The following is a 115,343-nucleotide window of genomic DNA, read 5'->3' on the forward strand; positions in this document are numbered from 1 at the left end:
GTTGGGAAGATCAGTTCAACCTCGCGCTGGATCCTGAAACTGCACGTTCCTACCACGATGAAACCTTACCTGCAGAAGGTGCTAAAATTGCACACTTCTGCTCTATGTGTGGCCCGCATTTTTGCTCCATGAAAATTACTCAGGAAGTACGGGAATATGCACAGGCAAAAGGTTTGGAAGAAGCAGCCGCCATCGATGCCGGCATGGAACAACAAGCAAAAGCTTTCGTTTCCGGTGGTAGTGAATTGTATTCAACTCAAACTAACTAAGATGATCTGGGTGATAACTTGTCCTGAAAATATAAATGAGGAATCCAAACTAATAACTGAAATACTAACAGTTGGCAACAGTAAAATACTGCTCAGAAAACCTTCATGGACAAGCATCTCTTACTGTAAACTATTAGAAAAAATTCCAGATCATTTTTATAACAGGATTATTATCAGAGATGATCAACAGGTATATAAAAAATTTTCGCTTGCGGGTATTCATTGGAGTGAAACCGCAAGAAACACGCTACCAATACCTTCACAGCAATTGCATTATAGCACAGGCATACATGATTTGAAGCAACTGGAGATTTATAAAGATCATTTTTCACATTTCTTATTAAGTCCGGTTTTCGACAGTATATCTAAACCGGGCTACAGCAGCCGGTTTGCAGGTCATCTTCCTGAAAACTTAAACGTTGCTGTGCTGGCATTGGGTGGTATTAATGAACATAATATCACGGAGCTACCTGAATGGGGATATGTTGGTGCTGCAGTATTGGGCAGCATCTGGCAAAATCCTCTCCAGTCCGTGGAAAAGTATTTGGCCTTACAACGTGCCTGGGATAATTCAAAAACAATGCAATCATGAGGCAGCACAGACCATATGCGCTTAGCATCGCAGGCCTGGACCCCAGTGCTGGAGCGGGATTGCTGGCAGACATCAAAACATTTGAACAGCAGCAGGTATATGGCCTCGGTGTAGCCAGCGCCATCACAATGCAAACAGGAACACGGTTCAATAGTGTGAGCTGGTTAAGCTCCGCACACATATTAGATCAAGTGAAACCTTTACTGGAAGAGTATCCAGTCACTTATTGCAAAATAGGTATCATGGAAAACCTGGCAGTTTTGCAAGAGGTTATTACACAGCTACTCAACTGGCAACCAGGCATGAAAATCATACTGGATCCGGTGTTGAAAGCATCTGCGGGATACATCTTCCATAAGCAGCCGCATTGGCAACAATGGGCGAACCTGTTAAAAAGTATTTATCTGGTGACACCCAATTACAATGAGGCCGTGCAGCTGACAGGTTTGCCCGATGGGCATTCAGCTGCTCTGCAAATTTCTCAGTGCTGTCATGTGCTGCTGAAAGGCGGCCATAATCCTGCCAATCCAGGTGTAGATAAGCTTTATGCTGACACCGTAACGGATATACGTCCTGGAAACATAAATGCATTTCCTAAACACGGATCAGGCTGTGTGTTATCTGCTGCCATTACAGCTATGCTCGCAAAAGGGGAACCGCTAGCAACAGCCTGCATTAACGGAAAGGCATACACGGAGAAATTATTGGCATCCAACACTGGCATGCTGGGTTATCACTCCATCATCTAACTAAAAAACATGATTAACAGATTACATTATATCTCACAAGGCAGTAATACTGCAATTCACCTGGACAATATCAGGGCGGCCTGTGATGCAGGCTGTACCTGGGTTCAGCTGCGCATTAAAAACGAAACGCCGGAAAACATCACACCTGTAGCGATCGAAGCAAGGCGTATTACACAGTCATATGGCGCCGCGCTTATCATTAATGATCATCCACAAGTAGCAGTGGATGCAGGAGCCGATGGCGTTCATGTGGGCCTGAATGATATGACGGTGGCAGATGCCCGTTTGATAGTAGGCCCTAAAGCAATAGTAGGTGGCACCAGTAACAAAACAAGCGACATCTTGAAACATAGCCTGGAAGGCGCCGACTATGTAGGTCTCGGGCCATTCAGATTTACCACCACTAAAGAAAAATTGAGTCCTGTTTTGGGCATAGCCGGATACCTGCAAGTCATGGAGCAATTGCGGATTCTTCGTTTACCCATTCCTGTTATTGCAATAGGAGGGATTCTGGAAGATGACCTTCCAGCCTTAATGCAAGCGGGTGTGCATGGTGTTGCCATCAGCGGCCTGATTACAAACGCACAGATGAAAAGCACGTTGGTAGCCAGTCTTTACTCACAACTCAACAATGAAAATTATGCAACCACTTAAAATAGCAGATAAAATATTTAACTCCCGGCTATTTACTGGTACCGGTAAGTTTTCTGCTGCTACCGTAATGGAAGAAGCGCTGGTGGCATCTGCCTCAGAACTGGTAACAGTGGCGCTGAAACGTGTAGATATGCACAATCAATCAGATGATATCTTGTCTCACCTGCAACATACACATATCAATCTCTTGCCCAATACTTCTGGTGTACGTACGGCCAAAGAAGCAGTATATGCTGCGCAATTAGCCAGGGAAGCCCTTGAAACCAACTGGGTAAAGCTGGAAATCCATCCGGATCCGCGTTACCTACTGCCAGATCCGATTGAAACCTTACTGGCAACAGAGCAACTGGCCAAGTTAGGATTTGTAGTCCTGCCTTATATCCATTCAGATCCTGTGCTATGCAAGCGCCTGGAAGATGCTGGTACTGCAGCAGTAATGCCACTAGGCGCGCCTATAGGCAGCAACAAAGGCTTGAAGACGCTGGACTTCCTGGAAATTATCATTGCACAAAGCCGTGTACCCGTGATCGTCGATGCCGGTATTGGCGCACCTTCTCATGCCGCGCAGGCCATGGAGTTAGGTGCAGATGCTGTATTGGTGAATACCGCCATTGCCGTTTCGCCCGATCCTGTGAGCATGGCATTAGCATTTAAGGCAGCCGTAGAAGCGGGCAGGCAGGCATATGAAGCTGGCCTGCCTCGTCAGCAGCGCCATGCACATGCTTCCAGTCCATTAACGGCGTTCCTGGATGAGATTTAACCACTTAAAATGTAGTTTATGTTTACAGATATATTCAACAGGTATGATTGGGAAGATGTAAAAGCGAATATCTACAGCAAAACTGCTGCTGATGTGGAAAAGGCACTCTCTAATACGAAACGGGATATCAACGATTTTGCAGCCCTTATTTCGCCGGCAGCAGTTCCCTATTTGGAAGAGATGGCGCGGACAAGCCAGCAGCTTACATTGCAGCGTTTTGGCAACACCATGCAGCTCTACATTCCAATGTATCTCTCCAATGAATGCCAGAATATCTGCACGTACTGCGGGTTTAGTCTGCATAATAAAATCCCCAGGAAAACGCTAACCAATGCGGAGATGCTCCTGGAAACAGCCGCCATCAAAGAGATGGGCTTCAATCATGTATTGCTGGTTACCGGAGAAGCGCAACAGCTGGTAGGAGTAGACTACTTTGCCAACGCACTCCAATTGTTAAGGCCGCATTTTTCTAATATCTCCATGGAAGTGCAACCACTGGACCAACAGGAATATGAAACCCTTATCCCGCTTGGATTACATGCAGTATTGGTTTACCAGGAAACTTATCACCAGGCCGATTATAAACTGCATCATCCTAAAGGGAAGAAATCAAATTTCCAGTATAGGCTGGAAACACCTGATAGGCTTGGGAAAGCAGGCATACATAAAATGGGACTGGGTGTTTTGATAGGGCTGGAAGACTGGAGAACAGATAGTTTCTTCACCGCCATGCACTTGCAATATCTCGAAAAGACTTATTGGAAAACAAAATACAGCATCTCTTTTCCGCGGCTAAGGCCTTTCAGTGGCGGCCTGGCACCGAAAGTAGAAATGAACAATCGCGAGCTGGTACAGCTGATCTGTGCTTATCGGTTATTTAACCAGGAAGTAGAACTTAGTTTATCGACCAGGGAGGACGAGCATTTCCGCAATAACCTGGTGAAACTGGGTATTACAGCGATGAGCGCAGGAAGTAAAACCAATCCTGGTGGCTACGTTGTAGACAGACAATCACTGGAGCAGTTTGAAATTTCTGATGAAAGAGATGCGGCTACTATCGCTGTGATGCTGAAGCAACAAGGCTATGAGCCTGTGTGGAAGGACTGGGACCAATCATTCAGCTGATTAAAAGAAAGAGGGTGGAAGAAACCTCCCTCTTTTTTGCTTTTCATAGATGGTCAAAAAATATTACAAAAGACTTCTCTCAATCATTGTAAATATAAGTAAGCTCTACAATAAAAAAATCGATTTATCAAAACTGAACAAAATGAACAACAATTATTAAAATGAACAAGGACGCGCATTTTGAAGCAGTTTTGCACAACACAGAAAAACAGGAGAAAGCAGATCTGCAAAGCATTTTAAAAAAATAGGCTGCCTCTACAATGCAGAAGCAGCCCTGTACCTAAAATCCCGTAGTTGCCATATTACTTATAAACATAAGTATGATTGGGAAACCCTTTACTCAAATGTAGTACGGTATTCCTGAACAACCCGGTTCATCAACTGGAATGAACAAAAAGAACAAACGTGCAAATGCTGCACAAAAGGGCAAAGTAAGCTAATCACCCCACCATCAAGACTTTCAAGCCATGCATCCTAACTTTTTTTGGTTCCCGGACATTCAGTAATTTGCCCCCATGAAAAAGAAATGGCTTTTCCTGCTTACCGCCGCCATTGGCCTGGCAAGTTGTAGCACTACTCGCAAAGTGGCTACCACCGAGCATTCTATTACACAGCTTCGCCTCATTGGCAAACAAGTAATACCTTACAATATGCCCTTCGAAGGCACTACCACTGGCGGCCTTTCAGGCATCGACTATGATCCGGTTCACCAGCAGTATTATATGATATGCGACGACAGATCAGATATTAATCCTGCCAGGTTTTATACCGCTAAGCTGTACTTCAACGATAAATCCTTTGATAGCGTTAGGCTAACGAACGTCACTACTTTCCGCCAGGCTAACGGTCAGCCATATCCGAACAAATTCAGCAATCCTGCGCTCACACCAGATCCTGAAGCATTGCGCTACAATGCTAGAGGCAATTTTATGGTATGGACCAGTGAAGGAGAACGTATCGTTAATAAGAAAGATACTGTGCTGGCCAATCCCAGCGCCACGCTGATCCACACCAACGGACAGTATATTGATACGTTTGCACTGCCAGACGCATTCCGTATGCACGCCACTGAAAATGGCCCCAGAAGGAATGCTGGCTTCGAAGGACTGACCTTCTCCAATGATAACCGCTGGTTATATGTGAGTCTGGAAGAACCTAGATATGAAGATGGCCCAAGAGCAGATGTAGGCGAAACCAACGCCCTTACCAGGTTTATAAAATTTGATTTGAAAACCAGAAAACCGATTTCACAGTATGGATACAGATTAGATCCAGTTGCTTATCCTCCCGTTTCAAAGGATAGCTTCCGCATCAATGGTATCGCGGACATCCTCTACTTATCAGAAAATAAAATACTGGTGCTGGAGCGCTCTTTTTCTGTAGGCGTAAAAAACTGTACTATTAAATTATATATCGCAGACTTTAGCAAGGCTACAGATATCAGTTGTATCAATTCTATTAAGAATGATAATAACGTTGCGCTGGCATCCAAAAAACTGCTGTATAACTTTGAAAGTTTAAACACCTATATAGACAATATTGAAGGAGTAACATTTGGCCCGGTGTTGCCGAATGGGCACCCAAGCCTGGTTTTTGTAGCAGACAATAATTTTTCTTCTGCAGAAGAAAGCCAGTTTTTTGTTTTTGAAGTAATTCCATAGAACAACCTGGAGCTTAGGCTGTTATCAGTGTAAAGCATTCCTTATGAAATACCTTACACTGATAACAGCTATTCTTTTGGCCTCCTTTGTGGCTTGTAAACAATCTTCCACGCATAACTCCAATCAAAAAGATTCCACTCCGGCAGATACTTTAAAATATGTGACTTACCTGGGCACATTGCCTTGTGCAGATTGCAGCGGTATTATCACCAAACTCACCATCGACGAAACGGATAGCGTCGGAAAGCAGCATTTTAAATTAACAGAAACCTACCAGGGGACTAAAAACGGCGATCAGGATCTCAACAGTGAAGGACGGTATGCCATCATCAAAGGCAGCGCCAGCGATCCCAATGCAGTCGTAATAGTCTTGAACCCCGATAAAGACAAAAATCTCCAGCGTTATTTTCAGAAAATCAGTGAAGATGAGCTACGATTGCTGGATGGAGAACAAAAAGCCATCAATAGCAATTTAAATTATAGCTTGAAGAGGCAGTAAACCCCGAAAATTTACATTAAATTTAGCTTCATCAGGAACATTTTATGACCAACTTCTATGAGGCTTATATTGGGTTGTTTGTCTGTTTTACTTTTAATCACTTTTTCATTTTCCAGGGCTGTCGCGAAATCAAACCATGACAGTATCCTTGCTGTACTCAATAGTACCATTGATCAGGCGCCTTCATTTGATGCCGCAAAGCTGAAGAAAATTGACAGTATCAGACATCTGCTACAGGAGCCTCTTACCATAGAGAAAACATACAGTGTTTATCAAAAGCTTTACGAAGCGTTCATTGTTTTCAACTTTGATTCCGCTTTCGTATACGCCAGTGCGATGGAACGAATAGGGGAAAAGCTGCAGGACCCCATAAAAACCACTAATGCAAAAATCAAACTAGGGTATATACTGTTGTCTTCCGGTATGTTTACCGAAACCAATAGCTGCTTACAGACCATCGATGTAAATGGTATGCCCGATTCTGTGCGGGTACAGTTTTTTCTGATGAAGAGCCGCTTCTATTCAGACCTTGCCGAATACAACCAGGATAAATTTTTCACGCCTGAATACCGCCGCCAGGGGTTGGTGCTGATGGACAGCGCCCTTCATCTGATGGACCCAAATACATTTGATTACCGTTTTCACCGGGCGGAGCTGCTCTTTAAAAAAGGAGAAATCCAGGAAGCACTGCGGTTATGGCCCAACCTGAACGACAAGGAGCTTAGCGACAGACAGGTGGCAGTAGCAGCATGCAGTCTGGGTTCTATATATATGAAGATACACCAGCGGGATACAGCTATTTACCTGATGGCCCGTTCTGCAATTGCTGATATCAGGTCTTCCACCAAAGAAACCATGGCAGCTTATAACCTGGCAACCTTTCTTTTTGAACAAGGAGATATCAAGAATGCATCTCGTTATATAGAGAAAGCCATTACAGAAGCGGCCTTTTACGGGGCTCGTCAGCGAAAGGTGATGGTAAGTAATATTCTGCCAATAATAGAAGAAGAAAGAATTTCGTCTGCGGAACAGCGTAACAGGTCACTGTTAATATACGCCACCGCAGTAACTCTCTTGTTCCTTGCCCTGGTAGCCATGACCATTGTAGTTTTTAGGCAGATACAGAAACTGAAGCTCGCCCAGCAAGCCATTACCACCGCACACCAGCAACAGCAGAAAGTGAATAGTCAACTGGAGGAAGCCAATAAAATTAAAGAAGAGTACATTGGTTATTTTTTCAACATAAATGCTAACTATATCTCTAAAATTGAGAAAATAAAACAAATGTTGGAACAGAAGCTGGCTGAAAGTAAAAATACCAGCGATGTGAAGTTTTTTGTCAATTCCATCAATGTGCGCCAGGAGCGGGAAGAGCTGTTTACCAATTTCGACAGGGTTTTCCTGCGGATATTCCCGCATTTTGTTGACGAGTTCAACAAACTATTTGACAAAGACAACCAAGTTATTTTAAGGGAGAATGAACTAATGAATACCGATTTACGCATCTTTGCTTTAATTCGTATAGGTATTACCGATAATGATAAAATTGCCAGCATACTGGAATATTCTGTTAACACGATTTATGCCTATAAAACCAAAATCAAAAAGCGGTCGCTAATACCCAACGACGAGTTTGAAGCCCGAATTATGGCGATACAGGCATTATAATAACCCGAAATTACATCTGATAGTATCGATATTTTCAAAAAAAATATTGAAAATTATTTAATTGAATATCAATTATTTGCATCTTAAAAATACAATAACCGTGTCAATATTTTCTATATTTCATTTGTAAAAATTGTTACCATCAAAACAGTACCATTATTTTGATAAACCAGAAAATACAAACAACCAAATACTAAGTAGTAAGAAAGAGCCTTATTTATTAACCACGTTAAAAATCCATTTTCTGCATTGACCTGATGAATAAATCCACGTAAGCAGAAGGGGCAGGGTATGTCCTTTTTGAGCCTCATCACGTTCACGTATGCCTCGATTCCGATAACATATTGCAAAAAATCCACGTAACAGTACAAATCTCTTTACTGATCTAAATTCCATTTTATGAACAATTCACGACTCTTTTGTCGACTCCTAATTACGTTGCTGCTTGTGCTGGTTCAGGGCCTGGTATTTGCCCAGAACCGGAGCATCACCGGTAAGATTACCGATGATAAAGGCACCCCTATTCCAGGTGCTTCCATTGCAGTAAAGGGTACCAAATCTGGTACTTCATCCAGTCCGGATGGTAACTTCAGTTTGTCTAATGTACCGGCAAACGCTACGCTTGTCATTTCATTCGTAGGATATAAAACGCAGGAATTAAGTGTGGCAGGTAAATCATCTGTTGCTGTTTCTCTTTCCCAGGAAAACTCAACACTTTCTGATGTAGTTGTAGTGGGTTATGGTACTACTCGTAAAAAAGATCTTACCGGTGCGGTGGCCTCTATTAAGGCGGCCGAATTCAACCGTGGTATTGTTACTGCCCCTGATCAGCTAATCCAGGGTAAAGTTTCTGGTCTGATGATCCTCAACAATTCCGGCGCTCCTGGTGCTGCTGCCACTGTACGTATCCGTGGTCTGTCTTCCGTACGTTCTGGTAACCAACCATTGTATGTTATTGATGGTGTGCCTTTGGATGGTCGTGTTGCACGCCCTTCTGTAGATGCTGCCGGCCTTGGTCAAACACCTGATGCTAACCCTTTAAACTTTATCAACTCCAATGATATCGCCTCCATGGACGTGCTGAAAGATGCATCTGCTACAGCAATCTATGGTTCCCGCGGTTCTAATGGCGTTATCATGATCAATACCAAAAAAGGTACGCCCGGCCTCGCACGCGTAGATGTTAACTACGGTGGAGGTTTCAGCAACATCATGAAACAGCTGAAAGTATTGAACGCCGACGAATACCGTTCTGCGCTGAAACAATACAACCTGACTGGTGGCGATTATGGCTCCAGCTCTGATGGTATGAAATCTATTCTTCGCACCGGCGCTACTCAGAATATAGGCGTTGCTGTTAGTGGTGGTAGTGAAACCGGCCGTTATCGCGCTTCTTTTGGTTATATGGACCAGGATGGTATCATCCGTAAAACCGGTCTGAAAAAATATACCGTTACCCTCAGCGGTCAGAACACCTTCCTCGCGGATAACAGACTAGGACTCGACTATAACCTGATGGCTGCTCAGACATCTGAAAATATCGCTCCTATCTCCAATAACGCGGGCTTCACGGGTAGCCTCGTTGGTCAGGCACTCCAATGGAACCCGACCATGCCTATCTTCAACTCAGACGGTTCTTACTACCTGCTGGGTGCTGGTAGCTCTATCAACCCTCGTGCTATGTCTGATGCTTATGATGATAAGGCAGATATCACCTATATCCTGGCAAGTGTTTCTCCTCACTATAAACTCACTTCTGACCTGGAACTGAGAGCAGTGTATAGCATAAATCATCAGGTAGGTATCAGAAAATCTCAGATCAAATCTTTCATCAACATCGCTGATGTACAAGGACAAGGACAGGCTTACTATGGAAATAATGAGCTGAATACTTCTCTCTTCAATACTACATTGACTTATCAGAAACAAATCAACCAGGGCTTCAACCTGAAAGCGCTGGTAGGTTACGAGTATCAGCAGTTTGATTTTAACGGTACATCTATTGGTGCGCTGGGCTTCCCAACTTATGCAATAGACTACTGGAAACAGCTCCAGTCGCCAGACCAGGCTAAAACAAATATCAGCTCTTTCCAGAATCCAACCAGCAAACTGCAGTCTGTATTCGGTAGAGCGGAAATGAATTTCCGTGATAAATATTTACTGAATGCTACACTGAGAGCGGATGGTTCCAGCAAGTTTGGTAAAAACAACCAGTATGGTTACTTCCCTTCATTTGCGGGTAAATGGAATCTCTATAAAGAAGATTTCATGAAAGATAGCAAAGCATTCCAGAACCTGGCTATTCGTGTAGGCTATGGCGTTACCGGTAACCAGGAATTTCCTGCAGGCGCTTCTCAAGAGCAATATGCACTGGGTTCTGGCGGAAGTGCCGGCCTGGACAACGTTGCCAACCCTAACCTGAAATGGGAAACCTCTAAGCAATTCAATGCTGGTATCGATTTCGGCGTGTTCAACGACCGCCTGACAGGTACTATCGATTATTTCTATAAAAATACAACCAACCTCCTGTTTAGCTTCCCTGCCATTCAACCGGCGCCAGCTTCCAACTACTGGATCAACATGCCTGGCAACGTAATCAACAATGGTGTGGAAGTCTCTCTGGGCGGAGATATCATCAGACGTAATAACCTGAGCTGGCATGTAAACGTGAACGGTACAGTGCTGCGCAACCAACTGAAAAACTATGACGGCCCTCCGGTGCTGACAGGTGCTATCAGTGGTCAGGGTGTGTCCGGCGCCACCTCTCAACGCCTTGCTAATGGCTATGCACTGAATACTTTCTATGTGCGTAAATTCCAGGGCTTTGATGATAAAGGCCAGGCAACCTACCAGGATAATGGTAATACCCTCTATTATCTTACCAACCCTAACCCTAAAGCCATGCTGGGCTTTAACACCTCTGTACTCCTGAAAAAATGGACATTCAGCCTCAGCTCTCATGGTGCATTCGGTTACCAGGTTTATAACAACACTGCTAATACTGTACTGCCAATCGGTAACCTGGGCTCCAGGAACGTCGCTAAAGCATTACTGGGTAATGGCGAATCTCTTTCTAACCCGATCACGGTTTCTTCCCGTTATCTGGAGAATGGCAACTTCATGAAACTCGACAACCTGACTGTTAGCTACTCTTTCGGCAACATCGGTCGCGTATTCAAAAATGCAGCCGTGGCTGTAACTGGTCAGAACCTCTTCGTAATTACCAAATACAGTGGTTTCGATCCTGAAGTTAATACAGACAAAAGCGTGAATGGTGTTACCTCTTTCGGTATCGAGTACTCTCCATACCCAACTGCAAGAAGCGTAATGTTCAGCCTCTCTTTCTCTCTGTAATCCACCATTCATCTAAAACGTAAGACAATGACCAAGAATATATTTCGAACCGCACTTGCTGCATCCATCTGCCTGGGACTCGCTTCTTGCAGTCTGAAGGAAGATCTGGGATCTACGCTCACCAAGAGCCAGGCCGACTCCGTAATCACAGTAGAGTCGCTGCTGAAAAATGCATATAATAGTTTACAGATGCCATACCAGGACTTCAGCAACAGCTGGGGTATGAGTGAAATGAGTACCGACGAAGCCGTAGGACCTACCCGTGCCGGCGACTGGGACGATAACGGCGTATGGCGTCAGTTACATGAACATACCTGGACTGCTGACCACTCACATATTCAGGGAACCTTCAATAGCTTGCTGCAATTGCAGTTTGCCGCTACCAACGTGATGAACTTCCACCCAACAGCGAAACAAGCTGCTGAAGCAAGGTTCCTCCGTGCATTATCTATGTACACCACCCTCGACCTTTGGGGACAGGTACCATTCAGGAATCCAGGCGACAACCTGTTGAATGCGCCTAAAGTATTGAAGCCACAGGAAACAATTGATTTCATGATTTCGGAGCTGAAAGCCATCATCCCTGATTTACCAGGTGGTATGGGAACGCCCGCCTATCAAGCAAATCAGAGTGCCGCTAAATTCCTGCTGATGAAAATATATCTGAACAAAGGCGCCTTCCTAAACAGAAAAGCACCTACGTTTGATGCAGGCGATATGCAATCTGTTATCAGCTATGCGGATGAAATCACTACTGCAGGATATTCATTGGCTAATAACTACTTCGACAATTTCGCTTATAACAACGATGCACTTAGCACCGAAAACATCTTCACACAACAAAATGGCCCAGGTCTGAGTACGGTGAGAAGTGGTAACAGTGCATATGCTCGTTGGAAGTTCACGCTACACTACAATCAAGACCCAAGTGGCTGGAACGGTTTCGCAACTTTATCTGACTTCTATGATTCATTTGAAGCTGCCGACACCCGCCGTGGTGGCCCTTACACCATTGTTACTGCTAACTCTGGATTAAATGTAGGCTTCCTGGTTGGTCAGCAATACGATAAAAATGGTGTTGCCCTGAAAGACAGAAAAGGTAATATGCTCAGCTTCACCAGAGAAGTAGCCCTGAAAGAAACAGGTAACAATCTTGAAGTGACTGGTATTCGTGTATTGAAATATCCGCCAGATTTCGTTACCAGCAACGGTAAAGCAAAAGATGGTAATGACGCCAGCAATGACTATGTATTTTTCCGTTATGCAGATGTATTGCTGATGAAAGCGGAAGCCTTGCTGAGAACAGGTCAGAATGGACCTGCACTTATACAGGTGAATATGCTAAGAGCGCAGAGAGGTGCTACCAACTTAGGTACGTTAGACCTCAATTCCCTGCTGGCAGAAAGGGGCCGTGAGCTTTATTGGGAAGGATGGCGTCGTCAGGACTTGATCCGTTTTGGTAAGTTCCTCGATCCATGGCAGCTGAAAACGCAGGATGACCCTAGAAACCTGCTGTTCCCAATTCCTACCAGCGCCCTCGCTGTTAACAAAAATCTTTCCCAGAACACTGGGTACTAATATTCAAGACCGTCACCGGTGGTTTCCACGACGCCGGTGACTGGTCATTCCCAATCTCTTCACCATAGCTTGTTTCACATTGTTATGCATCGGATCATATCCGGTGAAGGGATTTCTTTTTGAAAATTTTCCCGTCCATGTATAAAGTCAACTTGATTAAACGCAGTATACAACTTACAGGGGCCATACTACTGTTATGTATACACGCAAAGGCACAGTCGCCGGTCAGAATGCCTGGAAATATAAAGCAGGTAACGGTTAGCGGTCAGCAGGTAAAGATTAGTATGGATAATGCTTTTGCCGAAATAACAGTATACAGTCCGTCTGTAGTGAGAGTAAGGATGGATAAACAACCACTGAAGGCTGATTTCTCTTATGCGGTCATCTCCAAACCTACAACTACCAAAATAAATGTTTCCCAAAACACACAGGAAATACATATTACTACCGATTCATTACAGGTTAACATTGGAAAAACTCCTTTCTCCATTTCTTTCCTTACGCCAGATAATAAAGTGATCAATGAAGATGAAAAAGGATTGACAACCTCCTGGATCAATGACCAGGTAACTACTTACAAGAAATTACAGGACAACGAAAGATTTGTTGGGCTGGGAGAGAAGACCGGCAATCTCGATCGTAAAGGTGAAGCCTATACAAATTGGAACTCCGATGTATTCGGCTATGCCGTTAATAAAGATCCACTGTATTCCACCATTCCTTTCTACATAGGTATCCATCATCAGCTGAATTACGGGATCTTCTTTGACAACAGTTATCAGAGCGATTTTAATTTTGGTGCCAGCAACAACAGGTTTTCTTCATTTGGTGCCAGGGGAGGAGAGATGAATTATTATTTCATCTATCATCCGCATCTCAACGATATTATTAAATCCTATGCTGATCTCACAGGCTACATGCCTTTACCTCCGTTATGGAGCCTGGGATACCAGCAAAACAGATATAGCTACTATCCGGAAACGGAAGTAATGCGGATAGCACAAACCCTCCGCGAAAAGAAAGTACCGGCCGATGGCATCACCCTCGACATCCATTACATGGATGCTTACAAGCTTTTCACCTGGAATAAAGACAGATTCCCGGACCCCGCGTCTATGACAGCAAAATTGAAATCCATGGGGTTACATACTACTGTCATTGTGGATCCGGGAATCAAGGTGGAAGCTGGCTACCCTGCTTATGAAAGTGGCAAGGCAGCAGATATCTTCATAAAATATAACGATGGAGAAAATTATACTGGGCAGGTTTGGCCCGGATGGTGTCATTTCCCGGATTTCACCAGTGATAAAGGTCGCACCTGGTGGAAGGATCAGCTAAAAACGTATATGCGTCAGGGTGTGAGTGGTATCTGGAATGATATGAACGAAATAGCTACCTGGGGACAGAAAATGCCTGATAATGTACTTTTCAGCTTTGAAGGCCATCCAGCAACGCATATGCAGGCACATAACGTATATGGATTAGAGATGGCCCGTGCTAGCTATGAAGGAGCAAGAGCAGCCATGAAAGAACGGCCATTTGTGCTCACCAGGGCCGCCTATGCAGGATCTCAGCGCTATGCTGCTCTATGGACAGGCGATAACAGGGCCGAAGAAGACCATATGTTGTTGGGCGTGCGACTGCTGAGTAGCTTAGGTTTGAGCGGCTACTCCTTTACAGGCATGGATGCTGGCGGATTCACAGGCAATGCCACTGTTGGATTATATACCCGTTGGATGCAACTTGCCGCCTTCATTCCTTATTACCGTAATCATACACAAGTAAATACTAAATCAGCCGAGCCATGGGCTTTCGGTGAAGAGGCGCTGGAAATCGTCCGTAACTATATTAATCTACGCTATCATCTTCTCCCATATCTCTACAGTAAAATGTATGAAGCCAGTACCACCGCTATGCCTGTAGTTCGTACGCTGGCTATTGATAATACATATGATGCACAGGTATATGATCCACAATTCCAGAACCAATATTTATTTGGAGATGCGTTTATGATTGCTCCTTTTGAAAGTAGCGCCAGTTTTGGAAAGATATATTTTCCCGAAGGGAAATGGTATAACCTGTATAACGATGCAGTAACAAGCGGAAAAAAGGAAGATATCACTGCAATCAATATTAAGAGCTTACCCGTATATATTAAGGGCAGCAGTATTATTCCGATGCAGTCGTTGGTACAACATACAGGCGAACAACCCACAGATACGCTGCAACTGCATATTTACAAAGGTGAACAGGCCCATTTATTTACTTATTATGAAGATAATGGGAGCGATTATGATTATGAAAATGAAGGGTTTTACAAGAGAGACATCATCTATTCTGGCGCAGGCGGAAAACTGACACTGGACAAGGTTTCCGGCCACTACAATTCTAAATTCCATTATATCAGATTCATTTTGCATGGTTTTGAAGATAAGCAGCAGCTAACTGTCGATGGCAAAGCGATAGGCGTAACTGCTACGTCTTATTCGTTTTTGTCGCCAATATCCAGATTCGATCCACAGGGAACATTTGTTCCGGCAGACAGCTGTAAGGTACAGCAGTTTACTATTGCCAATTCCAATCAGCTTATTAACGTGGATTTATAAGAAGGGAACGGCCTTCCTGTTTTCAGGTGGGCCTTTCTTATATTAAATGGTGTTGAATGAATCATGTTCAGGTTCATTCAACACCATTTAATTTTTTCTTAATAGGTAAATTAACAACAACCCATTAACTTTAATGTGTGAAAGCCCGATCACATCTTTTTATTCTTCAAATAATTGATAATCAAGAATACTACCCTTTTAGTAAGTAGGATACTAAAAAGTGCCTACTTGTTAGAAAGGTGCTACACCAATAATTTTGTTTATAAATAAGACCCAAAAATGGAAAGAAGAAGTTTATTAAAACAATTAGCCCTGGCTGGTTTAGCAACTGCTATACCTTTCAGGAAGCTGCTGGCATCTGTTCCTTTAGCTCCCTCATCAAGACCATTCCACCAATCTAAATTAGGAGACCTGGAATTATATACCGTTACAGATGGATTCGTTCATTTCCCTCATATTCAACCTGACTTTGCGAAAGGTGTACCGCGTAAAGAAGTGGATGAATTGCTGATCAAGAACTTCCGTTCCGTCAACGAAATGGACCTGGGTATAAACATATTGCTGATAAAACGTCAGGATAAATTTATTCTGATAGATACTGGCGTTGGCGGAGCATTTGGAAAAGACTCTGGCTGGCTGCAGTCTTCACTTGCAGATGCAGGCATCTCTCCAAATAGTGTATCCGATATCGTTATATCGCATGGTCACCCGGATCATATCGGCGGTGTGCTTAATAGTGATGGACAGCTTGCATTTCCGAATGCAACCATACATATCAGTAGAATAGAATACGATTTCTGGATGGCTCCTACACAGGATTTCTCTAAATCCACCTTCGAAAATAAAGAGCTGTTGCACACCTTCACATTGGCTACACAGAAAACACTGACTACCATCAAACCTAAGCTTCACCTGTTTGAAGATGGCGATAAATTGTTGGACTGTATCCGTCTGGAACTTGCACCAGGACATACACCTGGACATACAGTGACGCATATATTCTCTAAAGGAGAAGAAGTAGCACACATTGCAGATTTGGTACACTCAGATGTATTGCTGTTCCCACATCCTGAATGGGGCTTCAATGGTGATACTGACCTCCAACAAGCAGCGGCAACGCGTAGGAAAGTGCTGGCAAACCTCGCCGAGAAAGGCACCAAAGTATTTGCCTATCACTTACCTTGGCCAGGCGTTGGACACGTCAGAAAAAATGGAAAAGGATTTGAATGGGTAGCTGAAACCTACGCTATCCCTGGATAATATCATACTATTACGAAAGGCTGCTGAGAGCAGCCTTTCGTTTTATAAATAATATAACAAAGGTGAAATAGATAATTGTACTTATTAATGGCAACCCGATCAGTTCAAAATAACTAATATAATAGGACCAACTGGATGGTAAGGTATCTCTGCTGGTAAAAAATATAAAGACGAATATTGCCTGTGCGAAGTACCCCAAAATAACTACTGATAATACAACACAGGAAATGACAATACTCTCCCGAAATTCTTTCTTAAGAAAAAATAACATCGGTATACCCTTGAAAATTATCGGTAATCCAACTAAACAAGCTTCTACCCCTAGATATCGGCTACTAACGTCTTTGTCAGTAAAACATTCGTAAATATAATTTCCACAATTTAACAATAAGAGTAGCCATATAATCACCATGGCTATACTATTTGAAATTTCAAAGTATGGTTTCTGAATAAGTTTAAGTCTAGGTACAAATAAGGACGATAACAACACCAGTATTGAAGAAATAATATACCCAATACAGGACCAGGAAAGGAATTCAAATAGGTAATACAAATACATAGGTTGTACAATATACGTTATTATTCATTTCTACTTACCTCTAAACTCAGTACATTAATAGTAACCTCGCCTTAACATTAAGTTCATGATATGTTAACCATCCATTTTAACATTTCATGTTGCCCTTATTATAGCTTTGTTGTTAATGCGTTCCCGTTCTACCATATTGCTTACCCTTCTCATTTTCAGGATATTCTTTATTCCTGTATGGTATAGCTGCAACGTACATCAATTCAACGACCCCGCATCTACCTTCGAGCATATACGTATTCATAAAAGACGTTCCTGGCTGATTGAAGAAAAAGCCACTGCCGAAGCTATCCAGTTCGAAGAGCAACAGCAACAAAGAATCATCCCGCTGATAAGGCTCATCGCAAAATTATTCTTCTCTGTAAGAGCTATAACACAAAAGGTTTCCTCTCCATTTACTGTGAGCGATGGTCCGCTGTTCCTGCGACATCGTGTCCTTAGAATATGATACTCCCCTTACTATTCCCGTTTGCGCATATACGCATCTAATGGAATAGCATTTCATTTCTCTATTGCATTCGTTCTGTGGCCATAATCGGCCATAGGGACGGCTATTGTCTATTCGCCTTGTCAAACAAACTTACATTATGCGAAAGCTATCAGTTTTATTGTTCCTTTTTTCACTATTACTCCCTATACTTATTTTTACTCCCGCCGCTGTACAAGCACAAACAGCCCAGGTAATTACTGGTAAAGTGGTAGATGCAGAAGATGGCTCACCTGTAATTGGAGCAATCATTACCATAAAAAATTCTAAGAAAGGTGCTGTCACCAATGCCAACGGGAACTTCACCATAAATGGTAAAGCAGCAGATGTCATCAATGTTAGCTTCATCGGTTACAAACAAGCCACTATTACTATTGGCAATGAAGCCACCCTCAATATTTCACTACAACGTGATAACAAAGCACTGAGCGAAGTAGTGGTTACTGCCTTGGGCATCAGCAAGCAGTCTAAAGCACTGGGATATGCGGTTCAAACAATTAATTCCAGACAATTGACAGCAGCACCAGACCCCAACTTAATCAACAATATCGGCGGTAAAGTTGCTGGTGTATTCGTTACCAATGGCGGCGCTGGCGTAGGGTCCACATCACGTATTGTTATCAGGGGAGAAAACTCTTTCAATGGTTCCAATCAACCGCTGTTCGTTGTAGATGGTGTACCTATTAATAACGAAACATTCTTTAATAATGCCATCGAAAACTCTTCTAACCAAGGTACCTGGGCAGAGGTAGACTGGGGAAATGGCGCAGCAGAAGTAAATCCCAATAACATTGCCAATGTAACAGTGCTGAAAGGCTCCACAGCGGCAGCATTATATGGTTCCCGCGCAGCTAATGGCGCAGTTGTACTGACCACACAAAAAGGCGCCAGCGAGAAAGGAAAGATAGGCGTCACCGTTAACAGTACTACTACTTTCGAATCTCCTTTAAAATTACCTCGCCTGCAAAACGAATATGGCGCCGGCGTCAATGCTTATCCTTTGAGCGGCACACCTAATACTTATCAATTCGTAAATGGTGGCGGCGGCAACGAAAACAACATTCCTAACTGGGGCCTTAAATTCGATCCTAGTGTAAAAGTTAATCAATTCGACAGTCCTACCAGCGATGGTTTACAAGCTGGCGATCTCATTTTGCGTGGCCTCAATCCTGGTGCTTCCGTTACTGCAACACCTTGGGTCGGCCATGCCGATCACTTCAAAAACTTCCTGCAGACAGGTCTTACAACCCAGAACAGTGTTGGCTTTGGTGGCACAACCGACAATGGCAGCTATCGTTTTTCAGTAGATCAGATGTATAACAAGGGTATCCTGCCTGGAACAGATCTGAAACGTTATGGCGTTGCACTTCGCGCCAATCATCGTTTCAATGATAAACTTACCTCCGATTTCTTTATCAATTATATCAATAGCAGTAGCAGTAATCGCCCCAACATCGGCTATGGCTCTGAAAGCGTGATGTACACCTTCTTTGGTGTATATGGAATGCCTATTAACATCGATATCAATTCACTAAAGAAACAATGGCAGACAGGTAGAAATCAACAAAATCAATTCCGCTACTGGAATAACCACGACAACCCCTACGTGACCCTGTTCGATAATACTAACAGCTTCAATAAAAATCGTGTTATCGGTAATGCGTCCTTGAAATATGCCATCACTCCGCAGTTTGATGTAATGCTTAGAACTGGTTCTGATTTTTATGCCGATATGAGAGAAGGACATCGCGCTTTTACCAGTGTCCGATTCCCTACTGGTGGCTTCAGAACGGATAATGTCAATTATTTCGAAAACAACACTGACTTCCTCGTTAGCTACCACAAAAAACCAAGTAAATTATTCAATGTAAGTGCTTCCGTAGGTGGCAACCGATTTATGCAGAACATCACCTATACACGCGATATCGCTAATTCATTGATTACGCCAGGCTTGTATAATTTCTCCAATGCACAGAGCCAATTGCCAACACTCTATCAGAAGTTTGATAAAGTAGTATATAGCTTATATGCTTTTGCAGATTTCGACTATAAAAGCCTGATCTACCTGAATATTACCGGTAGAAATGATCATTCAAGTACACTGCCAAAGGGAAATAACTCTTATTTCTATCCATCAGCATCTTTGAGTGGTATTATCTCTGATATGGTATCACTGCCTCACGCCATTTCCTTCCTGAAAGTACGTGTATCCGCAGCACAGGTAGGCCGCGACGCAGACCCATATTCTATCAACAATACCTATGTTACCAACACCCCTTTCAATAATTATCCATTGACTACAGGTAACAACGTATTGGCGAACAACAATCTAAAACCATCATCTACCACTACTACCGAAGCTGGCATCGAAATAAGATTTCTGCACAACAGATTGGGCCTGGATGCAACTGTTTATCAGTCTAATACAAAAGATGAAGTGGTGCAATTGCCAATCGCTGTATCATCTGGCTATACCAATGCTTATGTCAACGGTGGTAAAATCAACAACAAAGGGATTGAGCTAATGCTAACGGCAGCGCCTATACGCTCATCACATCCGGGAGGTTTCAACTGGGACATGAACTTCAATTTCAGTCATAACGTAGGTAAAGTTGTTTCCTTACCAGATGGCATCGACACTTATGTATATGCACAGGTAACACAGTACGACCGCTACTATCGCGCGATTCAATATGACGCCAAAGTAGGTCAGCGTTTAGGTAATATGTATGGAAATGCTTTTGTAAGAGACCCACAGGGAAATATTGTTTATAAAAATGGGGTTCCTCAATTTACCACTACACAAAATGCATTGTTAGGTAATTACAATCCTGATTTCATTCTCGCCTGGAATAATGAGTTCAGTTATAAAAACTTTAACCTGAGCTTTCTTTGGGACTGGCATCAGGGAGGTAAGTTCTTCTCTTACACCGAACTCGGAGTACTGGCAGGTGGCATGTCTGTTGAAACCCTGGATGGCCGTCAGACGGGTATTATAGGCAAAGGCGTTATGTTGGATGGATCAGGAAAATATGTTCCTAACACCGTGAAAGTTGACGCAGCTACTTACTATAATGGCTACTATAACGCGTCCAACAACGAGGCTTTCATGTATGATGCATCATATATCAAATTACGTGAGCTGCGTTTAGGATATACCTTTAAAAACATCTTCGGTAATGCTGCTGGCGCTAAGCTAAACTTCTCGCTGATAGGAAGAAATATCCTTGAATTCACCAAAAACAAAGATGTTGACCCTGAGACGTTGGCGCTTCGTGGTCAGCAGATACTGCCTGGTACAGAGTTCCTGAGCATTCCTTCTACTAAAAGCCTCGGATTTTCTCTGGGTCTTACTTTCTAGTGAATTAAACATAATCGAAACATGAAAAAGTATATATATATCCTGGGTATTGGTATTACTACATTGCTGGGCGCCTGTTCGAAAGAACTCACCAATGCTAATAAAAATCCTAATGCCCTTGAACAGGCAGACCCGACTACCTTGCTGTCAAATACTATCGTAACGGAGTTCTACAACAACTCAAACATCGTATGGACGCTGGGTAACGGCTATAGTCAGTACATGACCTTCAGCCAATCTTATTACGATCAGCCTACCAGATATTCACCTGTCACTAACGAGCCATATTGGATACCGTTGTTTGAGGCAGCACGCGATGCCAATACATTGTATGCACTGGCACAGCAAAGGAACAATCCTATGCTGCAGGCAGCGGCACTCACTTTGCGCTCCTATGCATTTGCACAGCTGACAGAGCTTTGGGGCGATATTCCTTTCCTCCAGGCTTTAAAAGGCAATACAGGCGTGTATACGCCAGCGTATGATTCGCAGCAAACAGTCTATACAGATCCGGGCCAGGGTATTATTCCGAGCCTGAGAAGAGCTGATAGTCTGTTAAAAGCCAATCCAGCAGGCCTGATAGAAGGAGACATGTTGTATGCTTCTAATGTCAGCAACTGGAGAGCTTTCATCAATGCACTTAGGTTGCGGTACCTGTTAAGGGTTTCATCCAAGGTGGATGTATCTGCCGAGATGCAGTCTATTATAGCAGATGGCGCTATCATGCAGAGTGCCGCACAAAGCGCTGCATTAGCACTCCCATTGGTTACGCCGTATAACTTTGTGAGTTTGACTGAGCGTTCTGGCGACTTTGCAGTGAAATACATGAACAGTACTTTATACAGTCAGTTTGTGGCTACCGGCGATAGCTCTCGCATCGGTGCTTACTTTGCGGTGAATAGCCAGACTACTGCCGGCGCACCATTCAGCTTCAACAATTACGGCGGTATGCCACTAGTAGTGGATGCGACCACTGATCAGACCAATCAGAGTTCTAACTTCAATGCCTCCTTTACAAAAGGCACTAATCCTGCGTTGATAAAAGCCAGAGTGATTACTTATGCCGAACAGCAGTTCATCCTTGCAGAAGCAGCTATTAAAGGTTATATCACTGGCGGAACCGGTACAGCAACCACCTATTACAACAGCGGCGTAACAGGTGCATATGCCGAAATTGGCTTGAGTGCCAGCAACGCTTCTAACTATCTCGCACATACGGCGGTAGCATTGGATAACTCAGCGCAAGCCAATGCGTTAAAGCAGATCATCACTCAAAAATGGTTGGTGAATATCAATAATGGGTTTGAAGGCTGGATAGAGTATAGGCGTACAGGTTATCCTGTTTTCCAAACAGGAGGCGCAGCAAATATGAACAATGGCGTTATCCCAACACGCTTCTTGTATCCAACATCCGAGCAAACTATCAATAATACGCACTACACGACAGAAATTGGTGCAATGGGCGGAAAAGAAACCACTACCTATAAGGCCTGGTGGGAAAAATAACATTATGATCGTCGGACAATGGCAACCATTGTCCGACGATTCACTTCAATAAACAAGTCAAATATGACGTATACGCAGGCGGAAATACAGGAACTGTTTATTAAGTTTAGCCGGTTGGGAAGATATGAAGATAGACTCAAGTTGTATGATCAGTATTTTAACATTCTTCCATTTACACTACCTCCATTTGATACCAATCTTTATAATTTTTTCTCTGATAAAAACCTGGAACAATTCGATGCCATCCTTTATCAGGAAAGGAGATGCAGCATAGAACTAAAAAAATATTTTCAGTTTGAAAAAGAACAATACACCTTCAATATCAAACCAGTAAACTCCAATTACTTTGCTATTAACACTTATTTCATTGAGCGTTTTTTGCATACAAAAGAGTATATTTTTTCTCAACTACAACAAGACGAAGTCTATTCAGCAGACCAACTCTTATTTATTGCCAGAGACATGGTGGCAGTCCTTGAAAAGAAAATAAACCGTGACCTAAGAAGAAATGCACTTACACAGTATGCAACAGTTTTCTTGAAAGGCCTTTCTGATTTCAATACCTGGAAAGTACCGTCAGCAACGGCTCGCCGAAAGAAAATCATTGAGTTATATATGTATGCCATTGGATTTTTATATGGAGAATATATGCATGCATTGCAGTATTACCAGGTAAAAACCGAGATAGAAAATGTGCCGGTGGGTATTGAAGAGAAGTTGATGTTATTGCAAGAATTTGGCTTTATTGATGCTATCAGAAATCGTTTCCCCTTTTTAAACAAAGCCGACCTAGACAGCAAGATAGCAGAGATTATCCACAGGATAACAGGAGAAAAGATTTCCTCATTTTTTGGTGTTACCAAAAGAAGGTAGGAGAATTAATGTGCCGGATAAACGACGCCAAATTTTTTCGCGGATTCACTGAGTGGAGGCAATCCTTTTTCCTTTCTTATTTTTCTACATTGGCTTCATCTTCTATTGGTGCTAATTGCAATTTATCAGTATTATAGCCAGTTACAGAATCTTTTATAGGCATATATTGTGTACCATAAAGTTGTTTGCCCTCTTTTTCTAATTTAACCCGGTCAATCATTTTTACCAACATACTCCACTCCAGTTCTTTGCTTTCTGTGGCGCGAGTAAAGAGTGGCAAATATTTTTCCTGTTCAGCTAGTGTCGCGTGTTGAATTACCAGGAAGCAAGCCGTAGAAGCATTCTCACCATACACACTTTTTCCTGGATTTCCCATGGAGTCCAATATTACTTTTACACGTTTCAGGTTAATGGCATCAAGACGCTCTTGTTTCTTCCACAGAGCGATATTTTCACCAGCAGTAACGGATTTACTCAGTTGTTCGCGGTAACGTTGGTCATCATCATAGATCTGGTTCAATTCAGCACGTAGCGATGCTATCCGATGATTATCCACATTACAGGCCAACAGCAAGAATATAAGAGGTAACTTTTTCATAAAATGGAATTACCTAAAAAGATACAACATTCATTTTGTTATCTCACTGCATACCTGAAATTAAATTCGCTGCATTTTGACCGCTACTCAACGCCGCCTCAACTGTGCCCATGGCTGGACCATCATAAAGGTATTCACCAGCAAAAAAGATTGTCTGTTCTATGGTTTGTGTCAGGACTTTCCTTGCTGCAGCACTACCTACTTTATCATAAGCGTAGGAGCCTTTGGTGTAAGTAGCTGTTGTCCAATTAGCTACATGCCAGGCAGTGAGGTCATTTTTAAGTGAAGACAAAGAGAGTTGAAAAATATTACTCAGTGATTGTAAAGTTAGCTCCAGTATTCCTTCAGGTGACAAGTCTTTCTTAGTGTCAGCAGGAGGGCCTCCCAGCCATCCGGTGAGCAAAGGACTATTAACAGAGGTTTGCGTCCAGAAAGTGGGTACTTGCTCAGCAGACGTTACCAGTAGGGTAGTAGAAGGACTATTCTCTGGCGAATTGAAATTTTTATTTGTTGTCCAGAATGGCTCCTTAAACGCAAGTAAAATCTTAATGATAGCGCCGTAGCCAATATCCTTCAAGGCTGCTTCCTGGTGAGGAATTGCTGGAACGAATGTAAGGGCGCCATCCTGTGGTGCGGAGGCCTGTAGTATGCCTAGCGGTAATGCTACGATCACTTTAGGCGCAAAATATTTACTATTATCTTTTGTAGAGATGCTTACCTTATCATGCTGCCATTGTATTTCAGTAGCTACTTTATTCAGGAAAATTTCACTTCCTGCTGCGGTGACAGTATCAGCAAGATATTGCATTAGTTTACCATAGCCGGCATCAATACGGTATTGTGCATCATCATCTTCATGACTCCATTCCTGCCGAACCGCAAAAGTGCTGATATCATCTACATTTCCGGTATCATATCCATTTACAAATCCTTCAATTTGGGCACGCATGTGAGTGTATTCATCTGAGGAGAAATGTTCTTGCAGAAATTTCCTCAGGGGCATATCATCTTCCTGCTGATACATTTTTTCCAGGAGCATATCCCAGCCAGTCACGGCTTCATCGCCTTCCAGGAATGCTCCATTTTGAGAGTGCAGCATTTTGAAGCTCGTTTTCGTATAGGCGACACCGGTTTCATTTAATAAGTTTAATGTAACCGGCAAATTCCCATGAATAAACTCTGCGCCTAATTCAGCCTGGGAAAAGTTATGCTCATTATTCACGGTATGAATTCTTCCACCGATACGATTCCGTGCTTCCAATACAGTAACGGTTTTTCCTGTCTTAATAAGCGTATATGCGGCCATGAGTCCTGCAGCACCTGCGCCAATAATAATAACATCCGGTTGTTTCATGAGCTGAGTTGATCCAGCAAAGTAAGTAAATTGATGTGAATAGAATGTTATTGGGGAAGGCATGAAATACAAGCCAATTGTAAAACAGGCTTTCACTTAAATCCTTAGAAATGAGGATTGATCGCAGGTAATTGCTGGAGTAAAATTCTTTTCAATATAGATGATACTGATGATGGAGTGTTGTTCAATTCAAATTATCTGCGATCTAAATTTTATACTACAATGATTCCATGGTATTATTTTCCACATTAAATACTGGCAATCCTTTAATACACGTGTACCTTTGAGGGCCTGTCAGGTAACTCAATTGCCCATTTTTATCCCTGCTTTCCCGGAAATGAGAAATTACGTATCCCTCTTCCAGATTAACGACTTTCAGCGGTCCTAATCGTTCTTTTTTCACAAAATAGGCGTTGTTGCCATAGGAATTTGAACCTACAAAACAATATCCCTTTTCTTCTGCCAGCAGGCATAATGCTTTCAAGGAAGCGCCAAAATAAAGGTTGCTGTAATGTTCTTTTTCCCGAACAAAATCTGCCTTATAGGGTATTGTCAATGGCCGTTCTATGCCCATAACACTATTATATTCAATTACTACGATAGCTGGCTGAACAACATTGATAGCCTTCCAGATCCAGTAATCATTGCCATCGATATCAATTGACAATAGTCCGATTTCGCCAGATATACCACTTTCAGTAATTAACTGATTTATATTTTCTGCGGTAATGAATGAGTGTATGACGTTCAGGTTATGTTGATAGTAGATCTCATCTGTTTTAATATAATCAACACTTTTTTTGCCTCCATCGATCAGTATACCACTCCAGTTATCGTTTTTCAGCAAGAACCGCGTGTTTGACTCCACATAATTCTCCACCCCAAATTCTATGAATACTTTATTGGAAACGTCTACTTTATGAATGAGATACTGAATAATGCCATCATCTCCGGATTGGGAAAACACTTTGAACTCTGCCTCTGTAAGATTATTCAAAACTGGGAGCTGCTTGTTTTGCCTTGCAAGGATTTTTCCAAGCAATAGAATATCTGTTTGCTGAGTTTTCCTGGTTGCATATAATGAATGGTACAAAACATTCACAAGTTTTTTTAATCGTGTCATCTGGAGTTATCTGTGGTAATAAAATGCAGAATTCAGCATTTCAACGTTACAGCAAATTTATTGTTCATTTCGAACCACATATAATGTGCGAATAATTAACACCTAAATACAAGCACTACCATATGTTCATTATTTATGGGAGTGATAGATTTATTAACTTTTTTTCGGCTGAATGGTTATAATATATTCTGTATACTTTTCTTTTTTAAGAAAATCTCATTTCATTGTTTTGAATTCATATCCAAATGACCCCTAATTCATCAATACCAAAGTATTTTTTCAGTCTGGACGCCATCAGAGGCTTCGCCGCACTTATTGTTGTCTTGTGTCACTGGCAGTTTTTTTTCTATAAGAATTATTTCGATATGACAACAACTATTGCAGAAATGCCCTTACCGCTGTATTCCTGGCTTGCAATTTTTTACAATCATGCCTTTTTTGCTGTTGATTTGTTTTTTCTTCTCTCCGGATTTATCTTTTTCTGGTTCTATGCGGATAAGATTAGCAATCGAGAGACCTCTTTCAATAATTTTATTTGTTATAGGATTACGAGGCTATATCCTGTACATTTTATCACATTGCTCGCGCTGGCATTTCTACAGCCTATGATGGTTAAGGCGAGTGGTGGCCCTTTTATCATGCGGAATAACGATGCTTACCATTTTATATTAAATCTTCTGGTGATCCATAGTTGGGGATTTGAGAGTCTTCCTGTATTTAATGGTTTTAATGGTCCTTCCTGGTCTGTGTCAGTGGAGTTTTTCCTTTATCTACTATTCTTTCTTATAAGTTTTAGACGGTTACAACATAAAATAGTATGGTTGATAGGGTTTACAGTGACAGGAGCCATACTTCAACATTTTTATTCCATGATAGGGCAGGGTATTTATTCATTTTTTCTCGGCGGGTTGGTATTTCATTTTTACAAATGGTTGCTGACAAGAAAAAATGTTGAAAGATTGGCAATAATTGTCACGGGAATTGCAGTCATTCTTTGGTTGATTGTGTTAACAGAATATGCATTTTCGTATATCCGGCATTTCAGCATGCATTTAATGCAGCATTTTTTGCCAGGAAAAAACCAGGTTTTTTATACGGCACTTTTTGATCTGTCAAGAAATACATTCTTCCGCACTTTCGTTTCACCGGCTACGGTTCTATCTCTGGCAATGCTGGAAACGACCATAGGCAGTTTGAAGGTAAAATGGCTACAGGTATTGGGAAATGCCAGTTACGCGATTTACCTGATTCACTTCCCGCTGATGGTTACTTTCGCTTTGGTTACGTCCATATGTGGCATTGACCGTCAGGTATTTCAATCACCGTATACCTTGATGCTTTTCTTTGCCATTCTGATACCATTGAGCATTGTCATTCATTATTATTTTGAACTTCCCATCCAAAAATCTGTCAGGGGCAGGCTGGTTAAAAAACCATTACCTGTTAGCGTAATAATCAAAGATTCGCCAATTGATTGAGTATTGCTTATGAGAGTGCGTCTTTTTTGGGCGGTGCATATCTGGCTAACGCGCTTGGGGCAGTAGTCATTAGGTAGATAAAAAAAGGCTTTCAGCGCTATACCGCTAAAAGCCTTTCTGAGTCTGTGCTCCCAACAGGGCATGATCCTGTGACCCCCTGATTATGAGTCTCTAATATTCATCTTTTCAGTTGCTTTCAGTTACTGCTGATTACGTCCAGAGTCCGCTCCCCTGGCTTTTTCTATTGAATTTATACCTACACTTGCATCATATCATTTCGGGATATTTTTCAGGAACATGTATCAAAATATGTATCAAAAATCATTACTGAAGTTATCATGAAGCAGGATAGGGTAAATATCAAAGTGGTGCCAGACATTCGAAGGGTCAAGCACGGGGAGCGGTTCCCGCTGAAGCTCCGTATAACCTACAAGGGAACACGAAAATACTACGCTACCGGCTTTGACGCCACAGCGGCGGAATGGGATCTGCTGAACACTGCTGAAGCCAAAGGCGGCCTCCGGCATATCCGCCAGGAGATAGCTATCATCGAAAAAGATGCAGAACGCTGCTGCGAGGGGATCGTGCCTTTCTCCTTTTCCCAGTTTGAGTCCAGTTTCTTCGAAGAGAGGATTTACACGGAATCCGTGGAGACGTTATATAATAACTATATCGCTGAACTGAGGTCCAAAGACCAGCACGGTACTGCGGATTCTTACACGACTTCCATCAACTGCCTGAAGAAGTATCGGCGGAGTCCGCAGCTGGGACATATCAATAAAGAATATCTGGAAGGTTTTGAGGCCTGGATGCTTTCCCGTGGCCGCTCTATCACCACTGTGGGCATTTACCTGCGTCCACTGCGTACCATTATGAATATCGCCCGTGAAAATGGCCTTATAAAGCCAGAGGCTTACCCCTTCGGGAAACGGAAATACATCATCCCTACCGGCAAAAACATTAAGAAGGCCCTGAGCAAAGCACAACTGAAGCAGATCTTCGAATATCCCACCGATCCCGGTTCCGGCATGGAAAAGGCAAAAGACTTCTGGATATTCAGCTACCTCTGTAATGGTATCAACATCATGGATATTGCCCTGCTGAAGCACCGGAATGTACATTCCACCTACATAACCTTCCTCCGGGAAAAGACGAAACGTACCACCAAAGGGAATCCGGTTAACATTGTAGCCACCCGGAACACATACATTGACCAGATCATCCGCAAATGGGGCCAGCCATTCACTCACGCCGAAGGCTATATTTTCAACATAGCCGAAATCGGCGACGACTCAGAAACCATCCGCAAGAAAGTAAAGCAGTTCACCAAGAATACTAATAAATGGATGAAGAAGATAGGTGAGGAGCTAGGCTTTGATATGCCGGTGACTACCTACGTCGCCCGGCATTCATATGCTACGATACTTGTTCAGAGTGGCGCTCCGCTAAAATTGGCCAGTACCAACCTGGGGCATCAGAGTTTGATGACCACGGAAAGGTATTTTGCCGGGTTTGAGATGGGGGTGCAGGAGGAGTATGCGAGGAAGTTGGTGGAGTTTTGATGTAAAAGCAATCATATAAGCCGCGATACCTAATTAGGCAGTAGCGAAGTTAGGTCGATAAATGCTTGCCGACATATCCCACGTAAAGAGTCGTTGTTTTCTCGTCCGGATAAATATGAATACGCAAAGCAGCAGTGCTAATTTTTGCATGCAACTCAAATACAACATGCTGACCGTCTGGCAATGCAAATGTTCTTTCTCTTTTGCATTTTTTATTATTCATAGTCGTATCAGATTCGCCGGATATTTCTAATCCATGGACTTTGCAAAAATCATGATAAGTGAATCCTCCACTTACCCACTTGCTTGCCAAATCATTTAACAGACGTAGCTTTTCTACTACAACATTAAAGGCCAAAGAGTTACCAAAAGAAAATAATTGAGCTTCTACACCCTCACATAAAACAAGTTTTGGAAACAAGCATTGTCTTCTGGCAAAAATATTCTTATATGTAGTTGTTGAATTACAATATGCTCGAAAATTTAGCAAATCCTGCTTATTGCTTACTTGACGCTCCTTTGATGTACTGCATTTTGTGAAGTCTATACCCATGAATCCATTACAATCATTTGGAAATCTCGTATCAAACTCCGTCTCTGATTTTATTTCAGGTTCAATAGACTTTATTTGTTCTAAAAATTTCACGACAGCATTTGTTTCTTGATATCCTTTATCAAAAAGTTGGTAAAACGATGCTAATGAGTAAATTGATTCACTCTTAGAAAAAATTTCACAAGATCCCGGTTGTGACCTCACTTCTATAAGGTCCACTATACCATTAAAAAAGGTATCAAGATCTTGTATATCAAATGATTGATTTAGGAGATAGAGGTTATTCATCCCTTCCGAGCTTTAAACAATTCGACAAAATCGATTTGGGTTTGATCAAAAAAGCCAGAGGGCCATTCTGACAGCTCCCCTTTTTCTGACATAGATATTGTTGCAATACTGGGCTGAACTGCACCATCTTTGTGACTAAAAAAATTAATACTTACATGATCATTGGGTATTTCTTTTTTAGCCACTGCGATTTGTATTCCATTTAGTACATGATCACTATGGGTTTCAACTATGACATTCACACCATTTTTTGCTAGCATCGCTAAGAATTGTCCAACCTTTGACTGAGCCGCAGGGTGCAGATGGGCTTCTGGATTTTCCACAACAAAAATGCTTCCAGAGGCTGCTGTTAATCCAGTTACAATTATTGGTAAAACATAACTTATTCCAAAACCCAAATTGGTAGCTAAAGCCGGGTCTGAGGTTGTGTAGTAATTCTCTAATAGGATCTGGCCTGACAAAGTCTTAGGGTCTGTAATTGCAACGACTCTTGTTCCTGGAATAATATATTCTAACCAGCTATTAGTTTGATCCTTAAGGAAACTACTTCCAGTATTGGGAAACTTTCTTTCCTGAGCGACTTTCCAAAAACCAGATTCCAAATCAAGAAGTTGGGCGGTAAATTCCCCTTGATATCCAGCATTCGGAAAATTTGAGTGTTGAATACTTTGGGATACTCTAGGTCCAATTCGTTCAGCATTCAAATAATAAAACTCCCACTTCAACACCGGAGACTCTTTTGCATGATATGTTGAACAATCATTTATCCTAAGAAATAGTTGTGGCTCCTGGTTGTTTGCATGGTAACTTACAAAGAATTCACCCTCTGTAAATTTAAAAGCAATAGATATATATTCTTTATTAGATCTATGATTAATTACATGACTACTATTACCCAGGGCCAATAGGTAACCAGAGTTAAGTGGGACATCAGTTCCAAGTAGTTCTTCTTCTGCTGCTACATAGTAACCACCCCATAGCTGCATGTTCTCTTCAATTGAATTCCTAAGTAATAATAATGCCTGAACTGTGGTACTTTTTCCATTACCATTAGCACCAGCGAAAACCGTTAATCTATTGATAGGTATTTCTACTTCCTCAAAACACTTAAAATTTGAAATTTTTAAGTAATTCATATTATTTGATTAGTTCTTTGTCAATAATTTTCTCAGCTGCATTAAAGGCTGCTTGTATATTGGCTTTGGAATTGGTACTGAATGACAGGTAACTTAGAAGATCATAATCGTCATTTATAGCCTTTGCCAATGGGGTTACCAATGCCTTGAATAAGTTATTTTTTTGAATTGACTCTTCCTTGTACTTGCTAAGCAATACCGACCAACTTACGAAGAGGGCTTTATTGACTAATTGCTTCCTAGCTCCGGGGATCAGGTCTTTAGGCTGACACTTTCTAAATGTATACTCACCAAATAAATGGTAAGAATTAAGCATGGCTCTGTCAAACAATTTAATCATATCTGTCATATCCAATTTCTTATCCTTACTTAATTCTTCTGTCAACAGATTAAGTTCGCTTTCTATATTTCCACTATAGGTATTTATAGACTTATCTTCCTTATACCTTTTGTTAAACAAAATAAAGCGTAGCGCTAATTCCTGAGCCTCCATTCGAACATCTTTAACACTATTCCCTGTGGCTTTACTGAAGCTAGGTAGGTTTGCCATTTCCCTTAATCCATTTCTCAGTTGATCACTTGATAAACAATTTCTGATCTCTTGAGCATTCAATGGCTGACCACCTGTGTTAATTCTTCTAAAAATATCATATTTGAGGTTAAAGGGTGAAGATGCATCTATGACATTCACAGTAATTTGGGTCATATTAAACCACCGAAAATATTTCCCATCAATTGCCTCTTTTTCTTCCTTTGATGAATAATATTTATTTTCACAGTTATTATTACCCTTATTCAAATATTCAAGCTTGGTAAGTTTGAATTTATTATTCATAAATTCATGAACAGTATTAAGTCGTTGTAAACCATCCACCACTGCTATTCTTCCATCTTCATCTTGAGAAAAATAAAACATTGGTAACGGGATTCTTAAGAGAATTGATTCAATTAGTCTCGACTTTCGCTGATTATCCCAGACTAAATTTCGTTGAAAATCGGGAGTTAGATTAATATCCCTTGATTCAATCATATCGTAAATCTGTCTTAAAGAGAATTGTTTTGTGTCTACTCTAATTCTGTCTGGATCGTAAGGTGTTATACCATCCCCTTCTATCTCGTTATCTTCTGTCCCAAGCGACGCCTGTTGTGGATCTATAAGTAGTAGTAGTTCATCTAATCTTACTCTTAAAGATTCTTCAGTTTCGTCTACCTCCTCATCTATATTTAAAATCTCAAACTTATTGTTCCTCAGTTCTAATTTTATATAATATTTGCCACCGCTTAATGGCACTAGAGAATAGATATTTGACTCTTCTGGCTTATCATTAAAATGAAGAGGCTTTAATCGAATTTCTTCTCTGTTTTTAAGCTTTATACTTACTTCCATAACTTAAAAATGTTCTCAATTGAATAATTGCAAGTATCACAGATTTTCAAATCTTTAGTTTGGGGTATTCCTATATTGGAAATTAGAAAAATAACTGATGCCAGTCTCGTATAATATTGGATGATTCAAAAACCCTCCCCAAAAAACTCCTCCATCGTCATTCCAAACGCGCTCACCACCTTCACCAGACTACTAAAACGAAGGTCTTTTCCTTGCTCATAGCGACCATACTGGGCTCTTGGGATATTATTTTCATATGCGAAAACTTCATAGTTTTTGTATCCTGCTTTGATGCGGAGTTCCTTAATTCGGGCACCCAACTTTACTAGCTGTTCATCAGGATCCAGCTGTACTTTCTTGGAGCTTTCTTTTTTACTATCCATATACTAAAATAAATGAATAGTTTACAAATGAGTAACCCTTTATATGTTACTACTCAAAAGAAACCACTTATATTTTACTACTAATTAGTAGTAATTAGTGATTTTTTACTTAATTTGCTAACAAACAACATTGTTATGAAACTGCTATCAGGTTAGAAAAACTCAAAGTCTTATTTTAGTGATCTAAAGATATTTCAAGCTTCTTGCTTTAGATCTCGTCCTGGAAAACTGGTAATTTGAAAGGCGACGAGGGATACAAGGTGAGTAGCCCATGCTATGGCGCATGGGCTCACTTAGTCGTCGCCAGGTATACCAGTACCTCCAGAACACTTTGTTGGGCCTTGCGCTTTTTTATGCCTTCCCCCCAACACTCCCAAATAGATATCAGCATTAAACTGAACGGCTTTAAACACCGTACTAGAGTCGCTTTGACTTATCATAAGGAATTAACCCTCAAAATCTACTAACTAAAAAACATTATAGAGATGAAAAATTCAGAAAATGTACTTTCTGCCTTTCACGAGCACTTTACAAAAATGCCGTTGCAGTTTCGGGAAAGAGTATGCGAGGAATGCAATTGGAGTATCCCAACATTTTATAGAAAGATGCGCTACAGTCCTATAGTTCATGCTGATGGAAGCAGTGCTTCAATAATTAGCAAAGCTGAAAAGGAGAGTATCTTACGAATTATAAGGGAGACAGTAATCAATACACACAACAAAATTCCTGAGCAATACTCATAAATGAAGAACGGCAATTGCTTGGAGCAATTGCCGTTAATATTTCTAGCGCCGTATTTTCCTTTTCTTCTTCTTTTTGAACTCATTTATAGCAGCCAGATTTTCACTATAATGAGTATCAACAGGGCTGAGCAAATCCCGGATAATACCGCCAACCAGAATTCCCGCTTCCTTTGTGTTTTCAGGTGTTTCAAAGTTCCGTCGTGAATGCTCTTCACCAATTGAGCTAGTTCGTTTATCTCTCTGCGCAGGTGTACGCTTTCTGTTTGAAGTACCCGAAACTCCTGCGTCGACCTTTCCAGATGCGCTCTGTGCAGGCGCTGCTGTTCGTTTAAAGTCGTCAGATACAATTGTTTGATAGACTGCACCATCTCTAACACCTTGGCATAATCCAATATCTGATAGGATGGATCTTGTCCTAAGGTTTGCTTCGCATATTGTTGTATGATCTCTTTCTTGTTCATAGTTTAATGATCCTTTTAACTGTGTCCACTTAAAACCATTGCCCAGTGCCGATCCTTTAAAAATCAAGCCCTCAAATCCGTAGCTAATACCACTCACAAAACCTGTCTGGGCCTGATTAAATAATACATTTACACCACGTACCTCCAATGACTGAATAAACTCACCAACAGAGCGACTTTGCTTTTGAGCATGACTAACAATTGTCTGAAGTTTAATTTTTACAGATAGTTCGTCAGTACGTTTCATCATCTCCATTTCATTCTTTGTCATACTGCGTTCCACGGCTTGCCTGCTGGATGCTACAGGAGTGAGGTTATATTTCTTTTCGAGGGTTCTAATCACTTTTTCACTGCGGGCATAGTCATTACTATCTGAAACAACTTTACCATCAAACCCTATTCTATTCACCAGAATGTGAATATGTGGATGATCTGCATCCCTATGCCGGAAAACTATAAACTGGTGCTGATTAAACCCCATCTCCCACAAATAATCCCCGGCAATAGCCTTCATCTGCTCATTGGATAAATTCTCTTTAGGCGGAAAATTCAAAGAGGTATGATAAAAGTACTGCTGAAGATTAGGCCGCAAAGCCTTTATCATAGCTACTTCCTTCATGATTCCATTCTCCGCTTTGCTGGCAAAATTTGTTTCCAATACCTCGGCAACACCTTTTTCTACTTTAGCCAGATTATATCGCAATGCACCCCTAAATCCTTTCCCCTTAACCTGATCGCCCGTCATCTACTAATAATTTTATTGCATGGTTAACGGTTTTAGATAGCTGTATTAGAATAGATAGATATTCACCTGGTGACTCATTTCTATTGATCCAGTGTGTAGCCTGATTTAGATTTACACCAATCCGGTGCAGTTCCCGGTATAGGTCAATTTCAATGGGAGAGTGTTTTATTGGCGGAAACTTGCCTGCAAATAATTTCTGTCGGATTAGATTGGCAGGTGTAATCCCTACCGCTTTCGCCAGGTCATTAACCCGCTGATTTTCTGAGAAGGTCAATCGTATATTGACCTGCACTACACGTTTTTCACTTTCTTTTTTTCTTGGTCTTGCCATAGTTTCAGGTATTAGAACGAAGTGACCATCAATTTTTCAAGCCGTTGAAGCGTAGCGGAAACATGGCTTGCTCCTAACGTCGAAGCCCACGCCGGACGCTGTTCATTACCTTCTGAATAGGCTTATTCCTGTTTATCCACCAGTCATTAATGTCTTTAAATCCCTGATAGAGCGAGGAACAATCTGAAAATCTATCGCTCGTTTTGAGCGTGCTGGTAGCTCGCTTGCCTGCGATGTCATTATCCAGATACAGGGCGACTTTGGTGTATTTCTCTGTTAGGTCTATCGCTTTTCCTAGCAGGGAAAGAGAATTCAGTATCAGAAAGTCATCACCGGTGTCACCCAGTACCTTCTGACATGCCAGGTAGGAGAGAAAACTAAAAAATCCTTCAAAGATGTTCAGCCGTTCTCCTGTGCCGACAATTAAAGTCACGTCCTTTGGCGCACAGCAGCCCTTAAAATCGGCGTTTCTCAGCTCATAACCTCCAGCATCATTTTTGAAACCAAGGGCCCTATATTGGCGATTGTGAAGAGAAAAGTCAATCTCCTTACAATAAGACTCAACTAGTGAGTGCGGTATTGACCGAGTGTCCAGATATGCTAACAAATGCTGGTCAGTGACGGGCCTTATTCCCAAAATAGAAACAACACCCTCAGTGTTATTTTTCTTTTCACCAGCAATTCGCGGTTGAAAAGAAAAAGTAGGGGAGGGCAAGTCATCCCATTTCCTGAGCAGATCACTGATAGAGCAGTTACAATACTGGCAACCAAAATCGATAAGGTCACCACCCTGACCAACACCGTGATCGTACCATACGTTCAGCCGTCGATTTACTTTAAAAGACGGTGTCTTTTCTACTCTGAGCGGAGATAGATACCAGTAGTCATCCCGGATTACCTTACTGGGCTCATAACCTAATCTGGAAAGTAATTCTACTAAATCCCATTGCTTCAAATCTTTCACACGTTTCATTTTCCAGGGTTTTAACGTTTTGCAAATCGGCGTCTCATATTGATAACCGGATCCTCGCTTGTACTTTCCTTGAATTCATCCACCCATGCCATCAAAGCAGAATGCTTCACTACATAACCTTTACCAACCTTAATTGCTGGTAACGACTTGTGATGAATGTAATAACGGACAGTCCCTACCGGCTTACGCAATACATTAGCGGCTTCCACCAGGTTCAATAACCTATCAGGATCTTCCGGCTGAATAGCGATAGGTTTCTTGTTGTTTTCGCGCAGGCCATTAACGCATGCTTGCAATACGTCGATCTTAGAAATGATTAGATCGAATGGATTAATAATTGTCATGTCTATTTGATTTTATCTGTTATCAAATACATGCAATTTCTATTGAAAAGGAAAGTATATCAGGCAGATTGGGGGAGGAATTTGGGCAATTGGGGAAAGATAAAAAAGACTAGTTCAATTTATTAATTTTCAATTGTTTAAGCATTTCAACATGCTTCAAATAACTGTTATCCTGCCTAAATTCAGACATGAAAGTGCTAAATTTTGCAATGTAATTTCCTGTGTGTTCAAAATATGCGTGAAAAATTTGCTCTAAAGAGTATGCAGTGTCAAAATAATTGAGTTGGTAGAAATAATCTATTACAGCAGCGACGCAGCCATTGAAGCCATAAGGATTACGATTATCCTTCGATTTTCTTATTGATCGGAAAATTTCAAACTTACAACCCGTTTCTTTCACTTTTTCATCGATGTAATTGAGTGTTACCAGTTGGCTGCCGTTAATAGGAATTAACATACTCAAAAAAGTGGGCACAGTTTCAGCAGGTGCCACTATGGATGTCTGTTCAACAGAGGTGCGGTTCATAAATGCAGCAAGCGCCGATTTGATGGCAGTTCTATTCTCCTGATCCCGACAGTACATCAGTTCATACTTGCCGGATTTCTTCAAAAATTCATTTTTCACAAAGCACCACTGTAATTCCTCGTCTGGGTGAGTGTAGTCGGCCTCGTTATATGGGATGACATATCGGGTTAGGAGTTCATTACATCTCGCTATTACAGATTCTGAAAGGAATGCCAGTTGCCGAATTAAGTTCTGTTGAAAGCTGTCGTTAAAAGTCCAGAATACATATTTGCTAATATCCTCAAAGTGATTAGTGTTCCAGAAGCTATCTATAGTTATTGTGTAGGGGTTACTCAATAAGGTAATGCAGTTACCAGTTCTTATAATCTGGTTGGCATAAAGGTAATACCAGCCTAAGTCAAAGTGAAACCTATTTGTAATTTTTCCGTCTACTGGAACTTCTTTTAAATAATGCTTATTGGAAAGATATTTTGTAAGTAGACTTATCTTCCTACGGTTTTTCATGACAACAACTTTTAGAAAAAACGTACCTTATAGAACATCCATACAATCAGTACATATCCTAATTTAAATATAATCTCCCATTTAAACCTTTAAAAATTCTATCACCGATGACACCCAAAATTCTACTTGTAAGTCTATTTATTTTGTTAGCAAGCTGTCACGAACCAACTTTTTCAGAAAGATATAATCAGCAATGGCGAGAACCTCAAGGCCAGGAATTTATAACAATAGGTCGTGCTCTGGTAAAAAATGACATTAGAGTTTGTGGTGAATATTATGTCCGTAAAAGTAGCCTTGATCCTGGCGAATACGTTGTTGGCTGTACACCTGATGGCGAAAAATTTGAGTATTTTTTGGTGTGGACTTCAACAGAAAAAGTAACTCCAATTGCTGCCACCGAGATTGATATTGCACCCGAAGGCAGTAAATGAGCCCAAAGTACCTGTCATTTCTTTGTAAAAGGATTGAAGATGGAGAATTAAAAAACATGTATCAAAACATGTATCAAACGAAAAAAGGCTTTCAGCGCTATACCGCTAAAAGCCTTTCTGAGACTGTGCTCCCAACAGGGCATGATCCTGTGACCCCCTGATTATGAGTCAGGTGCTCTAACCAACTGAGCTATAGGAGCTGTTCCTAAGAACGAAGATTCCCCTCTTTCGAGGGACGGCAAAATTAATTATTTTCTCCAATTAACCTAAAAAATATTTTTTCTATATAACTGTCTCGTATATACTCTATAAAAAAAAGCCTGTTTCTTTGTGTCAAATAATTGACCATATGCAGGGAATTAAAAATATCATTTTTGATCTGGGTGGCGTAATTCTAAACCTCGATTACAATAGAACCAATGATGCATTTACCGCGCTCGGTGTAGAAAACTTTCATGAATTATACGGCCAGTTCAAGGGTTCCGACCTTTTCAACGGACTCGAAACAGGCCATGTGAGTACAGAAGAGTTCCTGGCCACCATGCATAAATATCTCCCGGAAAATGTCTCCGACATTCAGATTATTGATGCCTGGAATGCAATGTTACTCGACTTCCCCCTGCAAAGACTCCAACTTTTACAACAACTCCGTCAACAGTATAATCTTTTCCTGTTAAGTAATACTAATGCAATCCATCTCGATGCATTCAATAAAATATTAATGGATTCAAGAGGTATCCCGTCATTGGGAGCGTTCTTCGACAAAACTTATTATTCTCATTTGATGGGTTGTCGTAAACCAGATAAAGAAAGCTATGTGATGGTTCTGGAGGAAAACGGACTTAAAGCAGGGGAGACAGTCTTTATTGATGATACCTTACCTAATATTGAAGGGGCTAAATTGATTGGCCTACACACTATTCACCTGCAGGCGCCTAAAACTATACTCGATATATTCAAACCTTTATCCGCATAAAAAAAGCGTCTCAATTGGTAGAGACGCTTTTTATTTACTATTTAATTTCTTCAAAATCAATATATTCCCCCCGATCCGTTGGCTTCGGTGGTTGTTGTGCGCTGCTTTGCGTCGTCTGTTCCTGACTTTGCTGGTAAGCCTGTTGGCTCTCATACTGCTGACGCATCGCATCCTGCATCCCATTCATCTGCTGCCGTAACTGTCTGGTAGCTCTGTAAACAGGTATCACAAACCTGAATACAATTTTATACAGCAGATATAGTACAAAAAATAAGATAAAATACTTCAACATAATCCATCAAAGGTAGCAGAATATCGATTATCCACTGGAAAATAATGGCTTATTTAAGTTTTCTTTAACTATAAGTCAATCATTTGTGAACACTTAACTGCTTCACGTTTATTGAAGTCCCAGGCGATGCGTTTATAATTAATTGCATCCACTAAGGTACCTATACCAAATATTCCATAAGTGATCAGGTAAATTACACCCAGTCCAATACGATCAGTAACAAATCTGTGCACACCCGCCACGCCAAGGAATCCAATCAATGTAAAAATTAGTATTGACTGTGGGTCTTTTCTCCTGCTTTGATATAGCATCAGAAACTTGTCTTTCTTCTCTTGACTATATGATTTTGTCAATTCATCTAACCATATTTTCTCTTCTGGTTCAATACCAGGCAGTAAGTTGTATGAAAAATTATCCATATGATGAATGATTATTAAAAGTTGATAATGTGCTTAAGGAATTTCAGCCTATACTATATATAAAAGACAACAACGCCCTATTGGTAGTTGCACGAAAGACTATATCCAGATCTGATATTTTTGAATTATTTTTGTTTACGAAGAAACTGGCATGAGGAAAACATTAAACAAAACGAATATACGATAATAAATTGGAGAAAATTATTGGTTTTAAAAGAGAAAAACTTTTAGAATCGAAATAAAATCCTAATTTTGCGTAGGAAAAATGATTCAAACGAAGGGGACGAGATATCGGCCCCTTCGCGCTTTTTGTATGGCAAACGAACACGTGATAACAGCAATCCGGGAACTGGCAGAGGGTCTGCTGGCCAATGATCCCGATAATTTTCTGGTAGATATCAGAATAAAGCCCACAAACAATATTAAGCTCTTTTTGGACGGAGATAAAGGCGTACCAGTTGAAAAATTAGTATCTTTCAACCGTGCGTTATATGCCCTGCTGGAGGAAGCAGCCCTGTTTCCTGACAATGACTTCTCACTGGAGGTTTCTTCTCCTGGACTGGATGAGCCATTGAAACTGCACAGACAGTATCTCAAAAATATTGGTCGTAAAGTGGAGGTAACTTTTCCGGATGGGAGTACCAAAGAAGGTACCCTGATGGCAGTTACTGACGATAACTTTACCATTGAGGAACAGATCGGCAAGAAAAAAGAGAAAAAAAATTCTGAAATAAAATTCGATGAAATCAAGCATACGAAAGTGTGCATTGTGTTTTAAATTATAATAAATAAACATGGCTAGTATTAACCTGATTGAGTCATTCTCTGAGTTCAAGGAGGCGGAAAACATTGACCGTCCTACGTTGATGAAGGTTCTGGAAGATGTGTTCAAAACACTGCTGAGAAAAAAGTATGGCTCTGATGAGAACTTTGATGTCATTGTAAATACTGAAAAAGGAGACCTTGAAATATTACGTCGTCGTCTGGTAGTCGAAGATGGAGAAGTGGAAGATGACAATGCACAAATTGCTTATACTGAAGCAATTAGTATTGAAAAAGACCTCGAAATCGGTGAAGATCTGTACGAAGAAGTTGATATTATGGACTTCGGCCGCCGCGCAATCCTCGCAGCAAAACAAACGCTGTCTGCCCGCATTGGCGACCTCAAAAAGAATATTCTCGTAAAGAAATATGCTGATAAAGCTGGTGAAATTGTAACCGGTGAAGTTTACCAGGTTTGGAAAAAAGAAGTTTTATTGCTTGATGATGAAGGGAATGAATTAATTTTGCCAAAAGCCGAACAAATCCCCACTGATTATTTCAAAAAAGGGGAAAACGTTAGAGCGGTGGTGAAAAAAGTGGAAATGAAGAATAATGCCCCACTCATCATTCTTTCCCGTACACACCCATCCTTCCTGGCTAAATTGTTGGAAATTGAAGTTCCTGAGATCTTTGACGGCCTTATCGTTATCAAGAAAATCGTTCGTGAACCAGGAGAAAGAGCCAAAGTGGCTGTTGAATCCTATGACGACCGTATCGACCCGGTAGGTGCCTGTGTGGGTATGAAAGGTAGCCGTATTCACGGTATCGTACGCGAACTCAGAAACGAAAATATTGATATCATTAACTTTACCGCTAATATCCAACTCCTGATTCAACGCTCCTTAACACCTGCTAGAATCAGCCGTATGGAAGTGGATAACGAAAACAAATACGCCTCCGTTTACCTCAACCCTGACCAGGTTTCCCTGGCCATCGGTAAAAAAGGTGTAAACATCAAACTCGCCTGTGAACTGACCGGCTACGAAATCGACGTATTCCGTGACGAACAACAGGAACAGTCTGAATTTGATATCGATCTCGAAGAGTTCTCTGATGAAATCGAAGAATGGATCATTGATGAATTGAAGCGAATAGGTTGTGACACTGCCCGCAGCGTATTAGAGCTGACTACAGAAGAATTGGTACGCCGTTCTGATCTGGAAGAAGAGACAGTGCAGGATATTAGAAGAATATTGCAAGAAGAGTTTGACAAAGAATAAAGCCCAGCCAGAACCCTTCCCAGGTAAAGGGCTTATTAGAAGGGGAATTGGATTTTTCGAGTTATTGTTTAAACGTAAAAAAACAACCCGTTTGGAAGAAACGGGAAACAGGGGAGGCCCGAACTACGATATGCCTGAAACAACAAACAACACACCACGATTGCTGGCCGCAGCCAAAGAGTTTAATATTGGTAAAGAAACGCTTATAGACTATCTTTCCAATAAAGGCTTCGACATGGGTGGGTTTGGTTCGCCAAACGCTCGCCTCACGGCTGTTATGTACCAAGCTCTGCAGTCGGAGTTCCAACAGGACAAGGCTAATAAACGCAAAAGCGACCAAATAGCCCTGCCTAAAGGAAGCGTGTTAGATACGAAGAAGAAAGAAAAAGAGGAAGCGGAGGCTGCGGCGAAAAAGAACACTAGCAAAGACAAAGAAGAGGCAGCTCCAGCTCAGGAAGCTCCCAAAGCGGAACCTAAACCTGAACCTGCAAAGGAAACTCCTAAACAGGAACCTCAGGCAACAGCTCCATCAACTCCTCCGGTAAAGGAACCAGCAGCTCCCGTTACACCACCTCCCCCGGTGGCGGAATCTCCTAAACCACAGGCCCCGCCTGCCGAACCGGATGTAGTGAAAACTGAAGCCCCTAAAATTAATGGCCCTCGCGTCATCACAACCATCGATCTCGATGCCATTAATAAAGGTGCTGCTAAAAAACCAACTCCTGCTCCAGCTGCTCCTAAAGAACAGCCTAAACAGGAAACAACAGCAAAACCTGCAGAAACTCCTGCGCCGCCTAAAGCAGAAACTCCTGCTCCACAGCCAGCGCCAGCACCTGCTCCTGTAGCCGAGAAAAAACCAGAACCAGCTCCAGCTCCGGTACAAACACCGCCGCCTGCCAGTCCTGAAAAAACTCCGGCTCCAACTCCAGCACCTGCAGCTACCGAGCATAAACCAGAAAAAGCACCGGCTGCTGAAAAAGCACCCGCCGCCCAACCTGCCCCTGCTCCTGTTGAAAATGTAGCGAAAACAGATAAAACCGATACGACAGTTAAAACGGAAAAAGCCGCACCGGTTCAAGATAAACCTGTAGTTAACAAAGTGGAAGAAGTATTACAAGAGGCTAAACCGGCTGCAGCAATCAAAGAACCGGCGATTCCAGTTAAACTTCCTGTTAAGGAAGAAACGAAAAACAACGATAACAATACCCAGGCTCCCGCCGCTAACACCGACGAACAAGCCGGAACCGTTATCGAAAATATTCAGGCTGAAAAATTAACCGGTCCTAAAGTTATCGGTAAAATCGAACTGCCGGTTCAGTCCGACAGAAGAGACAATAACAAATCTAACTTCAATAAGGACCGCGACGAAAAACGTAAACGCAAACGTATCATCGTCGAGAAAAAACCTGAACCCATCCAGCCACGTGACTTCAAAGACGGCGAACGCAAAGAAGGCGGTCAAGGTCAGCATGGTCAGCATGGTCAACATGGTCACCAAGGCAATCGTGATAACCGCGGTCAAGGCCAACACGGCAACAGAGACCACGGACACGGTGGTAACCGTGATAACCGCAACCAAGGCGGCCAAGGTCAACACGGTAACCAACAAGGTGGTGCTCAGCACGGTCAAAATAGACAAGGCGGCGGCCAACACGGCGATAACCGTAACCAAAACCGTAACCAACAAGGTCAAGGTGGTGGTAACAACCGCCCAGGTGGTAACCAACACGGTCCAAACAGACAAGGTGGCCAACAAGGCGGCGGATTCAATCGCCAAGGTCAAGGTGGTGGCTACGGTCAAAACAGACAAGGTGGTGGTAACTTCAACCGACCTGGTCAAGGTGGTGGCTATAACAGACACGGTGCTAACAACCGCGATGATAAACGCACACCTGAAGAAAAAGAAATCGACAAAAACGAGATCCAGAATAAGATCAAGGAAACAATGGCCAAACTCTCTGGCAACACCCGCGGTAAAGGCGTAAAAGCTAAACACCGTCGTGAAAAACGCGAAGAGAGAGCCAATGAAAGAGCTAACCAGGCTGGCCAGGATAATAAACTCCAGGTAACAGAATTCATCTCCGTAAGCGAACTCGCTAACCTGATGAACGTTAGCTTCGCCGAAGTTATCTCTAAATGTATGGGCCTCGGTATCATGGTATCCATCAACCAACGACTCGATGCGGAAGTTATCGAACTCGTATCTGGTGAATTCGGCTATGAAGTAGAATTTATCGGTTTGGATGCTGTTGAAGATGCAGAAGAAGTTGAAGAAGTAGATGCTCCGGAAGATCTGGAACCTCGTGCTCCGATCGTTACCATCATGGGTCACGTAGACCATGGTAAAACTTCCTTGCTCGATTATATCCGTAACGCAAACGTTGTGGCAGGTGAAGCCGGCGGTATTACCCAGCACATCGGTGCTTACCAGGTAACTACCAGCGGTGGTAAAAAAATTACCTTCCTCGATACCCCTGGTCACGAAGCGTTTACCGCAATGCGTGCCCGTGGTGCGAAAGCTGCGGATATTGCAGTTATCGTAATCGCTGCGGATGATGCTATCATGCCTCAAACACGTGAAGCAATCTCCCACTCTCAGGCTGCTGGCCTCCCAATGGTATTCGCTATCAACAAAGTGGATAAAGATGGTGCCAACCCAGAGAAAATTAAAGAACAACTCGCTGGTATGAACCTCCTCGTTGAAGACTGGGGTGGTAAATATCAAAGCCAGGAAATATCTGCCAAGAGCGGTCTGAACATCGACCTCCTCCTGGAAAAATTACTGCTGGAAGCAGAACTCCTCGAACTGAAAGCGAATCCAAACCGCGAAGGTTCCGGTTCTATCGTGGAAGCATCCTTGGATAAAGGCCGCGGTTACGTTGCCTCCCTCCTGGTACAAAATGGTACCCTCCGTCAGGGCGATACCATCGTATCCGGTTCCTTCTACGGTAAAATCAAAGCTATGTTCAACGAACGTGGCCAGAAAATGGACGAAGCTGGTCCTTCCATGCCAGTACAGGTACTCGGCTTGAACGGTGCACCACAAGCAGGTGAGAAATTCAAAATGTACGAAAACGAATCTGAAGCCAAAGAAGTGGCTAACCGCCGCGCTCAGATCGTTCGCGAACAAGGTATCCGTACCAAGAAACATATCACCCTCGATGAAATCGGTCGCCGTCTGGCACTGGGTAACTTTAAACAGCTCAACCTCATCCTCAAAGCTGACTTTGACGGTTCTGTGGAAGCACTGTCCGACTCCCTGCAGAAACTCTCTACAGAAGAAATCGTTGTTAGTATCGTACACAAAGCTGTGGGTCAGATCACCGAATCCGACGTACTCCTCGCTACTGCTTCTGACGCGATCATCCTCGGGTTCCAGGTACGTCCTTCTTCCCAGGCTGCTAAACTTGCCGAAAAAGAAAATATCGAAATCCGTAACTACTCCATCATCTATGACGCAATCGAAGAAATTAAGAGCGCCATGGAAGGGATGCTGGAACCAAAAATCGAAAAGAAAGTGGTGTGCAACGTCGAAGTACGCGAAACCTACAAATTCGACAAGGTTACAGTGGCTGGTTGCTTCGTACTCGATGGCAAGTTAGCGAGAAACACCCGCGTGAACCTCGTTCGCGATGGTATCGTAGTTCATACCGGAGACCTCGGCTCCCTGAAACGTTATAAAGAAGACGTGAAAGAAGTTGCCTCCAACATGGAATGCGGTCTGAGTCTGCGTAACTACAGCGATATCCGCCCAGGCGATATCGTAGAAGGTTTCGAAGAAGTAGAAGTTAAAAGAACATTATAAGCCTCCGGCTAAAATATCCTTAAATGCAGCGAAGTATCCCTTCGCTGCATTTTTTTTCTTATAGAAATATCCGGTATTTATCCTGTCTGATCTAAACTTTTGTTAAATCCGCAGAATTTTAGTGCAGGACTGAATGTTATTTGGTTATTTTTGAACTTTACGATACTAGTATGAAGAAAATTCTGGCTTTATCTGCTATCACCTTGATGCTCGGTTCTGCCGCCTCGGCACAGCAAAAACTGGTAGCAGACAAGATTGTAGGCATAGTAGGGGATAAGATTATCCTCAAATCCGATATGGATGGCGCGTTGGCTGATCTCCAACGTAATACCGTCGATGGAAACCTGCCCCATGATGCACCCTGCAATACCCTGGAAATGCTGATTTCCCAAAAGGTAATGGTACTGCAAGCAGAAAGGGACAGCTTACCTGTTTCAGATGCCGATATCGAAGGCCAGATGGAAAACCGTATCCGCTATTTTGAACAGCTATACGGCTCCAAAGAAAAAATGAAAGACATCACCGGCTACTCCGTATACCAGCTGCGTGAACGATTCCGTACTCCTATTAAAGAAGGACTGCTCGCACAAGCAATGCGTGGTAAAATCATCGACCAAGTTAAAGTCACTCCTTCTGAAGTAAAAAGATTTTTCGACGCTATTCCTAAAGACAGTCTCAAATTCTATGAATCTGAACTGGAAATCGGTCAGATCGTAATCAGTCCTAAAGCTACCCGCGAAATGGACCAATACGCCATCGACCGCCTGCTGGATTTCAAAAAACGCGTACTGAATAAAGAATCTGATTTTAGCTCCCTCGCCATCCTGTACTCTGAAGATCCAGGTGTAAAAGAAAACAGAGGTATCTACAATCTGAACCGTAATGATAAAAATACCTGGGATCCTGACTTCCTGGCTGCCGCTTTCCGTCTGAAAGAAGGAGAGATCTCCAGCCCGGTTAAATCCCAACACGGTTACCATATCATCCAGATGATCAAACGTCAGGGCGATAATGTTACCGTACAACACATCCTCATCAGAGCGGCTGTAACCAGATCAGATCTGGCTGCTGCCACTACTAAACTGGATTCTGTTCGTAATCTTGTTCTGAACAATAAAATGACTTTCTCTGAAGCAGTAAATGAGTTCAGTGATGAACCATCCGCTAAGTTTACTGGCGGTATGCTTCAATCTAAAACCGGTGAAGGTACCCTCCTCACGATAGATCAGCTGGATGATGAATCCGATAAATCCATCGTTATGATGCTGGATACCCTGAAACCAGGTCAGATATCGAAAGCGACTCAGTTTACAGATGAAAATGGCCGAACTTCTGTTCGCATCGTATACCTGAAGTCACGCAGCCAACCTCATAGAGAAAATCTGAACGACGATTATTCCCGTATTCAGGCTCGCACACTGCAAATCAAACAGGCTGAGGCTATCAACAAATGGCTGAAAGAAAAGATCCCAACATTCTACGTACACGTAGATCCTGAGTATAAAAACTGTACCCATATCAGTCAATGGATGGGACAGCTAGCCAAACAATAAGGATATATTTAACTTTTTTGAAAGAGGGCCGCAGTGTGGATTCACAGCGGCCCTCTTCCTGTTTATACAGCGCCTTACGCTTGCATGACGGATTTTAACTTTATTTGGCGTAGCTTTGCATCTTCAATTTTCAGGCATGAGTGATGCGATCAAGCATGAATGCGGACTGGCATTTATTAGATTGAGAAAACCGTTCTCCTATTATCAACAGAAGTATGGGACCGTTTTTTATGGGCTGAATAAATTATATCTGCTCATGGAAAAGCAGCACAACAGGGGCCAGGATGGCGCTGGTGTTGCAGCTGTAAAATTAGATACTGAACCTGGCGTTCCTTTTATGCACCGCGTACGTAGCAGCGCCCCACAGGCAATCGGCGACGTATTCAGCAAAATCAGGGACGAAATTTCGGAAATCGAAAAATATCAACCCGAGATCACAAAATATCCGGGGCTGATGAAAGGACACCTCAAATTTCTCGGTGAACTGCTGATGGGACATCTTCGCTATGCGACCCAAGGCAAAAACAACGTAGAACTTTGCCATCCTTTTGTTAGATATAACACCATCCCTGCCCGCAACCTCGCAATGGCAGGTAACTTCAACCTCGTAAATGCTGACGAACTCTTCAAATTCGTAAACGCAAACCCTGGTGAAGTACACAAAAACAGCGACCTCGCTGCTATGCTTGAAGTGGTTCACCACTTCATCAGCAAAGAAGACGAAATACGCCGCAATGGCCTCGACGTTAAACACATCCTCCAACAGGCATTTTCTTTATTTGATGGTGGTTACCACGCTGCCGGCCTTATTGGTACAGGGGATGCTTTCGTCATCCGCGATCCGCACGGTATCCGTCCTTCCTACTACTATGTCAATGATGATGTAATCGTTGCCGCTTCTGAAAGAGCTGCGATTCGTACTACCTTCAACGTTGGTGAAAACGAAGTACTGGAACTGATGCCTGGTAATGCCCTCATCGTTAAACCTAATGGCGAATATGCAATAGAACAAATCCTCGAACCTAAAGAGCGTAAAGCCTGCAGCTTCGAACGGATCTATTTCTCCAGAGGTAACGACGAGAAAATATATAAAGAACGTACTGCCCTCGGCCGCAACCTGTCTGGCACTGTTCTGAAAGCTATCGACAACGATCTCAGAAATACAATCTTCTCATTCATCCCTAATACCGCTGAAGTTGCATTCTATGGCCTCTTGAAAGGTCTGGAAGACTACCTCAACAAAATCAAAGTGGAAAGAATCCTTTCCTGGGGTAATGAGATCGACTCAGAGAAATTGAACGAAATGGTGAATCGTCGCATCCGCATCGATAAAATTGCGATCAAGGATGTGAAGATGAGAACCTTCATCACTGAAGATTCCAGCCGTAATGAGATGGTACAACACGTGTACGACATCACCTATGGTACCGTTAGACCTGGTGTAGATTCACTGGTAGTTATCGACGATTCCATCGTTCGCGGTACCACCCTGAAAGAAAGCATTGTCAAAATGCTGGACCGCCTCGGCCCTAAACGTATCATCATCGTTTCTTCTGCTCCTCAGATCAGATACCCAGACTGTTATGGTATCGATATGAGTAAAATGGGTGACTTTGTTGCATTCCAGGCAGCTATTGCGCTACTGAAAGAACAAGGTAAGGAATACATCCTCCAGGAAGCTTATGGCCTCTGTAAAGAACTGGAACGTACCAATACCCTCCATGCGCAAAACGTCGTTAAAAACGTTTATAAACCATTTACTCCGCAACAGATTTCAGATAAAATCGCTGAAATCCTTACCCCTAAAGGTATCGGAGCTAAAATCGAAGTTATTTACCAATCCATAGAAAGCTTACACGAAGCATGCCCTAATAATCTGGGCGACTGGTACTTCACCGGTGATTATCCTACTCCTGGTGGTAACCGCGTGGTAAACAAAGCTTTCATGAACTTTATGGAAGGTAAAAACGAAAGAGGTTACTAACGGTATACATTATACGAGAAGTCTTGATAAATATTGAGAGAGCACCTACAAGTGCTCTCTCTTTTTTTGTTTATCCGTGAAAACAATACCAGGTAGTCAATCTCCGGGGGATAACAACCTTATTATACATTTCGATGTTAATTTTATTTTAAATGACATCACAACGACTCCTATTCTGTATTTTCGTTATTGTAAACAACAGGTTTTCAGCCCATGAAAACATTGCTACTAATCCGACATGCTAAATCCAGCTGGAACGATCCTGATACGGACGATTTCGACAGGCCACTTAACAAACGGGGAAAACAGAATGCTCCGGAGATGGCTGAACGATTACGAGACAAAGGAGTAGTTCCCGAACTAGTGATCTCCAGCCCGGCTAAAAGAGCCCGCACCACCGCCAAATTAATGGCTGATGTATGGCATTACCCAAAACAGGCTATCCTCCTGGAAGAAGAATTGTATTTGTGCTATGCTTCCACGTTCCTCAAAGTAATCACTAAGATTGATGATGACTTCAATACCGTGGCAATCTTTGCACATAACCCCGGCATCACCGATTTTGCCAATTACCTGACAGAAGAAATCAGGATTGATAATGTCCCCACTGCCGGCGTATTCGCCATCCAGGCCGATACCGATAACTGGAAGGATTTCGACCGCGCTAAAAAGACTTTCCTATTCTTTGATTACCCCAGGAAAGACTAACCCCGGACAATACAATCCTCTTCCGATATCTCATCGGAAAAATTTTCAGTTATTCACTAATACTGATGAAATCAGGGGAGATGATTATCCCTTCACTATCTTATTGTAAGATGCAGTGATCCCTTTAATCAATGATGAGCTGAAGCCCTGGTGCTCCATCTCGTTCAAACCGGCTATAGTACAGCCTTTCGGAGTAGTTACCTTATCTATTTCTTCTTCGGGGTGACGGTTCTCACGGATCAGCAACTCTGCTGCGCCTTTTACTGTCTGCGCTGCAATCAAGCTGGCAGTACGGGCATCAAAACCTATTTCAATACCGCCCTGGATATTAGCCCTTATAAAACGCAAGGCATAGGCAATACCACAAGCACCTAATACCGTGGCGGCATCCATCAGCTTCTCATCAATGCTGACCGCTGCTCCCATATGATTGAACATACTGGTAACATAATCTGTCTGCTCCTGTGTAGCATGTTTAAAACACAAACATGTCATCGATTCCTGAATGGCAATAGCTGTATTAGGCATAGCCCTTACAACCGCCATTCCTGGTACGATTCTCTCCAGATCATCAATGCTAACACCTGTAACCACGCTGATAAGTATCTGCCTGGAAGGGTCAAATAAACCGCTGAACTCCTGTAATACTTCGCGCACATTGTAGGGCTTCAAGGCCACTATAATCACTTCCGACTGACGGATCGCAACCGCATTATCTTTTTCTACATTTACACCAGCAGCTTTCAGCTCTCCCAGCGTATCCGTATTTCTTTTGGTGATAGTGATATCACCGGCCTTTGAAAAACCGCTCTTCAGCAATCCCTGGGCAATGGCCGATCCCAGATTTCCACCACCTATAATGGCTATCTTTTTGCCTGACATAAAAAAAGGTTTACACTATAAATCCCAAGAAAGGTAAAACAAAAGCCTGATTGATGCAAAAAGAACGGCATTGCATTATCTTGCATAAATGCGCGCACCAACCAAAGCAGCAGCGTTTTACGCCAGAATAACGGAAGCCGCCGGCCAACAACAGCCGGATGAAAAAGTAAGGCTCTACAAACTGATATTGGAACACCTTTTCAGAGAACTTACCCGTGAAGAACACCGTTCTTTCGGCAACCTGTTCGCGCGCATGCAATTCTATTTTGATAAAGAAATAGTTCCTCCGGAAGTTCAGCAACAATTGACCACACTGCGCATCCTCACCAACCGTGCTACAAAGTCACTCTTCCCGCTGCAACCAGAAGAACATCTCTTATGTATCAAAGCCCTGGCGGAATCTGTGTCATGGTTTTATGAAGAAGTTGTTCCATTAAAACTTTCTGAGCATTACTATGATACCGGCGACCGCACACTATCCCGGAGCTTCAGAAAAAGACCAGCCTCCATTCCTTCATTACGCTGCATGATTACCGCCGTTGGGCCATTGGTAACCAATCCCGCAGGAAAATATTCTTGTATTCTGAACGTGAGAAACGATGAACAAGGCGACTTCCAGCTGTCTTTGGATGGGCTGGATCCCGTTTCTGTGATGTCTCTTCATGGACAGCTACGTCCTTATGATTCCATTCATGTGCTGCATTGCACCCAAGAAGATCAAGACGATACAGATGAATTTCAACCAGCTTTCTATACTACAACTGTCGAAAGTCAGCTGGTATTGGAGCCTGATTTATTGATAGACATCAGCGAACTGGCAGAATGCTTCAACCATAAAGGGATGAACAAGCTGCAGTACCTGGTCCGTAAGCTCGTGCCGCAAACTTCCAGTCCTGCTGCATTCAGAGGAAATCTTGTCAACGCTCTCCTGGATGAGATGCTGCGTAATAAAGAGATTGATTTTAAATCATCCTTTAAAGAAGCCGTGGCAGATAATGTGCTGCATGCTGCCGCTTATGGCCGGGATAAAATCAATGAAATGTTCCGGGATATCCGCCAGTCGCATTGGGGAAATCTCCACCAGACAGTAAAAGACCTACAGGATAAACCTGTCAGGATAGAGCCTACTTTCTTTTCTGCTATATATGGCCTTCAAGGGCGTCTCGATATCATGGCTGAAGATGATACTGATGTGAACCGTAAAGAGATCTTCGAGCTAAAAAGTGGAAAAGCACCAGATTTTAATACCTGGAAAAACCACGAAATGCAGGTAATAGGCTATAACTTGCTGCTGCGCTCTGCCTTTGGCCGACAAAGAAAAGGTAGCTCCGCAATCCTCTATTCAGGAGCCGAATCACAGCCCTTACGTAACGTCAGCAGCACGCATGCCGGCGAAAATACACTGCTGCAACTCCGCAATGAAGTAGTGTCAATGCTGCTACGCCTGGCCGCCGGTGAGTATGATATACTGTCTACTATTAACAGCACTACCGCAGCGGGATTACCGTCTTTCAGTGCGGAACCTTTCCATGGTTTTGAAAAAGCCTGGCTAGAGGCCTCCGAAGTATGTAAAACCTACTACAAAGAATATCTCTCATTTACCCTGCGGGAGTATCTCCAGGCCAAATGCGGCATGTTCTCTGAGGTAAACCGTGAAGACGACGCAGATGGCTTCGCTGCATTATGGCTCCAAGATGAAAAAGAGAAGGCAGGCCGATTCACCGTTATTACCGGCCTTCAGTTCCGCGAATTCGATACCAGCAGCAGTGCTGTTACTTTTGATATAGTCGGCAACGTTAGTCATAACTTCAGGGTAGGAGATACTGCAATCATTTATCCACGTACGGGCACGGAACTAGCGCCACTACAGCAACAGTTGCTGAAGGGCAGGATAGATGAGCTGGGCAAGGACTTCCTGATATTCTCCCTTAACAACAGACAGATGACCCTCGATTTCTTCCGCCAGTACGACGAATGGATTATCGAACATGATATTTACGAATCCAATTACTGGGCTGCCGCTGCATCATTGTTTTATATGCTGGCACCCCAGTATAGCTATAAGGCTGAAAAGTTGTTAGGACTCAGAACACCGTCCATCAAGGAGCTTCCGGTTCCGCTTCCAAAAATGTTCAATAACAATCAGGAACAAATAGTTAGGGATGCTATCGAAGCAGAAGATTACTATCTTTTACAAGGCCCTCCTGGCACTGGAAAAACATCTGCCATGCTTACTACTATTGCAGATGAACTGGTCAAGAGAGGCAATCATGTGATTATTGTTGCATTCACCAACAAAGCAGTAGAAGAAATTTCTATTAAGCTAGATGCCCGCCAGATACCTTATCTGCGGATGGGCGGGCGTAATACCGACTCCGCACTGAAGCTCCGGGACCACTGCCTGAATGGCTCCCTCGAACAAGCCAAAGACTTTATTACAAGTCATCGGGTATTTGTGGGCACAGTGGCCACCATGGCTACACGCCTGGAATTATTGCTGATGATGGGTATACCTGCCGATGTACTAATTGCGGACGAAGCTTCTCAGCTCACAGAGCCTCAATTGCTTGGTTTACTAATGCCTTTCCGTAAGTTCATCCTGATTGGCGATCAAAACCAGCTACCACCGGTGGTTACGCAGGAAAGCTTTTTCTGCAGTGCTAAAGGAGAATCGCTTAGAGCGCTGGGTATTCAGGATTTACGTTCTTCAATTTTCGAGCGACTCATGCAGCAATGCAAAACCCATCAGTGGCGCCGCTCCTGGGGAATGCTAAATACACATTTCCGTATGCACGACAGTATTGCCGCTTTGGTAAACCACTATTATGCCGGGCAGTTATCCACCGGAAAGCCTGAACAGCATGAGGTTTTTGGCTCAGGCAGTGATGTAAACATCGGCTGGGATAAGGTACTTTCTTTAGGAAGGAAAGTATTTATTCCGAGTCCTTATGAGCCTACTTCAAAGATGAACAGGACAGAAGCCGCGCGGGTAGCAGATTTGCTCAGATATCTAAAAAAACGCTATGGTGCTAATTTTAACAGAGATACAGTAGGAGTGGTAACACCATGGCGTACACAGATAAGTTTGATAAGGGAGATGATCGCTAATGATCCAGAATTGCAATCTGCCAATATCAATATTGATACAGTAGAGCGCTTCCAGGGTTCGGAGAATGATATTATCATCGTGTCGCTGGCAGTGTATCATGCTGCACAGGTGCAGACCTTGGAATGTATCGGAGAATTTTGTTGGGAAGAAGAGCGGATAGAGGTAGATAGAAAATTGTTGGTAACGTTATCGCGTGCACGAAAACAGGTGATAATAATGGGTTATGAACCAGTATTAATGGAGAGCGCCCATTACCGGAAGATGCTGGCAGAGATGGAGCGGGGGAGTGTTAACTAAGTAAGTAGCGAAGGCAACAAAGGCCACACACAGCGGTATGGCCTTTGTCAGACAACATCATATAGATCAGTCCTGGAAATCCAGGCGTTAATCCAACGTTACATGCGACCAGTTTTCGCCGCTTTTAATACGGTATAACTGCATTTCGCTGATATCAAACTGTTCTGCAATTTGTTTCATGGTTTTTTTACCAGGTTTGTTGAGCAGTCGTTTGATATTTTTCACTTTGCTAACGTTCAGTTTCAGGCCTTTCAGTCTGTTACGTTGCTTTTCTTTATAAGCTTTTTTAGCCGGGCTATTCTGTTGGTGGGATTCCATTTCTTCTTTGGTAGCCCATTTCAGGTTAGTGGCTTTGTTGTTTTTTTTGTCGTAGTCGAGGTGGATCACATACCTATGCGCACGGCCAGGTCTTTTCACAAAAAGCTTTGCAACTTCTCTGTGCAGGTAGAGTGACTGGTAGCTGTCGGCGGGTTTAACATTCAAAACCGTATAGCCTTCAACGGTAGAACCCGTGAGAAGCTTACCATCTTCCGTACTTTCATGATAACTGATCACTCGGCCCATGTTAGAAACAGCGTATTTTTTACGCAGGGCAGATTTGTTTTTAATCTGTAAGTCTTTCCAGACTTCGTTTCTCAGATTTTTAATTGTGGTCATGTGAAAGTAATTTTTTATTTATTGGATTTCCGGGGTTAGCGTTTAACCATAAACGTTACAACCGGCCGTATTATCATTGGCCGGCAGAAAGTCATTCACGGCCACTTGGGGAGTTGTCCTATCAAAAATATGATCTTTATATTGAATCACTATTGCATCTAGCACTTCCTCTATCTCAGCTAATGTTTTTAAAGTTACTAATTGTTGTCTGAATTCCTTTATATGAGGTAACCCTTTAAGGTAATTAGTATAATGGCGGCGCATTTCGAGTATTCCAACGACATCACCTTTCCAGGATACAGATTGTTGCAGATGTTTTTTGCAGACCTGTACTCTTTCCAAAACAGTTGGTAGAGGCAAATGTTCGCCGGTTTTCATAAAATGCTTTATCTCCCGGAAAATCCAGGGATAGCCGATGGCTGCACGACCTATCATGATACCATCTACGCCATACTTCGCACGCGCTGCCACGGCCTGTTCAGGCGTGGAGATATCTCCATTACCGAAGATGGGTATATGAATTCTTGGATTATTTTTAACTTTTCCAATGAGCGTCCAGTCGGCACTGCCCTTATACATTTGCGTACGTGTGCGCCCGTGAATGGAGAGTGCTTTGATGCCAACATCTTGTAAACGCTCTGCTACCTCTTCAATGTTTTTGGTGTTATCATCCCATCCAAGGCGGGTTTTAACCGTTACAGGGAGTTTTGTAGCTTTCACGACAGCAGCGGTAAGACTCACCATTCTGGGAATATCTTTCAGGATACCGGCGCCTGCGCCTTTACAGACAACCTTTTTAACTGGGCATCCGAAGTTGATATCCAGTAGGTCCGGATTGGTAGCCTCAACGATCTGAGCTGCCATTGCCAGCGGTTCTTCGTCGCCACCAAAGATCTGAATGCCCACAGGGCGTTCATAATCGAAGATGTCCAGTTTCTGACGGCTTTTGATTGCATCACGGATAAGTCCCTCCGAAGAAATAAACTCCGTATACATGAGATCAGCCCCGTTATCTTTGCAGACAGCGCGGAATGGGGGATCACTTACGTCTTCCATCGGCGCTAGTAAGAGTGGGAATTCCCCGAGTTCAATATTACCTATCTTCACCATAAATTGAGAACCCTGGCCTATTTGGCACTATTTATTATTATATTTATTTATATATTTTTAGTAAATGCAGCAGAGATATTGGGTTTACTGTTGCTGCATGCTTAATTTCACGCTGTAAATTTACGCATTTTAATAGAGTATTTAATTATGAACGGCTATCTAAAGCAGTATCCACCCATATTACAGTTCGTTACCATTATAGGTTTCTTCGTAGGCTTCTTTGCATTTACGTACCTGATACTTGCAACAGCCGTTCCTTACCTTACCGGCTATACGATTGTTGACATACAGACGAAAGTCCTTACGGATCATGGTCTTATAGGTGCACAGAGGCTGGTACAGTTTATCTATACCTTTGTTAGCTTCTTTTTACCGGCAGCAGTATTCAGTTACTTGTGGCAGCCCAAACCTGCTACATACCTGGGTTTGAAGACAAAGCCTGCATTCATGCAGTTATTGCTTGTCATCGTTATTTATTTCTGTGTATTACCTTTTGGTAATGTACTTGCTGAATGGAACCATACCTGGAACCTACCCAAAGCAGCATTTGAGCTACAAAAGAAGAATGAAGAACTGATTAAGGCAGTTCTCTATATGCCGAATCTCTCAGACTTATTGTTGAATATATTCTTCATGGCAGTAGTTCCAGCCATTGCAGAAGAACTATTGTTTAGAGGCGTTATTCAGCGGGTGATGATTAACATGACCCGTCAACGTTGGCTGAGCGTGGTATTTACGGGTATCATCTTCAGCTCTTTGCATGCAGAAATGCTCGATTTTCTGATGATTGCCTTACTGGGCATAGTTTTGGGAGCCGTTTATCTACTAACAAACAATCTCTGGTTAGCGATCCTGGTACATACCATCAACAATGGTTCTATGGTATTGACCTATTACCTCTTCCAACATGGTAAAATCACCACGGACCCTACCAAAGAGACACATATGCCCATATACCTTGGCCTTGCCAGTGTAGCCGTTACCGTTGGATTGTTCTGGGCATTGTCTAAACGTTCGCCGAACCAGATTCAGGTCGAAACCGTTACAGATAGTGAGGATCAGGACGAAGAAAACTAAAAGTAGTAACTTAACATTCTAAAATGATCAACTATGGAAAAAGGATGGGTTAAAGTATTCGCCAGCGACCGCCCGTACGAAACTGAAATCGTGAAAGGCATGTTGACAGAAAATGATATAGAAGCTGTTATTGTCCAAAAACAATCATCTTCCTTTACATTCACTATCCCTGGACAGGTGGAATTATATGTGCCGGAAGCCCAGGCAGAAGCAGCAAAAGCACTGGTAGCAGAACATAACAACCGTCCTACCGGTGATCCATATGAGATTGATGAGGAAGAAAGAGACGAAACAGATCATGAATAATATTTTCCGGCTGGCATTACCCGATTTTTTGCAGATTTTTGCGGCCATTAAATTTTCCGAGACAGCATGAAGACATTTTTTACCCGCACTGCATCAGCACTAGTTTTTGTGGCAGTAATGCTGGGAGGTATCCTATGGAGTCCATTTACCTTTTTTCTGCTTTTTTTCCTGGTGAATGTATTTGCCATACAGGAATATTTCAAACTTATTGGTGAAATAGACCCTGACTACAAACAAAAAACCAGCCTTCATCATATTGGCATCACCATAGCGAGCTGCGCAGTAATTACTGCGTTTACCAATAATTATTTCATGGTTAGTGGTATTTCCACCGGCTATCTGGGCTGGTGGGTGGCCATTCTTTTCCTGATGGTACTTCCTCTCGGGGAAATACTTTTCAGTAAGGACTTTTCACTGAAGAACATCGGTTATTCGGCGATGGGCCTGCTATACGTGACTATACCATTTAGTTTGCTGGTAAATATTCGGCTGAATGCTGAAAACATCCATTATACACCGGATCAGGTTGGTACAGCTCCGGGTTGGTTAATACCACTACTGTTGATCATCTTTATATGGATAAATGATACAATGGCCTATATCACAGGTTCATTAATTGGCCGTACGCCATTTGCACCAGCAATTTCTCCTAAGAAAACCATTGAGGGTACACTTGGCGGTATGATACTGGCGGTTGCCGCTGCTGGCGTCTATGGCCATTTTTGGGGTTCTTCTTATCTCGCATTGCAGCACTGGATGGCATTGGCAGGTATTGCCGCCATTTTTGGTACTATTGGGGATTTAATTGAGTCGAAACTTAAAAGAATGGCTGGCGTAAAGGATTCAGGGAATATTATGCCTGGCCATGGCGGATTCCTGGACAGATTTGATTCAATGCTGCTAGCAGCACCATTTGCGTGGATATATGTCCAAACTTTTATGCTTTGATAAATTCGTATGCTGAATTTTTTCAATTGAACTAACTTCGCACTGCGATTAAACCAATAAACAGACAAACAAATAAACAAAACAATGAAGATCCATCGTGAAGGATTTGCTACCATTTCTCTTGTATTCCTGGTTTTGCTGGTAATTAACGGGGCAGTGACCTACTGGTTCGATTCTCCGGCACTGACCTGGAGCCTCCTGGCCGTTTCTGTAGTATTTTTCCTGTTCATCGTATCCTTTTTCCGGGTACCTTCCAGGCAGAGTACCGCTAACGATAACCTCGTAATATCTCCCTGCGATGGTAAAGTAGTAGTTATTGAAGAAGTGTATGAGCCTGAATACTTTAAAGATAAAAGACTCCAGGTATCTATATTTATGAGCCCTGCTAACGTTCACGTGAACAGGAACCCAATCAGCGGCCAGATAAAGCTTTCACAATATCATCCTGGTAAATACCTGGTGGCATGGCATCCGAAATCTTCTACCGAAAACGAAAGACATTCTGTAGTTATTGATAATGGTAAAACTGCTATTCTGGTACGTCAGATCGCTGGCGCGCTGGCACGTAGAATCGTAAATTATCTGAAACCTGGCATGGAAGTGAAACAGAACGACGAAATGGGTTTCATCAAATTTGGTTCCCGTGTGGATCTTTACTTACCTTTAGGAACAGAGGTAACTGTGAAGTTGGAAGAAGTAGTGAAAGGCGAACAGACAGTTATCGCAAAACTCTAATCTGATTTTCTTACCGGATAATACTGAGCTATGAAAAAAATCACTACACTGGCAGTTGCCACCCTTTTTGTTGCCGGAGCTGTATTCGCACAGGAAAAAGCTAAAACTGTACCTGCTAAAAATACTGCTAAAACCGAAAAGAAAGCTGATTGTACGGCATCCTGTCAACAGTCTGGCGCTAAGGCTTCCAACATGAAAAGTTGCTGTAAGCAGCCTTCCAAAACGGCTGCACTCAGGGCTTCAGCTGCAAAGAAGACAACAAAATAACTCAGTCGACATATTTTTAAAAAATGCCATCTTCGGATGGCATTTTTATTTTATATCGTCCTGGTGGACAGATCAGGTCATCTGCCCACCAAAATATTTTTATAAAATACCCTGTATTTCTTTCAGGTTATTGATGGTATATGTTGGCGTAAAGTCCACTGGTGGCTTTGCAGGATTGAAATAAATCTGGTCCATACCAACACCGTGAGCGCCCTTTATATCCAGCTCCATCGCATCTCCGATCATGATGCTGTCTGCGGCAGAAGTCTCTGCTTTTGCGATCGCATAATCGAATATCTCCCGATAAGGTTTCAGACTACCAGCTACTTCAGAAGTAACGATATGTGTAAAATACTTATCAATACCAGAGTTCTTCATCTTCAGCAGCTGCGTAGATTCGAAACCGTTGGTAATCATATGCATAGGGTAGTTTTTGGCAGCCAGATAATCCAGTGTTTCCACAGTATGCGGGAACAACCGGCTTTTAGATGGCAGAATGTCCAGAAACTGGTCTGCAAGGGTTACATTCAGCTTTTCATCACCGATTTTAAAGTCGAGCAAAGTTAACCTGAAGCGTTTGTAGCGAAGATCGTTGCGGGTAATATATCCTTTTCTGAATCTATCCCAAAGGCGTTCGTTGTGACCTACATAAGCAACTGAAAATTCCTGAAATGTTGGCACTCCTTTACGTTGCAATTCATACTGATCATACAATTCCTGCAAGGTTTCCTGTTCATTGGTTTCAAAGTCCCAGAGCGTATGATCCAGGTCAAAGAAAAGATGTTTGTATCTCATGATGCGCAAAGTTACGAAATTCAGTATTTTACTGTCTTTAACGATTGTTTACTATGAATGCAGTTATCACCGGCGCCAGCAAAGGAATAGGGAAGGCCATAGCAGAAAGGCTTGCGAAAGAAGGATTTAATATTGCGATTTGTGCCAGGCATGAAGAGGCGCTACAAGCCGCTAAAAACAGTATCCAGCAACAGAATCCAGCCGTAACTGTTTTGGCGGAGCAAGTTGATATGGGAAATAAACAGGAAGTACTGGCTTTCGCGGAAAAAGTTAAATCAAAATTTTCTAGTGTTGACATCCTCGTTAACAATGCAGGCATTTTCACGCCTGGCGCGCTTTACGAAGAGGCAGACGGTCTGCTGGAGCAACTAATGGCGGTGAATGTATACAGTGCCTATCATCTTACCAGAACATTATTACCTGACATGATGATTAAACGTAACGGACATATTTTTAATTTATGCTCTGTTGCTAGTCACAAAGCCTACGCCAATGGCGGATCTTACAGTATTACCAAACATGCGTTGCTCGGTTTCAGTCGTAATCTGCGGGAAGAGATGAAGCCTTTTGGCGTAAGAGTCACCAGTATCAGCCCCGGTGCTACACTGACCGCTTCCTGGGATGGTTTTGAAGCACCTCCCGACAGGATGATGCCTCCTGAGGATATCGCCACTATTGTGTGGACCGCCTTCACACTCGCCAAACAGACCGTGGTAGAGGATATTGTTTTACGTCCGGTTTTAGGAGATATTTAACATCATATGTCATAATTTTTTAACTAACTTTTAACGGCGTCCGTACCGCATCCCTGGCGGGTTTGGTTAAATTTGTTGACATAATTATGATGGTCAGATCTGATATGAGAAAATGTTTATTCTCCTTATTGTTTTTAGTAGGACTGGTAAACTGCGCATTTGCGCAGGATTTCCGTTTTACGACCACTGTGAGTCAGAATACAGTAGCGTTGGACGAGCCATTCCAGATCCAGTTCATGTTGGAAAATGGAGTGAATGTTACTAGTGTTCAACCTCCCAACTTCAAGGATTTTGATATCCTGCAGGGCCCAAGCCAAATGCAGGGTCAGTCTATTATGAACGGACACCGTTCTGATTATTATGCTATCATCTATGTGCTGCAAGCCAAGCATATCGGAAGTTTCACTATTCCCGGCGCTGTAGCAAGAGTAAATGGTAACCTGGTAAAATCCAACCCTATCTTAATAGAGGTTAAAAAAGGTAGTTCATTTGCCCAGCAACAACAGCAGCTGCAGCAACAACAACAGCAACAGGCGATGAGTGGCTATCCGCAAAGAAGCCGCGGCGATGAAGCCATGGACCCTGTGCTGAAGAAAGGAGAGGATGTCAATGAAAAATTACGCAAGAACATCTTCGTAAAAGTAGATGTAGATAAAACAAATCTCTATGAAGGAGACCAGCTAACGGCAACGTATAAACTCTATACCCGCCTTCCCACCAGCTCCAGCGTAACCAAAGTACCAGCTTTCAAAGGATTCTCTGCTAAAGATATTGAACTTCCAAACCCGCCACAGGCAACGGAAGAAACAGTGAATGGCATTCCATATAAGGTATTCACCATTCGCAAAACTTTATTGTTCCCATTACAATCCGGCGCGCTGGAACTCGACCCTGTAGAGGTAGATAACACAGTAAGGCTAGTAAAACTGGTACAGAACAAACACGCCAAACAGAAAGATCCATTCGAAGATTTCTTTAATGATCCGGCTTTCAAAGATCCATTCTTTGATGATATGTTTAATCGTCCGGATGTAGAATATCAAGATGTTCCATACAAAACAAAGTGTAATCCGGTTCAGATCAATGTGAAACCCCTGCCAGTGGAAGGCCGTCCAACAAGCTTCAACGGCGCTGTTGGCAAGTTTAATATGGAGGCGGTGACAGATAAAACACAGCTCAGCACCGATGATGCGTTGACGTTGAAGGTCACAATCAGTGGACAAGGCAACGTAAACCTGCTGAACACTCCTAAAGTGGATATTCCTTCAGGATTCGAAAAATACGATCCTAAAGTGACCGATAACATCGAGAAAAACAGCAACCCATTAACGGGTAGCCGTACTTTCGAATTTGTATTGATGCCTACAGAGGCAGGGCAGCATATCATTCCTGCGGTTGAATTTTCTTATTTCGACCCGGTAGCCAATGCATATAAGACCATTAAATCCGAACCATTCACGATCAACATCTCCCAGGGTAAAAAAACCAAAGCTGATAAGCAAGACTATGGCCAGAACAGAAATGAGCTGGTAGGCATTCAAACGGAGGTGTTGCCTTGGGTGAAACAACATATTTGGTTTATAACCAGTATCTGGTTCTATATACTTTTATTAATTCCGGTATTAGCATTCCTGGGCGTGGCTTATTATAAGCGCCGTAAGGACTATAATACTACCAATGCGGCCTTGCTGAAACATCGTTACGCAAATAAAGTAGCGCTGAAACGCCTCGAACTGGCTGCACGTTATCTTAAAGAAGGCAAAGACAAAGCTTTCTATGAAGAAACGTCTCGTGCTGTCTGGGGCTATCTTAGCCATAAATTAAAGATCCCGTTTGCCGATCTTAGTAAGCAACTCGTGCAGGATAAACTGGCAGCAAAAAGTATTAATGGCAGCAATACCAGCGATCTTTTTGCGCTGATCGATAATTGCGAAGTAGCATTATACGCGCCAGGGCAAGACAACACCCGTATGCAAGGCACATATGAAAAGGCGGTCGGCATTATCACCAACCTGGAAAACGCATTGAAGAATTAATTTTATAACAACCAGGCAAATGTTCCATTCAAGAATGATCAAATCGTTATTCCTGGCTATGGGCCTGTTATTCGCCACCTGTACGTCACAGGTAATGGCACAGCAGGCAACACCTCAACAACGTTTTGACCAAGCCAATAATCTATATCGTCAGAGTAAATTCACAGAATCTGCTAACGCTTATCAACAACTGATTGATGAGGGCTATACCGAACGTTCCCTGTATTTCAACGCAGGTAATGCCTGGTATAAGGCTGGCAAAACAGGTCCGGCTGTCTTTAATTATGAAAAAGCATTACAGCTCTCGCCGGAAGATGCTACTGTTAAACACAATCTTGCTATTGCCAATCAGAAAGTCAACGGCTTCGTAGGGGAGTTACCGTTAGTGTTCTTTCAACAGTGGTGGCTGCAGCTTCAACATATTCATAGTAGCAATGGATGGGCAACATTTGCATTGATATTTTTCTGGCTGCTGGTGATAGGTATGATCATGAATCTCTTTATTCCGGGCTTCAACAACAAATATCTCACCTGGGGTAACTACCTGTTTGGCATCTTATTCATTCTGCATTTGCTGATGGCGGTAGATACCTACAATATTGCCAATAACCATGATAATGGCATCGTGATGACGGCTACCGTGAAAGTAAAAGCTGCGCCTGATGATAGCAGCAAGGATTTGTTTGAACTACACGAAGGCATGAAGGTGAAAGTCCTGGACTCTACTAAAGAGTTTTGTAAGATAGAGCTGAATGACGGTAAAAACGGATGGATAATCTGTAATGGTGTAAAACGGCTATAGCAGCGAATTCCGACAGTTTAATCATTTATATAAAATATGCTCAGGCTGACCATCGACAGTATTACTGTTAGGTTAGCCTGAATTTTTTGCCCTATAGGCAGATGATGACCGTGATTACATACGCTCTATTCGCAGGAGAAAGTCTTGCTTTTTTTGCCGGGATACAGGCACACTTTGACCGTCGCACATAATGATTTCGCCACCATCGCCTTTGATATACTTATCCATGAAGGAGAGGTTGACGATATAACAGTTATGCACTCTGAAGAAGGCTTTATCCTCCAGCAGCTCTTCCATTTCTTTGAGGGTCCGGGCAGCGGAGAAAGATTTGTCCTGTGAGCGCAGGTGTACATTGGTGTTAGCGCCATCAGATTCGCAGTAGAGGATATCATTGACGATGACCATGCGTAAACCTTCAGCAGTGGGGAGAGCAAGTCTTTCTGCTTGTTTAATATGTTGATGGAGTATTTCTACGAGATGATCTACTTTTTTTGCAACAGGCTGACCAAGTTTTGCGATTGCTTTTTCGACAGCAGCTTGTAATTCAATGGCATCAATGGGTTTGAGCAAATAATCCAGTGCGCTATGTCTGATGGCTTGCACCGCATAGTGATCATAAGCTGTGGTGAAGATCACAGCAAAGGCACCTCTTTTACAGGCTTCTAATACCTGGAAACCGTCTAGCCCTGGCATTTCGACGTCCAGGAATAACAGTTGAGGTTCGTATTTAACGATTGCTTCGAGGGCGGCCTCACCGTTACTACAGGTAGCCATTACCGAGATATTCGGACAGTTATTTTCCAGTAGTATACGAAGTACATCCCGACTATGTTTCTCGTCGTCCACAATGATGGCTCGCATGGGAGAATTGAAAGATTGATACAGCTGATAAATAGTTGGAAACACTTGTATTTTCAGGCGTTTCCGGGTTGAAAAATTACGTCTTTTTTTCTAGTTATCCAAACCGGTTCAGCCAACCAGCGCCTGCCTGCAGGAAGTATGGCGCATACTGATAACAATGCGGTTTCCACAGGGACTGGAAGCGCTATCAATAAGTTGTTGCGTGGAGATACTTGCTTTCATCTGATAGCGTTCACTCATCATATAAAGCCTTTCGGCAGCGATGTCAATGCAGTTTGCCAGCCGTTCGCTGGTATCATCCAGGAGCCTCATTTCTGGTTCACCGTTATCTTCTACGGTAATAAAAATTCTTTCATCATCTCTGTCGATATATATGGTCAGTTCACCGCCGCTTTTCTGGGGGCGGAGCAGCAAGCGTTGCCAGATGGCGTATTGGACATAAGGCTGAATGATCAGGGGAGGGATCAGACTATTGTGCGGTTCTATGTCTGGCGCTACATGCAGTTGATATCGAAACTGTTGGTCGAAGCGTAGTTGTTCCAGTTGCAGATATAATTCCAGCGCATCCAGGTCTTCATGGAGGGTAACCCATTCTTTATTAAAGTTGGACATCACCATCCTCATGAGGCGGGAAAACCGGGTAAGATAAAGAGATGCGAGGTCTGTGCTGGTAGTAAGAATATAATGATGGATAGCGTTGAGGCTATTGAAAATAAAATGTGGGTCGAGCTGTGCCTGGAAAGCGTGGATTTCCAGGTTAATCATGGCTTGCTGCGCGGTGATTGCTTTAGCGGAGGCGCGGCGAATCTTTCTTTCTCGCAAAAAGAAAAGAATCATGAGCGTAAGGGTACTTAGGATGAAAAATGCCCAGTACGGCCATGCAACTGCCAGAACTGCATCTTTGAGAATATGTGCCACCGTCAAGTTATAGGGGAGAAATGCCTCTCCCGTTTTTAAATATCGGGCAAAACGACACTAAAGTGAAGTAGCAATTTATACTAGGCGGAAAATAGGCAGAAAGCGGTTACAATTAGCGGAAAACTGGTTATACAAAAAAGCTGACCTAAAACGGTGGGAGAAAGTCACCCTGTTTTAGGTCAGCTTTAATAATGTTTTTATAAAGATCAGGCTTCGGTGAATTTGTAGCCTACGCCTCGCACTGAGTGGAAGTATTTAGAGTTACGGCTATCTTCTTCGAAGTATTTCCTGAAGTTAAGGATGAAGTTGTCGATGGTTCTCGTAGTAGGGTAGACGTTATATCCCCAAACTACCTGGAGGATCTTTTCGCGGGTAACTACTTCCCCTTTATTTTCTATGAGGAGTTTGAGAAGCATGGCTTCTTTTTTACTGAGCTCATAGTGTTTACCATCTTTTCCGATACATTCCTGTGCGGCGAAGTCGATGGTATTGTTACCGAATTTATATACGTTAGGGACGCTGTCCTTATCCTGTATTTTCTTGTTTTTTACGATGAGTTTTTCAACGCGGAGGAGTAATTCTTCCAGGTTGAAGGGCTTGGTCATGTAGTCATCGCCGCCTTTTTTGAGGCCGAGTACTCTGTCGGCGCTGCTATTTTTGGCGCTAAGGAAGAGGATGGGCACTTCATTATTCTGGATGCGGATATTCTCACAAACGGCGATACCGTCCATTTCCGGGAGCATGATATCGAGTATAATGAGGTCGAAATATTCGTTTTTCACTGCCTTTAGAGCAGCGGTACCATTGTCCACAGCGGTTACTTCATATCCTTCCAGCTCCAGGTTCAGCTTCAGCGCTTCCTGGAGGTTCTCTTCGTCTTCAACCAGTAGTATTGATGCCTTTGTAGCTTCCTTCATGAGTATATATTTGATTGTAAGTCAAATGATGGGATTAATGGGCTGCCAGTTAATCCGTAGTTTAAATTTACGCCGTTTGGATGGAAAAATTCGTCCATGTTATTTCAAAGCAGGCGCCGGAAGGTTTATTATCCAGTACTTCAATAGTTCCGTTGTGTTGCTCTACAATTTTAGCTGTAAGGAACAGGCCCAGGCCGGAACCTTTTGCTTTCCTTGTATTTTCGTTGCCTACGCGGTAAAACTTCAGGAAGATTCTTTCTTTTTCTTCGTCAGGGATACCAGGACCTTCGTCAATGACCTGCAATTTGAGTTGTTTGTTTTCTTCAAACAGCTTTACAAAGATGGTACTATTGCGGGGTGCATATTTGGCAGCATTTTCCACAAGGTTACTGAGTACGATGTGTAACATCAGCTTATCACCTTCCATCCATACTCCTGGCAAAATGCTTGCCTGAATGTCATGAGTGCCAATTCGTCCGCCTAATTCTTTAATTCCTGCCTCAAAGATGCCGGAAATATTCAGTGGTTCCTTAAATAGTTGGTATTTATGGGTTTCCAGCTGTGCTGCGAGGAGGATATTATTACAGAGTTGATCGAGGCGATTGGTTTCGCGAATGGTATTTTCTATTAGCCTGGTTTGTTTTTCTTCGTCCAGTTTATGTTTACGAATTGTTTCCAGGTTAAGTTTGGCGGCGGCTATGGGGGATTTCAGCTCATGTGTGACCGCCATCATGAAGTTTTGCTGTTGGCGGCTAAGTTTCATGTACTTCAGTACTGCTCTGAATACGAATCCTGCACCCATAAGGATAATACCGAGGAAGGTAAGTCCTTCGCCCAGGTATTTGAATGACCGCATTCTTTCATCTTTCTGAATACGTTGAAATTCTATCTGGTATTCAACGGGTTGCGTAAGACTATCTGTCCGAAGCTTCAGGTTTTGCAGTTCGAATGTGGTAATCTGGTGGCTTTGTCTGAGCAACAGGATACCCCACCATACCAGCGCTGCCACTGTATATGCCAGAACGAGGAGGTAAAGAAAGGAGACAGATTTGCCTCCTTGCATGTAGTTAAAAAATCTTTTCATTACGGCCTATTGCCGGCTTTCTCAATCCGCAGACCGACATTCATCACATAGGGGAGCGGATTTTGCCGCATATTTTGTTCAAAAGTTATTTTGTACGTGCCTGGTTTGTTGAAGATAGCGTTGCGCTGTATAGGGATACGATGTTCGTAGATATCATCTATACCTGCGCCTAACCATTTTCCGGATGCTTCGGCCAGCGGTAGTTCAACGCGCTGACTTTGCGGAATACTATCGCCAGGATATTGCGTACTTACCAGTAACCAGAGGTTACTATAAGGATAGCCAGCAGTATGTCTGACGTTGACGTATATGTTATACAGCGAGGCTGTATCTTCCGGTTCGAATTTTACTTCAAAAGAAGGCTTGTAATCATAGGCCCAGTCGTGTCCTGGAATTTCCAGGTTTTTCTCGTAGGCATCCATTTTAGGAGGCTTGCAGGCGGCAGCCAGTAAAAATAGGCCTGCGGTTACCAGGAGTAATCTCTTCATAAGGTGAGCGCCTTACTATAAAACGTTTAATACTTGTTCTTTTGCTTTCTCCAGTTCATCCTTCATTAATACTACCCACTGCTGGATACCTGCGTCATTTGCTTTGGAGCCGGTGGTATTGATTTCACGGCCTACTTCCTGTAATACGAAGCCCAGTTTTTTACCTTTGGCTGGATCTCCTTCTTTCAGGATTTCTTTGAAATAGCGACAGTGATTTTCCAGACGGGAGAGCTCTTCAGAGATATCCAGTTTTTCCAGATAGAAGATAAGTTCTTGTTCCAGTCTGTTGGCATCTACATTTTCTTTTCCCACATGTTCGGCGAGTAAGCCTTCCAGGCGTTGACGGATACGGTCTTTGCGGAGCGGATCCAGTTCTTTCACCTTACCCATGTAGGTTTCAATATTGTCAATGCGGGTCATCAGATCAGATTCGAGCATGATACCTTCATCTTGTCTGTGAGCGTCGAGGTCTGTAAGGGCAGCCTGTAATGCTTCTTCCACATCTTTCCATTCCTGTTCAGACATCTGTTCGGTGGCAGGAGATACTACTTCTGGTAATTTCATCAGGATGTTGAGCATATCCCCCTGCGGCAATTCGAGCTGATTTGCGAGCATGGTAATGGACTCATAATAGTACTTAGCCAGGTCGGTGTTGATAACAACCGGTCGGGTAGCACCATTCTGACGAATGTTGATGGTAGCATCGAGGGTACCGCGTTGCAGCACTTGTTGCATTTGAGAGCGGATTTCAAACTCGTAGGGTTTCAGCAAAGGAGAAAACTTCAAGTTCACCTCAAACTGTTTTCCGTTGAGCGATTTGATCTCCACCACAATTGTTGTTTCGCCTCTCGTGCTCTCCGCCCTTCCGAAGCCAGTCATTGATTTCAGCATAATAGAAATTTGTAGGCAACAAACCTAGTTAAATAAGCTCAGAAAGCCAAAAGCATAAATCATAATACCGGCAGTCTGAGTTTTTTATATATCTCCTCTTTACTGAGGCTGATCATATCACCGGAAGCCATTCCGGCTACATTGATTTCTTCGATGCGATAACGTACAAGCCTCAACGTAGGAAAACCAACAGCTGCAGTCATTTTACGTACCTGTCTGTTTTTGCCTTCCTGTAATGTCAGGCTGATCCAAGGCGCAGGAATGCTCTTCCTGAAACGGATAGGAGGGTTCCGCGGCGGTAATGCTGGTTCTTCATCAAATAACCGCGCCTTGCAACGACGGGTCTGGTAAAGTTTTCCATCCACATTTATCTGCACTCCCTGTTGTAATTTATTAACTGCCTCTTCTGTAACAGCACCATCTACCTGTACCCAGTATTCCCTTTCATGTGCATGCTTAGGAGATAACAATCGGTGATTCAATGCTTTATCATTCGTCAGTATTAACAAGCCTTCACTATCATAATCCAGCCGTCCTACGGGATATACATCCGATGGAACTTTGAAATAATCTGCCAGACAGGCTTTATTTCCTTCTGGAGTAAATCTTGTTAATACCTCATATGGTTTATAAATTACATAATAATTAAATGCCACCGACCTTTTGCTTTGGTTAAGGAGCCGTAAATTAGTACATTTGCATGATTCGATATGAGTATACCTAATAATCCTTCTTGCGAGAAATGTAAAGATCGCTTTGCTTCCATCTTCTGCAAAGCAGACCACAGCAATCTTGAACAGATTGATGCGGCTAAAGTTTGCTCTTCTTATAAGAAGGGGCAGGTTATCTTCCATGAAGGAGCCTATCCCTTTGGTGTATTCTGTATCAACGATGGAAAGATAAAACTCTCCCATAGTGGCGACGACGGTCGTGAGCAAATCGTTCGTCTGGTGAAAGCCGGCGATATCATGGGTTATAAAGCCCTGCTCAGCAACGAACGCTATACCGCCACCGCCACTGCACTGGAAGATTCTTCCATCTGCTTCATTCCTAAAGACCTCTTTCTAGGCATCCTCCAAAAAGATGCGTCCATGTCTTTTGAGATGATGCGCATCTTATCCAGTGAATTACGCAAAGCGGAATTAAAAATTACTCACCTGGCCCAGAAGCCAGTAAGAGAGCGCCTCGCCGAAACACTGCTCTTCATCAGAGAAACCTACGGCCTCGAACCTGATGGCCAAACCCTCAACGTTCGTCTCTCCAGAGAAGAAATTGCCAACCTGGTAGGCACCGCCACTGAATCTGCCATTAGATTACTGTCCGAATTCAAAAAAGACGGTATGATTGAACTCGACGGTAAAAAAATACGCCTGCTTGATGTTCCACAGATAATCAGAACGGCTAACCTTCACGACTAATCCTGATATTTATCATTTTCTGCCTTGACGCTTGTCATTGTGTAGCCCATGCTTCGCGGGTATTTTTGCTATATCAAAAATTCACCCGAACTGATGCATGCTTTCGCCATTATAAATTTTCATGAACTTACTCCGCCCGCCCTATGCGATGTGGTGAGGCATAAATTTCATCATGCCATAGAACAGGCTGCCGACCAAGTGGCCAGCTACTTCACTTTGGAGCGGCAGGACGACACCTTTGCGCCTTCTTCAGCCGATATACAACAATTACTGTTTTCCCGTTTGCACGCTGAAGTTATTCAAACCATCCGTAAAGAAGATACCATCCTTTACCCGGTTATCAAAAGCCAGCAGCCACAATCACCACCCATCAAATGCATACAACACGCAACTTTTGTTACCATCCGTCACTCATTCCAGAAGATCACACTGTTATTGCAAAAAATCAGACAAGTAGCCGGCAACTACCAGATACAAAGCAACTGGAGCAGCGCCTATAAGTTATGCATCAATGATATGTACATCACTGAACAATTGATCATGCAATGGATATACGTCACGCAGAATATCCTGTATCCTTCAGTCACCAAACCCGGTACTATCATCATTGAACAGAATGATTTTAATAACGCAACAAGTATTGACTAATGGCTCAGATTAATACCAACATCCGGACAACCTGCTACCATTGCGGGGAAGATTGCCAGGAAACCAATATCACCCTGGCGGGTAAACCTTTCTGCTGTGAAGGTTGTAAACTAGTTTACGAAATCCTTAACCAGAACGACCTTTGCGAGTATTATGACCTGAACAGCAAGCCAGGTATCAATCAACGCATACAGGTCAGAAAAGATAAGTTTGCCTTCCTGGAAGATGCTGGTATCCAACAACACCTGATCCAATATAAAGATGAATCTCAGACGCATGTTTCTTTCTATCTACCGCAAATACACTGTAGCTCTTGTCTCTGGCTGCTGGAAAATCTTCATAAACTAAACGAAGGCGTACTTCGTGTAACCGTTAACTTTAGTCGCAAAACCGCGCAAATCATCTACCTACACCAACTTACTACGTTAAGGAGTGTAGCCGAAACGCTTACCGGTATTGGATATGAACCTTATATCAGTCTAAATGATATCCAGAAAGAACAAAAACCACGCGTAAACCGACAGTTAATTTACCAACTAGGCGTAGCTGGATTTTGTTTCGGCAATATTATGTTGCTTAGCTTCCCAGAATACTTCTCCGGATCAGTACATAATACTTCCGCCATGAATACCATGTTCCAATACATGAACCTGGTACTGGCGCTGCCTGTATTTTTTTATAGTGCACAAGCTTTCTATAAATCTGCCTGGGGTGGCCTGAAACATGGCTTTCTCAATATCGATGTACCCATTGTATTAGCCATCTTCGTAACGTTTGTCAGGAGTCTTGCGGAAGTAGCTGCAGGGTATTCCGGCTATTTCGATTCGATGACCGGCATTGTGTTCTTTATGCTTATAGGCAGAGTATTACAGGAAAAAACATACCAGGGACTTTCCTTCGACCGCGACTATACGTCCTATTTTCCCATAGCCGTTCACATTATAAAAGACGGCAAAGAAGTACCTACATCCCTGCCGGAAATTAAAGTAAATGACACCCTGTTGATTCATCATCAGGAGTTGATTCCGGCTGATGGTATTATATCGCGCGGAAAAGCGCTGATAGACTATAGCTTTGTAACCGGGGAATCTGCCCCGGTACAAAAAAATGTTGGTGAAATCGTTTATGCAGGCGGCCGGCAACTGGAAGGTAACATCGAAATCCTAAGCATTAAAGAGGTGGCACAGAGCTACCTGACAAGCCTCTGGAACCGTGATACTTTTAAAGAACAGGAAGAAAAACATGTTTCCTTCGTGCACTTGCTCAGCCGTTATTTCACTTGGGTAGTATTACTTATAGCCGTAACTACTGCTGCTTATTGGGCGGCTACAGATCCTAATAAAATATGGCCTTCCGTAACCGCAATCTTGATTATTGCTTGCCCATGTGCATTATTGCTGGCATCTTCCTTTACCAACGGACATATATTACGCATCCTGAGCAGGCATAAACTTTATCTCCGTAATGCGCAGGCCATCGAAAATCTTGCTGATACTACTCATATTGTATTTGATAAAACCGGTACACTTACCAGTAAATCTGGTGCTGAGGTAAGATATCTCGGGACACCACTAACACCACTACAGGAAATGATGATCAGCAGTCTGGCGGGGCAGTCTACACACCCGCTCAGCAAGGCTATCAGGAGTTATTGCAGTACCACCAGTGCATATGTGATCCGGGATTTCCAGGAGTTCACAGGGAGAGGAGTTTGTGGTTGGGTCAATGATACATTTATTCGGATGGGAAGTGCAGGGTTTACAGGCATCCATAATAAAGAAGAGCAAGATGGCAGCGTTGTATTTGTAGCTATCAATGAAAAACCGTTAGGTTTTTTTACCATCAGGAATAGCTACAGGCCTGGTATCAGGAATATGCTGGAGAAGATCAGGAATTACTTTGACTTGTCTGTTTTGACGGGAGATAATACCAGGGAGGCCGCCAGTTTACGATTGTTGATGGGAAGTAGCGCTACGCTTAAGTTTGAGCAACAGCCAGCAGATAAGTTAGAGTATATAATTAGCTTACAAAAGAAAGGCGCGAAGGTATTAATGATAGGAGATGGGCTCAATGATGCCGGCGCATTGAAACAAAGTGATACTGGTATTTCCGTTGCGGAAAGTACTAACAACTTTACACCTGCCAGCGATGGAATTATTGAAGCACAGCAGTTACATCTGTTGCCAAATTTTATTCAATTATGTCGTGCAAACAGAAAGATTGTCATTATTAGTTTTATCATCTCACTGTTATATAATATAACAGGATTATTCTTTGCTGTGCAAGGAATATTATCTCCACTTGTGGCGGCGATATTGATGCCTGCCAGCTCTATCAGCATTATTGTATTGACCTTTACGATGAGTGAACTATACGGTAAAAAGCTTGCTGCAAATGCATTTTCAGGCATTACTGACAAAAATCATGTTTAAGATTGAGTATTATCATTGTACTCCCTCAGCAGAGGATCTACCTTTGATATCGACACGAAACATTACATAGATAACCTCAAAGCGCTAGTATTAATGCCCGTCGTTGAAATGGGCCCCGCAAATTGACCGTTTGCGGGGCAACGGGTAACTCTTGCCGCTGCGATCGTACCTGAAAACTAATTTATTGTTGTTATGGGCGTCATCATACTATTACTGGGAGCGAGTTTGGCCGTTGCACTCGGATTTCTTGCCGCGTTTATATGGTCTGTGAAACACGGACAATTTGAAGATGATTTTTCTCCTGCACACCGTATCCTCTTCGATGAGAAGAAGTATAACGGTAATGATTAAACGTAATTCCGCATTTCAATCCATCAATACTTATGTCACTCGAAAAATTCTACTACGACAACCGAACGGTTAAACTGTTTGCCTATGCCTGTGTTTTCTGGGGGCTTATAGGAATGTTAGCCGGTCTGTGGGCCGCCACATCGCTGGTTATCCCAGATCTTAACCTGGGATTTGCGCCTACTACTTTTGGCCGCATGCGACCAGTGCACACCAACGCGGTCATTTTCGCATTTGTTGGTAATGGTATCTTCATGGGCGTTTATTATTCTCTCCAGCGCTTATGTAAAGCCAGGATGTTTAGCGATCTGCTAAGCAAGATTCACTTCTGGGGTTGGCAAGCCATCATTGCAGGCGGTGCGCTAACACTGTTTCTCGGTTATACTACCGGTAAAGAGTATGCAGAACTGGAATGGCCTTTTGATATCGCTATTACCCTTATCTGGCTTGTATTCGGCGCTAATATGCTGGGCACCATTTTAAAGAGAAGAGAAGCTCATTTGTATGTAGCTATCTGGTTCTATATCGGCACCTGGGTTGCTATTGCCATGCTACACATCATTAACTCTTTCGAGTATCCGCTGGCATTCTTCAAAAGCTATTCTTGGTACGCTGGCGTACAGGATGCTTTAGTACAATGGTGGTATGGTCATAATGCTGTAGCATTTTTCCTGACAACACCCTACCTCGGTTTGATGTACTACTTTGTTCCGAAAGCCGCTAACAGACCTGTATATTCTTACCGTTGGTCTATCATACACTTCTGGTCATTGATATTTATTTATATATGGGCAGGACCTCACCACTTACTATATACTGCATTACCTGAGTGGGCACAATCATTGGGAACTGTATTCTCTATCATGCTGATTGCACCGTCATGGGGTGGTATGCTCAACGGCTTGCTGACACTGCGCGGCGCCTGGGACAGAGTAAGAGAAGACGCCATTCTGAAATTCTTTGTGGTAGCGCTTACATGCTACGGTATGGCTACCTTCGAAGGACCAATGCTTTCACTGAAAAACGTGAACGCAATCAGCCACTATACCGACTGGACTATTGCTCACGTACACGTTGGTGCACTGGGATGGAATGGATTCCTGACCTTCGGTATTCTCTACTGGCTTATTCCCAGAATTTTCTCTACACAGTTATATAGCCGCAAATGGGCGAACACACACTTCTGGATCGGTACACTGGGTATCATTTTCTATGTAATTCCACTGTATTGGGCTGCCTTCACACAGAGTATGATGTGGAAACAGTTTACAGAAGAAGGAACACTTAAATATCAGTTCCTGGAAACTGTTACTGCCATATTACCAATGTATGCGCTGCGCGCAGTAGGAGGGCTCTTATATGTGTCTGGTGTGGTATTAATGATTGTCAACCTGACCAAAACCATTCGCCGTGGCTCTTTTGTTGCCAACGAAGCTGCCGAAGCAGCACCATTACCAAAAGTGATCACTACACACGGAAAATCTCACTGGCATAACTGGGTGGAACGTCGTCCAATTCAGTTGGTAGTATTCAGTTTGATAGTGGTAGGTATCGGTGGCATGCTGGAAATGGTGCCCACCTTCCTTGTAAAAAGTAATATTCCAACCATTACCAGTGTAAAACCATATACACCGTTAGAGCTGCATGGCCGCGATATATATCTGAGAGAAGGCTGTTATACCTGTCACTCTCAAATGATCCGCCCATTCCGTGATGAGGTAGCTCGTTACGGCGAATACTCCAAAGCTGGTGAATTTGTTTACGACCATCCATTCCAGTGGGGTAGTAAACGTACAGGTCCTGACCTGGCGCGTATCGGTGGCAAATATCCAGACTCATGGCATTTCAACCACATGCTGGATCCTACTTCTATGTCTCCCGGATCTATCATGCCACAGTATCCATGGTTATTTGAAGACAGAATAGACAAAAGCAGGACTCCTGCAATGATCAATGTGATGCGTAAGCTCGGTGTTCCATATCCAACAGGTTACGAAACCAGGGCCAATGAAGATCTAGACAAACAAGCGACAGCAATTGTGGAGAATCTTCATAAAGACAAACTTCCAGTTGGTAAAGACCGTGAGATCGTAGCCCTGATTGCTTATCTGCAACGTCTTGGAAAGGATATTAAATCCGAACCAAAACCAGTTACATCTACCGCAACAACAGCTAGTACTGACTACTAAATCTAATCATCATGAAATTCATCAATTATCTGCAATCCATCTCTGGTATCAGTATTTATCCGCTTATCACGCTGGTGCTGTTCGTGCTGTTTTTTATCGGGGCTGCATATCTGGCATTCAGTGCAGACAAGCGGATGATGGAACATGTGAGTCGTATTCCACTGGATAAAGAAGAAAATTAAAATACTTATGAATCTCAGACAACTAATCATATTAACAGCAGGTACGTTAATCAGCGTGCCTGCCTTCGCCGAGGGGAAGCCACAGCCATCGGAGCTATCTGACCCTGTGGCACTGGTACTCATAACGGTATGCGGTGGCTTGCTGATCGCCATTGCTATACTCGGAAATGCAGTAATGGGAGCCATGGATATATTTAGAGAGAGGATGAAGAAAGATGCCGGGAAAGCAGTTATTACTATGGGTATCATCCTCCTGGGGATGTTGAGTACAAGCAATGCATCTGCAGCTGATACCCTGGTAGAAACTGCCACTAACGGCATCTTATCTAAAACATCTCTCTGGGTATTAGTCTCTGTTATACTCCTAGAAATCCTTGTAATCATAAGCCTGCTCTTTACTCTGAAACACCTGGTGGGTATTCAGCGCAAACGGAAACCGAAGAAAGTCGCCGTTCCTGGTAAACCTCGCGTTTCTTGGTTAGAAAAAATCAATAAAACAAGAACGGTAGATGAAGCATCAGAGGCAGAAGAAGATATGGGGCATGAATACGATGGTATACGTGAGCTGAATAACCCTACCCCACCATGGTGGAAATGGGGATTCTACTTCAGCATATTCTTTGGAGTAGTTTACCTCTGGCGTGGTTATGTGTCAGAAACAGCCCCTACACAAATACAGGAACTCGCCATGGCAGAAGAAAAAGCTGCTGCTGCCAAAGCGGAATACATGAAAAATGCTGCTAACAATGTAGATGAAAATACCGTGAAGCAACTCACGGCAGCAGATGAACTCGAAGCAGGGCAGAAGCTGTTCGTCAGCAACTGTGCCCCTTGCCACGGGCCGCAAGGACAGGGTGTTGTAGGCCCTAACCTGACAGACGATTTCTGGCTACATGGCGGCAAAATCAATGACGTCTTCAAAACTATTAAATACGGTGTCCCGGAAAAAGGAATGAAGTCATGGCAGGAGGACTTTTCCCCAAGACAAATAGCCTTGCTAGCAAGCTATATCAAGTCTATCCATGGTACCAATCCTCCTAATCCGAAAGCACCTCAGGGCGAAAAAGAGTAAGACATGTCCGACAGTACAACATTCAGAGACAGCATAGCCACAGTTGATAAGCAAGGAAAACGCAAATGGATATTTGCAAAACAGCCTACTGGTCGTTTTTATAATATCCGCACAGTTCTCAGCATTTTCTACTTTTTTGCATTTTTTAGCCTGCCGTTTATTTCAATAAATGGCAGGCCCTTGTTTATGCTCAATGTGGTAGAAGGAAAATTCATTCTCTTTGGCGCTATTTTTTGGCCACAGGACTTCTTCATTTTCGGGCTGGCCATGCTGGCTTTTATTCTGTTTATTGTACTCTTTACGATGGCTTTTGGCCGCTTATTCTGTGGGTGGGCCTGTCCACAAACCATTTTTATGGAGATGTTGTTCCGGAGAGTAGAATACTGGATCGAAGGAGATGCCGCTCAGCAACAGTTACTACAGCGTTCCCCTTGGAACACCAATAAGATCATTCGCAAATCCGCCAAACATCTCATTTTTTACCTGATCTCTTTCATTATTGCCAACATATTCCTCGCTTATATCATTGGCGCCAAAGCCTTGGAAAAAATCATCATGGAGCCATTTAGCGCCCACATGGGTGGCTTTATTGCTATACTGGTATTCTCCGGAGTCTTCTATGGCGTTTATGCGTTCATGAGAGAACAGATATGCACCATTATCTGCCCTTACGGACGCTTGCAGGGCGTGTTGCTGGACAAAAACAGCGTACTGGTAGCCTATGATTATAATCGTGGAGAACCTCGCGGAAAATACCGTAAAGATGAAGATCGTGCAGCGGGAGACTGCATCGATTGCCTGCAATGTGTAAGGGTTTGTCCTACGGGGATAGATATACGGAACGGAACACAACTGGAATGTGTGAACTGCACCGCCTGTATAGATGCCTGTGACTTTATGATGGAGAAAGTCGGCCGTCCCCGTGGGCTTATCCGTTATGCCTCCGAAAATAATATCGCTAAGAAAGAAACGCTACGGTTTACACCTCGGCTAAAAATATACACAACCATACTAGTGGTTATTCTCGGCGCCATCGTAGGCATGTTATCCAGCCGCAAACCTGTTACCGGCACTATTATCCGAACTGCTGGTATGCTTTACCAGGAGAGAGGAACTGATAGTATTTCAAATCTCTACAGAATAAAACTGATCAATAAAACTACCGCCGGCATCCCGCTGGAACTAAAACTGGAAGGAACACCAGGCGTCATTGAAATGATCGGTAAATCATCCATTACTGTTAAAGCCGAAGGACAAGGAGAAGGAACTTTCTTTATCGTGCTGCCTAAAACCGCAGTGCAAGGAAGAAAATCAAAAATAAGGATAGGACTCTACGAGAATAATATGCTGATAAGCAGTATCAACACAACTTTCTCCGGCCCGATTGCCTTTTAAGTTATCATACACATCATCAATACTTTACCATGAACTGGGGATATAAAATCATTATCGTTTTCACATTGTTCGCCGTTGGTATGCTGACGCTGGTCACCAAAAGTATGCGTACAAAAATTGATATGGTTACAAACGATTACTACAGCGAAGAGCTGAAGTACCAGGATATCATTGAAGGAAGAAATAATGCAGGTCGTTTATCCGCGCCTGTTAAGGTAACCCAACCGGGTGAGACCGTGTCTATTACTATGCCGGAAGAGCTTATCGGCAGGGCTATTAAGGGAAACATTTCTTTCTATCGGCCTTCCGATTCCAATAAAGATTTTGCGGTGCCTTTACAACCTGATCATAATGGTAATCAAACAGTTGCCCGAGAGAAATTTATCCGTGGAAATTATCGCGTAAAGATTCAGTGGGAGATGGATAACAAACAGTATTACCAGGAAGAAGTTCTTCACATCAACTAAGCAATTATGTTTACACTGACCGCCTTTTTACTTGGATTTGCAGGCAGTTTTCACTGTGTGGGTATGTGTGGGCCTATTGCGCTTGCGTTGCCTGTACAGCACCTGCAAGGTGCGCGGAAACTGGCAGGCATCTTCCTATATAACACAGGTAGAATCAGTGTATACACGTTATTCGGGTTGCTGTTTGGATGGCTGGGACAACAACTGTTTCTGGGAGGATTTCAGCAATGGTTGTCTGTAACTGCAGGACTTATTTTACTGTTTACAGTATTGGTAAATTATATCCTGAGTTCCCGGAAATTTCAGTTCACCATGCCAGGGATGATGACTACACAGGTAAAAGCTGCACTGGGCAAATTACTCGTACAACAGCGATTCAGTACGTTATTCATTATAGGAGTTTTGAATGGTTTGTTGCCCTGCGGGTTAGTATATATGGGTATTACCGGCGCAGCAGCTACGGGCACAGTAGAGAAAGGAATGCTATTCATGGCAGCATTCGGCGCCGGTACCCTTCCTGCGATGGCGGGAGCCGCCTGGTTCGGTCATCTTCTGAGTATTGGCATACGTAATAAAATGCGTAGGCTGGTCCCCGTTATGATCTCCATAATGGCCATTCTGCTTATCATGCGTGGCATGAATCTGGGCATCCCTTATATCAGTCCAGTTATCAACCAGCAGCACGAAAAAATTTTTGAGCATTGCTTTAAACCTTAATTCACATGAGCCTACTACAGAAATACAATGTGGCAGCGCCACGATATACCAGTTATCCTACTGTTCCTTATTGGGATGAATCTTCCTTTGATCTGGAAAGATGGAAAGGTTTATTAAGAAAATCTTTTCTTGAATCTAACAACACAGATGGTATCAGTTTATACCTCCATCTTCCATTCTGCGAGAAACTTTGCACATACTGTGGCTGCAATAAGCACATCACGGTAAATCATAGTGTGGAAGAACCCTATATCGCAGCAATGTTAAAAGAGTGGCAACTATATACTGCGGTCTTCGGAGAGAAGCCGCGCATCCGGGAGATACATCTTGGAGGTGGTACTCCTACCTTTTTTAGCGCGGCGCACTTGGGTATACTGCTGGACGGCATACTTGCATCTGCCACTTTATTACCAGATGCAGCATTGAGTTTCGAAGGTCATCCCGGAAATACCACGAAGGCACATCTGGAGGTCTTATATCAGCTTGGTTTCAGAAGGATAAGTTTAGGTATACAGGATTTTGATCCTAAGGTCCAGGAGATTATCAATCGCATACAACCATTTGAAACAGTGGCAACTGTGATGGAGCAGGCAAGAGAAACAGGCTTCGACTCTATCAACTTTGACCTGATATATGGGCTGCCTTTGCAAACGCAACAAAGCATAGAGGACACCATACAAAAAGTGATGGAGTTACGTCCAGACAGGATCTCTTTTTACAGTTATGCACATGTTCCCTGGATGAAAGGAAATGGACAGCGTAAATATGATGAATCAGATCTTCCAAAGGATGAAGAAAAGAGAAAGCTGTATGAAACCGGTAAGCAACATTTTGAAGCTGCCGGCTATACTGAAATAGGCATGGATCATTTTGCATTACCTGGAGATGAACTGTATACTGCATTTCATGATGGAACACTGCACCGTAACTTCATGGGTTATACTGTTTTGCATACCTCATTGTTAGTGGGATTAGGTGCCTCTTCCATTGGTGATAACTGGTATGCCTATGTCCAAAACGAGAAACATACCGCTACTTACCAGGAGAAAGTAAACAGGGGAGAATTTCCAATCGTCCGCGGACATATTCTCAGTGAGGAAGACCTGTTGATAAGAGGGCATATTCATGACCTGATGTGTAATTTCGAAACACGATGGCATAAGCCCGATACGCAGTGTGATGCAGTGATTGCGGGGATTGACAGGCTGCAGGAATTAGAGCGGGACGGACTTGTAAATGTAATGCCAGACAGGGTACAGGTAACAACAACTGGAAGAACGTTTATCAGAAATATATGCATGGCGTTTGATGCAAGATTATGGCGTAAACTTCCTTCATCACAACTTTTTAGCCAAGCAATTTAATCCTGACTATAACTGCTACCGGATAAGCCCGATTTTTTTTGTTAAAATCGGGCTAACTGGTGTCCGAAAATCCCATTTTTTGAAAAATCGGGAGAGGAGGGCAAGGTGTTGAGGAAGATGATCAACGGGTAATTTTTTAGAGAAGATAGCAATGCAAAAAGCAGAGAGAAAAAAACGTATCCGCTGAAACGCTGTGTTGACGCGTGTTTCGAAGGCAATAAAAAAAGTCTGACCGTGTAAACAATCAGACTTTTCTATTATGTGAATGGGTTAGTAAGTACAGGGAAACAAAATTCCCTACACAATATTAAAAAGAATTTCATGACAAAAGAAAAATTTTACAAAAAATTTTATTCACACCACTAAAATAATTGTGGATAACAACAGAATGAATCTTTCAAAACGTACATGAAGTTCCTTTTAGAAAATCATCATTGCACTTGTTGATTTACTACCTTTGTTCCACTTTTAACATTACTCTATAACACAGATCATATGAAGTTCGAAGCACCAGTTGCCGTAACGGAAATCGCATCAATGATAGGCGCAGAGCTGGTTGGCAACAGCCAGTTAATGGCCACCGGCATTAACGAAATACATAAAGTAACACCTGGAGATATCTCTTTTGTAGACTTTGAAAAATACTATTCTGCCAGCCTGAATTCTGCAGCAACCATCATCATCATCAACAAGAAAGTTGATTGTCCGGATGGTAAGGCCTTATTGGTTACCAACGATCCGTTCAGCGCCTACGTAAAACTGGTAAAACACTTCCGTCCTTTTGAACCGGCAACAAAGGCAATCAGCGATTCTGCACTGATTGGTGAAGGCACGATCATTCAACCTAATGTATTCATTGGCAATCATGTGCGCATTGGTCGTAACTGTATCATACATCCTAACGTAACCATCTATGACCATAGCGTTATAGGCGATAACGTTATTATTCAGGCAGGTACCATTATCGGTGCTGACGCTTTCTACTTCAAGAAAAGAGCAGACAGAGAAGTGATGTACGACAAACTGGAAAGTTGTGGCCGTGTTATCATTGAAGATGATGTTGAAATTGGTGCAGGTTGTACCATCGACAAAGGTGTAAGTGGAGATACCATCATCGGCAAAGGAACCAAATTCGATAACATGATCCATATTGGTCATGGCACCGTAGTAGGTAAAAACTGTCTCTTCGCTGCGCAAGTAGGTATCGGCGGTAAAGCCCTTATCGAAGACAACGTTATTCTCTGGGGTCAGGTAGGTGTTTCTAAAGACCTGGTGATTGGTAAAAACGCAGTAGTGCTTGCACAAAGCGGTGTTCCAAGCTCCCTTGAAGGCGGCAAAGTTTACTTCGGTTACCCTGCTGAAGAAGCACGCACCAAGAAAAAAGAACTGGCATGGATCAAACGTATCCCTGAGATCTGGGAAAAGGTGAAACATCTTTCCTAAGATCTACACAATACATTACTTTCGCAGAGGAGCAAACCATCTTGTAACAGATGTCTGCTCCTCTGCTTTTTTATTAACCGCTGATGTATTTTTATGAGATACTTCTTCGCAGCGCTGCTGCTGTTAACAACCCAAATTGCGCTCGCACAGCGTTTTCCTAAAGACAATCTGTACGACTCTGTTAACCAGTGGCATATCAAAATCGATGACGGATGGTTCACTGCCAAAACCATCATCTTTGGCGATTATTCCACCTCTTCCCGGAAAAACGGGGTAGATGAAAGCATCACCGGCGGCGCCATCAGCAGCCCTTTAAAACCTTTTAGTTTCACCCTTAGTGGCAAAGGCGCAAAAATCCCTGTACAAACCATGGAAGTCACACACATCGCCTTCCTGAATCGCGATTTGCCGGACTTTCTGGACAGAGCATCCGATAAAGCCACATTCTTCTATGCCCTGCTGAATGACTCGAAAAATGACCCCTTAAAACGCTGGGAATTGATATTAAAAACTTCTACCTACCTCGACCTGAATGAGGATAAGCTTTGTGGTATACTCAGAACAGAAGGGGAGAGTTTCAGGATATCAGCGAATAACCGGTTTGGTATTGCCAATTCTTATGAAAATATCTGTTATGTTTTCAGAGATGGGAAGAAAACCATTGCAGCCATTGTTCCGGGGAAGAATCCTCGTATCTGGATGAGAACCGACGTGGATGAAAGAACATCCAACGTCGTTGCTGCTGCGATGGCTGCGTTATTGCTGCGATGAGCGATATTCCACATATGCCTTGCCAGTTTCGGCAATAGTGGTAGCCAGTGGCCTGAAGGAAAATCCTGGTAAACTTTCCAGGATCTTGTCATTTGCATAGTATACTTTCAGCTGTGCGGTATGCGCCGTTTCCTTGGTAATAAGCGGCGACTTACCTCCAAACATATGCTTTAACTTCTCTACACGCCATACCACTCCTGTCATAAACGGTGTTGCCTCCTTTACTGGCGGCTTGCGGTTCATGGCCTCCGCCATAGTGGTAAACAGCTGCTTATACGACCAGTTTTCCGCATTCAGCACAAATCGTTCTTCTGTAATGGGACTATCCATCAGCAGCATCATGGCCTTTACTACATCTCTCACATCTACAAACCCATTGACACCGCCGGTATAATAAGGGAATTCTTTATAAACATTCTTGAAAAGCGCACTACTACCTTCGTCCCAATGGCCTGTTCCCAGAATAATAGAAGGATTGACAATAACTGCTGGCAAGCCTTCTGCAATACCTCTCCATACTTCCATTTCGCCGTCGAACTTACTAACGCTGTACTTAGAGTTATTTTTACTATTCTGCCATTCAGATTCTTCGTTGATCACATTCTCACCAACTTTAGCTCTGCCCAGTGCAGCCACTGAACTAACATGCACCAGCTTCTTAACGCCGGCATCCAAAGCCATGTTTACAACGTTTGCTGTACCTTCCACATTCACTTTCCGGAGATCATTATTTCCTGGCACAAAGGACACCACGCCTGCACAATGATATACCTGTTCAATGCCTACCATGACATCTTCCAGCGCACATACATCCAGGATGTCGGCCTTTACCCATTCTATTTTATGCTGAATATCCTGTAACCGCGCAGGAGGTTCTTTACGATACAATGCTCGTATAGGTTTTCCCGCTTCCACAAGTGAACGAATCAGATGACCACCTAAAAGTCCAGTACCACCGGTTACTAAAATCATGAGAAGAATGCTGTTTTACATTAGCAGGCCCAAAAATAGTCAGTTCTTTTGTATTTGAGCGCTGAGGCTTCATGCCCGCTATGATATAGGAGATTATTTTTCGTATCTATAGAACCCTAATCCTGATTTACGACCCAGTTTACCATCCTTCACCCGCTGTTCCTGCAGATGATTGGGTTTAAACCGTGGCGCGGAATTAAAGGCATCGTATAGCGACTGTGATACAGCCAGGTTAATATCATTCCCGATCAGGTCCATCAGGGCAAAAGGGCCCATTCTGAAGCCTGCACCTTCCATCAGTTGATCAATGGTGCTGAAATCGGCAATACCCTGTTCTGCAATTTTCATTGCTTCCAGGTAGTAATGACGGGCCACTCTGTTGACGATAAAGCCCGGTGAATCTTTTACTCTTACCGGGGTTTTACCCATTTGTTCCGCCAGGATATAAACAGATTCTGCTACTTCAGGAGCTGTTTGCTTACCTGAAATCACCTCTACCAGCTTCATGGCATGCGCAGGATTAAAGAAGTGCATACCTGCTACACGGGCAGGATTTACTTCAATAGCAGATGCGATGCGGGAAACAGAGAGAGAGGATGTATTAGTAGCGAAGATGGTATCCGGTGCATTAATCGTAGCCAGCTGATTGAAGAGAGTAGTTTTTGCTTCTACTTTTTCAATGATAGCTTCGATGATGACATCTGCTACACAATCTTCTACAGTGCTGGTAAAAGTTAAACGCTGCAGCGTTTCATCCCTGTTTTCAGGAGTCATTCTGTTCTTTTCAACAGCCAGGGCCAGGCTCTTTTCGATTTGAGCTTTGGCCCTGTCCAGCATCGCAGGAGCGATGTCAAATAAGATAGTAGTAAATCCGCTTGCGGCTGCAACTTGTGCTATGCCGGCACCCATTGTACCGGCGCCACATACAGCGATGGTTTTAGTCATATTGGAACTGCTTTATACAGTACCTTCAAACTGTTCTAGGAAACGTGTATCGTTTTCAGAGAACAAGCGAAGGTCTTTAATCTGATATTTGAGCATAGTAATACGTTCAACACCCATACCGAAAGCAAAGCCGGTGTATTTTTCCGGATCGATACCACAGTTGGCCAGTACTTTCGGATGTACCATTCCACAACCCAGGATCTCTACCCAACCGGTATGTTTACATACGGAACAACCAGTACCACCGCAGATGAAGCAGGAAATATCCATTTCCGCGCTAGGCTCTGTGAATGGGAAGTAAGATGGACGGAAACGAATGCCTGTATTCTCACCGAACATCTCCTTCACGAAATGGTAAAGGGTCTGTTTCAGGTCAGCGAAAGACACATTCTCGTCGATATACAGCCCTTCTACCTGGTGGAAGAAGCAGTGCGCACGTGCAGATATCGTTTCGTTTCTGTACACACGACCCGGGCTGATAATACGAATAGGCAGTTTACCTTCTTCCATCACGCGTACCTGGGAAGAAGAAGTTTGGGTTCTTAATAACCAGTCTGGATTTTTGCTGATAAAGAAAGTATCCTGCATATCGCGTGCAGGGTGATTTTCCGGCAGGTTCAACGCAGTGAAGTTATGCCAGTCATCTTCGATTTCAGGACCTTCGGCAATGGTAAATCCTAATCTTTCGAAGATATGTATGATTTTATTGCGCACCAGACTGATAGGGTGACGTGTACCCAGTCTGTGAGGTGCTGCAGGTAATGTGAAGTCTGTATCGTCCTGTGTTCCGCCTTCGGCTTCTTTCAGGTTGCTAAATTGCTCATAGTGTGATTCAGCCAGCTGCTTAAAATCGTTCAGGATCTGACCGAATTCTTTCTTACGGTCGTTAGGTACCTGCTTCATTTCCCCAAACAGGGCTTTCACGATACCTTTTGTACCCAGGAATTTTATGCGGTATTGTTCCAGATCCGCTGCTGTTGAAGGCACGTAGGCCAAGATTTCCTCTTTGTAGGCTGCTATTTGCTGTACTAACTGTTCCATAAACAACAAAGATAAGTGTTTAGTACATCTTCCGCAAAGTGATAAAAACAGGGCAAAAGTTGTATATTTTCAACCGCAAATCTGTATATGTCTATTTTATTCCTGATCGCTACCGCTGTTGCACTGGTGTTACTGGTATTATTCCTGCGTGGACAAAAATCCCTGCAGGCCACACAAGCACGCCTTTCCGCCGCCGAGCGCCGCGTAGCCTTCCTGGAAACCGAAACTAGCCTGCTACGCAAACAGCTGGCAAATATGAAACTTACCACCCTCAAATCACAGATAAATCCCCATTTCGTCTTTAATTGCCTCAATGGCATACACAGTGCCATCATTACCGGCGAAACAGATCGCGCCAAAGAATACGTCTCTGGCTTTGCCAGACTATTACGCATGGTATTAATGCACGCAGGCTCCAACCTACTCTCGCTGAAAGAAGAAATGGATATGCTGGAATATTATCTGAAACTTGAAAGACTCCGCACCAGTGAGGCTTTTAACTACACAGTAGAAGTAGATCCTGCCATCAGCCCAACTGCCATTCGGCTTCCAGGTATGCTAATACAACCTTTCCTGGAAAATGCCATCTGGCACGGACTAATGGCAAAAGAGGGAGATAAACAGTTGTATATCCGTTGGATACAGTTGCAGGAAAATACAATTTTATGTGAAGTAGAAGATAACGGTATTGGCAGAAACCTCGCCGCGCTCCGCTGCAATATCGACCTGAAATCAGGCGTTCCACACCAGTCTAAAGGAATGGAAATATGCCTCGAAAGAATAGAGCTCTATCGCTCCACTTTTAACTCCAGCTGCCGCATAGATATAGAAGACCTGCTCAACGAACACGAAGCACCAATAGGTACCCGGGTAAAAATAATTTTTGAAGTAAACACTGAGATGGAAGCAGCGATACCCGCTGCATAAAGTTAAAAGATCAGCTTATACCCAACACCACGGATGTTTACAATCTGTACTCTGCTATCATCTTTTAGGTAGCGACGCAACTTTGTGATAAATACATCCATGCTACGGGCATTAAAAAAGTTATCATCTCCCCATAAATCCAGCAAAACAGTTTTTCGCTCCATTACTTCGTTTTTATTATCATACAAACGACGCAGAATTTCTGCTTCCCTATGTGACAAAAACTCTGTAGAGCTATTACGGGTAAGGGTTTGCTTGGCATAGTTAAACATATACTGACCAATAGCCACCGCACCTTCTTCCAGGTTACGTACCGGCTGATCATCGAAGCGTTTCAGCAAAGCCTTGATACGTACGATCAGCTCGTCCATGGAAAATGGTTTCTTCAGATAATCATTTCCCCCCAGCTCAAAACCTCTGACCACGTCTGCAGTCTGTGATTTAGCTGTCAGGAAGATGATCGGTGTATATTTATCCTGCTTGCGGATCTCTGCTGTAACCGTGAAGCCATCCATATTCGGCATCATAATATCCAGCACTACAACGTCAGGATGCTCCGTTTGAAACAGGTGTAATCCTTCTTTTCCATCGGCAGCATACAACATGGTAAATCCACGCATTTCCAGACTGTCTTTCACAATCTGTCCTAACTGCCATTCGTCTTCTATCAGTAATACTTTAGCCATAATTGAGATAATAGGTTATTTTTTGGAAGATATAGAACCAGGGATTATAATCGTAAACTCGCTACCCTTATCCTGCTCGCTATGCACATTGATGGTACCTCCGTGCATTTCCACGATCCGCTTCACATAGCTAAGTCCAAGCCCGAAACCCTTTACGTTATGTAAGTTACCAGTAGGTACCCGGAAGAATTTATCAAAGATATCATCCTGGTAGCTGCGAGGAATACCAATGCCATTATCTTTCACTTTTATGATCAGCATGTCATTGTCTGCAGATACCTGAATATAGATGTTTGTCGTATCTCCGGAGTATTTTATCGCGTTGTCTATCAGGTTATTGATTGCATTGGCGATATGTGTTTTATCTACCAGAACAGTTTCGTTTTTGAGATTGTTGTCGAACCTTATCTGTAAAGGTTTAGTCGCCTTCAGCTGATGAGTGGAAAGAATGGTATCAATTACTTCTGTCAGGTCTGTTTCTTCTCTGAACAGTTCGATTTCTTCTTTTTCTTCCGCAGCAATATGCAGTACTTTCTCCACCAAATCGGAGAGACGTTGCAGCTCTTGCTTGGAGATATCCAGATAAGTTTGTGTTTTACGCTGGTCGCTCAGTGCATTGAAATTCTGTAAAGCTTCAACAGCTGCAGACACAGTAGCAATCGGTGTTTTCAGCTCATGCGTCATGTTGTTGATGAAATCATTTTTCACCTCCGACAGTTTTTTCTGCTTAAGGATGGTGCGCAGCATGTAAATAAAACACATGGTAGTGAGTACCAGCAGCAGGAGAGAGCTAATGAGCGTCCACAGCATCTTTTGGATGATAAACTGCAGCGGCGATTCAAATACTGCCTGCACAAAGAGGTTGGTACCAGGATTAAAAGGTATTTTCCTTGTCTGGTTAGGTTCTCTTTTACGGATACTATCCCGGAAACTTTCTCTTTCAAAGCCATTGAAGCTCATATGAAAAGTATCCAGTTTGTATTTTGTAATGATTTGTCGGCTATTAAGTTCTGATTTGAAGGTAGAATCCAGTTTTACTAAAGCCGCACTATCATTATATTTGTTGGTAATAAGATATTCAGAAATCTGACGGGCCAGGGTATCTGCGTATATACGTGCAGGTGAGTCGTTAGGAAATGGCTCTGGAGGGAAGGGAGGCCTTCTTCTCTCACCATCGTGTTCGTGTGGTGTTCTAAAAGTAGGACCATGTTTTCCGTCTCTGGGCATACCTATTTCTTCCAGCTGGATAGCATAACCTTTCATATTCATCTTGATAGAATCACGGTCTTTGCTATAATATCGTATATATCTACGTACGTCAGAATATTGCTGGTTAAAAACGGCATTACGCAAAGCGTCGTTGATTTCTTTGTTGAACTGTTCTTCCCTGATACGATAGGAATTATAGAGCCAGTAAGCCTGGAACAGAAAAATTCCAAGTATACAAATGCTCATCAGGGTAAGAATATTTCGGATACGTTGACGCATAAACAAGATTGATCTTCAACAAAACTATCTAATCCGCTGGGAAAGCGATAAAATCCTTAACAATAATTAACAGTAAATAAAGCTTTTTAACGCAAAGTCCCACGACGAATAGCGTTTTTTGCATATAAAACAACCATTTTATGAACCTGATTTCCCGGCTGATGTTGGCAGCAGCATTACTGCCAGTTTCTTCCACCCTATTTGCACAACAATCCGGGGTGATTGATTACGAAGTAACACAACGAGTAGATCGCGAGCGCATGGCTCGTTTTTCCGGAGGAGAAAATGCCCCTGATATCCCCGATGTTATTACCCTGGAGCAACATTTCACTTTTAACAATGGTGTGGGAAAATTAACAACCGATCGTCCTGATTTTGCCAATGGCGGCGGCTTCGGCAGCAGGAGAGGAGGCCAGGGCGGTGGCGACTCCACTCGTCAGGGCAGAGGCTTCGGCGGCAATGGTGGCGGATTTAGAGGTGGTATGAATGGCGGCGGACAGTTCGTTGACCTGGAACATAAAAAATATCAACAAATCTTCTCTACCCAGGGAGATGATAAGAAGACGTACTATACAGAAGAAGATTATATAGCAGCTGCAGATGCGCAAACCAGCGACAAGACTAAGAAAATTGCCGGCTTCACTTGTAAAAAGGCCACAGTAAAGATCAAAGACGATACTTACACCGTGTGGTACACTACAGACCTGCCTTTCAGCTATTCACCTATCAATGGTCTGTTGCCTGGTGGCAATGGTGTTGTACTGTCTGCTGAAAGTAGCAATCGATCTTTCACTGCACAGAAGGTAAGTTTGAAGCCTGTAACAGAAACAGATTTAGCAATACCAACAGATGCACAGAAAGTAAGCCAGGAGCAATTCAGAGAGATCAGAAGAACAGAAATGGAAAAATTACGTAAGCGGCAACCGCAAATGTAAAAAACCTACCTAACTTACTTCTTTCTGCTACTACATCCGAATTATGAAGAGAATTATGCAAATCCTGTTGATGCTGTGCCTTGGAGTGTTTCACGCCCAGGCTCAGTCCTCACAGGGGAAAATCAAAGGACAACTAACCGACCAGACAACCAAAGAAGCTCTCCCCGCTGCAACTGTAGTTTTATTACATTCCAAAGACTCCTCCGTAGCTAATACTGCCATCAGTGATAATAAAGGAAACTTTGAAATCAGTGGCATTGCGGACGGCTCTTACAGAATTTACCTCAGCTTTATGGGGTATAAAGCCGTATATAAACCAGTTACCATTAACGCAGACAATAGGACGATCAACCTCGGAAACCTCATGATGGAACACAAAGGCGTAGACCTCGCCGGTGTTGAAATTGTTCAGGAAAAACCACCAATCGTTGTAAAAAAAGATACGCTGGAATTTAATGCTGATGCATTCAAAACCCGCGAAAACAGTGTTGTTGAAGACCTTCTTAAAAAACTCCCTGGTGTTGTTGTTGACAAAGACGGTGGCATCACCGCGCAGGGCCAAACAGTTAATAAAGTACTGGTAAATGGTAAACCATTTTTTGGAAGTGATCCTAAAATGGCCACCAGAAACCTTCCTGCAAATATTATTGACAAGGTACAATTGATAGATAAAAAATCTGATCAGGCCGAATTTACACAGATTGATGATGGCCAGACAGAAAAAGCGATCAATATCGTTATCAAAAAAGATAAGAACAAAGGGCTCTTCGGGCGTGGTACCGCAGGCTATGGTACTGATGACAGATATGGCGTGAGCTTTAATTTAAATCGCTTTAATGATGACCAAAAAATCTCTCTGGTAGGTAACGCCAATAACGTTAACAACCTCGGTTTCTCGGCACAAAACCAAATGAGTTTTGGTCGTGGCGGCGGTGGTGGTGGCGGTGGTCGCCGTGGCGGTTTCTCTGGAGGTGGTGCTACAACTGTTAGTCCTGGTATTACTACCAGTTCAATGGCGGGTATCAACTTTATGCAAACCTTTAATAAGAAGCTTGATTTTAGTGGTAGTTATTTGTTTAATGACAACAAAGTCAATATTTTACAAAATACTACTCAACAAAATATTCAGGCAAACTATTCTAACTATCAGTATACTAATTCAGCATCTAGCACCGATAACTTGAACCATCGCGTGAATATGCGCTTTGAATACCAGTTGGATTCACTGCATTCATTCATATTCACACCTACTTATACACTCACCAACGGTAATAGTAACTCCGTCAACGCCTATACGACGCTTGGCAACAACAAAAACGACACTATCAACCGTGGTATTACCTATAATGATGGTCATGGCAACTCTGCCAGTTATGGTGGTTCCCTCTTATTCCGCAAACGCTTCAATAAAAAAGGCCGCTCATTGAGCTTGAACCTGACGTATAATAACAACACTAATAATCAGATTGGTACTGTTATTTCCAACACCATGTTCCTGAATGATAACATTAGAAAAGATTCTTCCTATAACCAGGAAAACACTACCGATAGCTACAGTAAAACGCTTGGCGCAAACCTTACTTATTCAGAGCCTCTCTCCAAAGACAGGTACCTGGAAGTAAACTATGGCATCAACAAATACCATAGCTACAGTGAGCGTTATACCTACGATTACGATAGTTCCAAGATGGGTTATACTAAAAGGAATGATTCGCTGAGCAACATCTTTACTAATAATACCATCAATCAACAAGCAGGTCTCGCCATCAGAACGGTGAAGCTGAAATATGATTATGCAATTGGTCTGAATGTATTATTTAATAGTCTTGATAACAGTACATTCGCCTATAGAACGCTGAAAGATAGTTTGATCACACAACGTACAGTGAATTTCTCGCCTAATGCGAATTTCAATTATACGTTCTCTAAAAACAAACGACTTCGCATTAACTATAATGGTAACACCTCGCAGCCGACTATCCAGCAATTGCAACCAGTGCCAGACAATAGTGATGCATTGTATGTTCAACAGGGGAATCCAAATCTGAAACCCGCATTCAATAACACGATTACTGTTAACTACAACACGTTTAACATAAACACCTTTAGAGGAGCATTCCTGATGCTCACCAGTAATTTTGGTAGCAACAAAATCATCAATGCCATCAATTACGATTCGACCACTGGTAAAACGATTACCATGCCTGTAAACGTAAATGGTTATTATAGCTTCAGTGGCATGATGCATAATTCAATTCCACTGTCTAAAACACCAGGACAGAACCTGAATACCGCTACCAACATTTCGTATAGCCGTGACGTTTCTATCAACAATGCGTTGAAAAATTTCAATAACACGATTATACTCGGACAAAGCGCCAACGTGAGCTTCATGCTGAAAGAGTGGCTGGACTTATCCGCTGGCGCAAATATTTCGTATAATATTACCCGTTATTCCGTTACCAAATCTTCCAACGGTAATTATGTAAATTATGGTGTTAACGGCGATGTAAACGTTACACTCCCACATGGTTTCATGATTGGTTCAGATATCAATTATACTATGAACGCAGGATTGTCTAACGGTAATAACCTGACATCTACCTTATGGAATGCGAATGTTGCTAAATATGTATTCGCAAAGAAACAGGGACTGATTAAGTTCCAGGCGTTTGATCTGTTGCATCAGTATGCAGCAGTATCCAGAACAGTAACTGACAACTATATTAAAGACTCCCGCTCAAATGTGCTGCAGCAGTACTTTATGCTAAGCTTTACCTACTTCCTGAATCGTTTTGGAGGTCAGAGCCAGAACTCTAACCGCGATAAAATGCAAAGGGATATGGATAGAAACATGCGTATGTACCAGAATGGTGGTGGCCGCGGCGGCGGTGGTGGTTACAGAGGTTTCTAATTATAAGATCACTATAGGCGAACAGGCTGTCTCGAGAAGTTGAGGCAGCCTGTTTTGTTTATAAGTAATTGATTATTAGCAAGTAATTATTCGATAAAATAAATTTATAAATAGAAACCTTTAGCTTTGCGCAAAATGTAACCCTTTACCTATGAGTAAGTTTAAGCAAATCGCTGTGGCATGTTGTCTGTTCGTTTTTACAGCATGTAACAAAGAGTCTATTCCAGCGGATTATACCGAAACACCCGTATCAACCATTCCTACAAAACAAATCAATGCCGGAGTTCAGGGCATTGTGCTGGATGAAAAAAATCAGCCGGTATCCGGCGCCGCAGTGAGCTGTGGCAACGGTTCTGCCATCACTGATCAAAATGGTGTTTTTCTGATTTCAAAAGCTGATATGAAAGAAGCTGCAGCAGTGGCTTTCGTGAAAAAAGACGGCTACTTTAATGGGTTCAGAACATTTAAAGTAAGTGGCGCAGGAAAAATTCAGTTTGTACAAATTCAGCTGCTTCCCAAAAAATCGGCCGGCACATTTGATGCAAACAAGGGTGGTACTATCACTGCTTCTAACGCACAATTTACCTTTACTGCCAACCAGGTCTTAAATGCGAGTAACCAGCCCTATGCTGGTAAAGCCACTTTGATTTATGCACCGATTAATCCGGAAGATGTAAACTTTGCCAGTCAGCTTCCAGGTGATCTCCGCGCTGTCAATAGCAACAATGAGGAAGTAGGTTTAAAATCCTATGGCATGATGGCGTTAGAACTGCAGGGAGAAAACGGTGAAAAGCTTCACCTCGACGGAAAGCAGGATGTCAACTTCAAAATGACGATCCCTGCTGGCTTACAGGCATCTGCACCCGCAACTATTCCTTTATGGCATTTTGATGAAACCGATGGTTTATGGAAAGAAGAAGGAAAAGCAACTAAATCCGGAAATAGTTATGTAGGCACAGTAAAACATTTTTCTTTCTGGAATTGTGATGCTCAGTTCTCTATGGTTAATTTCCAGGCCACTTTCCAGGATGTCAACGGAGGGTCATTAGGTAACATGAGCGTCTATATTACACGCCCTGATGGTAGCAGCGCATATGCCACAACGGATATAGCAGGAGCAGTAAAAGGATTCGTGCCTTCTAATGAACCATTGACTATAACCTTTTATGATAAGTGTAAAGATGTTGTTTATACTTCCAAGATAGGGCCTTTTACAAAAGATATTGACCTCGGTACCGTTGCCGTTACTTTATCAACAGCTAATATTCTTTTCATTAAAGGTCAGCTCACAGCTTGTGACGACAAGCCGATAGCCAATGGCGTTGTAACCTTAAAACTAGAAGGACTTACCTATCTGGCCAATTTACAAAATGGAACATATCAGGTCTCCATTCTACGTTGTAATAACAATGAAGAAGAGGTAACGATTACAGGTACTGACCTGGATGCAAGTAAAGCAGCTACGACAACTATACTTGCTTCGTCTGGTGTAGTTATCCGTAACCTTCAGGCCTGTGATCAGGTTCAGTTTGGATCGTTTTCATTAATCTTAGGAAATAAAACCTATACCTATAATAGCATTGCCGATTCAATGGTAATGTTTGACACACCCCCATATTATACTTTCTCTATCGACAGAAAAACAGGCAGACAATCGGTATACTGGATAATGGATAATATTGGTATTGGCTCACATACCCCAAGCATTTTGAGTATAGGCATCGATAATGTTTATTATTCTAATCCTAATGTGCAGGTGAGTATTACGCAGACGGCTAATAAAGGAGACTATATTATTGGAAGCCTGAATGGTACAATTACGCAACCCGCTGATTCAAGCTCAGGGATACCTGCCCAACAGGTACCTATTTCCGGGTCATTTAAAATATTACGGCAATAACTAATTTTTTTTGAAACTAAAAAGTGCTGGTCTTTATTGAATAGAGACCAGCACTTTTTACTTTCAAATGTTTTGTACCGGTGAAACCATACGCTTTGAATGAGGTGCCGTAATTCTTCTGATCGCCCAGGCAATCGTGAATGTAGGGATGAAATCCGTTCCGGGGAACAGCTCTTCCATCAGGTTAAAAACACTACCAAAAGACCCCAGGGGACCACCAAAAAGGCGGTAAAAAATAAAGGCAGATACAGGTGCCCAAACAATGTCGCTAACTTCACCTAAAACCGGGATGGCATAGCTGGCACAGCCCAGAAGATCCATTACAATGCAGATCCATAAGTTGGGAGTATATTTTTTATCCATGTCAACCTCCGCTTTTTCTTTTTCTCTTACTTAAACAAATAACCGACCAAAATGAAAAAATGTTCTCTACAAAGGTACATCAAAGGATAAAATTCAGGTTTCAGTAAGATTTTCTGTCACTGCAATTGCAGTGCTATTGCAATTCAAATCTATTTCTGTTAACTTGAACCGTATTTTAAACACTTATTATGCCTCAGAAAAACTCACGCCGCGATATGATAAAGAAAGTTGCTACCATGGCTGTGGCTTCTACCGCCATATCTTCCCTGGCTAATCGAGTATCTGCCCTCGAAAACGTTATGGAAGAAAAACTAAAAGGAAAAATTAACCATTCCGTTTGCTCCTGGTGCTATCCAATTCCATTGGATGATCTCTGCAAAGCCGCTAAGAAAATAGGGATTACCTCTATTGACCTCGTAGATCCGAAGGATTTCGATATCCTGAAGAAAAATGATCTTTATTGCGCCATGGTGGCCAGTAATGGTCCTGATTGGGGTATCACCAAAGGTTTCAACAATCCGGCCCACCATGAGAAACTAGAGGCATATTTCAAACAATACATCGACGCGACTGCCAAAGCAGGCTTCAAAAACCTGATCTGTTTCTCTGGAAACCGTAACGGAATGGACGCTCAGCAAGGTATCGAAAACTGCACCACTGGACTGAAACGCATTCTCAGCTATGCTGAAAAGAAAAACGTTACCCTAGTAATGGAATTACTCAACAGTAAAGTGGATCACCACGATTACCAGTGTGATCACACCAACTGGGGAGTAGAACTCTGTAAATCAGTAGGTTCTGAGAACTTTAAATTACTGTACGATATCTACCATATGCAAATTATGGAAGGAGACGTGATCCGTACCCTAAAAGATAATCACCAGTATATTGCGCATTATCATACCGGCGGCGTTCCTGGCAGAAACGAAATCGATGAAACACAGGAACTCTATTATCCTGCTATCATGAAAGCTATCTATGAAACCGGCTTTACCGGTTACGTAGCACAGGAATTTATCCCTAAACACACGGATAAACTGGCCTCCCTGAAAACTGCCGTTCATATCTGCGATATTTCCTAATCATCATCTTCCTAAATATCAATTACATCCGTTCGAACATACTGTACGAACGGATGTTTTATTTTGTTTGTTAATACCTCAACCTTACCTTTGCCGCCATTAGTCCACAAAAACAGTAGGATAATATAAATGAAGCAATATTATAAAAAGCCGCTTTCCTGGCTTCTCCAGGAATCTACTGATGAAGGAGAACATTCCTTAAAGCGCACCCTTAATGGGTTTCAACTGGTAATGCTAGGTTTGGGTATTATCATCGGCGCCGGCCTATTTTCGCTGACAGGACTTGCAGCAGCCAATCACGCCGGCCCGGCAGTGACGTTATCATTTATAGTAGCAGCGGTAGGTTGCGCCTTTGCTGGACTCTGTTATGCTGAATTTGCATCCATGATACCCGTTGCTGGCAGCGCTTATACCTATGCATATACCACTATGGGTGAGCTATTTGCCTGGATCATCGGCTGGGATCTGGTACTGGAATTCTCTGTGGGTGCGGCAACGGTAGCAATCAGCTGGTCTAATTATCTCGTAAAATTTCTTGCCAATTACAACATATACCTGCCAGAACGTTGGCTGCATTCACCTTTCGAATCCTTCACGGCACAAAGCGGCGCGCAAATCAGTGGTATACTCAATCTGCCGGCAGCACTGGTAGTCGTATTAATGTCGCTGATATTGATCAGAGGCACTAAAGGTTCTGCCATCTGGAATGCTGTAGTAGTATCCTTGAAAGTAGGCGTGGTATTAGTATTTATTGCCCTTGGCTGGAAGTACATCCAACCCGCGAATCTCACGCCATATATACCACCTAATACTGGCAAGTTCGGTGAATTTGGCATCTCAGGTATTTTCCGCGGCGCCGGTATTGTATTCTTCGTATTCTTAGGTTTTGATATCATCAGCACCGCGGCACAGGAAACTAAAAATCCCCGTAAAAACATGCCTATTGGCATTTTGGGATCACTTGCCATTTGTACTGTCTTGTTTATTTTGTTTGCACACGTAATGACAGGCTTAGCGCCATATACCGCATTTAAAGATAGCGGCGCTCCTGTAGCCATTGCGATTGCAAATACGCCATATCATTGGCTGGGACAAGCAATTCTCCTGGCTATCATCGTCGGCTATACGTCGGTAATTCTGGTGGATTTATTGGGACAATCACGCGTATTCTATGCGATGTCCAGAGATGGATTATTGCCTAAGATATTTTCGGATATCCATCCCCGTTACCGTACACCATGGAAATCAAATATTCTGTTTTGTGTCTTTATAGGTTTGTTTGCTGCATTTGTGCCATTAAGAGTAGTGGGAGAGATGACCAGCATAGGTACTTTATTAGCGTTTGTAATTGTTTGCGCCGGCGTATGGATTATGCGTTATACCATGCCTGACGCACCACGCGCCTTCCGCACGCCATGGGTGCCTGTTGTACCTATACTTGGCATTGTTTCCTGCCTGACCATGATGGTCTCATTGCCGCTGGATACCTGGTTACGACTGATTATCTGGATGGCGATTGGTATGGTAATCTATTTTGGTTATGGTAAGAAGAATAGCCGTGTACGCGCTTCCACTGCTGCAAAGCAACTATAGTACTAGTGGTGCCAATCCTCGCGCAGAATGCCCATTATGACCATGTCCACAAACTGGCCATGTAGTTTGGCGCTATCGCGCAGAATGCCTTCCTTGGAAAAACCAAGTCTGATAGGGATTTTGCCGCTCTTTTCATTTTGAAGCACGAATCTTATCTCGATTTTATTCAGATTAAGTTTAGTGAAAGCGAAGCTGATAAGCGCTTTACTGGCTGCAGTAGCAATGCCTTTGCCTTGGAATTCAGTACCCAGCCAATAGCCGATTTCAGCCTTCTGTAACTGGTGTTCCCAATTATGCAGATCAATGACACCACAGAATTTATTTTCATACCAGATGCCTAAAGCAACGGCTTCCTGTTCCTCTGTTTTGCGTGTCATCAACTGAATGAAACGAAGCGAATGTTCTTCATTTGTATTATAATCGACCCAGGGGAGAAATTTGCGAAGACTTTTTCGGGAGATGTCCAGCTGATGATATACGAATGGTGCATCCTGTGGTTGCAGTTGTCTTAAGTACAATTTATCATTAACTGGAATCTCTATCATAGCAGGAATAAAAGCAATAAACATACAAAAAAGCGGGAACACATTAAAATGTTCCCGCTTTTTCATTAAAAATGATTGCTTATCTGTTGGCCAGCAACTGTTGTTTGGCCATGTCCTTTACTACCTGTTGTGCATAAAGCACCGCCATTCTTTCGGTAGTAGGAGGATCGAAAGATTTAGACTGAACAGAATAAGTCAGCTGACCACTCTGTAAGTCGTAGAGGTTACCTTCCCATTGGTATTTGGTATTAACGGTAAAGTATCCAGGAGAATACATCCTGCCGTACCACATAGAATAGTAAGGCCAGAAACCGTAGTATCCATAAGGATATGGATTACCATACATGGTGCCTGGAACGTATTGTCTTTCTCTTCCTTTATCTACCATTACTATTGTTAATACCTGGTTAGCGCCACTGCTTTTTAACATGTTCACTACCTGTTTTTCGCCCATATTAGTAAATCCATCCGGACCATATTCCTGCAATGCAGAAACAGCATTATATCCTTTCTTCCTGAACTCAGCAACAGTGTAGTTTTCCATCTGGCTACGTAATGTGCGGTCTCGTTGAGGAACCAGCGCAATTACCATCACCTTTTGATCTCTTTGCAGTTGAGGAGCACTATTAGCTCTCCATGAAGAAGTAACCTTTGTGCTTGTACATGCCGTCGTTGCAAGAATTGCCAGTGCGGCTACCATTAAACCCAGCTTTTTCATATTCCCTCCTTGATTTTTGTTCGTATTTGTTAGACGTAGAAAGACAGGAATTGTAACATTTGAGAGACTGTTTTAACAATATTTTTAGACTTGTTAATGAACTGTAAATGAATAAATTAGAATCTGATTAAAGAAAATAAAAAAGCAGGATTTCCGTTATGGAAATCCTGCTTTTAATATCAGCAAAAAATATGTTTGTTAGTAGTTGATTACCTGCTCTTCGATGGTTGCTGGCAGTTCTCTGAATTGATACAGCTGTGTGCGAAGCTGTGGTTCAAAACCTGCTTCGCGGATAGCTTCCTGCATAGAGCGGTAAGTGAAGCGATGTGGTGCACCTGCAGCGCTTACTACATTTTCTTCAATCATGATAGATCCGAAGTCGTTTGCACCAGCGTGTAAGCATATCTGTGCTACCTGCTTACCTACAGTCAGCCAGGAGGCCTGGATATTTTTGATATTAGGCAGCATGATACGGCTCATTGCAATCATGCGGATATATTCTTCAGAAGATGTCATGTTATGTACACCGCGGATACGCGCCAACAGGGTATCTACATCCTGGAAGGTCCAAGGAATGAAGGCAGTGAAACCATAGTGACCTTCTGGTTTTTCACTTTGTACCTGACGAATGTCTACCAGGTGTTCAAAGCGTTCCAGCACGGTTTCTACGTGACCAAACATCATGGTAGCCGAAGAGGCGATATTCAGTTTATGAGCGGCACGCATTACATCCAACCACTCTTGTGCACCACATTTACCTTTAGAGATCAGGCGGCGAACACGATCATTGAGGATTTCAGCACCAGCACCTGGAAGACTGTCCATACCTGCTTCCTGCAGGGCTTTCAGTACTTCAATATGGGTGCTTTTTTCCAGTTTGGTGATATGTGCAACCTCAGGGGGGCCGAGGGTGTGTAAACGAAGGTTAGGGTAAAGCTGTTTGAGTTGTTTGAACAGGTCCACATAAAAGCTAAGGCCCAGTTCTGGGTGGTGACCACCTTGCAGTAACAGCTGATCGCCGCCATACTTCAGTGTTTCTTCTATCTTGCGTTTATATTCCTCGATATCGGTAATATACGCTTCCGGATGCCCCGGGATACGATAGAAGTTACAAAACTTACAATTGGCAGTACATACGTTGGTCGTATTCACATTCCTGTCTATCTGCCAGGTAACCTTGCCATGGGGCACCTGCTGCTTACGCAGCTCATTGGCAATCTGCATCAGCTCTGCCAGTGGTGCATTTTCAAATAAGAATACTCCTTCTTCTGCAGTCAGAAATTCAAATTGTTGCGCCTTTTTGTATAAATCCTGTAGTTCCATTTTGCTTTCCTTAAAAGTTGACGGCTAAACGGAAACAAAGGTAGTGTAATTGGATATATTTAAGTGATGAATAAGTTAATTCCCGGATATCGTTCTTTCTTAATAAAAATATTTCATACGAACCGTTTTAAATGTTAAATTTATAGCAATACGATACCCGTTATTTATCCCCAACATGTTAAAACCGTTTCTGTTACGCATTTTGCTGATATTAGGAACAGCCTTTACTTGCCAGCATGCCACTGCAACCACGTTCAATGCTGACGATCTACGCCTCCTATTGCCTCCTGGCGACAGCAGTTCCCGCAATGCCACACTCATTACCCGCTTCAAGTTCAAACAATATTACGGCGGAGTGGTTGTCATCCAGGCACAGCTAAAAGGATATCCAGATACCTTACAATTCATCCTTGATACCGGAAGCGCAGGCATTTCGCTGGATACAGCTACCTGCGTGCATCTTGGCCTAAAGCCTATCCCTACTGATAAAACGGTAAAAGGACTTGCCGGCACCAAACAGGTGTCTTTTGTAATGGACCAATCCCTGTTACTACCTAATCTGGAGGTGGACAGCCTTGATTTTCACGTCAATGACTATGAGCTGATAAGCCAGGTATATGGGCTACAGATAGATGGCATTATCGGCTATGGACTACTAAGCCGGTACATTGTTACCGTTGATTATGACACCGAAGAAATTGGCATCTATACGCAAGGAAAGTATAACTATCCACGTGGAGGCCAATTATTGAAACCTTCGCTCACACAGATCCCACTGCTCGCCTCCCCTGTAAAAAACGGCAAATGCAATACCAGCAACCGTTTTTACTTCGACACCGGCGCCGGTATGTGTTTACTCCTATCTAATCAATTTGTAAATGACAGCTGTGTCTTTTCTGATAAAAAAAGGAGAAAGAAAATGATACAAACCGAAGCCCAGGGCCTCGGCGGAAGAATGAGCATGACACTTACTACCATCTCTGAATTTCGTGTAGGTAACTTTGCTTTCAGAAATGTACCTACCTATCTTTTCGATGATATCTACAACGTAACTTCCTATCCATATCTGGGTGGTATGATTGGCAATGACCTATTACGCAGGTTCAATCTAACGCTTAACTACGGTACTAAAGAGATTTACCTGCTTCCTAATACCCATTACAGAGATATTTTTGACTACTCCTATACAGGGCTGATAATCTATCTCATTGATGGGCAGGTGGAGGTAACCGATGTTATTAAAGGCTCTCCGGCAGAAAAAGCAGGATTCAAAAAGGGAGATATCATTATCTCTGTCAATAACAATATGGGAGCAAACCTTCCACTGTTCAGGGAATTACTTAAGAACATAGGCTCCAGGGCTGATATTATCATCAAGCGTGATAATGACCTGGCACTAAAAAAATTGCCAATAAAAAGTATTCTTTAACGTTATTTGTGGCATGTGGCGACTTATAGGGATTTTAGTATTAGCCGCTGCCTGTCAGACTGTTAGCGCACAGCGAAAGACCACAGCGGAAACCAAGAGTTTAAAAGTAGCAGGAACAATTCCATTTACCCTGGTCAACAACCAGGTGGTTATTCCTGTTACAGTGTCTGGTAGTAATGATACCTTACACTTTGTATTCGATAGTGGGGCAGAGGTAACGGTAATGAATATACGCACTGCCGAAAAACTGAAATTGAATAGTAACAGGCAAGCCTTCATGAGTGGTATGAACAATGCCATGGTACAAGTTCCGGTAGTAACAATCAATGCACTATATATAAAGGAATTGCGAATGCCTTTCCTGACGGCCTACCTGGAAGACTTACAACAGATGGGTAGTGACGGAATAGCGGTAGATGGCATTATTGGCGTAGCTTTGATGAAAGCTTATATTGTCAAAATAGATTATAAAAATAAGCAGCTGACATTTTATCAAAATGGCAACACCCCGGTCAACACCGCCGGACAGCTGCTGCACTTTCAGCTAAATTATACAACCCCGGTTGTGGATGCTACCATTAAGTTACCCAATGGTACCACACTGCTTGGACATTACCATGTGATTACCGGCGGCGACTATGGCATACTTTTTAACTGGCCATATGTGGAAAAATATAAATTGAATACCACACTGTCTACCGTCAATACTGATAAAATACAGGACATGGTTAAAGTGCTGTATTATATCAACAGTAAAGTTCCACAATTGCAAATGGCAGGGAAGATAATGAACAATATCCCTGTCAGCTATTGTAAAGATGTGGACGACGTAGGTGCTTTTATTGAAATGTCCGGCGCTTTGGGGTATGATGTATGGAAACATTATATACTCACCATCAATTACGCCAAGCAGGAACTATTTATTGAATAGGTAGTAGTACGGTTACCTATCAGGAATTATCTTTACTTTGTATACACAACTATCAATTGGCTTATGATTCATTATAATAAATTTACTTTATCGAACGGACTGCGTGTCATTGTGCATGAGGACCATACCACTCCTATGGCTGTTCTGAATGTGCTGTACGATGTAGGAGCAAGGGATGAAAACCCTGAACAAACGGGCTTTGCCCACTTATTCGAACACCTGATGTTTGGCGGATCTATCAATATTCCAGAATATGATGAACCATTACAAATGGCTGGTGGTGAAAACAATGCTTATACTACCAGTGATCTGACCAACTACTATATTTCTTTACCTGCAGAGAATATTGAGACCGCTTTCTGGCTGGAAAGCGACCGTATGCTGTCCCTGGCTTTTACAGAGAAAAGCCTGGATGTGCAACGCAAAGTAGTATCCGAAGAATTTAAAGAACATTATATCAATAAACCTTACGGTGATGTGTGGCATAAAATGCGCGAGCTGGCTTATTCTACACATCCATATCGTTGGATGACCATTGGTAAGGAGCTGTCGCATATTGAGAATGCCAAACTGGAAGATGTAAAAGCCTTTTTCTTTAAACATTATTGCCCTGTCAATGCGATTGTTGCAGTAGCAGGAAATATTACTACAGAACAAGCCAAAGCGCTTGCGGAGAAATGGTTTGGCGATATTCCTTCCGGTGAAAAATATGTTAGAATCCTTCCGGTGGAACCTCCACAACAGGAAGCACATAAGCTGGAAATAAAAGCGAATGTACCACTGGATGCGTTGTATAAAACTTATCATATCCAGCCTCGTTCAGACAAACGATATTATGCCGCAGATCTGATCAGCGATATCCTTGGTGGTGGTGGATCCTCCCGCTTAAACCAGGTACTGGTGAAAGAGAAAAAGCTTTTCAGCAATATTGATTGTTATCATTTCGGTACGCTGGATGCCGGCTTATTAAGCATAGAAGGCAAGCTGGTAAAAGGTGTGAAGATGAAAGATGCTGAGAAAGCAGTACTCATTGAACTGGAAAAAATCCAGCAGGAAATCATTCCTGAAAGAGAACTTCAAAAGGTGAAGAACCGTATTGAAAGCATGCTGGCATTTGAAGATATGAGTTTGCTCAACAGAGCAAATAATCTTGCTTTTTATGAATTGCTGGGAGATGCTTCCATGATGAACAAGGAATTTGCAAATTATGAAGCGGTAACAACTGAAGATCTTCATCGCGAAGCGCAGATGATCTTCAACGAAAATAACTCCAATACTATTTACTACTACGCCGAAAACTAATACAGCATTAATTCCTATTAGAAACGGCTAAAAATATCAGAAGATGAACAGAAGTATTGCTCCTCCAATAAAAGATGCTGTTGAGTTTGACCTGAGTTTGAAACCTTATGAGAAATTCACGTTAGACAACGGCATACCGGTATATGTTGTAAAATCTGATGAGCAGGAAACCCTGCAATTGGAATTGGTATTTCCAGCAGGCACCTGGTATGAAAGTCAGGGCCTGGTTGCACTTGCAACCAACTTTCTCATGAAAAACGGTACCAGTAAACATTCAGCTCTTGAAATAAACGAGAGTATCGAATATTACGGTGCATATTTGAATAGAAATACTTATCACGAGAATGCGACTTATACACTTCATTGTTTGACCAAACATGTGGAAGAGTTGCTGCCTACTATGCAGGAAGTCATTTTAGACCCTGTATTTCCTGAAGAAGAGCTGAACATTTATAAGCAAAATCAGAAGCAAAGACTGGCCGTAAACCTCCAGAAATGCGATTTTGTGGCAAACAGGTTCATTGATCAATATCTCTTTGGAGAATTCCATCCTTATGGCCGTGTAAGCACGATGATGGGTTATGATGCCTTACAGACAGAAGTGCTCCAGGGCTTCTATAAGAAACATTACACTTATAACAACTGCCGCATCTTTGTGGCTGGCCATATGCCTGCCAATATGATCGATCTGTTGAATAATTATTTTGGTAGCTCCAAATGGAATGGCGAATCTCATCTCACAAAACTGGATCTGCCGATTCAACCAGCAGAAGAGAAGAAATTCCGCATCTTCAATGATGAAAATGGTGTACAGGGTTCCGTTCGCGTAGCTCGTCCTTTTCCTAACCGCTACCACCCCGACTTTCCAAAGATGTTGGTATTAAATACCATTCTTGGCGGCTATTTTGGCTCCAGGTTGATGAGTAATATCCGTGAAGAAAAAGGATATACTTATGGTATTCACGCCCAGCTATACAATTTTAGACAGGTAAGCGCTATCAATATCCAGACAGAAGCTGGAAGAGATGTTTGTGAAGCCACCATCACAGAGATTTATAAAGAACTAGAAAAATTGCAACAGGAAGTTGTTCCCCAGGAAGAACTGGACCTGGTGAAGAACTATATGATAGGCTCTATCCTCGGTGACCTGGATGGTGCATTCCAGATTATCCAACGCTGGAAAAACCTGATACTCAACGATCTGGACGAAAATTATTTCTATAACAATATCAATACTATCAAAACAATTACCGCAGAAGAACTGCAGCATCTTGCTAAACAGTACTATTCTCCTGCAGATTTCTATGAATTGGTAGTGATATAACCGGCTGACTTATGAAACATTTCCTGATATGTCTGTTGCTGATAGTTGCTGCCAGCAAAGGTTTTGCACAAACGCAAGGAGAGATGAACCGTAAAGCCAATGAGGCTTATAGAGAGGCAGACAAGAAGCTCAATGAAGTATATCAGCTTATTCAGAAAGATTATGCTGCCAATAAAAAGTTCATCGAAAATATGAAGGTAGCGCAAAGGCTGTGGATTCAATTCAGAGATGCACAGGTAGAGATGATGTTTCCAGAGCCGGCAAAGAGCTATGGTAGTATGTTCCCCGTTTGCAAGGCTAACTATCTGACGGAGCTTACTACACAACGGATGGAGTCACTACGGATATGGATAAACGGACTTCCGCCAGGAGAAACCTGCACCGGTTCTGTTGGCGCTAAACAGTAAGGATTACCGTCTGTAATAAATATTAGTTAAGAGAGTCGTAATAATTATTACGGCTCTCTTATTTTTTTATCTTTACGCCAGACATACTAACATATATCCCTATGCGAAAACTTTTACCTATCCTGGCCATATTTGGCTGCGTATCTGTGTATGCCCAGAAGCATGAAGACCCAACGGTAGCCATCGAAAACCGCTACCAGGAATGCCTTGCAAAAGGCAGCAATATGACAAGCTGCGCAAACGCTTATTACCAGTCTGTTGACAGTGTTTTAACTGCCACCATGCAATCACTATTAAATCAATTAAATGGCGCTTCACTGATTAGTCTGCAACAAGATCAATCATTGTGGGAGGCTAAGAAAGATGTCTATTTCAAGAAGATCGACGAACGCGTGGAAAAGCTACACAAGAGCACCATGCAGGGTCTTGATGATGATATGATATCAACAGATAACAAGGCTGCATTTTTAAAGCTTAGAGTTGCTGAATTATACCGGCAATATAATGGTTAAAAATTGCGAAAAGTTATAAAGAAAAAGAGCTGCTATTTGGCAGCTCTTTTTCTTTATAATTAAAATCTTTCCTGGTGTCTCAGCCATCGCTCGGGTATCTCATTATTTGATGCGAGCAGATAATCGTTGTACGCGCATGGAATGAACTCTCTGTCAGGCAGTTGCATCCACCAGCGTCCCGTTTTTTTGCTTTTCAGGAATACAGTATCTATATCGGAGAAGGCTATATGAAATTCCCAGAAAGCATCTCTGTTTTCGAGCAGGGCTTCTTTATTTTTGATAGCACGGCCATCGAGGAAATACCAGATCATTTGAGCGATTTGCATGGCCGTGATATGGTCTTTATCTTTTTCTGCACGATAGCCATAGATGCCCATGGTAGTGAGTCGGCTGCTCATGCCTGCATAGCGGGTGAGCAGGCAGCCTTCTTCGCCGCTAAAGCCATTAGGGGAGAGGTGATTGGACGGTGCATCAGTATGTCGAATGATATTGACATCTATACTGAACATATCGGAGTGTCTCAGGACGGGTTCTGCCTCGTCCATATTTTCACGGATACGGCCTAAACGAAAACAGTCGAAACGAAGCTTGTCAAGAGTTTCGAGCATTCGTGGATGCACAAAATAGCTTTGGAACCCAAGGTGATTATAATGACGGAGGTAATTTGGTTGTTCTGTGAGCATATCCATGAGGAAGCGCTCGTTACGGTGGCTTGAATTTTCTTGCAGGTCGATGAGTGCATCAGCTACGGTGGCTTCAATTATCAGTTGCTGGGATGCATATGCCTTGTATTGCGCATAGGTAAGGTCATGGGAGCCACCGAGGATGATAACGGTTTTATTGGCAGCGATAAGCTCACCGATTACTGTTTTCATGGCAGCATAGGCATCGGCGAGGAAAGCGCCACTACGTAGGTTGCCTACATCCGCGAGGCGGATATCTCTGTGCCAATGATAAAGCCGGTAAAATTCACGACGGATAACATCTGGACCGTTGCATCCAGTGCGGTTAGTTTCGCTGCCTCTTTCTTCCCCAACGCCAAGCAGTATAATGTCCGCAGCGTCCAAATCAGGGATATGATTGGATTCATACGCGTCAATACCGCCACCAACCTGGAATTCATCGTATTCCTGGTCATCATGAAGAAATGCTTTCGAAATAGGATTCAGAAAATCCTGCAGGTGCGAAAAATCAGCCATCAGTTAATAGGATTTTTAATGATGGCAAACGTACAACAAGAATTTTAAATTGGAATCAAAGCAAAACACTAAAGTACTGGCAATAATTAATGCTTCAGACAGCAGTAATGATAAAAGCTGGCAACTAGTTCTTATGAATAATGAATTCAAATGGCTTATGCGCCTTGCGTGAAATTGCTTTTTCCAGCACAGTTCTTTTGCTGGTAACTTTACTTCTGTTACAGTTGGCTACTTCGATAACAGAACACAGATAATCCATCGTTTCGATCAGCGACAACATCTCACTGATCTGCCTTACAGCAGACTGAATTTGTTGCTCTGTGTACCTATCTTCGTGAAGCAGGATCAATAAATCTCTATCTGCCGGTTTCATAAAAAAATTTGAATTTCCCCGAAAATATTGTTTGCTAAGGTGTTCATGGGATAACCCAAAAAAGATAAGGTTAAATCTTTACTGCCGCCGTGTTGATAGTGGGTTAGTGCATTCTTTTTTTGTTCATGGTGGGACATCCGCAATCATTTTTCTTAAATACCTTGCAACCTTCCATCGCCAAACTTCCACAAAGAAGAACAATTACTACCCATTTTATCTTATTCATACTGACGTTTATATACTTAATCTAATAAAAAAATCCAGTCTCAGAGTTTACCTTTTCTTAACAATGCCCTTTTGTAATTTAAGCTAAATTCGCAAAAAAAATTTAAATATTTGTCCACAATCCTCTCACCTAAAAAAATTCTTGTAGTACCGTTGGATTGGGGCCTTGGACATGCCACCAGGGACATACCTCTGATCCATGAAATGCTTAACGCCGGATGCAAAGTTTTTATTGCGGCGGAGGGTAAACATGCCGCGCTACTGCAGCAGGAATTCCCCGACATTACTATCTTTCCGCTTCCTGGATATCGTATCCAATATGCACAGAAAGGGCAATTCTTCGGACTAAAAATCATCCAGCAGATTCCTAAAATTTATAACAGGGTAAAATCCGAACAACGCTGGCTGAAAAAGATCGTTAAAGAGCATGATATTGATGCAGTTATATCTGACAACAGATTTGGATTATATCATAAATCCATCCCTACTGTATTCATTACTCACCAGTTACTGATAAAAACACCTTTTGGTGGCTGGATTGAGCGTACGCTCCAAAAAATTAACTATTCTTTTATAAAAAAATATGGCGCCTGCTGGATTCCTGATTTCGCCGGAGATAATAATCTTTCCGGAGAATTGGCGCATCCTGCCGAATTACCACCACATACCACTTACCTGGGTTGCTTAAGTCGTTTCGAACCACTGGATAATGTTCAGAAAAAATACGATTTACTGGTACTGATTTCCGGGCCGGAACCACAACGTTCCAACCTCGAGAAAATGATCATTACACAGATCAAAGACCTGAATATCACTGCATTAATTGTTAGTGGAAAGCCTGGCACTCCACAGCAGGAGCAGATTGCACCCGGTGTTACACAAGTGAATCACATGAACGCCGCCGAGTTAAATCAGGCGATGCTGGCATCGGACATGGTGCTGAGTCGCAGTGGTTACACCACCCTGATGGACCTGGTGAAGTTGAATAAAAAAGCCATCCTGGTGCCTACGCCCGGACAATCGGAGCAGGTTTATCTCGGTGAATATCTCATGGAAAAAGGATACTTCTACTCTTTGCCTCAGGAAAGTTTTCACCTGAAAACAGCCCTGTATAATGCAGCGAAGTTCGAGTTCAAATCCTTTCAGCATGAACAGGATATGAATCGTTATAAAGCGGTGGTGCAGGATTTTGTTAAATCGCTTTAACCAATAATTATATATTCCATCGGCATTCTTTCCCATCTGCCAAAAAATAACGCGAGACTGTTAGTCTCGCGTTATTTTTTGGCCGTTTCCCTCCGCCGTGGTGGCGGAAAATATCCTATTGTAACTGAATTAAATATTTTTAACATCAGCCCCTATAAAAATCTTCCCATTTTCAATCGCTACAGGTCTTTTCAGGAAAGAATATTCCTCCAGGATCAAATCATGATAATCCTGCTCGGTCAGTTGCTTTTCGTGAAGCCCCATTGGACGGTACTTTTGAGAGCGTCTGCTAAACAACGCTTCATAGCTACCCGCCAGATCTTTCATTTCTTTTAACTGGGCTTCGGTTATTTTCTCTTTTTTAATATCTTGTAATGTAAATCCACGCTGTACTGCCTGTGTTTCTTCGAGAATTTTCTTGCAGGTGCCGCAGGTAGAAAGATGGTATATCTTTTTCATATCAATTGATTTCAGATAACAAATGTAAATTTTCCCTGTAATTCCATTAAAGGAATACTGAGAGGCATCCCTTAATTTTGTACATTCAAATTAATTCACGTAGGTTTAGCGATGCAAAAGAAACTATTTTTACTGGATGCGATGGCATTGATCTACAGGGCTTATTATGCCCTGATTAGAAATCCGCGCATGACCAGCACCGGGCGCAACACCAATGCGCAGTTCGGATTCACAACTACATTACTTGATCTCATCAATAAAGAAAAACCAACTCACATGGCCGTAGCGTTTGATACGCATGCGCCTACTGAACGTCATACTACTTTTACCGACTATAAGGCCAATCGTGAAGATGCCCCGGAAGACCTCCTGGACGCGCTTCCTGATATCCGCCGTATCCTGCAGGGATTCAACATTCCCTTACTGGAAGTAGACGGATATGAAGCAGATGATGTAATTGGTACACTATCCGCACAAGCCGCTGATGCGGGTTACACCGTATACATGGTTACGCCGGATAAGGATTATGGTCAGCTGGTACGTGACAATGTATTTATCTACAAACCTCCATACATGGGCAGCAAAGAGGAAATCATGGGCCCTAAAGAAGTATGCGATAAGTGGCAGATTAAAGATGTGTCGCAGGTAATAGATATCCTTGGTCTGATGGGCGATGCAGTGGATAATATCCCTGGAATTGCTGGTGTGGGAGAGAAGACCGCCATGAAGCTATTAGCTCAATATGAGACTCTCGAAAATGTGCTGGAAAATGCAGACAAAATTGGTGGTAAAATGGGTGAGAAAATCAAAATTGGCAAAGAAAATGCATTGCTCTCCAAACAACTAGCCACCATCATCATGGATGTTCCTGTAACTTTCCATGAAGAAGATTTCTGCCTGAAAGATTATAATAGGGAAGTATTGACAGACATCTTTACCGAACTGGAATTCAAGACATTAGGTAAGCGTATCCTCGGCGATACTTTTGCCAGCAGTGGAGTTGTTGCCGCAGAAGCACCAGCTAAACCAGGTGTAGTACAAGCCGATCTTTTTGGTAGTGCCCCTGAAACAGTGGCTACATCTGAAGAATTCAGTGAAGGTAGTGCAAGCAGTTTCCTGGCTCCTGAAAAAAATATCAATAATACACCACATACTTATCAGCTGGTAGACACACCTGAAAAGCGTGCTGCTTTAATTGCTGATTTACTGCAACAAAAGGAAATTGCCTTTGATACAGAAACCACCGGCAAAGACCCGAATGAAGCAGATATCGTAGGTATGAGCTTTTCCTGGAAGAAAGGCGAAGCGTACTATGTGCCGATGCCCGCCAGCAAAGAGGCAGCCATTGCTATTATGAACGAATTTAAGCCTCTCTTTGATAATGAAAATATCACCTTCATTGGCCAAAACCTGAAGTATGATATGATTATCCTGAAATGGCTGGGATTTGAAATCAAAGGCCCCGTATTTGATACAATGCTGGCCCACTATCTGGTAGAGCCGGAAGGCCGTCGTAGCATGGATTACCTGAGCGCGCAATACTTGGGTTATGAACCAGTTTCTATTGAAACGCTGATCGGCAAAGGTAAAAATCAGCTTAGCATGCGTGATGTAGCCGTAGAAAGAGTGGCTGATTATGCTGCCGAAGATGCTGATGTAACCCTTCAGTTGAAAGAGGTGTTTCTGCCAATGGTGCCAGAAAAGAAAGTAGAAAAAGTATTTTACGAAGTGGAGAACCCTCTCACGAAAATACTTACTGATATGGAGTTTGAAGGCATTGCTATCGATACAAAAGCACTGTCTGATTATTCCAAAGAACTGGAAACAGAAATCAGAAGAGCAGAAGAAAGCGTGTATGAACAGGCAGGTGTACGTTTTAAACTAGCTTCTCCTAAACAATTGGGCGAGGTGTTGTTTGAAAAATTACAGCTGGACCCTAAAGCGAAAAAAACACGTACCGGCCAGTATGCCACGGGCGAAGATGTGCTGCAGAAGCTCTCTTCCAAGCACAAAATAGTAGAAGATATTCTTATCTTCCGTGAGTTGAGTAAGCTCAAATCTACCTACGTAGATGCGTTACCGTTATTGCTCAACAAACGTACTAACAGAATTCATACATCATATAACCAGGCCGTAGCAGTGACCGGCCGCCTGAGTTCCAATAATCCCAATCTGCAGAATATTCCTATCCGTACAGACAGAGGCCGCGAAATCCGCAAAGCCTTTATTCCACGGAATGAGGAATATGTATTGCTTTCGGCCGACTATTCCCAGATAGAGCTGCGTATCATTGCAGCCATCAGTGGCGATGAACAAATGATTGCAGCCTTCAAAAGCGGAACAGACATCCACGCCGCTACTGCTTCAAAAGTTTATAATGTTCCTTTAGAAGAAGTGACCAGTGATATGCGACGTAATGCGAAAAGTGTAAACTTCGGTATCATCTATGGCGTAAGTGCTTTCGGGTTGTCTGAAAACCTAGGCATTGCACGTAGTGAAGCCAAAACACTTATCGACAACTATTTTGCACAATATCCTGCTATCAAGCAGTACATGGAAGATCAAATTAAATCAGCGCAGAAAAAAGGTTATGTGGAAACGATGCTGGGCCGTAAACGCTGGCTAAAAGATATCAATTCTTCCAATGCTGTTGTAAGAGGATTTGCTGAACGCAACGCGATCAACATGCCGATACAAGGCACCGCTGCCGACATGATCAAACTGGCCATGATTTCTGTTCACAAAGCCTTTAAGGAACGTAATCTGAAATCAAAAATGATACTCCAGGTACATGACGAGTTGGTATTTGATGCGCACCGTTCTGAAGTGGATATCATTAAACCACTTATTATTGATTGCATGCGAAACGCCCTACCACTGGCTGTCCCTGTAGAAGCAGAGATGGGTATAGGAAACAACTGGCTGGAAGCACACTAGGGGCACACCTACTGTAGTAGTTATAGCATATTTGTAATACGATCAGATGTTGGCTTGGTATATTTTTTATACCTCATCTGATCGTATTACCTGACTTATTGAATCCCAAAACCTGAACGTTTATTCCCAAATTGTTACTCGTTACGAACATGATTTTGACAAAGCGCCTGCAATTGCTGCCGTGCACCCTGCAACATTTTGAATTGTTATTACAGGGAAATGATGCACTGGCTAACCAGTTAGGTATAACTATTTCCGACAACTGGATAGAATATCCGGAAGTTATCCTCGTCACTTACGATAAATTAAGGAACGATCCCTCCTTACTGGGATGGTTCTTCTATATGGTCATTCACCGCGAAAATAAAGAGCTGATAGGGGCAGGAGGTTTTAAAGGACGACCCAATAGTGAAGGCGTCGTTGAAATAGCCTATGATATCAGCCCGGATTACCGCGAACAAGGCTACGGCACCGAAACCGCCAAAGCGCTCATCAATTTTGCCTTTGGACACAATTACGTAACCAGCGTTATTGCCCATACTGAAGAAGAATACAATTCCTCCGTAAAAACATTACAAAAAGTGGGTATGTCTTTCGTAGGGGCTTTCACCAATAAAGAGAACGAAGAGCTCTGGGAATGGCGTATTACGAGAGATATTTTCGAATCACAACAGCAGCACCAACAACAATTTTAACATATTACGGTATCTAATATCTGTCAGGGCGAACCTCCGTTCATCAAACTTTTAGCCGCCAGGAAAGGCGCTATACCTTATATTTGATCCTTTAATTACAAAATCTAGACTAATATACATCATGAAGAATTGGATGATGGGAGCTGTTATGCTTTGCAGCACTGCAGCCTTCGCACAAACCGCCACCAACGTAGAGGGAAGTAAGTATCAGTTTACTACTATCAAAAACATGGATGCTTACGATGTTCAAAACCAGGGTCGTACTGGTACTTGCTGGTCTTTCTCCGGCATGTCCTTCCTCGAATCAGAATTGCTCCGCAGCGGTAAAGGTAAAGACCTGAACCTCAGCGAAATGTTCGTAGTTCGTAAAATGTACCCATTAAAAGCTACCAACTACGTGCGTATGCACGGTAAAGCCAACTTTGGTGAAGGTGGTGGTTTCCCTGATGATATCCTTTGTCTTCGTGAATATGGTCTGGTTCCACAAACAGTTTATGATGGTAACCGTCAGAAAACTTACAACCACGCTGAAATGGAATCTCTCCTGGAAAGCATGGTAAAAGAACTGGGTAACTCCAATGGCGTCATCAACCCTACCTGGAAAAATGCTTTCGACGGTGTGCTGAATGCTTATATGGGTGATGCTCCTGCTAAATTCGATTACAACGGTAAATCTTATACTCCTCAGTCTTTCGCTAAAGAACTGGGCCTGAACGCAGATGATTATGTACTGATCACCAGCTTCACTCACCACCCATACAATTCTCAGTTTGTACTGGAAGTACCAGATAACTGGAACTGGGAAAAAGTATACAACGTAGATATGACCGATTTCACCAACATCGCTGAAAATGCACTGACCAACGGTTATACCATCGCCTGGGCTGCTGATGTTAGCGAAAAAGGCTTCAACTTTAAAGAAGGTCTGGCTATCGTTCCTGAAAAAGACTGGAATGACATGTCTGCTGACGAAAAGAAAAATGCTTTCCTCGAACCAGTTCAGGAAAAAACCATCACCGCTGATGTACGTCAGAAAGCTTTCGACAACTTCGAAACACAAGACGACCACGGTATGCATATCGTAGGTCTGGTGAAAGATCAGAATGGTAAAAAATACTTCCGTGTGAAAAATTCATGGGGTACCGAAAACTTCGGTAAAGGTTATTTCTACGCTTCTGAGCCTTACTTCCAGTACAAAACCACCAGCTACATGGTGAACAAAAAAGCACTACCTGCTGATA

102 protein-coding genes and 1 tRNA gene (2 of these 103 running past the window's edge) are annotated in these 115,343 nt (G+C 42.7%); 65 read left to right on the forward strand and 38 right to left on the reverse strand.

The features are described from left to right. The 17 genes from thiC to ACE38W_RS11480 form a co-directional block, all read left to right on the forward strand. Positions 1 to 269: the final stretch of a phosphomethylpyrimidine synthase ThiC gene (gene thiC, locus ACE38W_RS11400; protein ID WP_375830954.1), read on the forward strand. It extends 1,585 nt beyond the left edge of the window; only the last 269 of its 1,854 coding nucleotides appear in the window; the start codon falls outside the window, past its left edge; it ends in the stop codon at positions 267 to 269. Position 270: 1 nt separating this feature from the next. Further along, positions 271 to 861, forward strand: coding sequence for a thiamine phosphate synthase (locus ACE38W_RS11405; RefSeq protein ID WP_375830955.1), 591 nt, complete (start codon positions 271 to 273; stop codon positions 859 to 861). After that, the gene (locus ACE38W_RS11410) at positions 858 to 1,610 is read left to right on the forward strand and encodes a hydroxymethylpyrimidine/phosphomethylpyrimidine kinase (protein WP_375830956.1); all 753 of its coding nucleotides are present in this window, start codon (positions 858 to 860) and stop codon (positions 1,608 to 1,610) included. The genes ACE38W_RS11405 and ACE38W_RS11410 overlap by 4 nt, the downstream gene beginning before the upstream one ends. 9 nt (positions 1,611 to 1,619) lie before the next feature. Beyond that, the gene (locus ACE38W_RS11415) at positions 1,620 to 2,264 is read left to right on the forward strand and encodes a thiamine phosphate synthase (RefSeq protein WP_375830957.1); all 645 of its coding nucleotides are present in this window, start codon (positions 1,620 to 1,622) and stop codon (positions 2,262 to 2,264) included. Further along, positions 2,251 to 3,024, forward strand: coding sequence for a thiazole synthase (locus ACE38W_RS11420; protein ID WP_375830958.1), 774 nt, complete (start codon positions 2,251 to 2,253; stop codon positions 3,022 to 3,024). The genes ACE38W_RS11415 and ACE38W_RS11420 overlap by 14 nt, the downstream gene beginning before the upstream one ends. An 18-nt stretch (positions 3,025 to 3,042) precedes the next feature. Next, on the forward strand, positions 3,043 to 4,149 hold the full coding sequence (gene thiH / locus ACE38W_RS11425; RefSeq protein WP_375830960.1) for a 2-iminoacetate synthase ThiH: 1,107 nt from the start codon (positions 3,043 to 3,045) through the stop codon (positions 4,147 to 4,149). A gap of 515 nt (positions 4,150 to 4,664) precedes the next feature. Beyond that, positions 4,665 to 5,810, forward strand: a complete 1,146-nt coding sequence (locus ACE38W_RS11430; RefSeq protein WP_375830962.1) for an esterase-like activity of phytase family protein — start codon at positions 4,665 to 4,667, stop codon at positions 5,808 to 5,810. A gap of 43 nt (positions 5,811 to 5,853) precedes the next feature. After that, the gene (locus ACE38W_RS11435) at positions 5,854 to 6,309 is read left to right on the forward strand and encodes a copper resistance protein NlpE (protein ID WP_375830963.1); all 456 of its coding nucleotides are present in this window, start codon (positions 5,854 to 5,856) and stop codon (positions 6,307 to 6,309) included. A 78-nt stretch (positions 6,310 to 6,387) separates the two neighbouring features. Further along, complete coding sequence (locus ACE38W_RS11440; RefSeq protein WP_375830965.1) at positions 6,388 to 7,977, forward strand: DUF6377 domain-containing protein; 1,590 nt, start codon at positions 6,388 to 6,390, stop codon at positions 7,975 to 7,977. 399 nt (positions 7,978 to 8,376) lie between these two features. Continuing rightward, entirely contained in the window at positions 8,377 to 11,331 is a 2,955-nt protein-coding gene (locus ACE38W_RS11445) for a SusC/RagA family TonB-linked outer membrane protein (protein ID WP_375830966.1), read from the forward strand. 27 nt (positions 11,332 to 11,358) lie between these two features. Beyond that, positions 11,359 to 12,909, forward strand: coding sequence for a RagB/SusD family nutrient uptake outer membrane protein (locus ACE38W_RS11450; protein ID WP_375830967.1), 1,551 nt, complete (start codon positions 11,359 to 11,361; stop codon positions 12,907 to 12,909). 137 nt (positions 12,910 to 13,046) lie between these two features. Then, positions 13,047 to 15,515, forward strand: a complete 2,469-nt coding sequence (locus tag ACE38W_RS11455; RefSeq protein ID WP_375830968.1) for a TIM-barrel domain-containing protein — start codon at positions 13,047 to 13,049, stop codon at positions 15,513 to 15,515. Between the two features lie 279 nt (positions 15,516 to 15,794). Beyond that, positions 15,795 to 16,775, forward strand: coding sequence for an MBL fold metallo-hydrolase (locus ACE38W_RS11460; RefSeq protein ID WP_375830969.1), 981 nt, complete (start codon positions 15,795 to 15,797; stop codon positions 16,773 to 16,775). Positions 16,776 to 17,479: 704 nt separating this feature from the next. Next, complete coding sequence (locus ACE38W_RS11465; protein WP_375830971.1) at positions 17,480 to 17,812, forward strand: hypothetical protein; 333 nt, start codon at positions 17,480 to 17,482, stop codon at positions 17,810 to 17,812. A gap of 139 nt (positions 17,813 to 17,951) precedes the next feature. Beyond that, positions 17,952 to 21,212, forward strand: coding sequence for a SusC/RagA family TonB-linked outer membrane protein (locus ACE38W_RS11470; RefSeq protein WP_375830972.1), 3,261 nt, complete (start codon positions 17,952 to 17,954; stop codon positions 21,210 to 21,212). Positions 21,213 to 21,233: 21 nt separating this feature from the next. Further along, positions 21,234 to 22,718, forward strand: coding sequence for a SusD/RagB family nutrient-binding outer membrane lipoprotein (locus ACE38W_RS11475; RefSeq protein ID WP_375830973.1), 1,485 nt, complete (start codon positions 21,234 to 21,236; stop codon positions 22,716 to 22,718). 63 nt (positions 22,719 to 22,781) lie between these two features. Continuing rightward, a complete protein-coding gene (locus ACE38W_RS11480) occupies positions 22,782 to 23,591 on the forward strand; it encodes a hypothetical protein (RefSeq protein WP_375830974.1) in 810 nt (269 codons plus the stop codon). Between the two features lie 76 nt (positions 23,592 to 23,667). Here the strand turns inward: ACE38W_RS11480 and ACE38W_RS11485 are convergent, their stop codons facing one another. The 3 genes from ACE38W_RS11485 to ACE38W_RS11495 all read right to left on the reverse strand — a co-directional run bounded on the left by ACE38W_RS11485 (position 23,668) and on the right by ACE38W_RS11495 (position 26,540). Continuing rightward, positions 23,668 to 24,189 carry a DUF6624 domain-containing protein gene (locus ACE38W_RS11485; RefSeq protein WP_375830976.1) on the reverse strand — a complete coding sequence of 174 codons (522 nt, stop codon included), beginning with the start codon at positions 24,187 to 24,189 and terminating at the stop codon, positions 23,668 to 23,670. Between the two features lie 43 nt (positions 24,190 to 24,232). Continuing rightward, positions 24,233 to 25,543, reverse strand: coding sequence for a flavin monoamine oxidase family protein (locus ACE38W_RS11490; RefSeq protein ID WP_375830978.1), 1,311 nt, complete (start codon positions 25,541 to 25,543; stop codon positions 24,233 to 24,235). Positions 25,544 to 25,760: 217 nt separating this feature from the next. Then, positions 25,761 to 26,540, reverse strand: a complete 780-nt coding sequence (locus ACE38W_RS11495) for a hypothetical protein (protein WP_375830980.1) — start codon at positions 26,538 to 26,540, stop codon at positions 25,761 to 25,763. A 371-nt stretch (positions 26,541 to 26,911) separates the two neighbouring features. Here ACE38W_RS11495 and ACE38W_RS11500 point away from each other — a divergent pair, with 371 nt between their 5' ends. Both ACE38W_RS11500 and ACE38W_RS11505 read left to right on the forward strand, forming a co-directional pair. Further along, complete coding sequence (locus ACE38W_RS11500; protein WP_375830982.1) at positions 26,912 to 28,144, forward strand: acyltransferase family protein; 1,233 nt, start codon at positions 26,912 to 26,914, stop codon at positions 28,142 to 28,144. 338 nt (positions 28,145 to 28,482) lie between these two features. Then, entirely contained in the window at positions 28,483 to 29,706 is a 1,224-nt protein-coding gene (locus ACE38W_RS11505) for a tyrosine-type recombinase/integrase (RefSeq protein WP_375830984.1), read from the forward strand. 49 nt (positions 29,707 to 29,755) lie between these two features. Here the strand turns inward: ACE38W_RS11505 and ACE38W_RS11510 are convergent, their stop codons facing one another. From ACE38W_RS11510 to ACE38W_RS11550, 9 genes are all read right to left on the reverse strand, one after another. Beyond that, on the reverse strand, positions 29,756 to 30,547 hold the full coding sequence (locus ACE38W_RS11510; protein WP_375830985.1) for a hypothetical protein: 792 nt from the start codon (positions 30,545 to 30,547) through the stop codon (positions 29,756 to 29,758). Then, positions 30,544 to 31,683 (reverse strand): DUF3696 domain-containing protein, encoded by a 1,140-nt coding sequence (locus tag ACE38W_RS11515; protein WP_375830986.1) that lies wholly within the window; start codon positions 31,681 to 31,683, stop codon positions 30,544 to 30,546. The genes ACE38W_RS11510 and ACE38W_RS11515 overlap by 4 nt, the downstream gene beginning before the upstream one ends. Position 31,684: 1 nt before the next feature. Beyond that, positions 31,685 to 33,070, reverse strand: a complete 1,386-nt coding sequence (locus ACE38W_RS11520) for a DUF262 domain-containing protein (protein ID WP_375830987.1) — start codon at positions 33,068 to 33,070, stop codon at positions 31,685 to 31,687. Positions 33,071 to 33,195: 125 nt separating this feature from the next. Beyond that, positions 33,196 to 33,453, reverse strand: a complete 258-nt coding sequence (locus tag ACE38W_RS11525) for a helix-turn-helix domain-containing protein (RefSeq protein ID WP_375830988.1) — start codon at positions 33,451 to 33,453, stop codon at positions 33,196 to 33,198. A gap of 785 nt (positions 33,454 to 34,238) precedes the next feature. Next, positions 34,239 to 35,402, reverse strand: coding sequence for a relaxase/mobilization nuclease domain-containing protein (locus ACE38W_RS11530; RefSeq protein WP_375830989.1), 1,164 nt, complete (start codon positions 35,400 to 35,402; stop codon positions 34,239 to 34,241). Continuing rightward, positions 35,383 to 35,733 carry a plasmid mobilization relaxosome protein MobC gene (mobC, locus tag ACE38W_RS11535; protein ID WP_375830990.1) on the reverse strand — a complete coding sequence of 117 codons (351 nt, stop codon included), beginning with the start codon at positions 35,731 to 35,733 and terminating at the stop codon, positions 35,383 to 35,385. Before mobC ends, ACE38W_RS11530 begins: the two co-directional genes overlap by 20 nt. A gap of 73 nt (positions 35,734 to 35,806) precedes the next feature. After that, positions 35,807 to 36,706, reverse strand: a complete 900-nt coding sequence (locus ACE38W_RS11540; protein WP_375830991.1) for a toprim domain-containing protein — start codon at positions 36,704 to 36,706, stop codon at positions 35,807 to 35,809. Positions 36,707 to 36,717: 11 nt separating this feature from the next. Next, positions 36,718 to 37,050 (reverse strand): helix-turn-helix domain-containing protein, encoded by a 333-nt coding sequence (locus ACE38W_RS11545; protein ID WP_375830992.1) that lies wholly within the window; start codon positions 37,048 to 37,050, stop codon positions 36,718 to 36,720. Between the two features lie 109 nt (positions 37,051 to 37,159). Beyond that, positions 37,160 to 38,080, reverse strand: coding sequence for a hypothetical protein (locus ACE38W_RS11550; RefSeq protein WP_375830993.1), 921 nt, complete (start codon positions 38,078 to 38,080; stop codon positions 37,160 to 37,162). Positions 38,081 to 38,187: 107 nt separating this feature from the next. Between ACE38W_RS11550 and ACE38W_RS11555 the strand changes: the two genes are divergently transcribed. Then, the gene (locus tag ACE38W_RS11555) at positions 38,188 to 38,511 is read left to right on the forward strand and encodes a hypothetical protein (RefSeq protein WP_375830995.1); all 324 of its coding nucleotides are present in this window, start codon (positions 38,188 to 38,190) and stop codon (positions 38,509 to 38,511) included. A gap of 126 nt (positions 38,512 to 38,637) precedes the next feature. Here ACE38W_RS11555 and ACE38W_RS11560 read toward each other — a convergent pair. Then, positions 38,638 to 38,711: transfer RNA gene (locus tag ACE38W_RS11560), tRNA-Ile, on the reverse strand. A gap of 149 nt (positions 38,712 to 38,860) precedes the next feature. On the opposite strand from ACE38W_RS11560, the gene ACE38W_RS11565 reads away from it, so the two are divergent. Then, positions 38,861 to 39,487: an HAD family hydrolase gene (locus tag ACE38W_RS11565; protein WP_375830997.1), complete on the forward strand. Its 627-nt coding sequence runs from the start codon at positions 38,861 to 38,863 to the stop codon at positions 39,485 to 39,487. A 37-nt stretch (positions 39,488 to 39,524) separates the two neighbouring features. Here the strand turns inward: ACE38W_RS11565 and ACE38W_RS11570 are convergent, their stop codons facing one another. Both ACE38W_RS11570 and ACE38W_RS11575 read right to left on the reverse strand, forming a co-directional pair. Then, entirely contained in the window at positions 39,525 to 39,779 is a 255-nt protein-coding gene (locus tag ACE38W_RS11570; protein ID WP_375830998.1) for a DUF4834 family protein, read from the reverse strand. Positions 39,780 to 39,847: 68 nt separating this feature from the next. After that, entirely contained in the window at positions 39,848 to 40,198 is a 351-nt protein-coding gene (locus tag ACE38W_RS11575) for a TM2 domain-containing protein (RefSeq protein WP_375831000.1), read from the reverse strand. 313 nt (positions 40,199 to 40,511) lie between these two features. Between ACE38W_RS11575 and ACE38W_RS11580 the strand changes: the two genes are divergently transcribed. The 6 genes from ACE38W_RS11580 to ACE38W_RS11605 all read left to right on the forward strand — a co-directional run bounded on the left by ACE38W_RS11580 (position 40,512) and on the right by ACE38W_RS11605 (position 50,290). Continuing rightward, complete coding sequence (locus ACE38W_RS11580; protein ID WP_375831002.1) at positions 40,512 to 40,976, forward strand: ribosome maturation factor; 465 nt, start codon at positions 40,512 to 40,514, stop codon at positions 40,974 to 40,976. A gap of 16 nt (positions 40,977 to 40,992) precedes the next feature. Beyond that, positions 40,993 to 42,240, forward strand: a complete 1,248-nt coding sequence (gene nusA, locus ACE38W_RS11585; RefSeq protein WP_375831004.1) for a transcription termination factor NusA — start codon at positions 40,993 to 40,995, stop codon at positions 42,238 to 42,240. A gap of 91 nt (positions 42,241 to 42,331) precedes the next feature. Continuing rightward, positions 42,332 to 46,045, forward strand: coding sequence for a translation initiation factor IF-2 (gene infB, locus ACE38W_RS11590; protein ID WP_375831006.1), 3,714 nt, complete (start codon positions 42,332 to 42,334; stop codon positions 46,043 to 46,045). A gap of 170 nt (positions 46,046 to 46,215) precedes the next feature. Beyond that, on the forward strand, positions 46,216 to 47,598 hold the full coding sequence (locus ACE38W_RS11595; RefSeq protein ID WP_375831009.1) for a peptidylprolyl isomerase: 1,383 nt from the start codon (positions 46,216 to 46,218) through the stop codon (positions 47,596 to 47,598). A gap of 256 nt (positions 47,599 to 47,854) precedes the next feature. Then, entirely contained in the window at positions 47,855 to 49,582 is a 1,728-nt protein-coding gene (locus ACE38W_RS11600) for an amidophosphoribosyltransferase (protein WP_375831012.1), read from the forward strand. Between the two features lie 213 nt (positions 49,583 to 49,795). Beyond that, a complete protein-coding gene (locus ACE38W_RS11605; protein ID WP_375831013.1) occupies positions 49,796 to 50,290 on the forward strand; it encodes a histidine phosphatase family protein in 495 nt (164 codons plus the stop codon). A gap of 84 nt (positions 50,291 to 50,374) precedes the next feature. Here the strand turns inward: ACE38W_RS11605 and proC are convergent, their stop codons facing one another. After that, entirely contained in the window at positions 50,375 to 51,172 is a 798-nt protein-coding gene (gene proC / locus ACE38W_RS11610) for a pyrroline-5-carboxylate reductase (RefSeq protein ID WP_375831015.1), read from the reverse strand. Positions 51,173 to 51,260: 88 nt separating this feature from the next. Between proC and ACE38W_RS11615 the strand changes: the two genes are divergently transcribed. Next, entirely contained in the window at positions 51,261 to 54,578 is a 3,318-nt protein-coding gene (locus ACE38W_RS11615; RefSeq protein ID WP_375831016.1) for a DEAD/DEAH box helicase, read from the forward strand. A gap of 87 nt (positions 54,579 to 54,665) precedes the next feature. Here the strand turns inward: ACE38W_RS11615 and ACE38W_RS11620 are convergent, their stop codons facing one another. Together ACE38W_RS11620 and dusB are read right to left on the reverse strand one after the other, a co-directional pair. Continuing rightward, positions 54,666 to 55,235: an NUMOD4 domain-containing protein gene (locus ACE38W_RS11620; protein WP_375831017.1), complete on the reverse strand. Its 570-nt coding sequence runs from the start codon at positions 55,233 to 55,235 to the stop codon at positions 54,666 to 54,668. Positions 55,236 to 55,277: 42 nt separating this feature from the next. Further along, on the reverse strand, positions 55,278 to 56,345 hold the full coding sequence (gene dusB / locus ACE38W_RS11625) for a tRNA dihydrouridine synthase DusB (protein ID WP_375831018.1): 1,068 nt from the start codon (positions 56,343 to 56,345) through the stop codon (positions 55,278 to 55,280). 147 nt (positions 56,346 to 56,492) lie between these two features. Between dusB and ACE38W_RS11630 the strand changes: the two genes are divergently transcribed. The 5 genes from ACE38W_RS11630 (at position 56,493) to ACE38W_RS11650 (ending at position 59,678) form a co-directional block, all read left to right on the forward strand. Beyond that, positions 56,493 to 57,422, forward strand: a complete 930-nt coding sequence (locus ACE38W_RS11630; protein WP_375831019.1) for a lysostaphin resistance A-like protein — start codon at positions 56,493 to 56,495, stop codon at positions 57,420 to 57,422. 33 nt (positions 57,423 to 57,455) lie between these two features. After that, positions 57,456 to 57,728 carry a DUF2007 domain-containing protein gene (locus ACE38W_RS11635; RefSeq protein ID WP_375831020.1) on the forward strand — a complete coding sequence of 91 codons (273 nt, stop codon included), beginning with the start codon at positions 57,456 to 57,458 and terminating at the stop codon, positions 57,726 to 57,728. Positions 57,729 to 57,794: 66 nt separating this feature from the next. After that, positions 57,795 to 58,676, forward strand: a complete 882-nt coding sequence (locus tag ACE38W_RS11640) for a phosphatidate cytidylyltransferase (RefSeq protein ID WP_375831022.1) — start codon at positions 57,795 to 57,797, stop codon at positions 58,674 to 58,676. Between the two features lie 84 nt (positions 58,677 to 58,760). Continuing rightward, positions 58,761 to 59,411: a phosphatidylserine decarboxylase family protein gene (locus ACE38W_RS11645; RefSeq protein ID WP_375831023.1), complete on the forward strand. Its 651-nt coding sequence runs from the start codon at positions 58,761 to 58,763 to the stop codon at positions 59,409 to 59,411. Between the two features lie 30 nt (positions 59,412 to 59,441). Further along, the gene (locus tag ACE38W_RS11650) at positions 59,442 to 59,678 is read left to right on the forward strand and encodes a hypothetical protein (protein ID WP_375831025.1); all 237 of its coding nucleotides are present in this window, start codon (positions 59,442 to 59,444) and stop codon (positions 59,676 to 59,678) included. A gap of 99 nt (positions 59,679 to 59,777) precedes the next feature. Here the strand turns inward: ACE38W_RS11650 and ACE38W_RS11655 are convergent, their stop codons facing one another. Further along, positions 59,778 to 60,473 carry a YjjG family noncanonical pyrimidine nucleotidase gene (locus tag ACE38W_RS11655; protein ID WP_375831027.1) on the reverse strand — a complete coding sequence of 232 codons (696 nt, stop codon included), beginning with the start codon at positions 60,471 to 60,473 and terminating at the stop codon, positions 59,778 to 59,780. Positions 60,474 to 60,526: 53 nt separating this feature from the next. On the opposite strand from ACE38W_RS11655, the gene ACE38W_RS11660 reads away from it, so the two are divergent. From ACE38W_RS11660 to ACE38W_RS11670, 3 genes are all read left to right on the forward strand, one after another. Continuing rightward, a complete protein-coding gene (locus ACE38W_RS11660; protein ID WP_375831029.1) occupies positions 60,527 to 61,228 on the forward strand; it encodes an SDR family oxidoreductase in 702 nt (233 codons plus the stop codon). Between the two features lie 104 nt (positions 61,229 to 61,332). Beyond that, the gene (locus tag ACE38W_RS11665) at positions 61,333 to 63,264 is read left to right on the forward strand and encodes a BatD family protein (RefSeq protein ID WP_375831030.1); all 1,932 of its coding nucleotides are present in this window, start codon (positions 61,333 to 61,335) and stop codon (positions 63,262 to 63,264) included. A gap of 19 nt (positions 63,265 to 63,283) precedes the next feature. Next, positions 63,284 to 64,066, forward strand: a complete 783-nt coding sequence (locus ACE38W_RS11670) for an SH3 domain-containing protein (RefSeq protein WP_375831031.1) — start codon at positions 63,284 to 63,286, stop codon at positions 64,064 to 64,066. Positions 64,067 to 64,180: 114 nt separating this feature from the next. Here the strand turns inward: ACE38W_RS11670 and ACE38W_RS11675 are convergent, their stop codons facing one another. From ACE38W_RS11675 to ACE38W_RS11705, 7 genes are all read right to left on the reverse strand, one after another. Beyond that, the gene (locus ACE38W_RS11675; protein WP_375831033.1) at positions 64,181 to 64,927 is read right to left on the reverse strand and encodes a LytR/AlgR family response regulator transcription factor; all 747 of its coding nucleotides are present in this window, start codon (positions 64,925 to 64,927) and stop codon (positions 64,181 to 64,183) included. 108 nt (positions 64,928 to 65,035) lie between these two features. Beyond that, complete coding sequence (locus ACE38W_RS11680; RefSeq protein ID WP_375831035.1) at positions 65,036 to 65,845, reverse strand: sensor histidine kinase; 810 nt, start codon at positions 65,843 to 65,845, stop codon at positions 65,036 to 65,038. 206 nt (positions 65,846 to 66,051) lie between these two features. Then, complete coding sequence (locus ACE38W_RS11685; protein ID WP_167014223.1) at positions 66,052 to 66,762, reverse strand: response regulator transcription factor; 711 nt, start codon at positions 66,760 to 66,762, stop codon at positions 66,052 to 66,054. A gap of 67 nt (positions 66,763 to 66,829) precedes the next feature. Then, positions 66,830 to 67,846, reverse strand: coding sequence for an ATP-binding protein (locus ACE38W_RS11690; protein ID WP_375831036.1), 1,017 nt, complete (start codon positions 67,844 to 67,846; stop codon positions 66,830 to 66,832). After that, entirely contained in the window at positions 67,846 to 68,334 is a 489-nt protein-coding gene (locus ACE38W_RS11695; protein ID WP_375831038.1) for a gliding motility lipoprotein GldH, read from the reverse strand. The genes ACE38W_RS11690 and ACE38W_RS11695 overlap by 1 nt, the downstream gene beginning before the upstream one ends. A 15-nt stretch (positions 68,335 to 68,349) precedes the next feature. Then, complete coding sequence (locus tag ACE38W_RS11700; RefSeq protein WP_375831039.1) at positions 68,350 to 69,225, reverse strand: YicC/YloC family endoribonuclease; 876 nt, start codon at positions 69,223 to 69,225, stop codon at positions 68,350 to 68,352. Positions 69,226 to 69,284: 59 nt separating this feature from the next. Next, on the reverse strand, positions 69,285 to 69,881 hold the full coding sequence (locus tag ACE38W_RS11705; RefSeq protein ID WP_375831040.1) for a pseudouridine synthase: 597 nt from the start codon (positions 69,879 to 69,881) through the stop codon (positions 69,285 to 69,287). A gap of 54 nt (positions 69,882 to 69,935) precedes the next feature. On the opposite strand from ACE38W_RS11705, the gene ACE38W_RS11710 reads away from it, so the two are divergent. The 13 genes from ACE38W_RS11710 (at position 69,936) to ACE38W_RS11770 (ending at position 83,671) form a co-directional block, all read left to right on the forward strand. Then, positions 69,936 to 70,643, forward strand: coding sequence for a Crp/Fnr family transcriptional regulator (locus ACE38W_RS11710; RefSeq protein WP_375831042.1), 708 nt, complete (start codon positions 69,936 to 69,938; stop codon positions 70,641 to 70,643). A 93-nt stretch (positions 70,644 to 70,736) separates the two neighbouring features. After that, positions 70,737 to 71,291, forward strand: coding sequence for a hypothetical protein (locus ACE38W_RS11715; RefSeq protein ID WP_375831044.1), 555 nt, complete (start codon positions 70,737 to 70,739; stop codon positions 71,289 to 71,291). Continuing rightward, the gene (locus tag ACE38W_RS11720) at positions 71,291 to 73,723 is read left to right on the forward strand and encodes a heavy metal translocating P-type ATPase (protein ID WP_375831045.1); all 2,433 of its coding nucleotides are present in this window, start codon (positions 71,291 to 71,293) and stop codon (positions 73,721 to 73,723) included. Before ACE38W_RS11715 ends, ACE38W_RS11720 begins: the two co-directional genes overlap by 1 nt. A 192-nt stretch (positions 73,724 to 73,915) precedes the next feature. Beyond that, positions 73,916 to 74,074 carry a cbb3-type cytochrome oxidase assembly protein CcoS gene (gene ccoS, locus ACE38W_RS11725; RefSeq protein WP_167014207.1) on the forward strand — a complete coding sequence of 53 codons (159 nt, stop codon included), beginning with the start codon at positions 73,916 to 73,918 and terminating at the stop codon, positions 74,072 to 74,074. A gap of 32 nt (positions 74,075 to 74,106) precedes the next feature. Then, positions 74,107 to 76,260, forward strand: a complete 2,154-nt coding sequence (gene ccoN / locus ACE38W_RS11730) for a cytochrome-c oxidase, cbb3-type subunit I (RefSeq protein ID WP_375831046.1) — start codon at positions 74,107 to 74,109, stop codon at positions 76,258 to 76,260. Between the two features lie 11 nt (positions 76,261 to 76,271). Then, entirely contained in the window at positions 76,272 to 76,442 is a 171-nt protein-coding gene (locus ACE38W_RS11735) for a CcoQ/FixQ family Cbb3-type cytochrome c oxidase assembly chaperone (protein ID WP_375831047.1), read from the forward strand. A gap of 7 nt (positions 76,443 to 76,449) precedes the next feature. Further along, positions 76,450 to 77,514, forward strand: coding sequence for a cbb3-type cytochrome c oxidase N-terminal domain-containing protein (locus ACE38W_RS11740; RefSeq protein WP_375831048.1), 1,065 nt, complete (start codon positions 76,450 to 76,452; stop codon positions 77,512 to 77,514). 3 nt (positions 77,515 to 77,517) lie between these two features. Beyond that, entirely contained in the window at positions 77,518 to 78,909 is a 1,392-nt protein-coding gene (gene ccoG, locus ACE38W_RS11745) for a cytochrome c oxidase accessory protein CcoG (protein ID WP_375831050.1), read from the forward strand. A gap of 29 nt (positions 78,910 to 78,938) precedes the next feature. Beyond that, positions 78,939 to 79,376 carry a FixH family protein gene (locus ACE38W_RS11750; RefSeq protein ID WP_375831052.1) on the forward strand — a complete coding sequence of 146 codons (438 nt, stop codon included), beginning with the start codon at positions 78,939 to 78,941 and terminating at the stop codon, positions 79,374 to 79,376. 6 nt (positions 79,377 to 79,382) lie between these two features. Then, on the forward strand, positions 79,383 to 80,093 hold the full coding sequence (locus tag ACE38W_RS11755) for a sulfite exporter TauE/SafE family protein (RefSeq protein WP_375831054.1): 711 nt from the start codon (positions 79,383 to 79,385) through the stop codon (positions 80,091 to 80,093). Between the two features lie 5 nt (positions 80,094 to 80,098). Next, the gene (gene hemN, locus ACE38W_RS11760; RefSeq protein ID WP_375831056.1) at positions 80,099 to 81,457 is read left to right on the forward strand and encodes an oxygen-independent coproporphyrinogen III oxidase; all 1,359 of its coding nucleotides are present in this window, start codon (positions 80,099 to 80,101) and stop codon (positions 81,455 to 81,457) included. A gap of 495 nt (positions 81,458 to 81,952) precedes the next feature. Then, a complete protein-coding gene (locus ACE38W_RS11765; protein WP_375831058.1) occupies positions 81,953 to 82,900 on the forward strand; it encodes a UDP-3-O-(3-hydroxymyristoyl)glucosamine N-acyltransferase in 948 nt (315 codons plus the stop codon). A gap of 93 nt (positions 82,901 to 82,993) precedes the next feature. After that, positions 82,994 to 83,671: a hypothetical protein gene (locus ACE38W_RS11770; protein WP_375831059.1), complete on the forward strand. Its 678-nt coding sequence runs from the start codon at positions 82,994 to 82,996 to the stop codon at positions 83,669 to 83,671. Here ACE38W_RS11770 and ACE38W_RS11775 read toward each other — a convergent pair. From ACE38W_RS11775 to pheS, 3 genes are all read right to left on the reverse strand, one after another. Continuing rightward, the gene (locus ACE38W_RS11775) at positions 83,657 to 84,643 is read right to left on the reverse strand and encodes an NAD-dependent epimerase/dehydratase family protein (protein ID WP_375831061.1); all 987 of its coding nucleotides are present in this window, start codon (positions 84,641 to 84,643) and stop codon (positions 83,657 to 83,659) included. The two genes, ACE38W_RS11770 and ACE38W_RS11775, sit on opposite strands and share 15 nt — an antisense overlap. A 93-nt stretch (positions 84,644 to 84,736) precedes the next feature. Next, positions 84,737 to 85,588: a 3-hydroxyacyl-CoA dehydrogenase NAD-binding domain-containing protein gene (locus tag ACE38W_RS11780; RefSeq protein WP_375831062.1), complete on the reverse strand. Its 852-nt coding sequence runs from the start codon at positions 85,586 to 85,588 to the stop codon at positions 84,737 to 84,739. Positions 85,589 to 85,600: 12 nt separating this feature from the next. Then, positions 85,601 to 86,629, reverse strand: a complete 1,029-nt coding sequence (pheS, locus tag ACE38W_RS11785) for a phenylalanine--tRNA ligase subunit alpha (protein WP_375831064.1) — start codon at positions 86,627 to 86,629, stop codon at positions 85,601 to 85,603. A gap of 87 nt (positions 86,630 to 86,716) precedes the next feature. Here pheS and ACE38W_RS11790 point away from each other — a divergent pair, with 87 nt between their 5' ends. Continuing rightward, on the forward strand, positions 86,717 to 87,556 hold the full coding sequence (locus ACE38W_RS11790; protein ID WP_375831066.1) for a sensor histidine kinase: 840 nt from the start codon (positions 86,717 to 86,719) through the stop codon (positions 87,554 to 87,556). Between the two features lie 2 nt (positions 87,557 to 87,558). Here ACE38W_RS11790 and ACE38W_RS11795 read toward each other — a convergent pair whose 3' ends face one another. Both ACE38W_RS11795 and ACE38W_RS11800 read right to left on the reverse strand, forming a co-directional pair. Continuing rightward, the gene (locus ACE38W_RS11795) at positions 87,559 to 88,242 is read right to left on the reverse strand and encodes a response regulator transcription factor (RefSeq protein ID WP_375831067.1); all 684 of its coding nucleotides are present in this window, start codon (positions 88,240 to 88,242) and stop codon (positions 87,559 to 87,561) included. A gap of 15 nt (positions 88,243 to 88,257) precedes the next feature. Then, positions 88,258 to 89,730, reverse strand: coding sequence for a sensor histidine kinase (locus ACE38W_RS11800; RefSeq protein ID WP_375831069.1), 1,473 nt, complete (start codon positions 89,728 to 89,730; stop codon positions 88,258 to 88,260). A gap of 140 nt (positions 89,731 to 89,870) precedes the next feature. Between ACE38W_RS11800 and ACE38W_RS11805 the strand changes: the two genes are divergently transcribed. The 3 genes from ACE38W_RS11805 to ACE38W_RS11815 all read left to right on the forward strand — a co-directional run bounded on the left by ACE38W_RS11805 (position 89,871) and on the right by ACE38W_RS11815 (position 95,479). Then, entirely contained in the window at positions 89,871 to 90,665 is a 795-nt protein-coding gene (locus ACE38W_RS11805) for a GLPGLI family protein (protein ID WP_375831070.1), read from the forward strand. Between the two features lie 43 nt (positions 90,666 to 90,708). Next, positions 90,709 to 93,579 carry a TonB-dependent receptor gene (locus ACE38W_RS11810; RefSeq protein WP_375831071.1) on the forward strand — a complete coding sequence of 957 codons (2,871 nt, stop codon included), beginning with the start codon at positions 90,709 to 90,711 and terminating at the stop codon, positions 93,577 to 93,579. Positions 93,580 to 93,730: 151 nt separating this feature from the next. Beyond that, a complete protein-coding gene (locus ACE38W_RS11815) occupies positions 93,731 to 95,479 on the forward strand; it encodes a hypothetical protein (RefSeq protein WP_375831073.1) in 1,749 nt (582 codons plus the stop codon). 63 nt (positions 95,480 to 95,542) lie between these two features. Here ACE38W_RS11815 and ACE38W_RS11820 read toward each other — a convergent pair whose 3' ends face one another. Further along, positions 95,543 to 95,842, reverse strand: a complete 300-nt coding sequence (locus tag ACE38W_RS11820; RefSeq protein WP_375831075.1) for a hypothetical protein — start codon at positions 95,840 to 95,842, stop codon at positions 95,543 to 95,545. Between the two features lie 215 nt (positions 95,843 to 96,057). On the opposite strand from ACE38W_RS11820, the gene ACE38W_RS11825 reads away from it, so the two are divergent. Together ACE38W_RS11825 and ACE38W_RS11830 are read left to right on the forward strand one after the other, a co-directional pair. Beyond that, positions 96,058 to 96,924: a hydroxypyruvate isomerase family protein gene (locus ACE38W_RS11825; protein WP_375831076.1), complete on the forward strand. Its 867-nt coding sequence runs from the start codon at positions 96,058 to 96,060 to the stop codon at positions 96,922 to 96,924. A 129-nt stretch (positions 96,925 to 97,053) separates the two neighbouring features. After that, positions 97,054 to 98,517 carry an amino acid permease gene (locus ACE38W_RS11830; RefSeq protein WP_375831079.1) on the forward strand — a complete coding sequence of 488 codons (1,464 nt, stop codon included), beginning with the start codon at positions 97,054 to 97,056 and terminating at the stop codon, positions 98,515 to 98,517. A 2-nt stretch (positions 98,518 to 98,519) separates the two neighbouring features. On the opposite strand, the gene ACE38W_RS11835 is transcribed toward ACE38W_RS11830, so the two are convergent. The 3 genes from ACE38W_RS11835 to mqnC all read right to left on the reverse strand — a co-directional run bounded on the left by ACE38W_RS11835 (position 98,520) and on the right by mqnC (position 101,103). Further along, positions 98,520 to 99,128: a GNAT family N-acetyltransferase gene (locus tag ACE38W_RS11835; protein ID WP_375831080.1), complete on the reverse strand. Its 609-nt coding sequence runs from the start codon at positions 99,126 to 99,128 to the stop codon at positions 98,520 to 98,522. Positions 99,129 to 99,141: 13 nt separating this feature from the next. After that, positions 99,142 to 99,780, reverse strand: a complete 639-nt coding sequence (locus tag ACE38W_RS11840; protein WP_375831082.1) for a hypothetical protein — start codon at positions 99,778 to 99,780, stop codon at positions 99,142 to 99,144. A gap of 198 nt (positions 99,781 to 99,978) precedes the next feature. Continuing rightward, complete coding sequence (gene mqnC, locus ACE38W_RS11845) at positions 99,979 to 101,103, reverse strand: cyclic dehypoxanthinyl futalosine synthase (RefSeq protein WP_375831084.1); 1,125 nt, start codon at positions 101,101 to 101,103, stop codon at positions 99,979 to 99,981. A gap of 175 nt (positions 101,104 to 101,278) precedes the next feature. Here mqnC and ACE38W_RS11850 point away from each other — a divergent pair, with 175 nt between their 5' ends. The 6 genes from ACE38W_RS11850 to ACE38W_RS11875 all read left to right on the forward strand — a co-directional run bounded on the left by ACE38W_RS11850 (position 101,279) and on the right by ACE38W_RS11875 (position 107,008). After that, on the forward strand, positions 101,279 to 102,532 hold the full coding sequence (locus ACE38W_RS11850) for an aspartyl protease family protein (RefSeq protein WP_375831086.1): 1,254 nt from the start codon (positions 101,279 to 101,281) through the stop codon (positions 102,530 to 102,532). Positions 102,533 to 102,545: 13 nt separating this feature from the next. Next, positions 102,546 to 103,463: an aspartyl protease family protein gene (locus ACE38W_RS11855; RefSeq protein WP_375831088.1), complete on the forward strand. Its 918-nt coding sequence runs from the start codon at positions 102,546 to 102,548 to the stop codon at positions 103,461 to 103,463. A gap of 63 nt (positions 103,464 to 103,526) precedes the next feature. Beyond that, the gene (locus ACE38W_RS11860) at positions 103,527 to 104,765 is read left to right on the forward strand and encodes a M16 family metallopeptidase (RefSeq protein WP_375831089.1); all 1,239 of its coding nucleotides are present in this window, start codon (positions 103,527 to 103,529) and stop codon (positions 104,763 to 104,765) included. Positions 104,766 to 104,808: 43 nt separating this feature from the next. Then, a complete protein-coding gene (locus ACE38W_RS11865; protein WP_375831090.1) occupies positions 104,809 to 106,089 on the forward strand; it encodes a M16 family metallopeptidase in 1,281 nt (426 codons plus the stop codon). A gap of 11 nt (positions 106,090 to 106,100) precedes the next feature. Continuing rightward, complete coding sequence (locus tag ACE38W_RS11870) at positions 106,101 to 106,496, forward strand: lysozyme inhibitor LprI family protein (protein ID WP_375831092.1); 396 nt, start codon at positions 106,101 to 106,103, stop codon at positions 106,494 to 106,496. Positions 106,497 to 106,597: 101 nt separating this feature from the next. After that, positions 106,598 to 107,008 carry a lysozyme inhibitor LprI family protein gene (locus tag ACE38W_RS11875; RefSeq protein WP_375831093.1) on the forward strand — a complete coding sequence of 137 codons (411 nt, stop codon included), beginning with the start codon at positions 106,598 to 106,600 and terminating at the stop codon, positions 107,006 to 107,008. 59 nt (positions 107,009 to 107,067) lie between these two features. Here ACE38W_RS11875 and ACE38W_RS11880 read toward each other — a convergent pair whose 3' ends face one another. After that, a complete protein-coding gene (locus ACE38W_RS11880) occupies positions 107,068 to 108,207 on the reverse strand; it encodes a formimidoylglutamase (protein ID WP_375831095.1) in 1,140 nt (379 codons plus the stop codon). A gap of 124 nt (positions 108,208 to 108,331) precedes the next feature. Further along, positions 108,332 to 108,580, reverse strand: a complete 249-nt coding sequence (locus tag ACE38W_RS11885) for a hypothetical protein (protein ID WP_375831096.1) — start codon at positions 108,578 to 108,580, stop codon at positions 108,332 to 108,334. A 336-nt stretch (positions 108,581 to 108,916) separates the two neighbouring features. Here ACE38W_RS11885 and ACE38W_RS11890 point away from each other — a divergent pair, with 336 nt between their 5' ends. After that, positions 108,917 to 110,011 carry a glycosyltransferase gene (locus tag ACE38W_RS11890; protein ID WP_375831098.1) on the forward strand — a complete coding sequence of 365 codons (1,095 nt, stop codon included), beginning with the start codon at positions 108,917 to 108,919 and terminating at the stop codon, positions 110,009 to 110,011. A gap of 129 nt (positions 110,012 to 110,140) precedes the next feature. Here the strand turns inward: ACE38W_RS11890 and ACE38W_RS11895 are convergent, their stop codons facing one another. Further along, positions 110,141 to 110,470, reverse strand: coding sequence for an arsenate reductase family protein (locus ACE38W_RS11895; protein WP_375831100.1), 330 nt, complete (start codon positions 110,468 to 110,470; stop codon positions 110,141 to 110,143). Positions 110,471 to 110,581: 111 nt separating this feature from the next. Between ACE38W_RS11895 and polA the strand changes: the two genes are divergently transcribed. The 3 genes from polA to ACE38W_RS11910 all read left to right on the forward strand — a co-directional run. Then, positions 110,582 to 113,407 (forward strand): DNA polymerase I, encoded by a 2,826-nt coding sequence (polA, locus tag ACE38W_RS11900; RefSeq protein WP_375831102.1) that lies wholly within the window; start codon positions 110,582 to 110,584, stop codon positions 113,405 to 113,407. A 149-nt stretch (positions 113,408 to 113,556) separates the two neighbouring features. Continuing rightward, complete coding sequence (locus ACE38W_RS11905; RefSeq protein WP_375831104.1) at positions 113,557 to 114,102, forward strand: GNAT family N-acetyltransferase; 546 nt, start codon at positions 113,557 to 113,559, stop codon at positions 114,100 to 114,102. Positions 114,103 to 114,223: 121 nt separating this feature from the next. After that, on the forward strand, positions 114,224 to 115,343 hold the 5' portion of the coding sequence (locus ACE38W_RS11910) for an aminopeptidase C (RefSeq protein ID WP_375831106.1). It continues 26 nt past the right edge of the window; 1,120 of the gene's 1,146 nt are visible here — the first part of the coding sequence; the start codon lies at positions 114,224 to 114,226; its stop codon lies off the right edge, out of view.

This window comes from Chitinophaga sp. Hz27 (assembly GCF_042263525.1).
GTDB lineage: Bacteria > Bacteroidota > Bacteroidia > Chitinophagales > Chitinophagaceae > Chitinophaga.

Bases quoted from the DNA above. Each gene is read 5' to 3' on its own strand.
- ACE38W_RS11690 (WP_375831036.1), bottom strand. From the start codon at position 67,846: ATGAAAAGATTTTTTAACTACATGCAAGGAGGCAAATCTGTCTCCTTT.
- mobC (WP_375830990.1), bottom strand. From the start codon at position 35,733: ATGGCAAGACCAAGAAAAAAAGAAAGTGAAAAACGTGTAGTGCAGGTC.
- ACE38W_RS11650 (WP_375831025.1), top strand. From the start codon at position 59,442: ATGAAAAAAATCACTACACTGGCAGTTGCCACCCTTTTTGTTGCCGGA.
- ACE38W_RS11580 (WP_375831002.1), top strand. From the start codon at position 40,512: ATGGCAAACGAACACGTGATAACAGCAATCCGGGAACTGGCAGAGGGT.
- ACE38W_RS11470 (WP_375830972.1), top strand. From the start codon at position 17,952: ATGCGAAAGCTATCAGTTTTATTGTTCCTTTTTTCACTATTACTCCCT.
- ACE38W_RS11415 (WP_375830957.1), top strand. From the start codon at position 1,620: ATGATTAACAGATTACATTATATCTCACAAGGCAGTAATACTGCAATT.
- ACE38W_RS11685 (WP_167014223.1), bottom strand. From the start codon at position 66,762: ATGAAGGAAGCTACAAAGGCATCAATACTACTGGTTGAAGACGAAGAG.
- ACE38W_RS11655 (WP_375831027.1), bottom strand. From the start codon at position 60,473: ATGAGATACAAACATCTTTTCTTTGACCTGGATCATACGCTCTGGGAC.
- ccoS (WP_167014207.1), top strand. From the start codon at position 73,916: ATGGGCGTCATCATACTATTACTGGGAGCGAGTTTGGCCGTTGCACTC.
- ACE38W_RS11520 (WP_375830987.1), bottom strand. From the start codon at position 33,070: ATGGAAGTAAGTATAAAGCTTAAAAACAGAGAAGAAATTCGATTAAAG.
- ACE38W_RS11605 (WP_375831013.1), top strand. From the start codon at position 49,796: ATGAAAACATTGCTACTAATCCGACATGCTAAATCCAGCTGGAACGAT.
- ccoG (WP_375831050.1), top strand. From the start codon at position 77,518: ATGTCCGACAGTACAACATTCAGAGACAGCATAGCCACAGTTGATAAG.
- ACE38W_RS11540 (WP_375830991.1), bottom strand. From the start codon at position 36,706: ATGAAACGTGTGAAAGATTTGAAGCAATGGGATTTAGTAGAATTACTT.
- ACE38W_RS11735 (WP_375831047.1), top strand. From the start codon at position 76,272: ATGAAATTCATCAATTATCTGCAATCCATCTCTGGTATCAGTATTTAT.
- ACE38W_RS11575 (WP_375831000.1), bottom strand. From the start codon at position 40,198: ATGGATAATTTTTCATACAACTTACTGCCTGGTATTGAACCAGAAGAG.
- hemN (WP_375831056.1), top strand. From the start codon at position 80,099: ATGAGCCTACTACAGAAATACAATGTGGCAGCGCCACGATATACCAGT.
- ACE38W_RS11485 (WP_375830976.1), bottom strand. From the start codon at position 24,189: ATGAAAAAGTTACCTCTTATATTCTTGCTGTTGGCCTGTAATGTGGAT.
- ACE38W_RS11490 (WP_375830978.1), bottom strand. From the start codon at position 25,543: ATGAAACAACCGGATGTTATTATTATTGGCGCAGGTGCTGCAGGACTC.
- ACE38W_RS11750 (WP_375831052.1), top strand. From the start codon at position 78,939: ATGAACTGGGGATATAAAATCATTATCGTTTTCACATTGTTCGCCGTT.
- ACE38W_RS11480 (WP_375830974.1), top strand. From the start codon at position 22,782: ATGACGTATACGCAGGCGGAAATACAGGAACTGTTTATTAAGTTTAGC.
- ACE38W_RS11545 (WP_375830992.1), bottom strand. From the start codon at position 37,050: ATGACAATTATTAATCCATTCGATCTAATCATTTCTAAGATCGACGTA.
- ACE38W_RS11550 (WP_375830993.1), bottom strand. From the start codon at position 38,080: ATGAAAAACCGTAGGAAGATAAGTCTACTTACAAAATATCTTTCCAAT.
- polA (WP_375831102.1), top strand. From the start codon at position 110,582: ATGCAAAAGAAACTATTTTTACTGGATGCGATGGCATTGATCTACAGG.
- ACE38W_RS11460 (WP_375830969.1), top strand. From the start codon at position 15,795: ATGGAAAGAAGAAGTTTATTAAAACAATTAGCCCTGGCTGGTTTAGCA.
- ACE38W_RS11810 (WP_375831071.1), top strand. From the start codon at position 90,709: ATGAAGAGAATTATGCAAATCCTGTTGATGCTGTGCCTTGGAGTGTTT.
- ACE38W_RS11885 (WP_375831096.1), bottom strand. From the start codon at position 108,580: ATGAAACCGGCAGATAGAGATTTATTGATCCTGCTTCACGAAGATAGG.
- ACE38W_RS11865 (WP_375831090.1), top strand. From the start codon at position 104,809: ATGAACAGAAGTATTGCTCCTCCAATAAAAGATGCTGTTGAGTTTGAC.
- pheS (WP_375831064.1), bottom strand. From the start codon at position 86,629: ATGGAACAGTTAGTACAGCAAATAGCAGCCTACAAAGAGGAAATCTTG.
- ACE38W_RS11445 (WP_375830966.1), top strand. From the start codon at position 8,377: ATGAACAATTCACGACTCTTTTGTCGACTCCTAATTACGTTGCTGCTT.
- ACE38W_RS11565 (WP_375830997.1), top strand. From the start codon at position 38,861: ATGCAGGGAATTAAAAATATCATTTTTGATCTGGGTGGCGTAATTCTA.
- ACE38W_RS11555 (WP_375830995.1), top strand. From the start codon at position 38,188: ATGACACCCAAAATTCTACTTGTAAGTCTATTTATTTTGTTAGCAAGC.
- ACE38W_RS11645 (WP_375831023.1), top strand. From the start codon at position 58,761: ATGAAGATCCATCGTGAAGGATTTGCTACCATTTCTCTTGTATTCCTG.
- ACE38W_RS11835 (WP_375831080.1), bottom strand. From the start codon at position 99,128: ATGAAAAAGCGGGAACATTTTAATGTGTTCCCGCTTTTTTGTATGTTT.
- ACE38W_RS11640 (WP_375831022.1), top strand. From the start codon at position 57,795: ATGAAGACATTTTTTACCCGCACTGCATCAGCACTAGTTTTTGTGGCA.
- ACE38W_RS11695 (WP_375831038.1), bottom strand. From the start codon at position 68,334: ATGAAGAGATTACTCCTGGTAACCGCAGGCCTATTTTTACTGGCTGCC.
- dusB (WP_375831018.1), bottom strand. From the start codon at position 56,345: ATGGTGAAGATAGGTAATATTGAACTCGGGGAATTCCCACTCTTACTA.
- ACE38W_RS11595 (WP_375831009.1), top strand. From the start codon at position 46,216: ATGAAGAAAATTCTGGCTTTATCTGCTATCACCTTGATGCTCGGTTCT.
- ACE38W_RS11860 (WP_375831089.1), top strand. From the start codon at position 103,527: ATGATTCATTATAATAAATTTACTTTATCGAACGGACTGCGTGTCATT.
- ACE38W_RS11500 (WP_375830982.1), top strand. From the start codon at position 26,912: ATGACCCCTAATTCATCAATACCAAAGTATTTTTTCAGTCTGGACGCC.
- ACE38W_RS11710 (WP_375831042.1), top strand. From the start codon at position 69,936: ATGAGTATACCTAATAATCCTTCTTGCGAGAAATGTAAAGATCGCTTT.
- ACE38W_RS11615 (WP_375831016.1), top strand. From the start codon at position 51,261: ATGCGCGCACCAACCAAAGCAGCAGCGTTTTACGCCAGAATAACGGAA.
- ACE38W_RS11515 (WP_375830986.1), bottom strand. From the start codon at position 31,683: ATGAATTACTTAAAAATTTCAAATTTTAAGTGTTTTGAGGAAGTAGAA.
- ACE38W_RS11775 (WP_375831061.1), bottom strand. From the start codon at position 84,643: ATGATTTTAGTAACCGGTGGTACTGGACTTTTAGGTGGTCATCTGATT.
- ACE38W_RS11880 (WP_375831095.1), bottom strand. From the start codon at position 108,207: ATGGCTGATTTTTCGCACCTGCAGGATTTTCTGAATCCTATTTCGAAA.
- ACE38W_RS11405 (WP_375830955.1), top strand. From the start codon at position 271: ATGATCTGGGTGATAACTTGTCCTGAAAATATAAATGAGGAATCCAAA.
- ACE38W_RS11850 (WP_375831086.1), top strand. From the start codon at position 101,279: ATGTTAAAACCGTTTCTGTTACGCATTTTGCTGATATTAGGAACAGCC.
- ACE38W_RS11790 (WP_375831066.1), top strand. From the start codon at position 86,717: ATGTCTATTTTATTCCTGATCGCTACCGCTGTTGCACTGGTGTTACTG.
- ACE38W_RS11720 (WP_375831045.1), top strand. From the start codon at position 71,291: ATGGCTCAGATTAATACCAACATCCGGACAACCTGCTACCATTGCGGG.
- ACE38W_RS11630 (WP_375831019.1), top strand. From the start codon at position 56,493: ATGAACGGCTATCTAAAGCAGTATCCACCCATATTACAGTTCGTTACC.
- ACE38W_RS11815 (WP_375831073.1), top strand. From the start codon at position 93,731: ATGAGTAAGTTTAAGCAAATCGCTGTGGCATGTTGTCTGTTCGTTTTT.
- ACE38W_RS11875 (WP_375831093.1), top strand. From the start codon at position 106,598: ATGCGAAAACTTTTACCTATCCTGGCCATATTTGGCTGCGTATCTGTG.
- ACE38W_RS11830 (WP_375831079.1), top strand. From the start codon at position 97,054: ATGAAGCAATATTATAAAAAGCCGCTTTCCTGGCTTCTCCAGGAATCT.
- ACE38W_RS11700 (WP_375831039.1), bottom strand. From the start codon at position 69,225: ATGCTGAAATCAATGACTGGCTTCGGAAGGGCGGAGAGCACGAGAGGC.
- ACE38W_RS11840 (WP_375831082.1), bottom strand. From the start codon at position 99,780: ATGAAAAAGCTGGGTTTAATGGTAGCCGCACTGGCAATTCTTGCAACG.
- ACE38W_RS11755 (WP_375831054.1), top strand. From the start codon at position 79,383: ATGTTTACACTGACCGCCTTTTTACTTGGATTTGCAGGCAGTTTTCAC.
- ACE38W_RS11510 (WP_375830985.1), bottom strand. From the start codon at position 30,547: ATGAATAACCTCTATCTCCTAAATCAATCATTTGATATACAAGATCTT.
- ACE38W_RS11670 (WP_375831031.1), top strand. From the start codon at position 63,284: ATGTTCCATTCAAGAATGATCAAATCGTTATTCCTGGCTATGGGCCTG.
- ACE38W_RS11765 (WP_375831058.1), top strand. From the start codon at position 81,953: ATGAAGTTCGAAGCACCAGTTGCCGTAACGGAAATCGCATCAATGATA.
- ACE38W_RS11570 (WP_375830998.1), bottom strand. From the start codon at position 39,779: ATGTTGAAGTATTTTATCTTATTTTTTGTACTATATCTGCTGTATAAA.
- ACE38W_RS11805 (WP_375831070.1), top strand. From the start codon at position 89,871: ATGAACCTGATTTCCCGGCTGATGTTGGCAGCAGCATTACTGCCAGTT.
- nusA (WP_375831004.1), top strand. From the start codon at position 40,993: ATGGCTAGTATTAACCTGATTGAGTCATTCTCTGAGTTCAAGGAGGCG.
- ACE38W_RS11455 (WP_375830968.1), top strand. From the start codon at position 13,047: ATGTATAAAGTCAACTTGATTAAACGCAGTATACAACTTACAGGGGCC.
- ACE38W_RS11825 (WP_375831076.1), top strand. From the start codon at position 96,058: ATGATAAAGAAAGTTGCTACCATGGCTGTGGCTTCTACCGCCATATCT.
- ACE38W_RS11795 (WP_375831067.1), bottom strand. From the start codon at position 88,242: ATGGCTAAAGTATTACTGATAGAAGACGAATGGCAGTTAGGACAGATT.
- ACE38W_RS11895 (WP_375831100.1), bottom strand. From the start codon at position 110,470: ATGAAAAAGATATACCATCTTTCTACCTGCGGCACCTGCAAGAAAATT.
- ccoN (WP_375831046.1), top strand. From the start codon at position 74,107: ATGTCACTCGAAAAATTCTACTACGACAACCGAACGGTTAAACTGTTT.
- ACE38W_RS11770 (WP_375831059.1), top strand. From the start codon at position 82,994: ATGAGATACTTCTTCGCAGCGCTGCTGCTGTTAACAACCCAAATTGCG.
- ACE38W_RS11410 (WP_375830956.1), top strand. From the start codon at position 858: ATGAGGCAGCACAGACCATATGCGCTTAGCATCGCAGGCCTGGACCCC.
- ACE38W_RS11475 (WP_375830973.1), top strand. From the start codon at position 21,234: ATGAAAAAGTATATATATATCCTGGGTATTGGTATTACTACATTGCTG.
- ACE38W_RS11820 (WP_375831075.1), bottom strand. From the start codon at position 95,842: ATGGATAAAAAATATACTCCCAACTTATGGATCTGCATTGTAATGGAT.
- ACE38W_RS11420 (WP_375830958.1), top strand. From the start codon at position 2,251: ATGCAACCACTTAAAATAGCAGATAAAATATTTAACTCCCGGCTATTT.
- ACE38W_RS11855 (WP_375831088.1), top strand. From the start codon at position 102,546: ATGTGGCGACTTATAGGGATTTTAGTATTAGCCGCTGCCTGTCAGACT.
- ACE38W_RS11905 (WP_375831104.1), top strand. From the start codon at position 113,557: ATGATTTTGACAAAGCGCCTGCAATTGCTGCCGTGCACCCTGCAACAT.
- ACE38W_RS11435 (WP_375830963.1), top strand. From the start codon at position 5,854: ATGAAATACCTTACACTGATAACAGCTATTCTTTTGGCCTCCTTTGTG.
- proC (WP_375831015.1), bottom strand. From the start codon at position 51,172: ATGTCAGGCAAAAAGATAGCCATTATAGGTGGTGGAAATCTGGGATCG.
- ACE38W_RS11505 (WP_375830984.1), top strand. From the start codon at position 28,483: ATGAAGCAGGATAGGGTAAATATCAAAGTGGTGCCAGACATTCGAAGG.
- ACE38W_RS11870 (WP_375831092.1), top strand. From the start codon at position 106,101: ATGAAACATTTCCTGATATGTCTGTTGCTGATAGTTGCTGCCAGCAAA.
- ACE38W_RS11450 (WP_375830967.1), top strand. From the start codon at position 11,359: ATGACCAAGAATATATTTCGAACCGCACTTGCTGCATCCATCTGCCTG.
- ACE38W_RS11780 (WP_375831062.1), bottom strand. From the start codon at position 85,588: ATGACTAAAACCATCGCTGTATGTGGCGCCGGTACAATGGGTGCCGGC.
- ACE38W_RS11800 (WP_375831069.1), bottom strand. From the start codon at position 89,730: ATGCGTCAACGTATCCGAAATATTCTTACCCTGATGAGCATTTGTATA.
- ACE38W_RS11600 (WP_375831012.1), top strand. From the start codon at position 47,855: ATGGAAAAGCAGCACAACAGGGGCCAGGATGGCGCTGGTGTTGCAGCT.
- ACE38W_RS11465 (WP_375830971.1), top strand. From the start codon at position 17,480: ATGCGTTCCCGTTCTACCATATTGCTTACCCTTCTCATTTTCAGGATA.
- ACE38W_RS11715 (WP_375831044.1), top strand. From the start codon at position 70,737: ATGCATGCTTTCGCCATTATAAATTTTCATGAACTTACTCCGCCCGCC.
- ACE38W_RS11530 (WP_375830989.1), bottom strand. From the start codon at position 35,402: ATGACGGGCGATCAGGTTAAGGGGAAAGGATTTAGGGGTGCATTGCGA.
- ACE38W_RS11675 (WP_375831033.1), bottom strand. From the start codon at position 64,927: ATGCGAGCCATCATTGTGGACGACGAGAAACATAGTCGGGATGTACTT.
- ACE38W_RS11430 (WP_375830962.1), top strand. From the start codon at position 4,665: ATGAAAAAGAAATGGCTTTTCCTGCTTACCGCCGCCATTGGCCTGGCA.
- ACE38W_RS11635 (WP_375831020.1), top strand. From the start codon at position 57,456: ATGGAAAAAGGATGGGTTAAAGTATTCGCCAGCGACCGCCCGTACGAA.
- ACE38W_RS11660 (WP_375831029.1), top strand. From the start codon at position 60,527: ATGAATGCAGTTATCACCGGCGCCAGCAAAGGAATAGGGAAGGCCATA.
- ACE38W_RS11665 (WP_375831030.1), top strand. From the start codon at position 61,333: ATGAGAAAATGTTTATTCTCCTTATTGTTTTTAGTAGGACTGGTAAAC.
- ACE38W_RS11620 (WP_375831017.1), bottom strand. From the start codon at position 55,235: ATGACCACAATTAAAAATCTGAGAAACGAAGTCTGGAAAGACTTACAG.
- thiH (WP_375830960.1), top strand. From the start codon at position 3,043: ATGTTTACAGATATATTCAACAGGTATGATTGGGAAGATGTAAAAGCG.
- ACE38W_RS11525 (WP_375830988.1), bottom strand. From the start codon at position 33,453: ATGGATAGTAAAAAAGAAAGCTCCAAGAAAGTACAGCTGGATCCTGAT.
- ACE38W_RS11740 (WP_375831048.1), top strand. From the start codon at position 76,450: ATGAATCTCAGACAACTAATCATATTAACAGCAGGTACGTTAATCAGC.
- mqnC (WP_375831084.1), bottom strand. From the start codon at position 101,103: ATGGAACTACAGGATTTATACAAAAAGGCGCAACAATTTGAATTTCTG.